Here is a 115,343-nt window from a genome sequence, read left to right as displayed (position 1 = left end):
TGCACGAGCGGGCGCCGGGGGCGACCAATCCTCTGCATATCACGGCCGAGGCGGCGCGTCGCGCGGGCGTAGCGGCGCTCGAAGCGGGCGAGGTCGGCGTCATCCTCGTCGCGGGCGGGCAGGGGAGTCGGCTCGGGTTCGAGAAGCCGAAGGGGATGTACCCGATCGGCCCGCTGTCGAAGGCGACGCTCGCGCAGATTCATCTGGAGAAGATTCGCGCGATCGCGAAGCGGCATGGCAAGTCGACGCCGCTCTACATGATGACGAGCCCCGTCACGCACGACGACACGCTGGAGTTCCTCGCAGACAACGCTCACTTCGGTCTCGCCAAGGACGACGTGTTCGTCTTCTGCCAGGGAACGATGCCGGCGGTCGATGCGCGGACGGGGCAGGTATTGCTAGAGGCGAAGGATTCGATCTTTCTCAGCCCCGACGGCCATGGCGGTACGGTAGCGGCGCTCGGCGCGAGCGGGGCGTTCGACCACATGCGGCGCCGCGGCATCAAGCATCTGTTTTACTTTCAAGTCGACAACCCGCTGGCGCCGATTTGCGATGCGGAGCTGATTGGCTTCCACATTTTGGCGAAGTCGGAGCTGACGTCGCTCGCCATTGCGAAGCAGTCGCCGCAAGAGCGGCTCGGCAACTTCGTGATGATCAACGATCGCGTGAGCATCATCGAGTACAGCGATTTTCCGGACGACGTCGCGGAGCAGCGCGACGCGAACGGGCAACTCGTCTATTGGGCGGGGAGCGTAGCGATTCATGTGTTCGACGTGGCGTTCTTGGAACGCTCGCTCAAGCTGAAGGACACGCTGCCGTTCCATGTGGCGCGGAAGAAGGCCGAGTACATCGGCGACGACGGCAAACTCGTGAAGCCGAGCGAGCCGAATGCGTTGAAGTTCGAGCGGTTCATTTTCGATTTGCTGCCGCACGCTGAACGGCCGATCGTCGTCGAGTATGCGGAAGAGGAGGCGTTCGCGCCGCTGAAGAATGCGTCGGGGGCGCCGAAGGATACGCCGGAGTACGTCCACAAGTTTTTGTTGGATCAGCATCGGCGGTGGCTCGAAGCGGCGGGCGCGCACGTGGCGCCGGGCGTGTATGTGGAGATCAGCCCGTTGTATGCGCTCGATGCCGAGGAAGTCGCGAAACGCGTGAAGGCGGGGACGCGGTTTGAGCGTTCGGAGTATTTGGGCGCCGAATAGGTCGGGAATCATGTGCCACTGCTGGCTCGTCCAGCAGTGGGCGCCGGGCACCCGCTTCGCACTGCTGGGCGAGCCAGCAGTGGCACCCCATCGGAGTGGGAATGAGCGTGGCGGCGAGGGAAATCTTTCCGCCGCTCAAATGACGGAACCGTAAGCAGCGTCACGGTTTCGTGTCGAAATAACCGTCGTTTGCGGAAATCCTTCGCCATTTCGCCGCAGGTTTGCGTCCAAACTTTCGCGGCTAGCCCCAAAATTTCTTGACCCGGCCCTCGCTAGCCGTGAAGAATGCAGGACCGTCGAAACTTGCCGGGCCCCCGGCGGTTTCATCTGAATCGGATAGTTTCGCCACGGCGGCGTTGTGTCCGAAACTTTCACAGGAGCCAGATTCGTATGAAGAGCACATGGTTGGTCGGCCTCGGTTTGACGTCGCTGTTCGCGTTCTGCGCGGTGGCGATCGCCGCGGACGAAGATTGTGAAAAGAAGAAGGACAAGGACGCCGTTGCCGTCGTCGCCGACGATGACTGCGAAAAGGACGGCGATTGCGAAAAGAAGGATCTACTCGCGGACGAAGATTGCGAAAAGAAGAAGGATAAGGACCTCGTCGCCGATAAGTGCAAGAAGGGCGATAAGGAAGATGGCGAGCTGCTCGCCGACGACGATTGCGAAAAGGACGGCAAGAAGAAGGAACTCCTCGCTGACGAAGATTGCGAGAAGAAGAAGGACAAGGACCTCGTCGCCGACAAGTGCAAGAAGGGCGACAAGGAAGAGGGCGAACTGCTCGTCGCTTAAGTGACGGCGTCGGCGAAACTCGCCGGCTCAATTCGAAACACGCTGACGGGGCGTCTCCAACTGGAGACGCCCCGTTTTTTTGTGGACTGCAGGAACCTCGGCGGCTGCGACCGGTTGTTCCGATTGCGCTGGGGCTGGGCGATGCTGCGAGGGGGTTGCGGCGCACAGGCTCGCGGAATTGCGGCGAGTACGGACTTGTCTGTCGATCTTTTCATTTGACTTCCGTCTTTCGATTCCAAAATCGTCGCGGCGAGTTGCCTCCTCGCCCATTTCGACACAGGTTTTGTTCAACGACTCACCGGTCGACCCGCCTCGGGCGACCAACACTCTTTTCTACTTTTCTTGTTTGAGGGCACCTCTGATGACGTCGAATCGTTGGACCGGTTTTGCGCTGCTGTCGGCCATGGCTTTGTGGATGCTGCCATGCGGCGTCGACCAAGCGGCCATGAACGCTTTCTCGACCGATGAAAAGCGTGAAGACGCTGATGGCCATTTCCTCGCCGATGAGGAGAAGGACGAAGATCACGGCAAGCTGTTCGTGAACGACGAGGAGAAAGACGACGACCATGGCAAGCTGCTGGTCAACGATGAAGAAAAGGATGACGACCATGGCAAGCTCTTCGCGAACGACGAAGAAAAAGACGATGATCACGGGAAGTTATTCGTCAACGACGAAGAGAAAGACGATGACCATGGCAAGCTGTTGGCCAACGATGAAGAAAAGGACGACGATCACGGCAAGCTGCTAGCCGACGAAGATCACAAGGATGGCGAGGGAGACAAGCACCTGCTCGTCAACGACGAGGAGGACAAGAAGGACGGTGAGCATGGCGAGTTGCTCGCCGATGAGGATCACGACGACGAAGAGAAGCACGTGTAGTGCGTGCTGATTTGGTTGGGGGGGCCGGCGTTCTCATGGAGGGCGCCAGCCTTCTTTTTTGCTGAGAGCTATCAGCTATGGGCTATTAGCTGTGGGCCAGACGCAGGCGTTTCTCTTCTGGCTAATAGCCAACAGCTTACAGCCTTAAGCTTCTTTCCCTCTCTCAATCGAGCTTTCGCCAATCTCCGTATTTTGCCATACTCCCGCCCCTTAAGACTTTGTGGGCGTTTGGGAGCAGTGGCGTGAAAATCTTCTTCTCCGTCGGCGAGCCGAGCGGCGACTTGCATGGCGCCAACCTCATTCGGGCGTTCCAGCGGCGGCACAGCGATTGGGAATACGTCGGCTACGGCGGCCCGCGGATGGCTGCCGCTGGTTGCACGCTTCACGCCGATCTCACGCAACTCGCGGTAATGTGGATCGCTCGCGTGCTGGTGAACCTCCACAAGTTCATCGGCTTGCTTATTCAAGCCGACCGCTACTTCCGCGACGAGCGTCCCGACGCCGTCGTGATGATCGACTACCCCGGCTTCAACTGGTGGATCGCGCGTCGCGCCAAGGCCCGTGGCATTCCGGTGATCTACTACGGCACACCGCAGGTGTGGGCGTGGGCGAGCCATCGCGTGAAGAAGATGCAACGCTTCGTCGACCACGTGCTGTGCAAGCTGCCGTTCGAAGAGCCGTGGTTTCGCGAGCGTGGTTGCAACGCGACCTACGTGGGGCATCCTTACTTCGACGAACTGCGGAATCGCACGCTCGATGAGCAGTTCGTTGCAGAGTTGGCGAAAGACGCGCGGCCGCTGGTGACGATTTTGCCCGGCTCGCGGACGCAAGAGGTGGAACTCAACACGCAGTCGTTCCTCAAAGCGGCGCGGTTGATTGCTGAGCAAGTTCCCGATGCACGGTTTGCCGTGGCGGCGTTCAAGGAATCGCAGGCCGAGACGATTCGCAAGTTCGTCTCTGAGGCGGGCGTGAAGGCGGAAGTTTACGTCGGCCGCACTCCGGAGTTGATTCACTCGGCGGCGTGTTGCCTGGCGTGCAGCGGTTCGGTGTCGCTTGAGCTACTCTACCACGCGAAGCCGAGCGTAATCCTCTACCAGATCTCCCGGTTCGGCTTCATTGTGCAGGAGCGGTATCGCCGCGTGCGGTATATCACGCTGGTGAATTTGCTCACGGCGAAGGAAATCGCTACGCCGCGGCCGGCGCACTTGTACGACGCCAACGATCCCGCGGATGCGCACGCACTGTTGCCGGAGTATCTCACGCGAACCGACAAGTCGGCGCAGCTTGCCGCGCATTGCATCGAATGGCTGACCGACGCCGACGCGCGGTGGCGTCGCGTCGCGGCGCTGCGGTTGTTGCGCGATCAACACGCGGGAGGCGGGGCCTCGGAGCGAGCCGCGGAGTACATCACGAACGTCTTAGCGTCGCACGAGGGCGGCAGCGTGACGGCCGGCAAGATTCCGCCGCCGCACATCCTGCAGCGCGGCGCGAAGCAGCGGCGCAACGCCTCGCCCCTGAACACGGCCATTTAGCCCCGACGCTCCCGGCGGGTGTCTGAATGCGTGCCACTGCTGGCTCGTCCAGCAGTGGGCGCCAAGTCCCCGCTTCGCACTGCTGGGCAAGCCAGCAGTGGCACACTGGGCGGGTTATAATGGTAAACCGCACGTTGCTGCGAACTTGCGCAGTAGTCTGTTGCGGCTCCACTCCTTCACGATCGCGCCATGCTGTTATCCGAACCGCCGCGAAGTCCGTACGACCTCCATTTCCGCCTCTTCGGCATTCCGATTCGCGTTCATCCCATGTTTTGGGTGATCACGATCGTGCTGGGAGTCGGTTCTGACGGCGTTCCGCCTGCGCAGTTGTTGGCGTGGACCGTCGTTGTCTTCGTCTCGGTCGTCGTCCATGAACTCGGTCATGCGTTCACACAACGGTACTACGGCGGTCGGCCGTGGATCACACTCTACGGCCTTGGCGGTCTGGCCGCTTGCGACGATTGCGATCGTCGGCCGTTGAGCCAAATCTTGATCTCGCTCGCGGGACCGGCCGCTGGATTCGCGTTGGCGGGCGTCTGCTTCGCGTCGGTGCGACTCTCGGGGAGGCAGATCGGCTGGGCCGCCCTCGATGAGATCGACATTACGGCAATGACGCTCCCGTTGCTCGGCAAGTTGCTCTACGTCGAGCCGTTGCCGTCTGAGTTCGGGAACTCATTCATTCTGCAGATGTTGTGGGTCAACATCGCCTGGGGCCTGATCAACTTGCTGCCGATTTATCCCCTCGATGGGGGGCGTGTGGCGCGTGAAATCTTCACATTGCGACATCCGCGCCGCGGAATCATCTGGTCGTTGCAGTTGTCGATGGCCGCAGCCATCTCGATGGGTCTGTTCGGCCTGTTCGAGTGGAGGTCGTTGTTCACGGCGATCATGTTTGGTTACCTGGCTTACTCGAATTACCAAACATTACAGGCGTACCGCGAAAATCGTTGGTAGATCGATCCGCAACGCGCAATGATTGATCAGCCAGGAATGTTTCAAACCGGAAGAATTAACCGCCAAGGACGCCGAGAGCGCCAAGGAAATGCGAAGAGCTTTGGAACCGCGGATGAACGCCGATAAACGCAGATGATGGAGCTTCTAGGCTTGTCATTAGCTCGTTTTATCTGCGTCCATCTGCGTTCATCGGCGGTTTCAGATCTCTTCCTTGGCGCTCTTGGCGGTTCCAATGAATTCGATGAGTGATACTTCGCCATCAGAGTCGCACGTTGCATCTCAGTTTGAGACTTGCGAACCGCAACAACATGTCGTGTTACTCGGCGCGAGTAACCTCTCGATCATGTTTCCAACGATCGTTGAATCGTTGCGCGCGATGTTCGCGCATCCAATCGAGCTTCATGTCGCAAAGGGTTTTGGGAGGTCGTACGGCCTGCATTCGAAATTTTTTGGAAAAAAATTTCCAGGAATTTTATCGAGCGGTTTATGGCCCGCGCTCAACCGCGCGCGACCGTTGCCGACGGTCGCGATCGTCGCCGACATCGGCAACGATTTGGCGTACGAAGCGCCGGTCGACAAGATCGTCGAGTGGGTCGAACGAGCGCTCGATCGCCTCGCGATTCATGACGCGCGCGTCGCGCTGAACAACCTGCCGATCGAGTCGTTGCGCGGCGTGGGGACGGCGCGGTACTACGCCTTCCGCGAGGTGTTGTTTCCGAACTGCAAACTGAGTCGCGGCGAGATCATCGACCGTGCGGAGCGACTCAGCGAACGGCTGTCTCAGCTCGCAGTCACGCGAGAAATCTCGGCGTTTTCTGCAGAACGGGGCTGGTATGGGCTCGACCCGATCCATCCGCGGCTGGCCTCGGCGGGCGAGATTTGGAGCCGCATGTTGGGCGCGCTCAGCAGCGTCGAAGGGATCGCTAAACTGGTGCGACCGAGCGCTGCGATGATGCTCACGTATCGCCGTTTACGAGCGCTCGAGTACGCGCATTTCGGCGTTGTGCGGCGCGCTGAACAACCGGCGCTGCGCTGCCTGGACGGGACGCGCATCTCAATCTATTAGCGCGCGATTTAAAGCGCGCGACGGAGCAATTCAAACGTCGCGCGCGAGCTCACACAGCGCATCAAATGTTGTTCACGCGCGGTCTCCATAACGCGCCGCGGATCGAAAATCCACAAAAAAGTGTTGCAGAAAAATAAATCCTGCGTACAAATACGACGAAGACATGGACGTGGCGTTGTCAACCATTGTTGAACGCAGTATTTAGTTGGGATGCAATCGGTTAACAGTTCGGGTAACCAAAGTTATTCGGATCGCAGAACGCGGCCATGCTCGATGAGAGCGCGATACGACTTGTCGCCCTGGAAGGGCGGCCGGTTTCTTTGGAAGGCGACGACGAACAAACTTCTCCTCACAGTTGACGAGAGACGCGTCGCCTAGACCTTTTTAAGGAGGAATGACTGTGGCCAAGAAGAAAGCTGCCAAGAAAAAGGCTGCGAAGAAGAAGGTTGCCAAGAAGAAGGCAGCCCCGAAGAAGAAGGTAGCCAAGAAGAAGACTGCCAAGAAGAAGGTAGCCAAGAAGAAGGCTGCGAAGAAGAAGACCGCCAAGAAGAAGACCGCGAAGAAGGCCTAGTTTCAACCTCGGTTGGAACCAACCTTTTCGCGCTTTGCGAATCGAGGGGTCGTTGCCCTTAGCGGGCAGCGGTCCCTTTTTTATTGCGCCTACGGAAACGGCTCCGTTTAGCCCCCGGCTCTTTAAGCTGGGGAGAATGGAACCACTGTGTGCCACTGCTGGCTCGCCCAGCAGTGCGAAGCGTTTACCCGGCGCCCACTGTTGGACGAGCCAGCAGTGGCACCCGAATTCGTCCGAAGTTCTACAGCACCGACAACGTCGGCAGCGGCGGGGCGCTGGCCCGGTCCATCGCCAGGTTCCGCACGATGTTGTAGGCGATCCGCTCGAAGTACGGCGCGCTCTCGATATCCGCCAAGTTGCCCGCCGTTTGTCCGGCGTCGCCCCGTTCGCGGATCGGAATCTGAATCGGCGCTTCGCCCAAGAACGGCACGCCCATCTCTTCGGCCTTCGCCCGCGCGCCGCCGTTGCCGAAGATGTCGTACCGCTTGCCGTTGTCGGGGCAGAGGAAGTAGCTCATGTTTTCGACGAGGCCGAGCACCGGGATGCTCACCTTGTTGAACATGGCGATCGCCTTCACCGCGTCGAGCAGCGCGACGTCTTGCGGCGTGCAGACGACGACGGCGCCGGTGAGCGGCAGGGCTTGCGACAGCGTCAGCGCGATGTCGCCCGTGCCTGGCGGCATGTCGATAATCAGATAATCGAGATCGCCCCAGGCCGTATCGCGGAGAAATTGCGTGATCGCACCGTGCAGCATCGGACCGCGCCAGACGACGGCTTCTTCCTTTGGCACGAGGAAGGCCATGCTCATCACCGGCATGCCGTTGCAGTCGACGGGCAGCAACTTGCCGTTCGAGACCATCGGCTGGCCAGTGAGCCCGAGCAGGTGCGGTACGCTCGGGCCGTAAACGTCGGCATCCATCAGGCCGACTTTCGCGCCGGCGCCTTTGAGGGCGATCGCGAGCGAGACGGCCATCGTGCTTTTGCCGACGCCCCCTTTGCCCGATCCGACCGCGATGACGCTCTTCGCGGTGAGGCCGATGGCGCCAATCGCTTCGGCGGGGCGCTGATGTTCGATGATGTCGACGACGACTTCCGGCGGGCCGGGGAGCTGTTGCCGCAAGCGATCGCGCAGTGCGTGTCGCGTCTCGCCCCACAGCATCGTCGAGTGCGTGGTGAGCGCGACCTGCACGGTGACTTTGCCGCCATCGACCGCGACGTTGTTCACTTGCCCCATCACGCCAAGCGGGCGGCCTGTCTCGGGATCGGGGAACTGCTCCACGATGGCGCGAGCTTGGGCGGGATCGATCGAATCGGCGGGCATGGCGGAATTCCTGGCAGAAAACGCGGCGACCTGCGTCGGTCGCGGGCGAATCTCTTACCATACCCGAGGCGCCGGCGTATTCCGAGCGGCCCAGCGCTTGAGATCTGCGCAAAAAAAAGCCCCTCCGCGAGTGGGGCAGCAACCCGCGGAAGGGTGTTCGCGCAGGGGTTAACCCACGCAAACGCTAAGTGTATCCTCAGCGGAGGCGGGATGCAAACAGTTGCCCGGCGAATTCTGGGCCGAAAACGCAACCCCTTGCCGGATAGTAAGTTTCGCCTTGGCTACATTTGCCGGGGATAGGGGGCGGAGTGCCAAGCAGCGTCGTCGAACTTCTGTGCGAATTGATTGCCCAGCCAAGCGTGAACCCGCGCCTGGCGCCCCCCGGTGCTCCCGAGGCGGGCGAGCATCGCATGACCGAGTGGCTCGGCCGCTTCGCCGCCGCGCAAGGTTGGCGGTGGGGGCTGCAGCCAGTCGAACCGGGCCGATCGAACTTCTTTGCGCTGATTCCGGGCGGTGGCAGCGATGTGCTGCTCTGGGAAGTCCACCAGGATACGGTGAGCGTCCAAGGCATGACGGTGCCCCCCTTTGAGGCCGCCGTACGCGACGGCCGCGTCTACGGTCGCGGGGCGTGCGATGTGAAGGGCTCGATGGCGGCGATGCTGGCCGCGCTTGTGCGCGTGGGTGCTCAGCCGGCTGAAGGTCGGCCAAGTATTTTGTTTGCCTGTGCAATCAACGAAGAGTGCGGCTTCAGCGGGGCGCGAGCCATTGCGGACTTCTGGCGCGGCGGCAGTGAGTATGGGGCGGCTGCCGAACCTGTTGCTGCGGGAGTCCCTCCCCTGGCCCCTCTCTTCAAGGGAGGGGGAGAGCTCTCGCTGCGCGAGATTGCTGCGTTGCGGCCGGCCGCCGCGCTCATTGCCGAGCCAACGGAACTCAATGTCGTCGTCGCCCACCGCGGCGTCGCGCGTTGGCAATGCACGGTGCATGGGCGGGCCGCGCATTCATCGCGGCCAGAAGAGGGCGCCAACGCCGTCTATGCGATGGCTCGCATCGTGCAACTGGTCGAGGAGTTTCACCGCGACACGTTAGCGTCGCGACCAGGCGATGCGATGTGCGGTCCCTCGACGGCCTGCGTCACCACGTTCCACGGCGGGGCAGGGCCGAACACGATTCCTGACTTAGCGGTGATCGACGTCGACCGTCGGCTCTGCCCCGACGAAACGCCGGAGGAAGCGTATCGCGAACTGACGGCGTGGCTCGACGCCCGCGCGGAGCTGGGCGAATGCCGCTTGGAGCATCATGCGCCGTGGATGCAGAGCCGCGGGTTGCACTTCGCGGCGAACCGCGCGTGGGCCGAGCAACTTGCCGGCGTCGTCCGGTCGACGGGCATCGAGAGCCGGCTAGTCGGCGTCCCTTACGGCACGAATGCGGCGTCGATCGCTGCGGCGGGCATTCCGAGCGTTGTGCTGGGGCCGGGGTCGATCGCGCAGGCGCACACGGCGGACGAGTGGATCGCGATCGAACAGTTGGAGCTGGCGGTCGAGATCTACTACCGCATCGCCTGCGGCATGTAGTACACGCACGCGGACGCGATCAACTCGCAGCGCACAAAATTAGCCCCCGGCAAGCTTGCCGGGGGCTAACGTTGATCTGATGCATCGCTATCCGATCGTGGTCGACTTAAAACACGTCGAGCACGAAGTGATGACCGCTGTGATACTTGGTGCGGTTCGGATAGTAGTTGTGCCACTTGCGGTTGTAGACCGGGATCCGCATTTCGGGCGGATAGCGGTAGTACAGGCTGTCGGCGCTGCGGTAGTACTCGCTACCCCAGAAGTTCTGGGGATAGTAGACGTAAGGGTAGTGATAGAAGCGATTCCAGTCCTGGGTCGTGTACGTGCCGCCCCAATTCTGACCGTAGGCCTGCTGGGCCTGAGCGTTGTCGGCAGCGCAGAACGTAGCGCACCCGACGCCGACGCACGCGGCGAAAAGAATCTTGCGAAGCATGAAAATCCCCCCTTCGCTTATGGCGGCGCGAGCCCGTGCAGGCGGACTCCAGCGCGTAAAAGCGTTATGGGGAGAATCGGCACGCCAAGCGGCGACGGTTGAGGGAATATCCGGCAGAACCGGTATAAACGGACCACAGCGCAGCCGGCGGAACATGCTAGCGGGCCAGGGGGAACGCACGTTCTAATGGGCTACTCTGCCGCATCCGGCCGTTCCGCGCGATCCTGCACCACCGAGACCTTCACAATGTCATTGCTTCGCTGCACCGTCGTTGCTTGCGCGATACTGTCACTCGCAGTTACAGGCGATGTCGCCCACGCTCAAACGGCGACAGCGGAGAAACCAAAACCCGCGGAAGCGAAGCCGGCGCCGCCGGTCGACATGGGGGCGATCTCCAAGCTTCACTGGAACAATCGCGTCACGGCGTTTCGGCAGCAGAACGAGCAGTTGCAGTTCGTGGTGCTGCTGGGCGACAGCATCACCGAAGGGTTTGAAGTCGCGAAGTACTTCCCGGGGCGTCGCGTGTTGAACCGCGGTATTAGCGCCGACATGATCGGCAACGACCTGCCGGCCGACGACAATCGCGGCGTGCTGAAGCGGCTCGACGAATCGGTCTTCAACTGCGCCGCGACCGACGTGTTCCTGATGATCGGCATCAACGACCTCGGCTCCGGCCACACCCCCGACGTGATGGAGCAGGGCTATCGCGACATCTTGCAGCAAATCAAAACGAAGACACCGCAGGTGCGCGTCCATGTGCAATCGCTGCTGCCGACGCGCGACCGTTATGGGAAGCACAACGCCAATGTGCTCGACTTCAATAACCGGCTCAAGAAGCTGGCGGAAGAGTTTGGCTACGACTACGTCGACGTCCACGCCCTCATGGTCGACGACAAGGGTGAACTGAAGGCCGACTACACCGGCGACGGCCTGCACCTCAACGAGGCAGCGTACAAAGCGTGGCAGGCTGAAGTCGCGCGGCTCATGAAGTGGTGAGGGGTGAGTGAATGGTGACTTGTGATCGGTTAGGAGGGCCTCGCCACTTCCTTTTTCTAGTCACCAGTCACCAGTCACCAGTCACCAGTCACCAGTCACCAGTCACCAGTCACCAGTCACCAGTCACCGATCACTAGTCACCGATCACTAGTCACTTTCTTCCTACCCTGGCAACTTGCCTTCAATCAGTTCGTCTTCCCAGGTATCCATCAGCGGCCAGTCGATCGCGCAGGTGCCGAAGTCGGCCATGTGCTGGTAACCTTCAAGCCGCGCGATCGTCTTGTCGATCAGCGCGTTGTCTTTCTTGAAGACCGGCCCGTGGCTCGGCAGGAGCCACTTCACGTCGCTTGCCTTGATGCGCTCAAGCGACTTGATGAAGTCGGCGATACTGCTGCCGTGGTGAGCGTCGATCGCCCCCACGCAGCCGTCGCGGAACAGGTTGTCGCCCGAGAAGAGCAAGTCGCCCATGCGGAAGCTGAGCTGCCCGTCGGTGTGGCCGGGGGTGTGCCAGACTTCGAGTTCCAGCTTGCCGACTTTGATGACGTCGCCGTCGTTGACGCGGTTCTCGACCACCACCGGCGGCATGTCGAGATCGATCCCTTGAGCGTCGATCAGGGCAAACGTCGCCAGACGGTCTCCCTTTTCCAGCATGTCGGCCGCCGTCGGGTGGGCGGTGACGGTCGTTTTGAGCATCTGCTTCACCTTCGCCAGACCCTGGATATGGTCGACGTCGGCGTGCGACGCGATGAGCGTCTTGCACTTGCTGAAGGGGAAATCGAGCTCGCGGATCAGTTCGACGCACTCGTCGACGGCGTCTTCGTAGCCGATATCGAGCAGCGTCCACTCCGACTCATCGTAAATCAGGTAGACGCTGCAGCCGATGCGGCGCCGCGCCTGGTGATTGAGCTCGATGACGTGAGGGAACAGGGGGGTACGTGGGAGCATCAGATCCGAGGCTTGCAGGGCAGGGGGACTTGGAGCGAATCAGCCAAATTCTACGGGGGCTGGTGGGCGGTGTGCAACCATCGCCGGAATGGGGGCGAAACGGGGGCTGTTGGGCATTCGTATGAGGAATTCGCCAAGCGGCGCAACGCGAACGCAACGCCCATTTAGCCGCGGGCGGTAGCCCGCGCGGCGGCGCGAACCTCTCCCGCCGCGAGCGGACGGGGCTAAATGGCCGGGTTGGAGTTGAGAATCTGTGCCAGCCCCTCGCGGTAGTTGGGGTATTGGAGGGCGAGGCCCTGCGTCGCCATCCACTTGCGTAGTTTGGCGTTGCTCACCCGGCGATCGGCGCCGGCCCGGGCGGCGGCGGGGGAATCGGCCGGCGGCGTCGTGAACTGCGGCGGCGGGGCGCCGATCAAGCGGGCCGCCTCGGCGTAGTACTCGCCGCGCACTGCGGGGACGCCGTCGCTGACGCAGAAGAGGTGCGGGCTGTCCGCTTCGTTGCGGTCCGCCAGCCAGCGGTCGATCGCGACGACGATTCGCGCGGCGTCGTCGACATGGATGAGGTTCAGCCAGCCCGCGCTCGGGGCTGCGATCGGTTCGCTCGCCCGCAGCCTGTCGAGATACGGCACGCGGCCGGGGCCGTAGATGCCGGCGAGGCGGAGAATCGCGCTCCGTCGGCCGAGCGGGTGGGCTCGCAAGATTTCTTCCGCGGCAAGCGACGCCTTACCGCCGTCGCGGTGCGGCGCGGTCGGCGTCGTTTCATCGACCCACCCGCCGCCCGCGGTGCCATAGACGCCGGTGGTGCTGATGTAGATCACGCGGGTGACGCTCGCCGGCAACGCGGCGAGGACGTTTTGCAGGCCGTCGGCATAGACGGAGTGGATGTCGGGTGCGGCCGTGCGATCGTAGCCGACGGCGTAGAGGAGCGACTCGGTTGGAGCGCCCATGTGCGAACTTACTTCGCGGAGCCACCCGAGCGTTTCCGGCTTGGTGACATCGGCTTGTGCGGTGAGCGTCCTGGCAACGAACATCGCTTCCGTCGGATCGTCGCGACGGGTGCTCGCCCAAGTATGGTCGCGTTGATCGCGCCAGAGATTGGCGACGCGACTGCCGAGGTAGCCAAGGCCGAAGATGATTCGCGTTGCCCGCAACCTTGTGCTCCGAAATCGTTAGCCGCGAAAAGTCGCAGAGGTCGCAAAATAAATACATGCTCATCGGAGTACCGAAGAGCATGCCACCCAATGCTCGTACTTTTTTCGCGTCTTCTGTGTCTCTTCGCGGCAAAAACGCATTTACTAATCAATCGAGTCGGGCAGTTCTTGGTTCTTGGCCCCGGCTTCGAGGTACGCCGTCAGCATGATCTGCGCTGCCAGCTGATCGAGCCGCTCCTTGCGTCGTTTCTTCGTCAGCCCGGCGCCCAGTAGCATCTCTTCCGCTTCGGCGCTCGTGTAGCGCTCGTCAAAGTACTCCACCGGCACGCCGGTCAGCTTCGTCAGCCAATCGCCAAAGTTGCGGGCTTCCAGCGATTTCTGACTCTCGCCGCCGCTGAGGTGCACCGGCAGCCCGACGACGAACCGCCCAATCCGCTCTTCCTTGGCGAGCGCCCGAAAGTAATCGGCATCGAGCCGCTCGCTCCGCCGGCTGTAGGTCTCGTACGGCCCCGCGATGCCAACGGACAGATCAGCCGTCGCGATGCCGATGCGCACGGTGCCGTAGTCGATGCCAGCGATGCGTAGCGAGGGGGGCATGGTGATGTCGTGATCGGTGATCAGTGATCAGTGATCGGTGAGAACTTCTGCAATTCCCGATCACGGATCCCCGAGTACCAGTCACCTTACAAATACTCCTTCCAGCCCTTCGCTTCCAACAACTTCACCACTTCGCGAACCGCCTCTTCATCATTCTTGTTCGCCACCAGCGTCGCGTCGGGCGTATGAACGACCAAGCAATCCTTCATGCCAATGGTGACAACCAAGTGCTTGTCATCAGTGCGGACGATCGTCCCCGTCGTGTTGATGCCGACATGCTTGCCGACGATCGTGTTATCAAAGCGGTCGCTGCCGGCGAGGCGGGAGATCGATTGCCAACTGCCCAGATCGTCCCAATCGTAGGGCGCTTCGATGACCGCGACGTTCTTGGCGTGCTCCATCACCGCGTAGTCGATCGAGATTCCTTTGATCGCCGTGAACTCGCGATCAAAAACCTCTTGCTGCTCTGGCGTCCCCCACGCGGCGCCGATCTTTTCGAGATGGGCGAGCATCTCTGGCTGCCGCTCCTTGAGAGCCGTGAGGATCGTCTTTGCCTTCCAAATGAAGATGCCGGAATTCCAGAGGTAGTCGCCTGAGTTGACGTACTCGGTCGCTGTGGCGTGGTCGGGCTTCTCGCGGAACCGCTTCACGACGAATGTTGGCGCCGCTTCGTCGTGGATGTCGATTCGCGACCCGCGTTGGATGTAGCCGAAAATTTCCGCCGGGTAGTTCGGCCGAATGCCGAAGGTAACGATCTGGTCGGGCGTCTTCTTGATGAGCGTCACCGCCTGGCGGATCGAATCCTGAAAGCGGCTGGCGTTGCGAATGACATGGTCGGCCGGCAGCACCGCCATGATCGCGTCGGGATCTTGCTTCGCCACGAGCAGCGCCGCCAGGCCGATGCAGGGCGCCGTGTCGCGCTTGCATGGTTCGCCGACGAGCGAAGTTTCCGGAAGTTCCGGCAACTGTTCGCGCAGCGCCGGGATGAGCCGCTGGTTGGTGACGATGAGCGTTTGCGCCGGCGTCACGAGGTCGCCGAGGCGATCGACCGTTTGGCGGATCATCGTCTGTTTGCCGACGAGCGCGAGGAGCTGCTTGGGCATGTCGGCCCGGCTAGCAGGCCAGAAACGCGTGCCGGCGCCGCCGGCCATGATTACTGCGTGGAGCATAGGGGGAGTCGTGATCGGGGATCAGTGACTGGTGATCGGGAGTAGCCGCCGGTCAACGACCGGCCGGAGCAGTATTGTAAAGGATTTACGATTTGGGATTTATGATTTCTGACGCGAGCATGCGGAGCGGTGGCTCGCCGGCACATCATAAGTGAGAAATCGCGGAGCTTGAATTGGGACGCTCCGGCGGGCCGTTGACCCGCGGCTACTGGTGGAGCGCCGCTTGCAGGGCTTTCGCGGCCGCTTGCGGGTTGGGGGCGGCGGTGACTGCCGATGCTACTGCGACGCGGCGGAAGCCGGCCGCTACCACGTCGCCGACGTTCTGCTGGGTGATTCCCCCAATCACGAACGCCGGTAGTCGGATCTCCGCGGCGACTTGGCGGACGAAGTCGAGTCCCGGAAACGCATCAAACAATTTGGTCTGCGAAGGGAACGTCGGCCCAACGCCGAGGTAGTTGGCGCCATCGAGCACCGCCGCGCGGGCTTGCTCGATCGAGTGGGTCGAAACGCCGATCAACTGCCGCGGGCCGACGATCGCACGGGCGTCTTTCACCCGCATGTCGTCTTGGCCAAGGTGGACGCCATCGGCTCCGACGATCGCCGCAACGTCGGGGCGGTCGTTGATGATGGCGAGCGTCTTTATCCCCCTCCCTCGAAGGGAGGGGCCAGGGGAGGGATTCAATTCACCGCTGTTGCTCGCCTCTCGCTGACCGGCCGCCGCCACCAGCCGCCGCCCCCGTGCGATCAACTCGCGGTCGTCGAGCCGCTTATCGCGCAGCTGAATCACACCCACCCGCGCGGCGATTAGCTGATCAACCAACGCCGCGAACGCCGGTTCCGAATCGCACCCGTCGACCAGCACATAAAGCCGCGCGTCGCCCAGCCGCTCGTTCGCGTCCACCGTCCGCCCCACGGCCGCTTCGAGCGTGTAGAGCCAGTACCGCAGCCGCTCGAACTCCGCCGCCACGGCCGGCAGCGACACCTTCGAAAACTCCTCCAGGCTCCGCAGCGACTGCTTCACCCGCTCCAAACTGGCAATGCACACCTCCCAAGCATCGCGGCGGGTCGCCTCGCTTGGCGTCGAAACGGTCGTGCCGACGTCGGACCGAGTGTCGCGGGCGGCATGCCGCTCCGGCAGCGGCAACTGCGAGCCAGCCGCCGCCAAGTCGTGCCGCAGCTGTTTGAACTGCTCGGTGAGATGCCGGTCGTCGAGGACGAACCGCACGTAATCCTCGACGACGCGCAGCCCCTCGGCGGCCCGGTTGAGGGAGGCGTCGAGGATGCGGATGGGGGCGGAGTCGGACATTACTTCATATATAGCTGAGGCGGTTGGGCGCCGGGCGGCGGCGAAAAACTGAAATTGCTGGCGCCGGGGGCGGGACGCCCCGGCTCGCTGAGGGCGGGGAATTCTCGCTGGAAACCGACCTCGCCGCTTGCCGGCATTATCGTTATCTTCCCCTTCTTCCCACGGCGAAAGGTGTCGTGCCGCCGCCGCGTGCGCACGATGGCGTTCCGCACGGCACAATCGCACCCCGTAAGTACCAGATCGACGCACGCTAAACCCGTACGCCCCATGTGGTTGCCTTGATTGGGCCGCCCCGCGGGCTAGACTTTCACACCGCAGTTGCCGACGAGTCGGGGGATCACGCACTTTTAAGTGACGGAGATACCCTCGGCTCGCGGTCCGCGGGTGAGCGACGGCAGGAGACGAACACCGATCGTGCCGCAGCCCAAACTCCACTGGTCGGCTTATCTCTGGCCGGGCCTTCCGCAACTCTGGATGCGGGGGTCTTGGGTCGGGTTGACGCTGGCGGTAGGATTTACCGCGCTGGTCAATGCGCTCGCGGCGACGACCTTCGTCTGGGACGAATGGTTGCCGGTGCGAATTCGTTGGATCGCGCTCGGGGCGGCGGGAGTGATTTGGCTCTTGGCGTGGCTCGAAGGGCGAGCCGACTGGCGTCGACTCGTGTCTGAACTGTCGGCTGGCGAAAACGCAGCCGTCAGCCCGGACGAGCGGTCGGATGTTTGGTTTCGCGAAGCTCAGGCGGCGTACCTCGCGCACGACTGGGTTTCGGCCGAGCAGACGCTGCTAAAATTACTGAAGCAAGACCCGCGCGACGCGGAGGCCCGCCTGATGCTGGCCACCCTGTTGCGACATGAACAACGAACGGATGCGGCCGTCGAGCAACTCAATCGGCTGGAGTTGCTGGAAACGGCCGAAGCGTGGCGACACGAGATTGCGCAAGAGCGTGAACGAATTCGTTCCGCTAGCGTAATACCAGAAGACAAGATTTACGAATTACCGACTCAGGAAGAGTCGACCAAGACAATCGCCGATGCGTCAGTCGGGAAGATCGCTGCCTAAGCCCCAATGATCAACCGCCGCCGACGCATCGGCTAGGGACCACACCAGGGGAGGTAAGGGCTATGTACGAACGGTTTACAGACCGCGCCCGCAAGGTGATGCAGCTCGCCAATCAAGAGGCGCAGCGCTTCAATCACGAATACATCGGCACCGAACACGTGCTGCTGGGCCTCATCAAAGAAGGTTCCGGCGTCGCTGCCAACGTGCTGAAGAACCTCGACGTCGATCTGCGCAAGATCCGCCTCGAGGTCGAGAAGCTCGTCCAGTCGGGACCAGACATGGTCACCATGGGCAAGCTCCCGCAGACGCCGCGCGCCAAGAAGGTCATCGAATACTCGATGGAAGAGGCCCGGCATCTGAATCACAACTACGTCGGCACTGAGCACATCCTGCTCGGCCTCCTGCGTGAGCAGGAAGGGGTCGCCGCGCAAGTCCTGATGAACCTCGGGCTCAAGCTCGAGGAAGTCCGCGAAGAAGTTCTCAACCTGCTGGGCCACGGCCTGGAAGGCGAAGAGAGCGGCGGTCGCGGCCGCGCCGGTAGCGGCGGAGGTCAAGGTGGCGGTGGCGGCGGCGGCGAAGGCGGGGAAGAACGCGAACGGGGCAAGACCTCGAAGAGCAAGACGCCCGCGCTCGACAGCTTCGGCCGCGATCTCACCGAACTCGCCCGGCAGCGCAAGCTCGACCCGGTCATTGGTCGTGAGAAGGAAATCGAACGGGCGATCCAGGTTCTCTGCCGTCGCACCAAGAACAATCCGGTGCTCCTCGGCGAAGCGGGCGTCGGCAAGACGGCCATCGTCGAAGGGTTCGCTCAACGCGTCGTCGACGGCAACGTGCCGGAGATTCTGCTCGATCGGCGGATCGTGGTCCTCGACTTGGCGATGATGGTCGCCGGCACGAAGTACCGCGGTCAGTTCGAAGAGCGGATCAAGGCGGTGATGAACGAAGTTCGTCGCGCGAAGAACACGATCCTGTTCATCGACGAGCTCCACACGCTCGTCGGGGCGGGCGGCGCCGAGGGCGCCATCGACGCCTCGAACGTGCTGAAGCCGGCCCTCGCCCGCGGCGAGATCCAGTGCATTGGCGCCACGACGCTCGACGAATATCGCAAGTACATCGAAAAGGACTCGGCGCTTGCTCGCCGGTTCCAAGAGGTGATGGTCGAGCCGACTACCGCCGAAGACACGGTGAAGATTCTCGAAGGTCTCCGCGACCGCTACGAGGAGCATCACCGCGTGCAGATCACCGACGACGCGATTGCCGCGGCCGTCGAGCTGTCGAACCGTTACATCACCGGTCGTTGCTTGCCGGATAAGGCGATCGACGTGATCGACGAATCGGGCGCCCGCGTCCGGCTCAAGAGCATGTCGAAGCCGCCGAATCTCAAGGAGATCGACGAGGAAGTCGAACAGCTCAACCGCGAGAAGGAAGAAGCGGTCGCCAATCAAGACTTTGAGAAGGCGGCGAGCCTCCGCGATCGGGCCGACAAGCTCAAGAAGAAGAAGAACGACATCACCCGTCAGTGGCGCGAGAAGTCGCGTGAGAACGGCGGCGTGGTGGACGAGGAAGTCATTGCCGAGGTCGTCTCGAAGATGACAGGCATCCCGCTCACGCGGATGACGACCGAAGACACGATGCGCCTCATGCAGATGGAAGACGAGCTTCACAAGAAGGTCATCGGCCAGCATGAAGCGATCAAGGCGATCGCCAAGGCAGTGCGTCGCAGCCGCAGCGGGTTGCAAGATCCGAAGCGGCCGACCGGCACGTTCGTCTTCGCCGGCCCGACCGGCGTCGGCAAGACGTTGCTCGCCAAGGCGCTGGCCGAGTTCATGTTCGGCGATGAGGAAGCCCTCATCCAAATCGACATGAGCGAGTACATGGAGAAGCACAACGTCAGCCGATTGATCGGGGCGCCCCCCGGATACGTCGGCTACGAGGAAGGCGGCCAGCTCACCGAGCAGATTCGCCGTCGTCCGTACGCGGTGGTGCTGCTCGACGAAATCGAGAAGGCGCACCCCGAAGTCTTCAACATGTTGCTCCAGCTCATGGAAGAAGGCCGACTGACCGACAGCTTTGGTCGCAGCGTCGACTTCCGCAATGTGGTCCTCATCATGACCACGAACGCGGGCGCCGAAGCGATCAAGAACGAATCGGCGTTCGGCTTCCAGAAGCCGGACGACGACGCCGGGTACGACAACATGAAGCGTCGCGTGACCGATGAAATCGAGAAGGTCTTCCGTCCCGAATTCATCAACCGCGTCAACGACATCATCGTGTTCCACCACCTGACGACCGTCGACCTGAAGCAAGTGGTCGATCTCGAATTGGCCAAGGTTCGCAAGCGTCTCAACGAGAAGGGCCTCGTGCTCGAACTCGCCGACGAGACGAAGGAATTCTTGATCAAGAAGGGTTCGAACACCGACTACGGCGCCCGTCCGCTGCGTCGCGCGATCGAATCGTTTATTGAAGATCCGTTGGCCGAGGAACTGCTCAAGGGCGAGTTCAACGGCAAGGACACGATTCGCGTCGGCGTGAAGACCGTGGCCGACAAGAAGCAACTCGTGTTCGAGGGGCTGAAGCTGCGGGGCGACGCTCCGGAGCCAGTCGGCGCGGGAGTCGGCGGCAAGGACGAACCCTCGTCCGACGATGCCGAGTAAGCGAAAGCAATCGAAATGGCGAGCCGCCGGGTTCACCCCGGCGGTCTTCCCAAAGTTCGATCGATACCAACAAAACAGCCCCGACCTAGCTAGGCCGGGGCTGTTTTCGTTTGCGGCGTAAATATGCGCGTCAGTCGTCGAAAATCAAACCAATACGTACTCACTCCTCTGGAGCAAAGCTCTCCGCCTCGACGACCTGCACCACGAACGCAAACCGCGTGGAGTTGAGCTTAGGAGTACTATCAGGGGACGTCGAAACTTCCTCCGTGGTAAATATGCCTTCCTCGCTGCCTCGGTGCACCTTGCGAGTCGGAGGCATTCCACCGCCACCTTCCATTCCGCGTCCCGCCGGCATTTCCATGCCATTACCCATTTCGGTTCCGGCAATCACCGAGTTCGCCGTGCCGAGCACCATGAAATGCCCAATCGGCGCCGCAAGCGAGCCGTTCATTTCGCAAACGGCGCCCCCGTTTTCAATCGTCAGATGCATGTCGACCAGCGAACGGTTGTCGGCGGTTGCCGACAGGTCGCCGTTCAGAATCATTCGCATTGGCTGCTCGAACAGCACGGCGGGGACTTGCGTGGAGAACGGCACCGCGCCGGCGTTCTCTTCGACTGAGATCGACGTTGCCGTCTGGGCGACGAGACGTGGGACTTGGATGCCAAGTTTGTTAAGCGATGTGAAAACCGTGTCCGGCAGATATTCGTCTGGTACGTCGAAGTCCGGCGCATCGTCGGCAATCCAGTACACCCGCAGCATCAGCGTTCGCCGCGGGGAGGCCTGTTCCTTCGGTGCGAAGGCGCTGACCGGCGGCGCCGAGAAGCCGTCCCGGCCCGCGACGGCGAGGTCTTCGAGTTTGATCACCAACTGCTCGACCTGCGGCAGCGCCTCGGCTTTGCCGAAGACGATCAGCCCGTTGGAAGCTTCGTCGATCGCAATCCGGATTGGCTGCGTGCCGATGAGTAGTTTGATTTTGTCGGCGGCGGCGTCCGCGGACGTGTTCTTCATCTGGAAGACGCGGACCTCGGCGTCTGGAAGCGGCGGCAGATCGGGCGTCGCGCTGCTCTGCTTGTATTCATGAATCACCTCGCCGATGAGTTGCTTCGTCTTGGCGAGTTCCGCCTTCGTGTCGTCGAGTTCCTTTCGCATCGACCCGATGACGACTTGCTCGTAGGGCTGCTCGACGGCGACCGTCGAGTCGACGAACGCGGAGCTGATTCCGGTTGAGCCTTCGTCCGTTGCCGTCGACCGTTTGGCCACCGCTCCGAACGGATCGGCTTGCTTCGGGGCGTCGACCTTGGTTTCGTCGGCTGCGACGGGGCGTGCGACGACTAGCACTCCTACGGTGAACAGGCCCCAGAGCCATTTCGTCGATGATGAAAAGTAAACCATAGCGTGTTATTTAACCTCCAATGAGTTCTTGGTACTTGGCTTCCAACTCTCGCTGCCGTTGCATGCGACGGTCGGCGTCAGTGGTCGAGTAAAACTGCACGATCGTGACTTCGGGCGATTCGCTGGCGATGGGAATCGCGATACCGTCGACGCCGGCCGTGAACCGGGCGACGGTTTGTGTTTTGACTTGTTCCCGCGGTTGCGCGGGCTCTTCTAGCCCCGGGCTTCGCCCGGGGGCGCCGTCGCGTTGGGCAACGTTGTGCGGCGTGGTAAGCGACCCCCGGGCGGAGCCCGGGGCTAGGGGGAGGATCCGCCACGCGATGGTGGCGACAATGGCGACGCTCGCGGCGACGGCGAAGCTAGCCGTCAACAACCGGCGTTGGCGCTGTTGTTGCGTCGCCGCGGCGATCGAGTCGCTCAGCGCCGTTTGCAGCGTTGCCGGCGCCACCGGGTTCTTCGCAACTGACGACCGCAATGCCGCATCAATCCACTGCTGCTGCGCCACCGCATCGCGGCAGGCCGCACAATTCGCCAGATGCGCTTCGAATCGCAGCGCCGCCTCGCCCGCGAGTTCGCGGTCAAGGTAGTCGTCCAGCGACGTGCATTCGTTCTCGAAAGATTCGTTCATCGCCATGTTCACTGAAAAAGCGCGGAGTGGTTAAGTTTCCGTTCGCACCCCGCGGAGTTCGTCGTCAATTGGTTTCAACCGCTCCCGCATCGTCCGCCGCGCGAGCGACAGGCTCGCCCGCAGCGCTTCGACCGAAATCTCCAGCACCTCGGCCGCTTCTTCGTTCGAGAGCTGTTCGATCGTCACCAAGTGAATCGCCTGTCGCTGCCGCGGCGGCAGCGCGTCGAGCGTCGCCAACACCGCGTCTACGGTTTCTTGTTGTTCGAGTCGCCCCGCGGCGCCAAGCGCCGAGCAGGCCGGTTCCGCGTCCAACTCCGCCGTCGGCCGGGCCGTGCGGAGGCCGTCGCGGTGGAGGTTGGTCGCGATCCGCAGCAACCAGACCCGCGCGGCCGCCGGCTCGCGGAGTTTCGCCCGCTGCCGCCACCCGCGGAGGAACGTTTCCTGCGTGAGGTCTTCCGCTAGCTGGGAGTTGCGAACCAACCGCAGGGCGTACCGGTAGACGACGTCGGCATGCACTGCCAGCAGTTCGTCCACAGCGGTCGCCCCCCTCGTTCCCTGCAGGTCGGCGCCGTCGGCAGTCCCGTCCGCCGCCGGCGGGTTCGAATCCCAGCCTGCTATAAGTGAAAGACGAAGCTGGCGGGGGATCGTCAAAGGGAAATTGGTGAAAAGAGAAATCTGTGCTGTGTTCGAAGCTTCGTTCGCATTTCTAGCCCCGGGCTCCGCCCGGGGGTCGGCTTGAAGTAGAGGCGACGTTCCATGGGGTGGTGCGCCACCCCCGGGCGGAGCCCGGGGCTAGGGAAAACATGCCGCCGCATCTTACGCCTTTTGCCACGCCAGCCAAAATATTTCGCCCCGCAGGGTTTGCTCAAGCGGAATGGTTTGCCAAGTCGATTCCTTCCCAAGGGATGGTCCCCGGAGCCGGCGCGCGCCCGCGCCGGGCGATCAAGGCAAGTCAGCTCCAGAGACGGCGAGCGAACGATGTCGACCGGCACACTACCGACGAACGATCAGCTAAGCCGCGGCCCGCTCTGGCGGGTCAGCGAGGGGATCGCCGATTTCGGCGCCGTCGTCATCCGCATGATCGAAGGGCTCGGCGATCTGACGCTCTTCGCCTGGAGCGCCTTCCTCTGGATGGTCAGCCGTATGCCGCGGCGTGACACGCTCATCAACAACATGTACGCCATCGGCGTGCAAAGCCTGCCGGTGGTCGCGATCATCGGCGCGTTCACTGGCATGGTGCTGGCGGTGCAATCGTACACGCAGTTTCGCAACTTTGGGCTCGAAACCCAACTCGGCGGCGTGATCAACAAGTCGATGTTCCGCGAACTCGGGCCGGTGCTCGCCGCGACGATGCTTGCCGGCCGCGTCGGCAGCGCGATGGCGGCGGAACTCGGCACGATGCGCGTCACTGAGCAAATCGACGCCCTCTCGGCGATGGGCGCTAACCCGATTCACTACCTCGTCGTGCCGCGGTTCATCGGCTGCCTGACGATGATCCCCATCCTCACGATCATGGCGATGTTCATGGGCGTGATCGGCGGCGCCTACTACTGCATTCAATTCCTTGGCATCGACTACCACTACTACCGCACGAACTCGCAGCGGTTCGTCGAAAACTGGGATCTGTTTTACGGCGTCGCCAAAAGCGTCGTCTTCGGCGCCGTGATCGGTATCATCAGTTGCTACCGCGGCTTCAACTGCCTGCCAGGCGCCGAAGGCGTCGGCCGCGCTGCGACGACCGCGTTCGTTTACTCGTTCGTTTCGATCATCATCCTTGACCTGTTGGTGAGCATCGTGCTCGATCAGATCTACCTTTCGATCTGGCCGGTGGCGCCATCGTTGTTTGGAGCTTAGGAGGAAAGAGGGTTCGGGGTTCAGGGTTCAGCAGAAGCGGCCAATTTGCATTTTTGCCGAACCCTGAACCCCGACGCCTGAACCCTACGCCATGGTTTCCGCTTCACCCTTAATCGACCTCCAAAACCTCACCGTCCGTTTCGGACGGCAGACGGTGCTGCGCGATGTTTCGATTAGCATTCCTGCTGGTCAAACGCTCGCGGTGATCGGCGAGAGCGGGTGCGGCAAGACGGTGCTCCTCAAGACGATCATCGGGCTCGTCGCGCCGACCGGCGGCGCCGTGGAGTTCGATGGCCGGCAGTTCAGAACGCTGCCGGAGCGTGAGCTCGCCGCTCAGCGGACGCGGTTCGGGTTCGTGTTTCAGAATGCGGCGCTCTTCGACAGCATGACCGTCGCCGAGAACATCTTGTTCCCGCTGAAGCAGCACCGCGAAGATAGTGCCGCCGACCAGGAGCGAGCGATGCATTCGCTGCTAACCGAGGTCGGTTTGCCGACGACAGTGCTCAAAAAGTACCCGGCGGAGCTCTCGGGCGGCATGCGGAAGCGCGTCGGCTTGGCCCGCGCCCTGATCATGCGGCCCGAGGCGGTGCTCTACGACGAGCCGACCACCGGCCTCGACCCGATTATGAGCGACGTCATCAACCAACTGATGATGCGCACGCGCGACAAGTTTGAAGTCACCAGCGTCATCGTCACGCACGACATGAATACAGCGCGCAAGGTGGCCGACCGGGTGGTGATGCTCTACCCGCTCAGCCGGTTGCAGCCCAACGAATCGCAAATACTTTTCGACGGCCCCCCCAGTGAACTTGATAAGTCGACCGATCGACGCATCACGCAGTTCATCCATGGCGAGGCGGGCGATCGCATGACGGAACTCGCAGAACAAGCAGGAGGATAGGCCAACGGCCGTCAGCTATCAGCTATTAGCCAGAGGAGCCTCTTCCAATTGCTCCGCTCTGGCCGACAGCCGGTAGCCAATAGCCGACAGCTCCCAACATGAACGAACGCACCAAACAATTTCGCGTTGGTCTTGTCGTCTTTTTCTTCATGCTGATTTGCAGCATTCTCGTCGTGCTGAACAGCGACTTCTCGGCGTTGCCATTCCACGATACGTACAAGGTGAACTTGCTCGTCGACGAAGCGCCAGGCGTGGCGCCGGGGACGCCAGTGCGCCGGCGCGGCTTGCCGATTGGTCGCGTCGCCAACGTCGAGGATACCGACACTGGCGCCCTCATCACGATGGAAATCCAAGACGGCAAGCACATCAAGTCGAACGAACTTGGCCGTATCCAAACCTCGCTCGTCGGCGACGCGGTGATTGAGTTCATGCAAGTTTCGTCGCCGATCGGCGCCGCGACCGTCGCGCCTGAGGCCACGGTGAAGGGGAAGTACGTCTCCAATCCGATGGACATGATGGCCGACATGCAGGGCGACTTGAAGCAAACGATCATGTCGCTCGGCGACGCCGGCAAAGAAGTCGCGGAACTGGCTGATCGTGTGAACCAGGTTCTCGGCGAGAACGACATGCAGCGGGTCAAACATCTTGTCGAGTCAGCCGACCAGGCGATGCTGCAGTTCTCGCAAGTTACCGCCAACCTGAACGACATCGTCGGCGACCCGATCCTCAAGCAACAACTCAAGGATGGCCTCGCGCAGTTGCCGAGCCTCGTGGGCGACGCGCGGGCGATCATGGGCGCTTTGCAAGGAGCGCTCCGCTCTGCGGATGAAAACCTCAAGAACCTGCAAGGCCTCACCGGCCCGCTCGGCGACCGCGGCACGGCGATCGTCGCCACGCTCGAGCAAAGCGTGCGCAATCTCGAAGAACTCCTCGGCCAAGTGGCGCAACTCACGCGCAACGTCAACAACAGCGAGGGGACCGTCGGTCTGCTGATCCACGATCGGCAGATTTATGACAACCTCAACCAAACGATCGCTCAAGCGAACGCGGCCGTCGGCGATGTTCGCAAGATCGTCGGCAACCCGGAACTCAGTCGCCGCATCGATCAGATTCTCTACAACGTGTGGGTGCTGACCGATAAGTTAGCCCGCGACCCGGCGCGCTTGGCGCGAGGCATCGTCAATCGCGAGACGCCCATCAAGTAGGGTTCAGGCGTTGGGGTTCAGGGTTCAGCAAAAACTCAATGCAGTGAGTTGCTGAGCGAACCATCGAGCCGGGCCGTCCCGGCCCCGGTTAGCGCACGGGTTCTTCCTGAACCCCGAACCCTAACCGCTGAACCCTCTACTGCACCATTGGCAGCGGTTCGAGCGCTCTGCCGCCAGGCGGTAGGACGCCGGCGCCGTTTGAGGGGGGCACAATCACGCCAGGCGGAACGGCTTCGGGGGCGAGCGTCGTCCCCGGCAAAAGGGCAGGGCCGGTTGGGCCGTTGAACGCCGGCGCCGCAATCGTGGGCCGGCCGATCACTGGAGCCGGCGCTGCGGCAGGTCCAAACGCCGGCGCCGTCGCGCCCGCGGGCACCACGGCGCCTTGTTGCGTCGCTGCGCGAAGTTGTTCGCCGCGTTGGATCAGTTCTTCTGTCGGCACGATCACCTGCGGCTGCATATTGAAGCTCACCGTCCGGAAATCGTGGATCTCGTTCGGCATCACGTTCTCGGCGAAGAAGTCGATCGGCGGCAACTGGTACCAGGGCGCCGGGATCGGTTGATTCACCGTCAGCGTCTCGTAGCCCGGCTTCACCAGCCGGATCTCACGCGTGCCGTAGTAGATGAAATTGGTCGCGCAGGGTGTCGTCCCGATCGGCTGATTGTCGACGTAAACCATAGCACCGGGCGGGTTGCTCCGGATCATCAACCGTCGCCGGACGCACCCGGGAAGCAGCGCAAGCGCTACAACCGCGAAGATCGCGAGGCGAAAGCCGGTGCGAGGGGTGGGCGACGACAGGTCCATGGACGAACGAGCGCGTATGATAAGACAGGCGGAATCGGGCGGGGAGTGTACCGGCGGGCCGCTGGGGCCGCCATGCCGTTTCGCCCTATTGCCGGCCGAAACGGCCCATCCCCAATCGCCCATTTAGCCGCGTGGATCGCTCCGCGCCGCTGTTGCTAGCAAACGCTGCTGACTAAGATTAAACGTTCGGCGATCCCTTACCCCAGCTAGGCGCACCTAGTGGCAAAACCGACCTCCAAACTGAATCGCTCCACCGGGGGGCTGCGATGCGCAGCGGTGAGCGACATCGGCATGCGTCGCGCCAGCAACCAAGATTCGATGGCGGTCGCGCTTGCCGGCGATGATCGCGATTGGCGGAGCCGCGGCCATTTGTTCGTCGTCGCCGATGGCATGGGCGCCCACGCGGCCGGTGAACTTGCCAGCCAGATCGCCACCGACAGCATTCCGCACGCGTATCAGAAGCGTCCCGATTTGCCGCCTTGCGAGTCGATTGTCGCCGCAGTCCACGATGCGAACAGCCGCATCAATGCGAAGGGTTCGAACAGCGTCGACTTCCACGGCATGGGGACCACTTGCAGTTGCCTGCTGCTGTTGCCCGACGGCGCCATGGCGGCCCACGTCGGCGACAGCCGCGTCTACCGCCTGCGGGGGCATGCGTTCGAACAGCTCACCTTCGACCACAGTTTAGTGTGGGAGATGGCGGCCCTCGGCCACGCCAACGAAGAAGACGTCCCCGCCTACGTGCGGAAGAACGTGATCACCCGTTCGCTCGGCCCGCACCCAACGGTGAAAGTCGATCTCGAAGGGCCGCTGCCGTTGCGGGCGGGCGACCGCTTCTTGCTGTGCAGCGATGGGCTTACCGGACCGCTTAGCCCGCAATTGGTCGGCATGGTGCTGGCGTCGCTGCCGCCGGAAGACGCGGCGCAGACGCTCGTCGATTTGGCCAACTTGCTCGGCGGGCCCGACAACATCACGGTGATCATCGCCGAAGTGGCCGACCCGGCGACGCTCGGCCAGAAGAAGGATGGCAACTCGTGGGCCGACTCAGTGACGCCGCTGGCCAACGGGCCGTCAAAGCGTGATTGGGGGTTCATCGGAGCGTTCGTGGCCGCATTGCTAGTGGGCGGCATCCTGCTCGCTCGCGGCGAGATGACCCTGGCGCTCGTCGCCGCAGGTTTCGCGGTGGCCACGCTGCTAGCCTGGATCGCTCCCCGCATGAAGAGCGAGAACCCCTGCCGCGGCGTGAGCGGCCATTTCGGTAAGGCGCCGTATCGCAGCTATGCAGTCGCCCCGAGTCCGCAGAGCATTGAAATGCTGAGCGACGTTGTGCGGCAGCTGGAGGATCTTGAAGCGCAACGAAGCTGGCCGTTCGAGTGGAAGGAAGTCCACGCCGACCGCGTTGCCGCACACAAGGCGATTGCCTCAGGCGATTACACGGCGGCAGTCGTGGCCTATTCGAGCGCCGTTCGTCGGTTGATGCAAGCAGTCCGCTCGCACCGGCCCGAACCGCCGAGCGACAGCGGCATCAATCTCAACGCCGGCTAGCATCTCATACGAGGGCCGCGTTTCGGGGCCCAGCATCGCCATTCCCCGCTAGCCCCGCCTTCTGCTACAGTGCCGCCGCTCCCCCGGATCGGCGTATGCGCATTCTCACCCGTTACATCCTGCTCGAAATGCTGACGGTGTTCCTCATCACCATGGGGAGCATGACCGTCTTCATTTTTCTGGGGTTGATCGGCAAAGAAGCGGTCGACAACGGCCTCGGAGCCGGCCCCATTTTGCGGCTGCTGCCCTATCTGCTGCCGCAGGCGATGCAGTTCTCGGTTCCTGGCGCACTGTTGCTAGCAACGACGGTCGTCTATGGCCGCGTGGCGTCGTCGAATGAAATCGTGGCGGTGAAATCGCTCGGCATCACCCCGATGGTGATGCTGTGGCCGACGCTGCTGTTCGCCTTCATCGTGAGCTTCGGCGCCGTCGCCCTCAATGATCTCGCCGTTTCGTGGGGAACGAACGGCGTGAAACGGGTGATCATCGAGTCCTTCGAAGAAATCGCCTACGGGCAACTGCGCACCCGCAAAATGTTCGGTAACGAAAAGTTCAAAGTAAACGTCAAGACGGTCGTCGGCAAACGGCTGATCGGACCCGTGATTACCTTCGAATCGGGCAGCGGCAACGTGTCGATCATTCGCGCCGACGCCGCGGAAATGAACGTCAACATTGCGACCGGCGCGCTCGACGTCAAACTCTACAACGCCGAGGGCGGCCTCAAAGGCTGGACAATCAATCTTCCAGGGGAAATCGAACGGTCGTTCCCGCTGGAGCAAGCGCTCGGCGGCAGCGGTTCGTCAAAGCCCGGACCGTCGGAGACGCCGCTGCGCGACATCAAAATCGCGAAGGTCGATCAAGGCAAGCAAATCGACTGGCTGAAGCATGAGATGGCCGCGGCCACAAGTATGGCGCTCATGCTGGGGCGCTTCGACGAACTTTCGCAAAGCCAGTGGAGTACGCGCGAGGGTAACCTGAAGTGGTCCCGTCGTGAGCTGAACAAGTTGAATGTCGAACCTTACCGCCGCTGGGCGAACGGGTTCAGCTGCCTCGGCTTCGTCCTCATCGGCGCCCCGATGGCCGTGCGACGTCGTCACGGTGAGTTCTGGGGAAGCTTCTTCGCCTGCTTCCTGCCAATTCTGCTCGTCTATTATCCAATGCTCGTCGGCTGCGTCACTCAGGCAAAGGATGGCGCCATGCCGCCGCAGGCCGTATGGCTTGGCAACTTTGTGCTGGCAGCTTGGGGCGTCTGGCTGATGCGGCGGGTGATCCGGTTCTAGAGGGTTCAGGGTTCAGTGGTGCGGGCGAAAGCGTGTACCCGCCGCTGGACTGGTCGCTTAAGCGGCCAGTCCGAAGCACGTTTGAACCGCCCCCGTATTTCCTAACCCCCGAACCCTTTCTAGCTAGCACCGCCGCTCATTTGCCGCAGCCGCCAACCCTCGTCTTGCTGCTTTAATCCCCACGGGCGTATACTCTCCTCCCGTCTCGGCGTCCCTCAGGACGAGCGCCGCCGAGCGAATGTTCTTCGCCGAGCCGCTCCGCGCGACAAGGAGGTCGCCCCACGTGCTCTCGCATTGGCCCATACGCACGAAACTGCAGCTCGGACTCGGCCTATTAGTGGTCGCAGTCGTCGCGCTATTCGGCAGCGCGTGCTACGGCCTCTATGCTTATCGCTCGTTGGTGAAGAACATCGCGGCCCGCTCGGCCGAGTTGCCGCAAGCCCGCCGCGTTTCCGATCACGTCAACGATCTGCGCGTGACGATCAGCCAGGCTCAACAGCGGTTGAACTTCAACCTGCCCGACGGCATCGGCAGCGATACCGACGCCCTGCTGGCGGGGATGTTCCGCACGCAGTTCAGCTCGCTCGTCGATTCGCTGCGCCGTTACAAAGAAGCCCTCGGCGCCGGCGCGGTCGATGAAACCTCCGAACTGAGCGACGATCATCACGAGTGGGCGACGCTCAAGGAGATGGACGGCATCGTCGCGGAGTTGAAGCGTCGCAGCGTCACCTCGTCGGATCATGCGTGGCTGTACGATTCGGATGAAATTAACAGCAGCCGCGGCCTGATCGAAGAACTCCGCAACCTTAGCGGCCAATTGCCGACGCATTTAGAGGATCAGTTCGAGAAAATCGCCGACGACGTGAAATCGCGCTATCGCACTGCGATCACCTCGGCTTGGATTGGCCTCGGCTCGATTGTGATTGTGCTGATCATTTCGCGTCGCGTCTTCAACAAATGGTTTGCCGATCCGCTGCAAGCGCTCGTCGACGGCTCGCGCATCGTCGCGGCCGGTAATTTCGAACACCGCATCGCGATCAACGCTCGCGACGAAATCGGCGAACTCGCCGAAGCGATGAACGCGATGACGCAGCGGTTCTGTGAGATTCGCACCGATCTCGACCGGCAGGTGACCGAACGGACCAACCAAGTCGTCCGCAGCGAGCAACTCGCCAGCGTCGGCTTCCTCGCCGCCGGCGTGTCGCACGAAATCAACAACCCGCTCGCGTCGATCGCCCTCTGCAGCGAATCGCTCGAAAGTCGTTTGCAAGATTTGCTCGAAGGCGCTGATCCCGAACGCGTGGAAGAGGTGCAGGTCGCGCGCAACTACCTGCAGATGATTCAGCGCGAAGCGTTCCGCTGCAAGCAAATCACTGAGAAGCTGCTCGACTTCGCCCGCCGCGGCGACACGCTGCGACATGCCACTGACCTCCGCGAACTCGCCGAAGGCGTGATCGAGATGGTGCAGCATCTCGGCCAGTACCACGAGAAGAAACTCGTGCTCTTGCCGGGCCCGCCCGCGATTGCCGCGGTCAACGCGCAAGAGATCAAGCAAGTCGTCCTCAACCTAATCACCAACGGGTTGGAATCGCTCGACGCCGGCGGTACGGTCGAGGTGTCGATCGAACGCGACGCGCTGGCGGCCCGCATCGTCATCAGCGACAACGGCTGCGGCATGAACGACGAAGTTCGCAAACATCTATTCGAGCCTTTCTTCACCCGCCGGCGCTCAGGGCAGGGGACGGGGCTCGGCTTATCCATCACTCACCGCATCGTCGAAGAACATCGGGGCAGCATCGAAGCTACGAGCGAAGGCCCGGGCCGCGGGTCGCGGTTCGTCGTCTCGCTCCCGCTGGCCCAGCCGAACAAGGAGACGCACCATCGCTACCAAGCAGCCTAACGGTCAAGGATTGACCCTGTTGTTCGCCGACGACGAGCCATCGCTGCAAGAGCTGATGAAGCTCGAATTACCGCGCTTGGGCCACCGCGCCACCGTCTGCCCCGACGGACTCACGGCCGTCGCTGCGCTGGAAAAGAACACCTACGACTGCATCATCGTCGATCTCGACATGCCGGGCCTCGACGGCATCGGCGTCATCGCGAAGTGCAAAGAAACGTCGCCCGGCACCGAGGCGGTCGTCCTCACCGGCAAAAGCTCGCTCGAAACGGCGATCGCAGCGCTGCGCCACGGCGCGTTTGATTACCTCACCAAGCCCTGCCGACTGATCGAAATCGAAGCGCTGCTGAAGCGCGTCACCGAAAAGAAGCTGCTCGAGCAGAAGTATCGCGCGCTCGAGCACCAAGTCCGCCGCCTCGAAGGAGCCCCTCGACTTATCGGCAACACGCCGGCGATGCAGAAGGTGCGGATGCTGATCGAACGCGTCGCGCCGACCGGCTCGACCGTCCTCATCCTCGGCGAGACTGGCACTGGTAAGGAATTGGTCGCCCGTTCGCTGCACGATCATAGCACTCGCGCGAACATGCCGTTCGTCGCGATCAACTGCGGCGCCTTGCCGGAAACGCTGATCGAGAGCGAGTTGTTCGGTCATCGCAAAGGCGCGTTCACTGGCGCCGATGACCACCGCGTCGGCCTGTTCGAGGTCGCCCACGGCGGCACGATTTTCCTTGACGAAATCGGCGAGTTGCCCAAAGCGATGCAGGCCAAGCTTCTGCGCGTGCTGGAAAGCGGCGAAATCCGCCGCGTCGGCGAGAACAAGCCCGTGATGGTCGACGTCCGCGTCGTCTGCGCCACCCACCGCAACTTGCCGGAGATGGTCGCCGCGGAGGAGTTCCGCGAAGACTTGATGTACCGGATCAACACGTTCGAAATCACGCTGCCGGCGCTGCGGGAGCGGATCGAAGATGTGCCGGAACTCGCTCGGCATCTGCTCGTGCGTCATCGTCGTGGTAAAGACGCCGACGCCGGCATCGCCGAGGATGCAATCATCGCCCTCTGTAGCCACGTTTGGCCTGGAAACGTCCGCGAATTGGCGAACGTCATCGAACACGCGACGATCCTTTGCGACAGCGGCCCGATTCACCGCGAACATTTGCCGTCGCGGTTCGACTCGCGGCAACTCGTCGGCGCCGCTCGCCAGAAGCCGGGCGTCATGACGCTCCGCGAACTCGAAATGGAAGCGATCCACGACGCGCTCGAACGCCACGCCGGCAACAAGCCGAAGGCGGCCGACCAACTCGGCATCAGCTTGAAGACGCTTTACAACAAGCTGAACACAACGGGCGCGCCCGAGAAAGCAGCGTAAAGCATCATCTGCATAGCGAGCCGGGGCGTCCCGCCCCCGGCGCATTCTCAAATAAAAAAAGCGGCCGCGTGATCATCACGCGGCCGCTTTCGCATTCGCACTGCATCAACCGCACGCTTGGCTCAAGCAGCCAACAAGCGCCGGCGGCGCACCATGCTCACCGCTACTACTCCAACGCCTGCCAGCGCCAACGACGCCGGTTCAGGCGCGCCGGCGATTTTGAATCCCATCGACGTGCCATCCCACGTGGTCGTGGCGAACGTGGTTCCACCTGGGGAGATCACACGGTAGCTCACTCCCGTGCCGGCGACAATGCAGTGGATGTTGCCGGCAGCGTCGAACGCCACGCCTCTGCCTGGCAGCGGTCCCAACGCCGTATTGACGACCATCACGCCGGAAAGATCGGGAATGCCGTCAACGACCGGGAGGATGGCGACATCGCCGCTTCGCAGCATGGCGGCGAGCCACTTCTGATCGGGCGAAATCGCGATCCCCATGACGTTGCGCATTACGTCGGCAATGTTGGTGTCGTTAAGCATCGCCCGACTCGCCGTAAGCGAATCGTAGATCGGTTCCCCCTGCGGATTGAGGACGACGATGCCTGCGGAGCTACCCGATAACAAGGAATTCGAGAGATAAAATTTTCCGTCGGTCCCTCGAGCAAGGTCGGGCGTGCCAATCGGCGGCAAAACATTCTCAGTATTCACGTTCGTTGGCATCTGCGCGGAGAATTGAGCGTCGAAGCCAAGGTCGTAACGCCACACGCTGTTGAGGTCGCTTGTGTCTGTTCCGCCAATCTGGCTGCTGCTGAAATCGCGATCGACTGTGTGGACCACCAGCGTTCCGTCGTAGGGAGATCCCGAGATGACGAAACCGGTGATCCGACCGTGATTGGCTTCCGGCGGGAGCGGCGGCGGACCGAAGCCAGGTGCCAACACCGGATAACTCATCCACAACTGACCCTCAAGCCGGACGAGGCCGTGGGAGAGGAGCGCCCCGTCAGCGACGTAGACCTCATCGTCGGTTCCGACGGCGAGCCGCCAAGCGATGGAGCCTCCTCCGGGAAAGGAGAATCCTGAGTCCGGAAAGAAATCCCCGTACCCGAAGGCGTCGGAGCCGTCTGCGGCCACTGCGTAAACGCCGCGACTTAGATAGCGCGCGGAGTCAGCCGTGGGCCCGAATAATGCGTTGCCGATGTAGGCAATGCCGAAGTTGGGCGAGTTCGGGTTGAGATTGACGCCGACGCCTCTCGCCGCATTGAAGCTGTTGAGCGGACTGGTATCGTCGCTCACCAAGCGCAGACCAGACGCCGGAACCGACTGCGAAAGCCCGTTGGCAGCGGACAGTGCCGTACCGCCGGTGGGAATCGTGTAACCTTCCGCCTCCATGTTCTTCACAAGGATGGAGAACTTGTCGAGCGGCGAAGACAACGGAAACGTTTTCGTCCCCTTCGTCGAACCGTCGAGCCATTGCAGCGGCCCGCCGTTGACGCGGTAGGCGACTTCGTCGGCAGGTTCGTTCAGGACGAACGAAACCTCCGCCGTCGTCGGAGCCACGACGCTGGCGAATCGCGCGAGGCTGGGGGCCGAATTGATGGTGACGCGCGAAGCGTAGGGAACGCCGTGCGTCTGCGAGCTATGCGAGAAAAGTAGAAGTGCGACCAAGCTGGCCGGCAAGACGCTTCGCATCATGAGCAGTCCCTTCAAGCGGCGAATCGTGTGGAGAGGCGACGGCGAATGCCGATGTCCACGCTATCTTGCAGGGAGTTGATGGCAGCGTCAACAAAAAAGAGAATTGCCGAGAAAATTAATTGTAGTGACGTTCTATCGGCCGACTGTTCCAGTGTTTCGGTCGTAAGCGAACCGTGAAAAGGCCCAGTCATACTCGGCTTTGAAGCTTTGCCAGGTGTCACAAGACCTTGAGGCAGGGGGCTGAGCGGCTAATCTGCTTGCAGAAGCCCTCCGCGCTGTTCTCCTTCCGGGCTTTCACCATGGCTGCATTCGTTCGCGATTGATCGAACGCTACCGCAACCGCATTACCTCTCCGGCGGAGAGCGGTCGTCTGGCTGCATGGCGTACTGCAACGACGACCAGATCATCATCCTCCAGAACGTGAAGGATCACATAGACGCCGAGCAAAGTTCGTCGCACATCGCGGCCAACAAGAGACGCCGGGTACGCCATCTCGCATTTCAGCGGTGCTGCAGAAATGGAAAGTATCTTGGCGTTGATTCTTTCCAGCCACCGCTCCGCGTTAGCGGATGAGTCCGCGCGAATGTAGTCGCGGATCGCAGCCAGATTGTTGACGGCCTCGGCGGTAAGGCGAACGCTACGCCCCATGGCGGGAACGAAGCTCCTTCATCGCCTCGTCCAGCGGCACAGTGCGCCCCGCGTCGAGATCGGCCAGCCCACGCTTGACGGCAGCCAGAGTCTCAGCCTCACCCGCTTCGCTGAGTCCCAGCATCTGCTCGTAAACGTCAGAACGCATGACGACATAGTCGCCATGCGTTCCGTTGATCGAGAGCGGCCCTCCATGCTGAGCAAGGAGGTTTTCGACGGCTGAAGTTAATGGAGAGGAGGGAGTTTCCATGGCATTAGTGTACCACGAGCCGTGATGTGGGTGTGGTTGGCGCTCAACCTACCTTGCGAATCACCCCCGTCACCACGCCCAATACCTGCACGTCGCGCACGTAAATCGGCTTCATCGAAGAATTCGCCGGCTGCAGCCGAATGCGGTTCGCCTCGGGGTACCAATACTTCAGCGTCGCTTCGCCTTCTTCAGTCAGCGCGACGACGATGTCGCCCTTGTGGGCCGTCTTCGTCTTACGGCAGATGACGATGTCGCCGTCGGCGATTTGCGCTTCGATCATCGACTCCCCCTTCACCCGCAGCGCGAAGCTGTTCTTCTTCGCGGGGAAGAATTCGTCGAGGTTCAGCCGCTCGGCTTGCTCGATCGCTTCGGTCAGATTGCCGGCCGCTACTTGGCCGACGAGCGGGAAGCCATCGTCACGGCCGGCGTCGGTCATTTGGATCGCCCGCGACATGTTCGGCTCGCGGGTGATGATCCCCTTCTTCTCCAGCGCCTTCAAATGGCACATGACGCCGTTCGGCGAACTGATCTCGAAATACTCGCCGATTTCCCGCACGGTCGGACCGTAGCCGCGGCCGCGAATTTTCTCCTTGATGAAGTCGTAGACTTCCCGCTGCCGAGTGGTGAGTTGGTCGAGTGACATGGCAGTTCCAGCCGATGGGAGGAAGGAAGGGAATCGCCGCGGGTTCCGTGCCAGCGGACTTATCTCCTGATGGTAGTATACGTTAGTGCATGAATCAAGCGCGCATGTACAGGTGTTCGACGAGATTTCTGGGGAACTTCAGGCCAATCGCCGCCGGCGTGCGTATTAGAGGCGTTCGTTGGGGAGCATTTTGCCGACCCGAAGCTGGCGAGCCCTCGGCTGTTGAGCGGTGTTAAGCATCAAAGGGGACGAGGCAAAATTTCGCCCGCACGGCTTACCCAGTCCCGACATTGCCCCCCGATGGGACCATTGCGACAATTACCACAACCCCGCCCCTGCACGCCCCTCGCCGTTGCACGCCGGACTTCTATGAAACGACTTTCATTCGTTCGCTCGCTGTTGTCGCTCGTCCTGAGCGCCGCCATCGTCCAACCGCTAGCAGCCCAATCCGCGTCGCCCGTCTCGCTGGAACCGACGGCTGACACTGCGAAAGTGCTGTCGGCCCGCGCTCCGACGAACGCCGCCGAACTGAAGCTCATTCAAGATCAGCTACTGAAGGTGATCGACCGCGTGATGCCCGCGACCGTCGCGGTCGAGATCCGCGGCGCCGCCGGCAGCGGAGTCATCGTCAATAAAGAAGGGCTCGTCCTCACCGCCGCTCACGTGGTCGGCCGCGCCGGCCGCCGCGGTTGGGTCCAACTTCCCGATGGTCGCCGCCTCCGCGGCACGTCGCTTGGCGCCAACCACGAAGTCGACGCCGGCATGATGCAAATTGACGAGCCGCCGGACGACCTGCCGTTCATTCCCGTTAGCACGGGGCCCGCGCTCGATCCCGGCCAATGGGTTGTCACGATCGGCCAGCCGGGCGGCATCGTCAAAGACCGCGCCCCGCCGGTGCGCTTTGGCCGGGTGTTGTTCCGCGACGAAGGGCTGCTCTGCACCGACTGCGAACTCGTCGGCGGCGATTCGGGTGGCCCGCTGTTCGACATGAAGGGCGAAGTCGTTGGCATCCACAGCAGCATCGGGCCGATGGTCACCCACAACTTCCACGTGCCGGTCACCTGCTTCAATAAGGATTGGGACCGCCTCGTCGAAGGCGACGTCTGGGGCGGCCACTACGACGACGATCCGAACGCCAAGCCGCTGCTCGGCGTCCGCGGTAGTGCGGAGTCGGGCAACTGCGTGATCACCGCCATTTTCCCCGGCCTGCCGGCGGAATCGGCGGGCATTAAGGTCGGCGACGTCATCACCGCGATCGACGGGCGGCCGATCAGCACGTTCGACGAGCTGCAGCGGATCGTCTTCCACAAGCAGCCTGGCGATCGTTTGAAGCTGGAGATCGACCGTGCAGGGAAGACGCTGGAGATTGCCGTCCGGCTTGGCGGCGATGAGTAGCACCTGGCGGCGGATTGTTGCCGGTTTGTAAGAAAAACTTTGCGGTCGCCTGCCAGTTATGATAGATCAGGGAATCACGGGGCGGCGGTAACGGAGCAGAGGAACAGATGAAGACGTTGCTGAATCGCGTGCGATGGAGCGGACGGATTGCCCTTCTGCTCGCCGCTGGCTGGTCGACGCTCGCACCAAGTGCGCCGGCGCACGCTGACGAGCCCGCGCCCAAACGCGAACGTCGCGACTCGGACGACGAGTCTTCTGAAGGCTCCTTCGGCATGGAGCGGTTGTTCGTGCCCCGTTGGCGCCTGACCGACGGCCCGCAAGTTCGCTCGGCGTTCCGCGACGTCGTGAAGGACGTCGTTGCCGCGACTGTTTCGATTCAATGCGACGGCAAGCAAAGCGCCCTCGGCGGCGTCATCAGCCCCGACGGCTGGATCGTCACGAAAGCCACGCCCCTCTGCGGCAAGCTGACGGTCGAACTCGCCGATGGCCGAAAGCTGCCGGCCACGACGGTCGCCGAGAGCGGCGAGCATGACTTGGCGCTGCTCAAGGTCGATGCCACGAACCTACCGGCTCTCGATTTGAACGCGGCCAACGGTTCGCCGAAGGTCGGCTCATGGCTCGCGAGCACCGGCCACTCGAAAGATCCCGTCGCCGTCGGCGTCGTGAGCGTGCCGCCGCGGGTGATCCCTTCGCAAGCCGGCGTGCTGGGCGTGCAGATCGACGAAGTCGAAGCCCGCATCGTGCAAGTCTTCCCCGACACCGCGGCCGAAGAGGCCGGCATCGAACCCGACGATTTGATCGTCCAAGTGAACGGAAAGAAGGTCGCCAGCCGCGAGAAGCTGAAAGAAGTGATCGCGTCGTTCAATCCGGGCGATGAAGTGGAACTGGTGATCGATCGCTCTGGCGAAGAGGTGAAGCTTCACGCGACGCTGACCGGCGACTTCCCCGGCCTGCCGATGGGCCGCAGCGAGTTCCAGAACAACCTCGGCGGCAAGCTGAGCGTCCGCCGCTTCGGCTTCCCGCTCGCGTTCCAGCACGACACGGTGTTGCGTCCCGCCGATTGCGGCGGCCCAGTGGTCGACCTCGACGGCCATGTGGTCGGCTTCAACATCGCTCGCGCGGGACGGACCGAATCGTACGCCCTGCCGGCCGACGCCGTCCAAGGCGTGCTCAAAGAGCTGATGAAAGAGCACCTGATGGTGAAGAAGCACTCGCCGGAGGCGGAAGCGGCCGAGAAGCTGGAGATCAAGTAGGTCGGGCTTCCGTTCCCTTGTGGGAGGCGTCTCCAACGCCGATTCCTCGTTCCCACGCTCTGCGTGGGAACGCTTCCCCCGCCGCTCCGCGGCAATTACTCTGCGCTCTCCAAGCCGCGCAGTAGGTAGAGGGCCTTCGCTTGCGACGGCATCGACGACGAATCGTACGGTTTCGTTGGCGCGCCTCGCTGCAAAATGGGCTTCATCAACGGCTCTGCTTCGTCCGCGTCACAAGCCAAGTAGAACTCCGCCGTATCCGTAGCGGGGTCAACGCGCCAGGCCCAACGCTGGTCGTCATGCGTGCCGAAATGGTCGCAAGCGTTCACGTTCCACCTCTCAAGCGGATAGGGATAGATCGACCTCGCGATTCGATAAATCTCCCATTCGTCGTCTTCGTCCAATGATGGTTCGACGGGTACGGAGCCCGTGTAGGCCACTGCAGCGCGCGAGGCGAGTTGCGAGGCCAATCGTTCCCCGCTCTCGCGATCTGTTTGCACTCTCATGTGGAGCGAGTTGGGAACCTCGGTCCAGAATCCGACGTCGGCGTCGACGATCGCTAGCGACTTCCCGTCGACTGCGAAGTAGTTGTGCAGCATGTCGTCGACTTCGGCCCGCGTCGCTCGGGGAGGCGTCTGCTGGCGAGCGGCGAGCATGACGAGCGCCGCTCCGAGGAACGCGACCACGCCGAGCTTGATGTAGAAGCGATTCATTTCCTACTTCAGCCACCGATCCGCGAAGTCCATGTAAATCTTCCAGTCGTCCGGCGTCATTGCATGCTTGCCGCTGCGGATCCAGTAGCCAAGCCGGCCGTCGCCTAGCAGCGGCGCATCGGCGGCAGGCATCGCGTCCGCTTTCAAGCCGTCGACGCCGAGCAGTTCGTACGTCGGCGATGCCGCTTGTAGCACTTCGAACTGGCCCGACGGGTTGGCCCACAAATCATCGGCAGCCGCGGTGAACAGCACCGGCCGCGGCGCGCACATGGCCACCAGGCAGTTCTGATCGACCGGCAACCGCGACGGATCGTCGCCGAACTTCGTGAAGTTGCCCGCGAACCAGTGCGGAAACTTCTCGGTGATAATCTTCACCGTCTCCGCCTTCGGATCGTCGTGCCGGCTCGGCCCGCTGCCGCCGCAGCCCGCCTGGTTGGCGACGGTCAGCGCGATCCGCTCGTCGAGGGCGCCGGCAAGCAGCGCCGTCTTGCCGAGCCGCGAGTGTCCGACGACCGCGATGCGATCGGGATCGATCGCCGGATCGGTGCGCAAGTAGTCGACGGCCTGCTGAATGCCCCATGCCCACCACATGACAGTCGCCGTCTCCGTGGGATCGGCTTCGCCGTCGGCCGCGAGCGTCGCCCGCATCCCCTCACGCACGCCGGGGCGATCAGGCTGAATGTCGCCGCAGTAGAAGGCCGCGACGGCATAGCCGCGCCGCACGATCTCCGCGAGCGGCCAATCGTCGGCTTGCCCACCGCGGCCCGCATCGGTGGCGCGATTGCCGACGACGCCCGGATGTCGATCGGGCATCCAACCGTCCGGCAGTCGCACCCGCGGGTCGTCGGTCAGCTGATGGTTGCCGGCGAAGTTCATCCCCACGAAGCAGGGCGCCCGCGGCACATCGTTCGGCGTCGCGATCAGCAGGTAAATCTTCGGCCAATCTGGCGAGCCGATCATTAACTCGACCTCGCGCAACGTGCCGATGCCGTCGAACGCGCGGCGGTCTTCAAACAACACGCGATGCGCGAGCGGCGTTTGCGAATCGTAAGCTGGCCCCTGCGGAACGCGACCGTAGACGTAGGTTTCGAACAACTCCAGCAGTTCCGGCCGCCGCGCTTGCCGCCACTCCGCGGCGGAGGCGACGCGCGTGCCGTCTTGCATCACGAGCGGATCGGGCAGGGTAGGGTGCGATGGAAGTTCCGCGGGCGGAAGCGGTTGGCCAGCTGCGGCATTCGTCATCAACGTGATCACTCCGAGGAGAATGAGAAGTGCTCGCATCTGAAGAGTCCTTGCAAATGATGAGAACCGAGCGTCCATGAAAAAAGCCCTGAAGGAGCGACGGATGTGTCGCCCCTTCAGGGCTTCGGTTTCAATTCGGATGCTTACCAGGGGCTAACGCCCCTGGCTATTACCTTTCGCCCCGTTGGGGCTGGCGGTCAGCTCTGGTTTTGCTGCTTAGCCGTTCAGCACGTCGGTCACGCCGGGGATAGCGATGGCATAAAAACCGTCCTTGCCCGGCATCACTGGCGGGTCGGCGTCGAAGGCGTACTTCTTCGGCGACAGGTCGACCGTCGAGTTAAGCGCTTCTTCCCACTTCAGCACCTTGCCGGAGTAGGTCGCCATGCGGCCCATGATGGCGGTCATCGTGGCGTTGGCGCCGTTGTCGCCTTCGTTGTAGATGTCGCCCTGGCGAAGCGCCGCAAACAGGTCGTGGTGCTCGTTGTGCCAGCCGTTCACCGCTTCCTTGTCGCTCTTCCACCGCTTCTCGCCGTTGGCGTTGATGGTGAAGCCGCTGATGTCGGCCGTCCCCTTGGTGCCGTGAGCATGCTCGCTCACCGACGACCAACAGCCGTCGATGTGGCGGCACTGGCTGTACATCTTCGTGCCGTCGGGGTAGGTGTACTCAACGGCGTGATGATCGAAGATCTCGCCGTAGTCCTTGCCGGTGCGAACTTGCCGGCCGCCCATGCCGCCTGCTTCGGCCGGGTGGGCGCCCTTCAGCCAGTTGCTGACGTCGAGGTTGTGAATGTGCTGCTCGACGATGTGATCGCCGCACAGCCAGTTGAAATAGTACCAGTTCCGCATCTGGTACTCCATCTCGGTCATCTCCGGCTTGCGCGGACGCATCCACAGGCCGCCGCTGTTCCAGTAGACGCGAGTGGCCAGGATGTCGCCGATCGCGCCGTCTTGCAACCGTTGGATCGTTTCGATGTACTTCGGTTCGTGATGGCGTTGCAGGCCGACGGCCACCATCAGGTTCTTCTCTTTGGCAATCTCGTTGGCGGCCAGCACGCGGCGTACGCCCGGGGCGTCGACGGCGACCGGCTTCTCCATGAAAATATGCTTGCCGGCGTTGACCGCGGCTTCAAAATGCTGCGGACGGAAGCCTGGCGGCGTGGCGAGAATCACCAGGTCGACGCCGCTGTCGATTACCTTCTGGAAGCCGTCGAACCCGACGAACTGCCGCTCCGCGGGGCAATCAACGACGCTATCGACAAAGAGCGAGTCCTTCTTCTCCTGGCCCTTCTTCACGTCTTCGTTGATGCCGTAGACCGTGTTCTGCAGGTTGTCGGCGAACGCATCGCAAGCCGCCCACAGCGTAACCTTGCCCTTAGTCTCAAGCGCCTGGGTCGCCGCACCGCGACCGCGACCGCCGCAACCGATCAAGCCGATCTTGATTTCATCGCTGCCGCTGATGTGAGCCGAGCGGGCGATCCGCTGATTAAGCCCCAGCACGGCGCCGCCGGCGGCGATCGCTGCAGCGCCCTTCATGAACTGCCGCCGAGAATTGTCGGCCGGAAGGTTTTGGTTGCTTTGGTCAGACATGCTCGCCTCCAAAAATGGATAAGTGATTTTGCATCTTTTCCCTCCCTCGAAGGGAGGGGCGAGGGGAGGGATTCCCGATGCATCCAAGCTCGATCGAGTGTGAACCGAAAAGCCCCTCGCCAAACCTCTCCGTCAGGGGAGAGGAATTGTAACCGAATTGCCGCTACCTAGTGTCTCCGCTGAGGAGCCAAAGGTGTCACTCCATTCCCTCAACGTTCCTACGCGGAGCGTGGAAACGAGTTCTACGAGGTTTACTTCCCGCTGCTAATCTTCGTCGAAGCCTCGATCGCCTGCGGCAGCGTCGCGTCGGCGTTGCCGAGCGCCCCGCGGCCTTCTTTCAGCCGGGCCTTCACGTCGCCCGCCAAGTCTTCGACGTCGATCTCCCAGACCCGCTTTTTGTCTTCGTCGGTCAGCGGCGCGTACGGACGAACCAGCCGCATGCCGACGCCCATCGCTGCTTCCTCAGTATACCACCACGGGCTCTTCGGCAGATTCGGGTCAGACATTTTCCAATCCTCTTCTTCCGACTTGTGCCGAGCCGCGCTCCGCAGCCGGTCGGCCGTGTCGAGCCACGAGCCGCCGCGAATCACCCGCGGGTAGAGTTCGGTCGGCCAGTTGACTGTGGCCCAGGCGTCGATCGCTTCGCCATCCTTCGCCTGTTCGCCCAGCTTCTCATAGCGGTCCTCGGCATAGCCGTCGAGCGTCCACTCGGCGACGTTGCCGTGGATGTCGAACAAGCCCCACGGATTGGCGGCCTTCGAGCCGACCGGATGCGTTTCGTAATCAGCGTTGTCGTCGAGCCAGCCGTAGTTCTCCACCTTGCCGGCGTCGTCGCCGAACGAGTAGGGCGTGTCGGTCCCGCCGCGAGCGGCGTATTCCCACTCCGCTTCGCTGGGGAGGCGATAGTCCTCACCGGTGAGCCGGCTCAGCCACTTCGTGAACTGCCGCGCCGAATAGTGCGTCATCGTCACCGCCGGCTGATTCGGCTGGTCGCCCGCCATGTAGGTGTGGTCGGGCATGTAGAGGGGCGTCGGGCAGGTCACCCCGTCGACGCCGTGATTATCGACGTCGCCCTTCCAGGCGTGCCCTTCGATCAGTTCCCAGCCCTCGGCGTTTTCATCTTTGCCGGGGTCGGTTGCCCGATTGGCCGCCAGCGTCTGCAATTGCTTGAAGGCGTTGTACATCTTCATGTACGACTGGTACTCGGCCCACGTCACTTCATGCTTGCCGATCCAGAACGGCGCGACCTTCACGCGGACCTGCGGCCCTTCGTCGTCGCTGCGGTCGGCTTCGCCGTCGGGGCTGCCGAGCAGAAACTCGCCCCCCGGAATCGGGATCATCTCGAACTTGACGTTGGTCCCCGGAATCGTCTGGGTGTAGGGAACCATGAACTTGCCGTCGACTTCGACCGCCGGTCCATCCGCCGGTTTGACGTCGACGATTCCCTCGACCTCCGCCGCGTGAGCGATGCTCGCCGCGACCAGCGAGAGAGAGACTCCGCACGCGAGGACGATCGCCCCGCTCCACCACGATCCGGACTTCAACATGATGCAATCGCCGCGCGGCGATCCTGGACCAAGAATCTCAAAAGCGACCTCCGTTGAGCGTCGCCGGTCCTTTGAGCATAAGCCCCCGCAACGGCCCCAGCAATGCAACGCGAGAGGGCGGTGCGCAACGGCGAGAGCGCGTCTCACTTACCCGCCGACCCGCGCGATGACGCATCTGCCGACTACCGCACGAGATGGTTCGTGAAGCCTTGCGATTTCAGATACTCCCACGCCGCGATGATCTCCGCCGGGAGGTTGTGCGCCGTCTGATACCCATGTTGCGGGTAACGCAAAATGCGGTCAACGTCGCCGACCATTTCGTCGATCACGCCCAGGATGCCGACGACGTTGCTCACCTCGTCGGGAAAGCGAATCGCCGGGGCGTCGACCATCCCTTGCATTTCGGGCCACTGCACCGGCAACGTGAGTTGCACCCGCAGTACCGAGTTCGGCTTCGTGAGAAAAACCGCGCGGCGAAGTTCCGGAACGAGCCGCCGGACGCACGAAATATTCTCGCCGAAGTTCGTCGCTTCAGTTTCAAGCCGAATCGCTGCGGGGTCGACGCCGTTCGCGATCACCCGCTCCCGAAATACCTCAGCCTCGGGAATGCTCCACAAATGCTTCGTCCAGTTGCCCGTGTTGCCGGTGATGATCAGCTGCGGCGCGATGCCTCGACGGAACAACTCGCAAGCGTAGTCGGCAACGCGCAGATCGTACGAGCAGCAGACGACGATCGCTTCGCATGGTGCGTGCTCGCGACCCGCGGCCATGTACTCCCACAACCGTGTCGCCATTTCGATCGTTTGCGAATGCATGCTGCTCAATGATTCTTCGAACGGGTGCCACTGCTGGCTTGTCCAGCAGTGCGAAGCGGGTACTCGGCGCCCACTGCTGGACGAGCCAGCAGTGGCACACAATCAACTCGTTTCGCTTTCCGGATTCCAACTGCCAAACCGAAGAGTCTAGCAAACCCCCGCCTGCCCGCTCAGGTAGCGACTGGCCGTCGAATTCGTCCGTTGTACCTCGTCGAGCAACGTCCGCAGCGCGGTACGCAGCGCCTCATGCGGCCGATCCGCCGCACAAATGAAATTCGCTAGCGGCTCCACAGCCCGGCTTAACCCAGCGTCAACGGAAACAACAGCGGCAGTCGGCGTGGCAATCATCGGAAGACTCCTGCGAATAAAGGTGAAATCAGCAGGGCGACTCTCGCCCCTTCACCCAGTAGTCGAGCGAGCCCCCTCTGAATCGACGCCCCGAGAAAAAATTTCTCCCCCACCCAGCAACCATCGGGCTGAGTCGCTTCAGCGACCAGCCGGCGGCGCCGACTCGCCCAGACTTCCCGCCAATTCACGTTCAAGGTCCACAAACCCAAACCCAATCGAAAAATTGGTCCCCAAACGCCCCAGCTAACGCTATCATCATCCAGAACTCGCGGCAGCAAGATTTCGAACCCTGCGTGGTCCGCTTTCGCCACTCTCGTCTCAACGCCAATCACTATCCGCGCACACGCACGCTCTCACTTGAGGAAACGCTCCATGGTCGTGTCACGATTGATCTGCTTGCTCGCTTGCAGTCTCTTGGCATCGAGTTTCATGCCGCTCGCCATGGCGGCGTCGCCGATTCCCCCCGGCCTGTCGACCGGCTTCGAGCCCGCCGGCAGTCCAACCGAGGCGACCAACCCCTTCGGCTACGTTACTGGCTCCGTGCTCTTTCAAGGTGATTGGGTCGGAGCAGGCCAGATGCCGCGTGTGCAAACGGCCGCTGAGATCTCGGCCGAACTCGCCGCCGCCGGCCTCAATCCCGCCGGCCCCGTTCGCAGCGGGAACCAAGCGCTCCTCGTCGCCAAGCCCGACACGAGCACCGACGTCACCGGATACTTCGCCGAGAACGTCTTCGCGTCGCTGATCGCCAATTCCAAGGTGACGATCGACTATTGGGCGCGACCGCTCACCTCCGGCGCGGGCGCCGATCCTTCGGGCGCGCCGATGGGGAATGGGAAGACGATCGGTGAGCGGCAAGGCAACGTATTCATCGGCATCTCCGACGAAAATCGGGTCCGCGCCGCCGCGATCCGCTTCGGCGTGACGACGGCCCCTGGCTCGCCCCCCTTTTACGGAGGCATTGTTGCTAGGCACATTGATTTCGGCAGCGCGAGCGCCGGCTCCGCGGTCTGGGTCGATTCCGGGTTCACTTGGCAGGCCGATCAATGGATCCACATCCGACTCGACCTCGACTACTCGACGAAAACCTACGACGCTTACTTCGACGGTCTGAAGGCGAACGTCGACCCGATTCGCTTCTACAGCGAAGCATCGTTGAGCCCCAACCGCTTGTTCGTCTCGCGCGGCACGAACCAGGCGGGAATGATCCTCGACGACATTCGCGTGGTTCCCGAGCCGGCGTCGTTCGGCATCGCGCTCGTGGCAGCTTTGTTCGCTATCTTTGCGGGTTGGCGGCGATGGCGCTCGCCGAGCATCGCGTAACTCGCCCCGCCGGCAACGCATGGATAACGAACAACCCTTGAGCGCTGCGCCTCCCGCCTGCCAAGATCCCGAGCGGCGCATCTGTTGGCTCGTCGTAACGCTGATGGCGAGTTGCGCCGTTCCGGTCCTCAGCGCGTTGATTCCATCGGAGATGGCGTGGATGCCGCTAATGTGGGCCGTGTACACCCCGCCTGCGGGGGTGATGCTGACGCTCGCGTTTTGGATCGGCCTCGGCAATGCTTCGCTCGTCGTGCGACTCCTCTTCGGCGTCGTCGGAGTTATCTACATCACCGCGGCGACGGTAACGGTGGATGCGCTGTTGCGGTTGTTATCTGGCAGCGACGAACGAGGAGAGGCGAGCGACGTCGTCTTACAAGCGTTTGGGGTAGCCGTCGCTTTGGCCCTCTTCAGCGCCACCTTCATGGTGCTTCGTCGGCGGTGGGTCTTGCTCCCGGCGTTCGAGCTTGATTCACCCGTTGCCCCGAAGTCGCAGTTCTCCATTCTTTATATTCTGCTCCTCACGGCAGGGACAGCCGTCGTCCTCACGCTGATTCGGTCATCGCGAGACTCGCTGGGCGCGAGCGGCGGCACGATCGCGGGAAACGCCCTCGGCTTCATGGCCTTCGCGACGAACGCCGTCTGCGCGTCATTCGCCGCCTTGCGCCCCGCACCGATCGGCCGAAGTTGTGTACTCGTGCTGCTCGTCGCGTACGTCCTGGGGATTGCGCTTTCTTTTGGAGCCAACTACGATCTCGCCAGTTGGATCATGATCGCCTTTGGCCCCGTCATCAGCGTCCTGCCGACCGCCATTCTGCTCGGCGCGCTGCTCGTCGTCCGCTCTACCGGCTATCGCCTGCTGCGCAAGTCAGCGGTCGGTACATCGGATGAGCAACCGTTCACGGAGGCCGGCGCGACTCCGTTGCACTCGACCGAAGCCGTGGAGTCAGCGCCACGATGAACGATCCTGATTGGCTCATGCTCGAACAGTCGGCGCCTGGCCGCTTTCATTTCAGCGTCAATCGCTTCGAGACGACTCGCTGGCACTGGGCGACCTTCGGCGTTGTCCTTGCCGCGACGACGGCGATGCTCGTTGGCGTGCTCGTCACTCAGCCCGAACGCGCGACGCCATTCGCCGTCTGCGGACTCACCCTCCTGTGGCTCGGAATCAACGTTGCCATCTTCTTGGCGCTGTTTCACCACGTCGAATGCACCGTCGATGCGAACGCGCGCTCGCTGAGCGCGGCCTACTGTCTGCTGGGGAGGAAGGTTTGGACCCGCGAGCGATTTATCCGCCCCGGCGACGCGCTGACGATTCGCATCGTCGGCCCGTTCGTCCGCGGGCAAACCGCCGGACAGGCGTTGATGATCAGTGACGATTTCCACCAATGGGAACTCGTCACCTTCGGCAGCGTGGGCTCGGGCCGTTCGCCTGCCGTCGAAACGCTAGCGGCGGAGATTGCGGCGCATCTCGATATTGAGTTCCACGGCTACCGCGGCCTGGTATTTTGATCGCTGCTCCGTGAGTTGCCGTCAAATACGCTGCCTGCTCGTGAAATGCCAAGGCGCACTCGCTGATATGTGCAGCGATTCCGGCATTAAGCGATCGCATCTCGCCCAATCAAGCCGGCATTCCTAGGGCAAACGCTCGCATCGTCTGAAATCGGTCCCCTTGGCCCGGAAAGTGCTTGGCCGGTTCGTCAGTGCGTGCTCACGGCATGTACGCTTACGAACACTCCGAGGAATCGAAAATGAGCTCCTCCCCCAGCTCAACGCTTAACCGTTCACGTCCCGGCTTCACGCTCGTCGAGTTGCTCGTGGTGATCGCAATCATCGGCGTGCTCGTCGCGCTGCTGCTTCCCGCCGTGCAAGCGGCGCGAGAAGCTGCGCGGCGTTCGACCTGCCTCAACAATCTCAAGCAAATTGCTTTGGGCACGCAAGTCTACCATGACTCGCACAACGAATTCCCCGTCGGCCACGTGTGGGCCAACGCGACTAGCGATGACAACGGCACGGGCTGGTCGTGGGGAGCGAAGATTTTGCCCCAAATGGAGCAAGGCGCCGCCTTTAGTCAACTCGACTTCAACGACCTTTGCTGCGTCGAGAACCCGACGACCCCCGCACAGACGCGCAACGCTGCGGTGATCAAAACGCCGCTGCCCTTTTTCTTGTGCCCGACCGACGGGGCGCCCCCAGTTTCGCGCACGCCGGGCGGCGGCGCCGGCGAGGTCGTGGAGATGGCCACCACCAGCTACTCCGGCAACGGCGGTTCGTTCGACAACAGTCATTACAACGAGCAGGGCGACGATCTGGCCAATGGCATCTTCATGCGGCATCGCCATCCCACCGTCGCTGGCACGACGCGCTCCTCGAAGCGACTCAAGGAAATCGTCGACGGGACGACATACACGATTCTCGTTACCGAATCGGCGTGGGACGTTTCGTTCAGCGACGAAGGAATTGGCGAGTTCGTCGGCCGCAAACGTTGGTACGGCTCGCGGGCCGGTTCGAATCGCATGATCAACGAGGGAGTCGCGTCGATGAACCCTCCGAATTCGGCGCCCAACGCCACCATTCGTCGCGCCGCCGCCAGCATGCACCCCGGCGGCGTGAACTTCGCGATGGTCGACGGTAGCGTCCGCTATATCAGCGAGTCGATTGAAAGCACGAATCGGACATGGGCTCAACGCAACACGCCGAACGCCAACGATCCCTACGACAGCGGCCGCAACGGCTTGGCCTACGGCGTGTACCAACGGCTCTGGTCGCGCGCGGACGAGTTGCTCGTCGGTGATTTTTAGAATGCTCGCAGAGCGTTGCCACGCCCCTAGCCCCGGGCTCCGCCCGGGGGTGAGTTCCCATTCCGGTAATCGTCGCCCCGCGTGCCGCCACCCCCGGGCGGAGCCCGGGGCTAGAAGCGAACTCCACAAATACTCACCATCTCTCACGCATGCACAAAATCTCCCGCGAGCTAACGATCGCTACTTTCCTGCTTGCCGTCGCCATGCTCGGCTGCGGCAAGCCCGCCATGCGCGACGGCTTCGCCGAAGCCTACGGCACGGTGACGCTCGACGGCCAACCGCTCGCCGGCGCCCACGTCACCTTCGAAAATGAGAAGGGGACCAGTTTCGCCCGCACCGACTCCTCCGGCAACTACGAAACAGAGTACAGCCGCACGCTCAAGGGTGCGGCGCTCGGCAAGCATCGGATCTCAATCAGCACGGCAGTCGGCTCCCCGGACCAAGATCCGTCGACGCTGACGCGCAATCCCAAGACTGGCGAGTACGAAGCCCCCGAACTCGTCCCCGCCAAGTACCGCAAAGACGCTCAGATTGAAATCGACGTCACCGCCGACGGCGCTCCCTACAACTTCGAGCTCACGTCGAACTAGCCGGCGCGGGGGCCGCCCATTTTTCTGCTCTCTTCTCGCGCTCTTTGCGCCTTCTCGCGGCCCAGCGAATTTCCAGAATTGCCGATCGCTTTCGGCCGCGCCGTTTGGTAGCGTGAACTTGCGTTCACATGGCGCCGGGGCGACCCATTCTCCATCGGGCGGCCGAGGGCATCGGTGCGCGGTGCTCGCTGCAGTCAGCAGTTGGCCAGCGATCACTTGATGTCGCCTTTTAGATGTCGTGTCGCCCTGTTGTCGCCCTCAGAAGTTCCATTCCAACAACGAGTTACGCTTAATGTCGCCAAAAATGAGAAACGCGACACGAACGCCGCTCGGCCGTTCTTCCGACCAAATCACTCCCTCGATATAAAGGCGATTCAACCTCAGAGCGGCCCGTCGACGCCGCTCGACCGCAATTCCACAAGAAGCCAGACCGTGACCGATCTCGTTCGCCAAGAAATCATGACCGCCGCCGACACCGTTGTGGTGAAGGTCGGCAGCCGCGTCCTCACTCGCGAGGATGGCTCGCTCGACGATTCCCGCGTCGCCGGCGTGGCCGATCAACTCGCGCGGCTGCGCCTCGATGGCCGGAAGGTCGTGCTGGTGAGCAGCGGGGCCGTCGCGGCGGGCATCGGCCGGCTTGGGTGGAAACGCCGGCCGACCGACTTGGCGGAACTCCAGGCCGCCGCCGCCGTCGGTCAGAGCCGCCTCATCGAGTCGTACAACAAGGCGCTCGCTCCGCACGGGCTCAACGCCGCGCAGATTCTGCTGACCGCCGAGGATCTGCAGCACCGCACCCGGTACCTCAACACGCGGAACACGCTTAACGCGCTGTTCCGCTGCGGGGCGATTCCGATCATCAATGAGAACGACACCGTTGCGGTCGACGAACTACAAATCAGCTTCGGCGATAACGACCGGCTCGCCGCGCTCGTGACGAACCTGCTGCGGGCGCCGCTGATGATTTTGCTGTCCGACGTGGAGGGCGTCTACGATCGCAACCCGTCGGAGCCGGGCGCCAAGCTGATGTCGGTGATCACGCATCTCGACGCGGCGGAGAGTTTTGCGAAAGACGCCGTCGGCCCCGCGCGCATTCAACTCAGCCGCGGCGGCATGGGAAGCAAGCTCCGCGCCGCCCGCATCGCCGCCGCCGCGGGCGAGAGCGTCGTCATCGCCGCCGGCCGTCGGCCGAACGTGCTGCTCGACATCCTCGCCGGCGCCGAAGTCGGCACGCTGATCCTCGCCGAAGGCCGCACGGTCGCCTCGCGCAAACGCTGGATCGGCTGGAGCGCCACCCCCCGCGGCAAACTGCTGCTCGATGCCGGCGCCGCAAAGGCGGTGCAGGCGAACGGCAAAAGCCTGCTCGCCGTCGGCGTCCGCGGCGTCGAAGGCAACTTCGCCAAGGGAGACGTGGTGGCGATCTGCGACCAAGCCGGCAGCGAATTCGCCCGCGGCCTGTCGAACTATTCGTCCACCCAGATGACAACCATCGCCGGCCAACCCACCGACCGCATCGCCGAACTCCTTGGCCACTGCCCGTACGACGAAGTCGTCCATCGCGACAACTTGGTGGTCCTAACGTAGCCGCGGGTCAACGACCCGCCGGAGCGAACCAAATAAGATCCTGAACCGTTACGAACCATCGCAAAAGAGAACGAAACCACAACGACACAACGAGCACGAAGAAAACGCAATCACAAGAATGACCTCGGCCATCATTCTCCGCCGCGCGTTCTTCTCTCTTGTCGTTGTTTATTTGGCGTGGCTCGCGATGCAGGCGGTGCATGAAGCGGGCCACGTGGTCGCCGCTTGGTTGACTCGTGGCACTGTGACTAGCGTCGAACTGCCGCTGCTGGGGATCTCGCGGACCGACGTGCGGCCGAATCCGCGGCCGTTGGCCGTTGCTTGGGCTGGGCCGATCGTAGGAGCGATCATTCCGCTGCTGTTGATGCTTCTCGTTCGCCAGAGAATTCGCATCAGCGGTGACGCGGCTGCCACAGCGCGAACGCGGCGTCGATTGTTGAGTGGTTTAACCGAATTCTTCGCCGGCTTTTGTCTGATCGCGAACGGCGCCTACATCAGCATCGGTTCGTTCGAGCGCATCGGCGATGCCGGCGATCTGCTGCGGCATGGTTCGCCGCAATGGCTGCTTGTGGTCTTTGGCGTCGTGGCAGTTCTGGCGGGCCTACTCGTTTGGCATTTTGCGTTAGAGAGTTACCGCCAGCAGCCGCGGGTCAACGACCCGCCGGAGCGGAACTCAAGTGGCTCACCCTAACGATCACCGCTCCGGCGGCTCGTTGAGCCGCGGCTACTGGCGGCGCGGCTACCGCGCCTCGTTTCCCGCCCCTGCGCAGCCCAGTTGCGATGCCGCGCAAAACTCTGCCTAACCGGCACAAAAAACAGCGGTGATCGCCGCAGTTCCCCCGATGGAACCTAGAACAGGCCGTCGCGGGCAGTTATTCTGCCTTGTTCCGACGAACTCGCGCGCGGCGAAGCGTCGTTCTCGAAGCCTGGCGGCGACAGGGAGTAGATTCAGATGATGCGGTGGGGCCAACTTTTTAAACGCAAAGATCTCCAGCACCTCGTTGACGAGCTGGCGAACGAAAACCGTCTCCGCCGAGTGCTCGGCCCGTTCTCGCTCACGGCGCTTGGCGTCGGTTGCATCATTGGCGCTGGCATCTTCGTGATGACCGGCCGCGCCGCTGCGGAAGACGCCGGCCCGGCGATCACCATTTCTTACACGGTGGCAGCGCTCGGCTGCGTGTTTGCCGCGCTCTGCTATGCGGAGTTCGCCGCCATGGCGCCGGTGGCGGGCAGCGCGTACACCTATGCCTATGCGACGCTGGGCGAGCTGCTGGCCTGGATCATTGGTTGGGATCTCATTTTGGAGTACGCGATGGCGTGCGCCTGCGTCGCCGCGGCGTGGGCGAACTATCTGAATGAGGTACTGCGCACCACGCTCGGCGAATCGTGGATGATCCCCGAGCGATTTTGTTCCGATCCCTTCACGACGCCGGGGGCTTGGTTCAACGTCCCGGCCGTCGCCATCATGCTCGTCGTGACGATCATCTTGATCGTCGGCATCCGCGAGAGCGCTGCCGCGAATGCGGCGCTCACGTTGTTGAAGCTGTTCGTCGTGCTGTTTGTCATCGGCCTTGGCCTGACGATGATCAACACGGAAAACTGGACCGAAATTCCTTACGGCAAGCGTCTCACCACCGCCGAGCTGAAGGTCAACACGGTGATCGCCGACAAGCTCAAGGCGGAGAAAGCGAAAGCTGCCGAGGGTACTGGCAAGCCGCCGGCGAAGCTGACCGATGCCGAACTGGAGCAGGTGAAAGTCGACGCTGACTACGTCCGTGCGAAGCTGGCCTACGACAAGACCCAGCAGATGAAGATCGACATGGTCAAAGCGGGCGATCTGACCGAAGAGCAAGCCGACGCCGAGATTGCCGCCGCGAAGACGACCCTCGACGCGGCCACTGCGAATGTCACCGACCCCTCTCAATTCGACGGCGTGATTGCCGACATCAATAAGGCCGCCCTCGAAGCGACGGCCGAGAAATGGGGCCTCCTTGGCGCCATCATCAGCCCGGAACGGCTGAAGCCGCTCGACGACGCCTTCCGCACGAACTACACCCCCTACGGCATCTCGGGCATCATGCTCGGCGCCGCCATCGTCTTCTTCGCGTTCATCGGGTTCGACTCGATTAGCACGCACTCGGAAGAGGCGATTAACCCGCAACGCGACATTCCGATCGCCATCTTCGCGTCGCTCGCCATCTGCACGATTCTCTATGTGCTGGTCGCGGCCGTGATCACGGGGATGGAACCTTACTACGGGATCGACGTGAAGGCGGCCATCGCCGCGGCGTTCCGCAAGCAGGCCGACGCGACTGGCAGCCGGGTGCTGGGCGCCTCAAGCGTTCTGATCGCCGCCGGCGCTTTGGCTGGCCTGACGAGCGTGATGCTCGTCACCTTCCTCAGCCAGGCCCGCATCTTCCTGGCGATGGCTCGTGACAAGCTACTCCCGCCGGCGATCTTCGGAGCCGTTCACCATCGGTTCAAGACGCCGCACATTTCGACTGCATTGACCGGGCTAGTAATCTGCCTCGCCGCGGCGTTCACGCCGATTTCCGATCTCGAGAAGATGGTCAACATCGGCACGCTGTTCGCCTTCGTCATCGTTTGCGTGACGGTGCTCGTGCTGCGATTCCAGAACCCAGACATGCCGCGGCCATTTCGCTGCCCGTTGATCTACATCATCGCGCCGGCCGGCATCTTGGTGAATATTTCGATGATGCTCTTCCTGCCGGTGTCGACTTGGCTGCGGCTCATCGTTTGGATGGGTCTGGGCATGGTCTTCTACTTCGCTTACGGCTATCGCCACAGCATCCTGGGTAAGGAACTGGTGCGCGAGTTGTCGAAGGAAGGCGTCAGCCCGACCGACGGCCCGCTGCGGTCGTAAGCGGTAGGTAGGGGTCGGGAGCCTTTTGCCACTGGCGGTTGTCAATGCAGTGGAAGCCCTCTAGTGGCAAAAGGCTCCCGACCCCGTCAACGCCCGCCTAGCACAACGGAAAACGAATAGACCCGAAACTGAAAAAGAGAATAGCCCCGACCTAGCTAGGTCGGGGCTATTTTCGTTAACCGCGAGAGTAAGCCGTCGCTCGGGCTTAGTGCGAGTGTTCGCTATGCGGGCGGACTTGCAATGTGCTGGCTCGCACCTGTCGTTTGACGGTCTCTAAACCGGTGCCGTCGATCACGCGAGCGGTCATGATCGGGTCGCTTTGCGTCGTATCGAACTCGATCGTCGCGAAGCCCATCGGGTCGTACTTGCCGTGGCTGCCGAGGCCCGAGGAAATCACTTCCGGCATTGGATAGGCGCCGTCGACTTCCGGCGGATGCATCTGTAGGTCGCAGCGGTGGATATCGCCCGAGACGAACATCACCCCGCCGACTTTGTTCTCGACGATGGCGTTCCAGAGTTCTTTGCGGGCATGCTTGAATAGCCGCCAGCCGTCGCTGCTGCTCGCCATCCAGGTGCTACCGCAGACGAGAACTTTGAACGGCGCTTTGCTTTCCTTCAGCTCGTCGACCAGCCATTTGATTTGCTCCTTACCGAGAAACGTCTTCTCCGGCGTGTCTTTGTCATCGTTGGGCGTGCGGAAGTAACGTCCGTCGAGCAGGAAGAAGTCGATGCCGCCGTAGGTGAACTTCGTGTAAATGCCAGGCTTGTCGGCGTCCTGCTCGCGCGGCGGGTTGGCGAAGACCTCGCGGAACGTGGCGAGCGCATCATCCTTCCCTTTTGAGGTCCGGTCACTGTTATTCGGACCGTAGTCGTGGTCGTCCCACACGGCGTACGTCGGAATCGTGCGGACCGCCGCGGCGAACGGGCGATTCTTCACGCGCTCGAGCGTGTAGGCGTCCCACAGGTGGTTATAGTCGCTTGAGTCGGCGTAAACGTTATCGCCGATGATCATCTGGAAGTCGGGCCGCTCGCCCATCAGAAGATGCCACGAGTCGTTGTGGTACTCGCCGCGAACTTCCTGCGTCTTGCCATCCTTGCGGCGATAAGCGCCGCCGAAGCAGGAGGAGACGGCGAGCTTGAACTTCGTCGGCTCGCCCACCGCAGGCGCCGTGGCGAATAGCCCCGACTCGGCGGCGTCATCGGCCTCTGCCAGTCGTACAACGAAGGCGTAGCGAGTTTCCGGCTTGAGATCCGTAACCTTGAATTCGACGGCGTGATGCCGCTTAGGATCGGGCGTCGCGTTGAGGCGGACCTTTTGCGGCGGGCCTTGCTCGACGTCGATTGAGGGCCGCTTCGATTCGAGTTCTTCGACTTCCAGAATCAACGGCGTCGTCCGCGGGCCGGCGTAAGCCCAGATCGACGCGGTGGTATCGGTAACATGTCCCACGAGCGGGCCGACGATCTTCCGCTCGCCTTCAATCTTGGGATACAGCTGATAGTTGGCTTCGCGAGCTTCGCACCACGCGGCCGCGCTGCCGAGCAAGCAGCCGCCAAGCGTTGCGATGCGGACTCCGCGCCGCAGGGTTGTGAGTTTGAACGCCATCACGCCTCCTTCAATGCAAACAACGATACATTGCCCACGCACGGGTCATGGTAAACACCGGTTGCGGCCCGCGACCACCACCGAAGGCGTCTCAATGCGGACATAATTATTCGGCGAGAGAATGCGCGAAGTCGCCGACATGAGAGCCACCGGCTCTGCCGGTGGACGTAGCGCGATGGCGTGCAGAGTACACTTCGTCCACCGGCGGAGCCGGTGGCTTCTAAAACGCCCGCGGGGCTTAGCGCACGCCAGCGGGCCGTTCCATCTCCGCCCGTCGGCAAGCCGGGAGCGATTCTAAAAACGTGCGGCCGTACGCTTTGGTGTGGACGCGCGGATCAAGAATCACCACACGTCCTTGATCGCGGCGTGTGCGAATCAAGCGACCAAAGCCTTGCTTCAGCTTGAGGACCGCCTCTGGCAGCTGGTAGTCGCTGAACGGATTGCCCCCGGCGGCGCGGATCGATTCAAGTCTCGCTTCAAGCAGTGGGTGGTCGGGCACGCTGAACGGCAGCTTCGCGATGATCACCAGTTCGAGCGCATCGCCTGGCACGTCGACCCCTTGCCAGAAGCTGTCGGCCCCGAGCAGCACGGAACGTGGATTTTCTTTGAACAGTTCCAACATCCGGCTACGCGGCGTGCCGTCGGCCTGGCTCAGCAGGTTGAGATTGTGCCGCGCTAGCCACGGGGCGATGCCGACGCCGACGCGGCGCATCATCTCGTAGCTGGTGAGCAGCACAAACGCCCGGCCGTCGCTTTCGCGAACCAGATGCTTGATCGCTTCGATGCAGGCCCGTTCGTAGCCGTCGCGTTCGGCCGTCGGGTCGGGCATGCCGCGGAGCGTGACCAGTTCCGCTTGCTCTTGGTAGTCGAACGGGCTGTCGAGCCGCAGCTCGTCGCACTGCGTTAGCCCGATGCGATCACGGAAGAAGGCGAACGACGGCTGCTTGCCGATCGAGAGGGTCGCGCTCGTCATGATGACGCTTTTCGTCTGCTGGAAGAGTTGTTCCCGCAGCGCGGGGCCAACGTCGACCGGCGATGCGGCAAGCGTCATCCGCGGCGTGCCACGGCGGTTCCAGCTCGATTCGATCCAGTAGACGGCGCCCGGCAGCTGTTGCGTGTGCCACGAGTTGAGCTCGCCGGCCAGCCCGACGAGTCGGTCATGGGCCGAATTGAGATCTTGTCGCTCGCTCTCTTGCTTAATCGCATCGGCGGCCTGCTTGACGCCGCGGGCGAGCTCCATGAGCGAAGGGCTCAGCTGGTTCTCGAATTCCAGCGGCGCCGAGACGCGGCCGTTCGCCGGGGCCGAGTTTGACTTCCACTCCCACGCATCGGCGAAGTACTCGCTCGCTGCGTAGCGGCACTGGTCGGCCCGCTGGCAGAGGTGCGTCAGCTTGTGGTGAACCAAGAGCCCTTTGTTCGTGCGATCGTTGTAGAGCCGCGAGAGGACGAACTCGACTTGCCCGCTGCTGAACGAGAGCCCCAAGTGGTCGGCGGCGACCCCCTCGATCGTGTGGGCTTCGTCGAGGATCGCGACGTCGTAGTCGGGCAGGATGCTCACGCCGTGTCGCCGCAGGGCGAGGTCGCTGAAGAACAGGGCGTGGTTCACGACCAAGATCTGCGCATTCTGCACGCGGCGGCGATCTTGGTAGTAAAAGCACTTTTTGTACGTCGGGCAGCGGCGGCCCATGCAGTTGCCGTGGTCGCTGGCGATCTCGTCCCACACCGCCGGCAGCGGCTTGTAGCTGAGGTCGGCGAGCGAGCCGTCGACGGTCGATTCGCTCCACGCGCGGATCGAATCGAGCTGCCGGCCCGCTTCGTCCTCGAACAAGCTCTTGCCGCGGGCGAGCGCTCCCTGCAGGCGGCGGAGGCTGATGTAGTTGCGGCGCCCCTTCACAAGTACGGCAGAGAACTCGCGCGGGATGACGCTGTTGAGCAGCGGCAGGTCCTTGCGAATCAGCTGCTCTTGCAGACTGATTGTGTGGGTCGAGATGACGACGCGCGGTGGTTTGCCGCCGTCAGGATTGGTGGCCGCGAGGATCGCCGGCGCCAGGTAGGCGAAGCTTTTGCCGACGCCGGTGCCGGCTTCGACGCAAAGATGCCGCTTCGCCGCGATGGCTTTCGCAACGGCGTCGGCCATGTCGAGTTGCTGCGGCCGCAGTTCGTAATGCGGCAAGCGGCGCGCGATCGAACCCTCGGGACCGAGAATATCAGCGACGCTGAGAGCGTGATCGGAATCCATTCACTGCTTTCGTTCCAAAACTCGGAACCAAGACTGCCACTTACAGCGGCTGCTTGGTAATCGTTCCCTCTTCCGGGCTGCTCGCCGTCGCGTAGAGCCGCTTCGGGATGCGGCCCGACAGGTACGCCAGCCGGCCGGCCGCGGTCGCAAATCGCATCGCGTCGGCCATCCGCAGCGGATCCTTTGCGTGGGCGATGCCAGTGTTCAGCAGCACGCCGTCGACGCCGAGCTCCATCGCAATCGCCACATCGCTCGCGGTGCCGACGCCAGCGTCGACGATCACCGGATACGTCGGATCGTTTTCTTTGAGGTATTCGAGGCAGATGCGGATGTTGTTCGGATTCAAGATCCCCTGGCCCGAACCTATCGGGCTGCCGGCGGGCATCACGCTCGTGGCGCCCGCCTCTTTCAGCCGGCGGGCGATGATCGGGTCGTCGTTCGAGTAGCAGAGGACCTGAAACCCGTCGGCGACGAGTTGCTCGGTGGCCGCGATCGACGCCACGGGGTCGGGGAGGAGCGTTTTCTTGTCGGCTAGCACTTCGAGCTTTACCCAATCGGCGCCCGGGTTCTCGAGCCCCAGCAGAATCTCGCGGCCGAGCCGCGCCACTCGCACCGCGTCTTCGGCAGTGAAGCAGCCGGCGGTGTTTGGTAGCAGCGTGTAGCGCGAGGTATCGATGAAGTCGAGAATGTTGTTCCCGGCCGCGTCGATCAGCCGCTCGCGACGGATGGCGACGGTGATGCAGTCGGTGCCCGAGCGTTCGAGCGACTCGCCCATCAGCTCGTAGCTGGCGTATTTGCCCGTGCCGACGATCAGCCGGCTTCCCAGCGTGTGGCTGCCGATGACGAGCGGTTCGTCGGTGAGGATGTCGGTCGACATAGCGAAAGCGTCCGTAGTCAGTGGTCCGTTGTCAGTTGTCAGTTGCCTGGCGAGCAAGAAGATTTCCGTCGATCCGGGAGCTGCCTAGCACAGCAACTGACGACTGACCACGGACAACTAACGGCGCCTAGCGGATCATCCTCCGCCGACGAGCGTGACGACTTCCAGGCGGTCGCCGGCGCTAAGCAGCGTCGCGGCGTGTTGGCCGCGGGGGACGAGCTCCAGGTTTCGCTCGACGGCGAGCGTGCGGGGATCGAGCTCCAGCAATTGCAACAGCGCGGCGATGGTGCTCCCCGCGACGATGTGGCGAGGCTTGCCGTTCACTTCGATTTCAATCTGGGCGGGATCGCTCATTCGTCTCGCACGAAAACGTCGCGGAACGAGCCGCGGGCGACGCGAACAAAGGTGCCCGACTGCAGAGCGCCCGAGGCGTTCAGCGTCGAGTTGAAGGGGAGGACGTACGCCGCCACTTGGCCGCTGGAGGCCTCGGCGACGTAAATGAGGGCTTTGCCGATTTGCGTCGGGCCCGAGCCGCGCGGCAGGTTGGCCATGCCGGTAACCATGAGGAACCGCGCCGGGTCGCCGACCACTTCGAAGTCCTGCATGACGTTGTAGCGGAAGTAACCGGTGAATTGCCCGTTACGGCGGTTCACGATCGCGGCCCGCAGGTCGCCGGTGAGGTAGTCGAGGAAATACAGGGCTTCAATTTCATCATCGACCAAGCCGGTCGCGATCGCGAAATTGTCACTGCCATGCGTCGCTACGGCATGAGCCTGCGGCGTTGCGGTGACGCCGTGCCAGCCGGCAGTGAGCGCGGCGCCGAGGGCAACGCCGACGACGAGCAGGGCGGTGTGATTGCAGACTCGCTGAAGCATGGGGTTCTCCCTCGCGCGAGGCGCCAAGAGCTACAAAAGGACGGCGACTGGCTCCTTGCCGGTCGTCCCTTCATCCTACCGCTGATTGCGGGGAGAATCCACAGGTCGGCGTCACTGGGCAGTTTGGCACAATTGGGCGAGCGGTAGCGGGGAAGTCCCGCCGGAACGTTCCCAGAGCGAGCCGGGCCGTCCCGGCCCCGGTTCAGCGAAGCCAAGCAAACCGCATCTTCCGCATTAAGTTATGTTAATGATTGGTGCGGTGGGGTCGCTGTCCCGCTCGTACTGCTTGATTCGGAGGAGATCGCCGTTCGATGAATTCCGCCACCACGCATCGTGCTCTTGTCCTGACGGTCGCTTTCCTTCTTGTTCTTGCCGTCGCTCTCTACTTTTATTCCGTCTGGCAGAGGCTGAATGAACCGCCGTACGTGCTGGTGATGACGCCTGCTGAGAACGGGGCCATGTTGCAGTTCGTGCAGCCAGAAGGTTATAGCGGTGGCGCCGAAGTCTCGCCGCTGTTCCATGTGGACGTTGAACTCGACGCGCCTGCCGTAGAGACTTGTCTTTTCGTCCACTTAAGCCACCGCATGAGTCTTGGAGATAGCAATGCACGAAGACGACAAGGGCGGCAAACCATCAATTGCCCGTGAGATTGATGCGTTCATGCTGAGCGTTGAGTCGCTGTCCGTTTCGCTGCCGTTCATGCTGATGGTGCTTAAGGGGCTCAGTGCCTTCGAGCATCAGCGTCTCGGGAAGTACCTCGGTGCGAATTGCACACTAAAAGGCGAGGAGGGCGCTACTCAAACGTATCAAGTACCGGCCCATCTTGTCGGCGAGGTCAGGAGAATTGAGCGAAAGTCGAATCGATATGACAAAAGCACTCAGACCGTTCCGCGTAGTCTTCTCGTTGCGTTAGTCAGCCAGTTTGATTACTTCCTTGGACGGCTTGTGCGATGCCTCTACGAGATACGTCCGTCTCTTCTGGAGGCTTCCGAGAGGTCGTTGACTCTAGCTCAGCTGCAGGAGTTATCGAGCATCGAAGAAGCGAAGGAATACTTGATTGAGAAAGACATTGAAACCTTGTTGCGGAAGAGCCACGTCGAGCAGTTTGAGTGGCTTGAGCAGAAGTTCGGCATCCCATTAAGGAAAGACTTGCCTTCATGGCCCAAGTTTGTGGAAGTGACCCAGCGAAGAAATCTCTTTGCGCATTGTAACGGCGTAGTGTCGAGCCAGTACTTAATTGTCTGCAAGAACGCATCGGTGACATTCGAAGGAACGCCGCCAAAGCTGAATGAATCGCTTGAGTGCACGCCGGCTTACTTTCGTGAGGCTTACGCATGTATTTTCGAGATTGCAGTCAAACTTGGCCAAGTCCTTTGGAGAAAGCTCGCGCCTGCTGACGTAGAACTCGCTGACGTGAGCATTATAGACGTGTCGTTCGAATTGTTAGTCGCTGAGCAGTATGGATTGCTGATCCGGATACTAGATTTTTTTACGCTGCAGAATAAGAAGTTTTCCAGTGAGTTGAATAGGAGGATAATGGTCATAAATCATGCTCAGGCTCACAAATGGTCTGGCGACAATGCGGGTGCGATAAAAATTCTGGACAAAGAAGACTGGAGTGCCGCAGCCGCTAAGTTTCAGTTATGCGAAGCCGTGCTCAGAGATAACTTCGATCGTGCAGTTGAGCTAATGCGCCAGATCGGAAAGGATGGCGAAGTTGCGAAGACTGATTACGAAGACTGGCCTTGTTTCAAGGAATTTCGAAACTCTCCGGAATTTACGAAGGCTTACTGTGAAATTTTCGGGACCGAATTCGAACTCAAGAAGACTGAAAAGCTCACAGCACTGCACTTGCAGTCGGAATTCATGGATGATCCCGAGCTATGGGACTTGGAGAGGCTAAACCTTCCAATCGGTGTTGTTGGTGAGAGGAGGATTATTGCAGGCGGTAAGGCCTCCGACGCAGGTGCAGCAACTAGCGGCGGATCGGGAGATATCGCATCGAAGTCAGAATCCGAGCCAAGCCAAATCGCTACATTTGCTGAGATGACAAGATCAGAGGCATCTCTGCCGCAGGTGCCTGCGAATGGGCCTGCTGGGGCCCCAGATGTAGGGTAGCGGCAAGTCCCAAGGGTAATCACTGGTGGTCGTCCGGCCGCGTCAATGGAGCATTGAGCCTCCCTTCATCGCTGACTTCTCTGCCTGTGGTCTCGTAGTGGGCCCTTTACGACGATCAGTCGGAGGTCTCTCGTGAGGAAGCCAATTACCTCTGGGGAGGGGTAGCCGGATTCGTGAAGGAGTTTAGCGGATTCGCCGAACCTTTGCCGACCGATGTGGTCGAATATGGAGGACCAATGGCGTCGAACGGCGCGGGGTTCACCATCTGGTATAGCGCGGAGCAGGGCGTCGGGTACGAGAGAGCGGGATATTGGTGATTGCGATGTCGACGCTGGAACGAACACAAATGATTCGAACAGAAACCTTGGGCGATGCAGCCGCGATCGAAGCGGTGACGGCGTCGGCCTTCTTGAACGCTCCGCATACCGATCACACCGAGCAGTTCATCGTCGCCGCGTTGCGGGCGGCGGGGGCGCTTTCGATTTCGCTGGTGGCGGAGGATGCCGGCTCGATCGTCGGTCACGTCGCCGTCTCGCCGGTGACGATTTCCGACGGATCGTCTGATTGGTACGGCCTCGGCCCCATCTCGGTGCTGCCTGCGCGGCAAGGCGAGGGGATCGGCACGGCGCTGATGCGCGCGGCGATCACCGCCCTACGAGAACTCAGCGCCGCGGGGTGCGTCGTGCTGGGTGAGCCGGCGTATTACGGGCGGTTCGGGTTCAAGGCGGCGCCAGAACTGGTGCTGCCCGGCGTTCCAGCGGAGTATTTTATGGCGGTGCAATTTCGCGACGGGGCACTCCCTGACGGAGATGTTTTCTACCACGCAGCCTTCGCGGCCTCTGAGTAACCGAGCCGATCATGACCCTCGATGTAACGAACCACCTAATACGAACGGGTTTGCTCTTATTCGGCTTCATTGCCGTCGCGTTAACGGGCTGTTTCATGTCGTCGACTCAAACCACCGTCCAGGACCCCGCGCAAGTGGAGCAACTTGCGCGCATCCGCATTCCGAAGTCAGCGACGGACGTTCACTGCGTCTACGACAGCGGCGGAATTGACCAAATGATCTACGGAAGGTTCGACGTCCCTGAAGCCGATCTTCCACAGATTTTGGAAGCGATGCCTGAAGGCTATCAAGTCAGCTCGAACGGCGAGCACTCCAGCGTTATGATTCACAAGATCGACGACTCGTGGTGGAAGCCAAGCGACCTTCAATCGCCGCAGGCAGCTGAGTGGACCCTGCCGGGGCCGTTTGCCGTTAATCTGCTGTTTGGGAAGACGGCGAAGTCGGATGTTCTGACAGTGTACTTCTTTAACTTTTCGATGTAGCGGTGCGAGATGCTTGCTGCTTTCGAGAATTACGACGGGATGTCGATTTTCTACAATCCTTCCCGCGCTTCTGTCCGAGATCCTCGCGTCGTTTCAGTGCAGGCGAATTGACCCAGGGCGTGGGAATTGGGAACTACAATCAGCTGAAGAACGGTTCAGTACGAATCCTAGAGTAAGCGGCCATGTCCTCCGACGACCTCGATCGACAACTTAGTTTTCTACGCGAGATCGATCAACTGAAAGGCGTCTTCCGCCAGTCGCCGCTGCTTGATCGCAGTCGCCGGGAGAACTCAGCGGAGCACTCGTGGCACGTGGCGATGTACGCGATGTTGCTCTACAAGTACGCCGCGGCCCTGGTCGACGCGTCGCGCGTCATCCAGATGTTGCTCATCCACGATATCGTCGAGGTCGATGCGGGCGACCATCCGCTGCATCTGAGCGGGCCTGACTCGCGGCAGGCTGAACTCGAATCGCAGGCGGCGGAGCGGCTGTTCGGATTGCTGCCTGCGGAGCAGAAGGGCGAGATGTTGGAGCTATGGCGGGAGTTCGAAGCCGGCGAGAGCGACGACGCCAAATTCGCCAAGGCGCTCGATCGCTTTCAGCCCCTGGTGGCCAACGTCGTGACCGGCGGCGGGACGTGGGCGCAAAACCGCGTCACGCTAGAGCAAGTGAGGGTGCGGTACGGAACAACGATTCAGCGCGGGGCGCCAGAGTTGTGGAAACTGTGCGAGCGGTGGATTGAAGAATACTTTTCCCGAGCGGGAGAAGCCGAACGCAGTGACTGAAACGTGCGGCAGCTGTGCGGGAGCCGCGTCCGAAAAGTGCGAACCTGCTTGGCAGCGATGGTGTCTCACGCAAGTCGTTCGAGCCGCGGGCTCGAAGTCCCTTCTCAGTTCCGGAGTGCCTCCGCATGGAAGAGCAGCTGACTGCAGATCGCTTTCCGCGCGCCTCGCGTTATCACCCCGAATGGATTCTTGCCGGCGTGAGCGGCGCCGCGAATTCACTGTGGTTGACGGAATGGCTGACCGAGGAGATGGAGCTGCAGCCTGGGATGCGGGTGCTCGATTTGGGGTGTGGGCGAGCGCTCTCCTCGATTTTTCTGCATCGCGAGTTTGGCGTGCAGGTGTGGGCGGCAGATCTTTGGTTTAACCCGGCGGAGAACTGCCAGCGCGTGCAAGACGCGGGCGCGGCGGAGGGCGTTTTTCCGTTGCGGGCAGAGGCTCGCTCGCTGCCGTTCGCCGAGGAGTTCTTTGACGCCATCGTTTCGATCGATTCGTTCATGTACTACGGAACGGACGACCTCTACCTGAACTATCTCGCGAGATTCGTCAAACCGGGCGGCCAAATTGGCATCGCCCTCGCGGGGCTGGAACGTGAAGTCGATGGTTCGCCGCCGGAGTATCTGGCCGAGTGGTGGGCGGCCGATCCGTTGTATTGCCTCCACTCAGCGGCCTGGTGGCGGCGGCATTGGGAGCGAAGCGGGCTTGTCGACGTTGAGTTGGCGGACTCGCTTGCTGATGGCTGGCAATACTGGCGGCGCTGGGTTCAGACGATCGCTCCCGCGAACGAAGTGGAGCTGCGAGCAATCGAAGCTGATGCTGGGCGGTACGTTGGTTACGTGCGCGCGATTGGTCGACGCCGCGAGGGGATTCCGCTGATGGATCCCTGCTTGTCGATTCCGGCGGAGTATATGGCAAAGCCATTGCTACGAGAGTAGGGGACGCCGGTGACGTAAAAAGCCGCGACCGCCGGTCGCGGCTTTATGCAAGGAATAGCGATTGTTGATGCGAGGAATCGCCCTATCCGTTGCGACTACTGCCAGTGAACTGCATCACGTAGTAAAGCACCGTCAGCACCGATTGCAGCGTCGCGGCGACGTAGGTCCAGGCAGCGGCGTTCAGCACGCCGTTGACATAGACCATCTCCTGGTTGCCGACGATGCCGTGTGAGACGAGTAACTGCTTCGCGCGATTGCTGGCATCGAATTCGACTGGCAAGTTAATCAACTGGAACGCGGCGACGCAGCCAAAGCCAAGGATGCCGAGCCAGATCAACGGCGTGCCCGCGGCAATGCCTTTCATCACCATACCGGCGCCGATGAATAGGAATAGCATGCCAATCCCGCTGCCAAAGTTTGCGGCTGGCACGGCGAGGTTGCGAATCATCAGCGGGGCGTACTGCTTCGCATCTTGCAGCGCGTGGCCCGCTTCGTGAGCGGCAATGCCGACGGCCGCGGCCGAGCGACTGCCGTACACGCCTTCACTAAGCCGCAGCACCTTCGCGCTCGGGTCGTAGTGGTCGGTCAATTCGCCGGCGATCGGCTCGATCGTCACGTTTTGCAGGCCGGCGGAATCGAGAATATGGCGTGCCGCCGCGGCGCCGCTTAGTCGGGCCGGAACCTGGGACGCTGCGGCGTAGGTGCCGCGGACCTTCCACTGGGCCCACAACGCTAAGAGCAGCGCGGGAGCCATCCAGAGGAGGTAATTCATGTAGCCGTGGGGGGAGAAAAACATCCTGGCATGCCTAGATCTTGCGTCTCGCGGCTGCCGGGCGTGCAATGCCGGGCATTCCGGGTAGACTGTGGGGTTTACTGCCGTCTTCTACGCAACGGCCACTTTGGCAGTTCGAGCGACTGGGACGACAGCAACGCACATCTGGCGCCCGATCCGCGGGAGCCGATTTTTCAGCCTGCGTGATTGCCATGATGCGTCCCTTCCTGTTATTCGCCGTCGCCGCGCTCGTCTTGGGGTGCGGTTCGCACGGAACCGATGAGCCGCTCGCTGAGCTGCAAACCGCCAGCAACGAGACGCCGCGCAGCGTCGAAGTGCCTAAAGAGGAGGGGCTGCGCGAGTTGATCGATCGCACGCTCGACTTCACGCAGCATGGCCGCGAGATGTCGCTCGAAGATCATGCCGCCTGGCAGTTGCTGCACGGCGTGCTGGCGTTCGGCGAGAACTTCGAGATCCTCTCCGCTGGCCAGAAAGTGAACGCCGTCGACTGGGTCTTCGACGGCAAGCCAATGAAGGGCTGGACCATCAACGCCACGCCGCAAGGGCTGCGGGCGGAGATCGAGGCCGGCAAGTATGGCCAAGGTCACGACGACCAATGGATGGCGATCCTCTCGCAGTGGAACGTCCCGGCGACGCGGCCGATTATCGTGGCCGGCAAGGAATACTCTGTCCAAGATTTGATCGATCGGACGAAGTACGACTGTTTTGAAGGTAAGGAAAGCAGCTGGACGATCATCGTCTTGTCGAAGCACCTCGACCCAATGGACCAAACGTGGATTGGCACCGACAAGCAGGAGTGGTCGCTCGAACGGCTCGTCGCAATGGAGGCGGGAGCCCAGTACGACGAGGAGACGGCGCAGAACGAAATCGCCAACAGTGCGTGCGGCGGCATGCACCGCTTGATTGGCCTATCGATCGCGCTTAATAACTACAAAGCGGCTCACCCTGGCGTCGAACTGAAGGGGGGCTGGCTCGCCGCTCAACAGCGGATCGATTGGGCAGTTGCCGCGGCCCGCGAGTTGCAGCTGCCGACGGGGGCGTTTTCGATCGCGTTTTTGTTCCGCTCGGCAAACTCGAACAACCTCGATGAGCACCTCGCCGCGACCGGGCACACGCTCGAGTTCCTGACGTTCGCCCTGTCGAAGAAGCAGCTCGAAGAGCCGTGGGTGCAGAAGGCGGTTGTCTACATGTGCAACCTGCTCGAACGGACGAAGCATCTCGACCTTGAGTGCGGCGGACTTTACCACGCCGTCCACGCCTTGGTTCTTTATCGCGAGAAGGTCTATGGGCCGCGCGAAGGCGAACCGCGGCCGCAAGGAGCGGGAGAGCTGGCGGGAGCGACGGCTTCGGCTGCTAACTAGCGCGAGTGGGCGACTTGGACGCTAGAGTAGTTCTTCCCACGTGCGTGAGCCGTGCAGAATTCTAACGATGCAGATGTCGCCGCCGGCAAACTGGTAGTAGATGACGTACGGCGGCACCGAGACTCGCCGCAAGAATTGTACGCTGTGCGCTATGTTCTCGCCGCTCTCCGAAAATCTCGCGAGCTGATCGAACGCAGCGGTAAAACGATCGACCATACGGTCCGCGGCGTCAGGGCTGTGCGCCCCGAGATGATCCCAGATGTCGCGGACGTCTTGTTCGGCGCGACTACTGAGAAAGTACGGGGCCATCATTTTGCCCGTTGAGTGGTAGCGTCGCGGGCGGCCAGCCGTTCGCGTCCCTCGCGTTTGATCCGCTCGGCATCCCAAGCGACCAGATTTCCCGCCGCTAGGTCCGTAAGGCCTTCATCCAACTGCCGGCGGACGAACTCATCGTACTGGCTGGAGGGCTCAGGCTGCTCCACCAGCAGATAGACCTTCTGAGTCGCAGGATCCTTGAGCTCGACCGGCAGCCCGCCGCTCACGGAAAGGGCTTGTTGCATCTCAGCGGTGAGGGCGAGGGGGCTGCTCATGGTGGAATTATACCACATTGTGCGGTCGTGCTGCCCGTTGCCCGCCCCGGCGTGGTGCCGCGGTTGCCCGGCCTCGGCGTCTGGTTGACCACCCCTGGTAGCCCACTTAAGCTAAGGGATTCAGGGAACTTCGGGCGTTTTTGCCCCTGCCTGCCGCATCATCGCCGGCGCCGTCATCCATGCTCGCCAAACGTGTCATTCCGTGCCTCGACGTCGACCGTGGTCGCGTGGTGAAGGGAACCAATTTCCTGAACCTCCGCGACGCCGGCGATCCTGTTTCCGTGGCCGCACGCTATGAGCAAGAGGGCGCCGACGAACTCGTGTTCCTCGACATCACGGCCAGCCACGAAGGGCGAGACATCATGCTCGACGTGGTTCGCCGAACTGCCGAGCAGATTTTCATGCCGCTCACCGTCGGCGGCGGCATTCGGACGGTCGAGGACATTCGCTCGTTGCTGTTGGCCGGTTGCGACAAGGTGTCGATCAACTCCGCCGCGGTCCGCGACCCCGAGTTCGTGCGGGCCGCAGCCCTGCGGTTCGGCAGTCAGTGCATTGTGGTGAACATCGACCCCAAGCGGGTCCAGCGCGACGGCCGCGAGATTTGGGAAGTCCATATCAACGGCGGCCGCATTAGCGCGGGGCTCGAGGCGGTCGCCTGGGCCAAGCAGGTTGAGGAGTTAGGCGCCGGCGAGATCGTGCTGACCAGCATGGACGCCGACGGGACCAAGGATGGGTACGACTTGGAAATCACCGCGGCCGTCAGTGCTGCGGTTTCGATTCCTGTCGTTGCCAGCGGCGGGGCAGGGCGGCCGGAGCATCTGGCCGACGCTGTGACGATCGGCAAGGCCGATGCGGCGCTGGCGGCGAGCATATTTCATTTCGGCGAGTACAACATCCAAGAGACGAAGCGGATCATGGCCCAGCGCGGCGTGCCGGTTCGGCTTGCGAGCTAGCGAACGCAGTAGCACAGAGAGTCATCCCACGCGGATGAGCGGTTGCCCCGCTCGGTCGCGCAGGATTGGCGGGAACAGAGGGACGCGTCATGGCCACTTCGATCAAGCAAACGGACTTCGACAGTTTCGTCGCCGTCCATCAAGAGCTGGAGATCAACAAGCTCTTCCGCGCCTGCGTGAAGCTCAAGGCGAGCGATCTCCATTTGAAAGTCGGCCGGCCGCCGATGGTTCGCGTCAACGGTACGATCCAGCCGATGAACCGTGGCCCGATCGACGACGAGGAAATGGTACGCCTCTGCTTTCCGATGATGAACGAGCGGAATCGGAAGATCTTCGACCACGACGGCGGGGCCGACTTCGCCCACATGCTCGACGTCGACGGCACGAACTGGCGATTCCGCGTCAATTTGCTCCAGCAACTCGGGCACATCGGGTTGGTCGCGCGGCGCGTGAATAGCCACGTCCCCGACTTCGAAGGGCTCTATCTCCCCAACTCGATCGTCGAGCTTTGCGGCTACGACCAAGGGATGGTGTTGCTGGCCGGCGTCACAGGCTCCGGCAAGAGTACGACGATCGCGTCCATGCTCAACTGGATCAATCGCCGCTATCGCAAGCACATTCTTACGCTGGAAGACCCGATTGAATTCGTGTTCACGGAAGAGAAGTGCATCATCAACCAGCGCGAGATCGGTCTCGACGTCATCGACTTCGAAATCGGCATGAAGCACGCGGTCCGCGAAGATCCCGACGTCATGCTCGTCGGCGAAATGCGTGACCAGGAAACGTTCATGACCGCCATTCACGCGGCGGAAACGGGTCACTTGGTGTTCGGAACGATCCACGCCTCGAGCGCTCCGTCGACGATCGGTCGTATTCTCGACTTGTTCCCGCAGGGCATGCACAACGCATTGCGCAGCGCCATCGCGATGAACATGAAGGGCATCATCGCCCAGAAGCTGCTGAAGAGCATTAAGCCGGGCGTCGGCCGCGTGCCGACGGTCGAGATCATGAAATTCACGCCGACGGTGCGGAAACTGATCCTCGAAGAAGAAGATCACAAGCTGGGCGATGCGATTCGCATTGGCTCGGAAGACGGCATGCAGGATTTTACGCAGAGCCTGAAGAAGCTGGTCGACGATGGGTTGATCGACCGTGAAGTGGCCATGGAAGTGGCGCCGAACCGCGAAGCGCTGAAGATGGCGCTTAAAGGCATCGAAGTTAAACAACCTGGAATTCTCTGATGCGGCAGTTGTTGCTATTTGGAATCTGTGCGGGACTGCTGCTGGCGCTCTGTTGCGCGTCGCCGGCGTTGGCCCAAGAAGCCGCGCCCGCCGAAGGGGGCGCTGCGGCTGCGCTCGCTACGCCTGCCGCTCCAGCGCCGTTGCCGGCGCTGCCGTTGTTCGACTTGATCATGATGCTGATCGGCCCCGCTGCGATCGCGATCATGGTGATGATCTTCGCGGCGCTCGGCGACTGGGTGAATCGCGACTCGCAGATTTTTAACATCGGCTACCACAAGTGGAATCCGATCGTCTTCTTTCCGTTCCTGATTGTCGGCCTGGCGTTGATGTTCGTACCGCTGCTCGGTATGGGTTGGGTGCGGCCGTTGGTGTTGGCGATCGTCATTCTCGCGACGTTCCTGCCCTACGCGCTCATTCACAATAAGAACGTCGAGCCGCATCAAACCGTTCTCACGGGCGGCTGGTGGCGCCATTTCTTCGCCGTCGTGCTTGGCAAAGTCGGCATCAAGATGAGCAGCGAGCAGCAAGCCGACTATCAAAAGGGCGCTGCGGTCGACTTGATTGCCATGGGGGCGGCTGGAAACAACGAAGACAACGCTAACCTGCTGATCGCGCGTCAGTCTCCGGGCTACCTCCTGGTGAAAGACCTGATCGTGGAGATGCTCAACCGTCGCACTGATCGCGTGATGCTTGAGTATGGCGCGCAAGGCGTCGCCGTGCGACATGAAATCGACGGCGCCTGGCATCCAGGCGAAGCCCGCGATCGCGAGTCGGGCGACGTGATGCTTGCGGTGATGAAGACGCTGGCGAATCTCGATCCAAAGGATCGCAAGAAGAAGCAGGTCGGCCGCTTCGGCGCCAAGTACGAAACCAAGAAGCACCTGCTGCCGATCACGACGCAAGGGCACGCCGGCGGCGAACGAGTCATCGTTAGTCGCGTCAACGAGAAGGTGAAGCCCCACACCTACGATAGCCTCGGTCTCCGCGAAGCCCTCAAGGAGAAGTGGGGCGAGATGATGTCGCGTGACAAGGGCATGGTCGTCTTCTCCGCGATGCCGGGCGGCGGCCTGACGACGATGACCAACGCGTCGCTCGAAGAAACAGACCGGCTCATGCGAGACTTCTTCGCAATTGAAGAGGTGAGCCATCGCGAAATTGAAATCAACAACATCGCTCCGCATACTTACGACGCCAGCAAGGGCGAAACGCCGGCGACGATCATTCCGGGGTTGATCCGGCTCTACCCGAACGTTTACGTCTGCCGTGACCTCGTCGACGCCGAAAGCGGCGCGATGTTAATCAACGAGGTGAAAGACGATCGACTCATCATCACCTCAATGCCGGCTCGCGAAGCGGCGGAGGCGTTGTTGCGTTTGCTGCAGATGAAGTTACCGCAGCCGGCGTTCGCTTCGGCAATCACCGGTGTGCTTTATCAGCGGCTGATTCGCAAACTCTGCCCCGATTGCAAAGTCGGCTACACCCCGCCGCCGGACGTCCTGAAGAAACTCGGCATTCCCCCCGGTAAGGTGCAACAACTCTATCGTCCGCCGAAGGGTGAAGAGATCGAGAAGCCTTGCCAATCGTGCCAAGGCATCGGTTACATCGGACGTACGGGGATTTTCGAACTTCTCGAGATCAACGATCAAATGCGCGAAATCCTCGCCAAGCAACCGAGCGTCGACTTGCTCAAGAAGGCGGCCCGCGCCGACGGTCAACGTTCGCTGCAAGAAGAGGGCATCTTGTTGGTTGCGAAGGGCGTCACTTCGTTGCCTGAATTGATGCGAGTGTTGAAGTAGAAATGCCAGTTGTCAGTGGTTCGTGGTCAGCTGCGAAAGACTTTTCCACAGAGAGCAACTGACGACTGACAACGGACCACTGACTGAGAATAACCAAGAACACTTCGCCGATAGGTCGGCGATAAAGCTTCGAGAGGCGATACCGCCATGCCATACTTAGCCGTCTTAATGTTTGCCATCTTCTTCGCCGGGTTCGCGATGACCGTGAACGAAGGGCTGTGGAGCAATGCGATCACGCTCTTTTGCGTGATGCTGGCAGGCGTGATCGCCGTGCCGGGCGGGCTGGCTCTGGCAGGCTACGTCATTGCCCAGGCACAGCCATCCGCCGAAAATGAGTGGGCGTTCAAGTTTGGCTCCATCTGGGGCATCTTCTTCTTCGCCGTGATGATTCTGCGCATCGCTACCGACCGCATCTCGCGCGTGCGGATGAAGTTCGTGAAGCCGCTCGACGTCGCCGGCGGCATTCTCGCCGGGTTGACGGTCTCACTGATGCTCACGAGCTTTAGTGCGATGATGCTCTACATTCCGTTCGCTTCCGGCGTTTGGAAAACTGCGGAAGCGGCGCCCTGGCAGAATCAAACGATTCAGTCCTTCGCCAATCCAATGTTTTCGACGATTCTTGCTTTTCACGGCAAAGAAGTCACGCGACAGATCAATGAACGTTAGTGGTTTTCACACATGATGACGCGACGTTGGCGTCTTCATAGAACTGACGTACCTCTCCTCACGCAGGATGCCCAACGTGAAACCCGCACTCAATCCGGTCGAAGAAGAGAAGTACAGCCAACTTGCGCCGTTGGCGGTAGTTGCCTTCCTCGTCGGCGTCGCGTCGCTGCTCGCATTCATCGGTCCGCTGTTTTATCTCGTACCGATCGCCGCCGTCGGCCTCGCGTTGATTGCCCTCGGCAAGATTCAACGGTCGGACGGAGTGCTTTCCGGCGCTCGCTTGGCGCAGTTGGCAATCGCCGTTGCGACGGTATGTCTCGTCGCGTCGCTCGTGCGCGGCGGCGTACGCGATCGGTTGCTCAAGCAGCAAGCGAGCGATACCGCGCTCCGGTGGCTGCATTCGATGGCCGAGGGAGACGTCGCTGCAGCACGAGCGCTCCTCTCTGGCGAGGGGGCCAGCAGTCTCGTGTCGCAGCCGCAACCGAACGCTCCTCGGCCGCCCGCCGAAGAACTGGAGCGGATGGCCCGCGAACGTTTGGAACTCGATCCATTGGTAAAGGACTACGCGAACGTCAAAGAGCCGCTGATCAAAATCGAATCGGTTTCTGAACCAATCAGCGACGGCGGGCGGACGGTCGTCGGCGTCAACTGGGTGATTGGCGATCCAGCGACGGGGAGCCATCGCCACGTCGAGGTGCGCCTCTCGCGCAACAAGGCCTTCGAAGCCGAGGGCGAGCCTTGGCGCGTCGATCATTGGACGGCAGACTCTGCTCACGGCGCTCATTAGCCTGAGATTCACCTCAATCTTCCGACGTGTGAGGCAGGGGAATGCTCCCGCCGAACCAATCGTCGAGTAGCTCCGTACATCGCGGTGCCGACGCCGCAGCGTCGGCTGCTTGTTAAACTTTGCCGATTGTCGGGGTCGTTCTAGTTATTCCGGCTCGCTGCCGTAGATGTCTGGCGGCGTTGCGCGGCGCGTTCTCAACGGCTGCCGTTGCTGGCAACGCCTTCAGCTGCCGCGACCATCCGTACAACCGATACGGCTTCTCACTTTCTGCCGTTTCTGCCGGCAAAACGCTCCTAAACGCCTCCAGCAGGCTCGCCGCCTCTTCTCGGCGCCGTCGATACAAGAGAGCAAGGCGGATGGAAATTCCCGCGAGGCGGATCCCGGTCACCCGGTCGGAGCTGCCGTCACCGCTAACAGAGTGCTGCGTCGCGACTTGGTCAGGAGCCGAGTTGTCTGCAAAGCGCCAGTAGAAGGAGCTATCAGGTGAAAGTTAGGACATGGAGAGTCGGACTGGCTGTCCTGGCACTCGGCGCGACGCCTGCGTTCGCCGAGACGAACAGCTGGTCGTATGACAACAACGTGAGCGGCGTCGCCTTCGCCAGCGATTGCTGCGAGCCGACCTGCGCCGATCCCTGTTGCAGCGACGACGTCGCGTGCGGCTCGGGCTGCGAAGCCGGCGGTCTGTTCAGCGGCTGTGCGCTAGCCGGCCCGATTGAAGGGCTTTCGCTGGCGGACCTGGTGGGCATCGATCCCGAATGCTCGTCGATCGAGATCGGCGGCTGGACGAACATCGCCTACTACAACAAGAACATCCCGCTGTCGCAGAACTTCGACGACTTGCTGTCGTTCGACGACATCCCCGACCATGCGAACCTTGCCCAGCAATGGTTCTACATCGGCAAGGTCGCCGACGGCTCGGCCGGTCGCGACTTCGGCGGTCGCATCGACGTCCTCTACGGTACGGACGCGCAGAAGTCGCAAGCGTTCGGTAACCCCGGCGCCGGCATCCGCAACAACGGCTTCTACGACGCCTCGCTCGACCACGGCTACTACGGCTGGGCTATCCCCCAAGCCTACATGGAAGTGGCCAACGGCGACCTGTCGACCAAGGTTGGTCACTTCTTCACCCCGCTCGGGTTCGAAGTGATTCCGGCCACCGGCAACTTCTTCCATACGCACTCGTACACGATGTTCAACAGCGAGCCGTTTACCCACACCGGCGCCCTGTCGACTTACTCAGGCTTCGAAGGCCTGACGCTGTACGGCGGTTGGACGGCGGGCTGGGACACCGGCTTCACCAACAACAACTCGGGCAGCAACTGGATCGGCGGTTTCGCCACCGAGCTCAACGAGAACGTGACCTTCACGTACCTCAACACGTACGGCAACTTCGGCTGGATCGACGGCGGTTCGAAGAACAGCTACTCGCACAGCATGGTGCTCGTTGCTGATCTGACCGACAACCTCCAGTACGTCGGCCAGAGCGACTTGCTCCGCACCGACAACCCCGGCGTGAGCCAAATCGACACGATCGGCCTCAACCAGTACATGTTCTACACGCTCACCGATACCTTGAAGGTCGGTGGACGTGCTGAATGGTGGAAGAAGGACGGCACGTCGTTCAACGAAATCACCGGCGGCGTGAACATCCAGGCTCTGTCGAACCTGGTCTTCCGTCCGGAAGTTCGTCACGACTGGTCGCCCGGCACCGACCTCGACCAAACCGCGGTCGCGATCGACGCCATCCTGACCTACTAGCCTCGCTAGTAGCCGCGGGGCAACGACCCGCCGGAGCGGCGCCGATCAAGCGTCGCCTCGCCAAGCTCAAGCGACAACCTGAAACCCCCTCGACCGGCGGCCGAGCTTCCTCGCGAAGTTCGGCCGTCGGTTTTTTGCGCTGTGTGGGAGCGGTAGCCGCAGCTCAACGAGCCGCCGGAGCAAGGCTCGATACGCGCTGCCCAGTAGTAGCCGCTCCGGCGGGTCGTTGACCCGCGGCTACTGGACGGTTAGCTCGCCCAAGAAACCTTGGCATAGACGTCGGCTAGCGCTAGCTCGCAGCCGACCGTGGGGAACGCGATCGACGCCTCAATTCCGGTCGCTTCGCTCAGCGACCAGACGCCGTCGTTGCCGCGGCTAAAGAGCTCGACGTGCGCGCGATCTTGAGCGACCAACGCATACTCGCGCAGCGATTCGATCTGCCGATAGTGCTCGAACTTCTTACCGCGGTCGTACTTCTCCGTCGTTTCCGACAGCACCTCAATGATCGCCTGTGGATTGAGAAGCGTATCGAAATGCTCGTCCTCGAAGCGAGGCTTCTCGCAGGTGACGACGACGTCGGGGTAAGTGTAGAGGCCCGAGGCTGAGACCTTCACCCGCATATCGTTCTGATATGCTTCGCAGGGCCGTTGCAAAAGCTGAGAGTGCAGTGAGGCGCCGATATTGCCGGTGATGAGATTGTGCTCGCGGCTCGCCCCGCCCATCGCGAACATCTCGCCGTGATAAAACTCATGCTTCGCCTCCACGTCGCGCTCGATCGCGAGATACTCTTCGGGAGTCAGCAGGCGTTGGAGTTGAGCTGACATCATGGTTCTCAATGGACTGGGCGAAGTCGTATGCTGCAGCTGACAGCTTAACTGCAAAAAGGTCAGCCCAAGTATAGCATGGTCGATTCGGCTCGCAGGACAGCGGTATTCAGCCTGCCGGCAACCGCAGTTGCACGCTGGCGCCAGGGCCGCCGTTAGCGGCGCCGATGCTCAACTCACCTCCCAATTCGCGAGCCAGCCGTCGGCACAAAGCTAGGCCCAAGCCGACGCCAGGCGCGCTCTCCGCGGCTTCTTGGGCGCTTTTGCTAAAGGGCGTCGATCGTAAGGCCTGCTTCGTCGATACGAAGCCAGGGCCGAAATCACGCACGCTGAACGACGCCCAACGACCATCGCGAACTGTCGAGAAGACAATCCGGCGATCGGTTGCGCGGCCCGCATACTTCGCCGCGTTGTCGACGAGGTTGAATAAGATCTGCTCGACGACGCCGACGTCGGTGAGCAGCGGAGCGTCGGCCGACGCTTCGTCGACGTCGCATTGCAACGTCATGCCGGCTTGCGCTGCACGCTCAGCGAGACGCGGCTCAAACCGATCGACGAGCACGGCTGGAGTCGTCCGCTCGCTCCGCTGCGGTTTCCGGCCACGTTCGAGCCGTGCGTAGGACAGGACGTTTTCGACCAGGTGCGTCAACCGCTCGGCTTCGGTGCGCAACGTCTGCAAATACTCGCGGCGTCGTTCGGGGGTCGGCACCATGTCGCGCGCGAGCATTTCGGCGTACATGCGAAACGTCGTGAGCGGCGTGCGAAGCTCATGCGTTACCGAGGAGACGAATGCGGCACGCCGCTCGCTCAGCGCGACGACGCCCCACAGCAGTAAGCCAACTGCCGCGAGAGCGCACGCGAGGGCGACCCAGCCGACGCCGAGCGCCCACTGCAGCGGTCCGTCGCCCGTGGCGCTGGCGAGCGCCGCCGTGGAATCGCCGACAACGAGTTTCACCGGCAACCCGGCGAGCATGCGGGTCGCGTCGATTGGGTCGTCGCCGCGCACCGGAACCAAGTCGGCGTGGGGAACGAGCGACGCGGTCTCGGCTAGCAGCTCTCGCTTCAGCCGTGGCCAATCGAGCCAGCTCCCCTGCACGAACGTTTGTCCGTCACGATCAACGCGACGCGCGAGCAGCAATTCATCGCCGACCCAGACCGGGCGGCTCACGTACTCGACGGTGCGTGCGTCATTTGCATCACGCTGGCTTGGCACGCTACGCATCAAGGAATTTCCGAACTGCTGCTTCGAGAGCTCTTGCACGGCGGCTTGCTGATACCGGCTTTCGCGGCCTCGGTAGTCGGCGGCGCCGCGCGACTGCTGGGCGACTTGCTGCTGGAGCGATATATCAGGCTCGTCGAACGGGTTGGCTTCGTCGTCCCCAATCCCGGCCAGCGGTTGCTCCGCTGTTTGCATTTGGCGGTCGCCCTCGCCGCCAGCCGGTGCATTCGCGCTGTAGTAGTTGCCGATCGGAGGGCCATTGGCGGCCACTTGATCGCCGCCCGTGGACTGCGGCGTGCCGCCGGTTACTAAATTTGGCGTCGGGATCGGATCATCAGGCAGTATCTCCAAGAGTTGCCCGACGTTGACGGCGTCGGCGAGCGTCTCAAGCTTTCGACGGTTTGCTTCCGTGGCGGCGTTCGGCAGACCGTTACTCGCGGCGAGTTCCGTCTGCTCCGGCGGAGGCGCCTGTGGCGAAGCCCAGCGGCCGTCGGCATACGCATTAAAGTTGAGCAACACGTTGTCCGGCGTTTTGGCCAAGATCGGCGAAGCGACGGATCCTAAGTTCCATTCGCTCTTGTTCGCCGCCGGCACATTGACGAACGACTCGTAGAACTCATGCGGACGCGTTACTTCCTCCGCAATCAACGGCGCTAGCTTCGTATCCATCTGCCAGAGGGCCTGACTGACGTTTTGCTCCAGTTGGGCCTCGGCCCGTGCGAGCGACCGCTCGCGATCTACCCGCAAGGCATGGAGCGTCAGCCACGCAAACGCCGCTGTCGCGACGACGCCGCAGAGTGCAAAGGCCAGCCAGACGTGCCAAGGACGCTTCATGAAAGACTCTGAGCCAGCATGTACCCGCGACCGCGCACCGTCATCAGCAGCGTCGGATTCTCGGAATCGTCACGCAGCTTTTCCCGCAAGCGGGCGACGTGCATGTCGACCGTGCGAGTCGAGACGCCGCGGGCGTCGATCTGCCAAACGTTTTCGAGCAACTCTTGCCGCGGCACCGTGCGGCCCGCATGTCGCGCCAGGTATCGCAGCAGTTGCTGTTCGCGTTCCGACAGTTCGACGCGCTCACCGTCGCTAAACTGTACCTCGCAGCGGGCAAAATCGACCCGCCCGCCGGCGAACGCAATCGCCTCCACGTCGCTCGGCCGGCTCGGCGAACGCCGTAGCACCGCGTAGACCCGCGCGAGCAGTTCGTTGACGCTGAACGGCTTCACCACATAGTCGTCAGCGCCGAGTCGCAAGCCGCTGACGCGATCGCTCTCTTCGCCGCGCGCGCTGAGGATAATCACTGGCAGCGTTGGCTTCACATTCCGCACTTCGCGCAAAATTTCGAGCCCCGTTTTTCCCGGCAGCACCATGTCGAGCAGCAGCAAGTCGAACTCCCGCCGCAGCGCCATTTGGCAGCCTTCCTCGCCGTGCCCCGCTTCGATTACGGTGTACCCCGCGTACGTCAGCGCATCGACGACGCCGCGACGAATCGCGTCGTCGTCTTCAACGGTGAGAATCATTTGCTGTGGCATAAAGTAGCCGCTGGTCAACGACCAACCGGAGCAGACTAAGATCGAGATTGCGTAACGTTTCCTATCAACGCTCCGGCGGCTCGTTGAGCCGCGGCTACCAGTTTACTTCGCCGCTGGCGGTTCGGTCAGCCCGCCTTGGTCGAGAGCGGCGTAGGCATCGCCGGCCGTCAGTCCAAGCCATGGATCGCTCGACGGCGTCAGGAACAACTCCGCGTAAACGCGTTCATTGAGCGGGCCGACTTCCTGCGTAGCCGTGCCATTGGCGAACCAATTATGGATCGTGCGGTGGAGCGTGTACTCGTTTCGGACGCCGTCGACCGCAAGCGAACGCTCGAAATCGCCAACGATTTTCAGCAGCGGGTTCTCGACTTTGCGTTTGCTGTAGGTAGCCCGCATCGCGGCGTCGGCAATCTCTCGCGGAACCTTGCCGCGCATCAGGGCGACGCTCTGTGCATCAAGTTTCGCCTCATCGGCATGCCGCGCGGCGATCACTTGCCAGAATCGTTCGTCTTGCTCCGCGAGTGCTTCGCCGGCGGGAGCGAACGGGGCTACGAGCTTCGTCTCCACCAGACTCTTCGACACCGCCACGCGCGCCGCTTGCAGCGCGGTCGGATGGCGTCGCTGCAGTTCTGCGGGCGATGCCTTCGATTGTAAGCTATATGTCGGCGGATTGAGCAACTCCGGCGCCACCTCTGCGAGATCAGCTCGAAGCTGCTCGGCAATGACGAGTTCGCGATGAGTGTGGTACTCCTGCAAGAATCGCTGGCGTCCCATTTCGCTGCTGATTTTAACGTAACGCGACGCCAGATCATGCGAACGCTCCAGCCACTGCAAAAACGCCTGCGGTCCGTACAAGCCCGGCAGCGCGTCGACCGGCGCGCCGGTCGCATCGAGCACGTAGTGCGCACTGTTGCCGGTAAGCGTCCGCTCCAGCGTGCGGCCATCGCCAAAGTCGACCGTCACGCGCGGCACGGGGCGGACGCTTTCCCAGTGGAGGACGAAGTGATCGCGAAGGTAGTCGCTAATCTCGGCGTTGGCGTAAAGCGCCGTCCGAAAGAAGCGGCTATTCGCACAGCTGTACTCGTCAGTTAGCTTGCCGAGCATCCGCAAGCTGAGGATCGGCCGACCGCTCTCGGCGGCGGCGAGCTTGGCTTGCTCGAGGTCGGTGTACCAGTAGAGCCGTGAAGCCGTCGCATCTCGTTGGCCAGCCACCTGATCGACCAACTGCTTAAGTCGCTCGGCTTCGTCGTTGTCAGACGTCGAGCTGTAACGCTCCAGCGCGGAGAGCAGGCCCGCTGGCCCCTTCGCACGAAGTGCCGCAGCTTCCTGATCAAGCTGCATGACGCCAGGGTCGCGACAGGTCGTTCCATAGCCGCCGCAGGCGTAGGCCGCCACGGCGCCGAGCGATACGAGCGACAACAGACCTAAGGTTCGAAGCATGACAAGATCTCCGGTTCGCGTGAAACAGGAAGTCATCGGGCGTGAGCCCACTGCTTCTTGATCGTACGCGGAGCGAAGACCTGTGCGTGTAACGCCTCTGTAACGTCTGCCGGCGTCGCGCGACCGGCAGGCTAGACGGACCGCCGCATCAGATGTCGCGCGAAAGCTCGGTCCAAATGGTCGCGGCGCCGCCGACGACCAGATTGAAGACCGGCAGCAGCGTCAGCGTTCGCGCCATGCGAATCTTGTCGCGGGCGAAGGCCCACCATGACGCGATCACCGTTCCGATGCAGACGAGCGGAAAGCTGCCGATGCAGAGCGCCATTAGCACCCACGGGACGTTGGTGAACGCCTCGGCCGAGTCGAACATCATGGGCACGAACATCGCCGGCAGCGCCGACGTGACGGCGAGCGCGCCCCACAGTAGCGATGCCGCCACGAGCAGCCACTTGGTGTTTCGCTTTGCATCCATCGTCAGCCCTCGCGATTGTTCGCCGCCCGCTCCTGCGAGACGCACTTCACAACTTTAGTCCGCGGCGAAGCAGTGCACCCGTCACGGAAGCTGCGGCGAATTCGCTGCGTTGCCGCCGCCGGTCGCTCTCTGCGGGGTCGGCCGATTCTGCGGGTTACGACCGGCAACATCCACGGTAAACTGGGGGTTTGCGTTACCGCTGAATCTCCGCAGGATGGCATCGATGAGCGAACAGTCCGCAGCCCCCGCCGGCCCGAAGTGGCGCCAACTCGAACGGATCGAGCGTCGCGTCGCCGGCGTGTTGGTCGAAAAGGCGAAGACCACGCCCGACAATTACCCGCTGTCGACGAACGCGCTCGTGAACGGTTGTAACCAAAAGAACAACCGCTTCCCGCAGATGACGCTTGATGAAGATCAAGTGACCGACGCGCTCGATTCGCTGCGTAAGTCCGGCGCCGTTGCGTTGATCCAGGGCGACGGCCGCGTCGAGAAGTATCGCCACCTGCTCTACGACTGGCTCGGCGTCGATAAGTTCGAAATGGCCGTGATGGCCGAACTGCTGCTGCGCGGCGCCCAAACGCTCGGCGAGTTGCGGGGTAGGGCGGCTCGCATGGAGCCGATCAAGGGAATCTCCGAACTCGGCCCGATCGTGGAGTCGCTCCGCACGAAGGGCTTGCTAATCTTCCTTACCTCGCCCGGTCGCGGCGGCGTGGTGACGCACAATCTTTACCAGCCGCAAGAGCTGGCGAAGGTCCGCGCCGAACATGGCGCCGGCGATACGAACTACGAAGGGCCAATTACCGCTGCGGAACCTGCGCCGAGCGCTTACTCCGCTCCCCCGCTAGCCTCCGGCTCCGCCGGGGGGCCGGCTTCAACGCCGCCGAGCGCCGCCCCATCGTCGCCAGTAAGTTCTCCCGCCCCAGCGGCAAGCGAATCCCGCCCCGCACCAGCGGTCGACAACGGCGTTCTAAAACAACTCGCCGATGAACTCGCCACGCTTAAACGAGACTTCGCCGAGTATCGTGACCAAGCCGACGCCCGCACCGACGAGCTCCGTCGCGAACTCGACGACCTGAAATCGCAACTGGGTGTTTAATCGTTCGACGGTTTAAGCCGCGTCAATCGTCGCCCCGTTGGCTTGAAACGCCGGTGCCGCGTCGGTCGCTCCCAACAAGCGGCTGCCGACGGCGACGGTTACCGCCACGGTCGTGAAGAACCAGAGCGACGGATTGAATCCGCCGAGCAGGTCGACTGAGGCGCCCATTACCAACGGGCCAAGGGCGCTGCAACTAATGCCGACCGTCATCGACGTGCCGCGGATGCGTCCCAGGTGAGCGGGGCCGAAGTATTGGGCCCACGACGCGCTCGATACGACCGTCATCAGTCCCTGCCCGACGCCGAAGACGGCGTACGCGACCAGCGCGATCGAGCCGCCGGCGGTGGCGAGGATCGTGCAGGTGAGCGCCGTGCAGCAGAGGGCGCCGCTGATAAGGTAGCGAATTGGGAAGGCGTCGATCAGCCGGCTGCTGCCGAGCTGCATGATCGCCATCGAGATCGCCATGAGCGGAGTCGCCCACGCGGTTTGCGTGAAGCTGAGGCGGTGGACCTTCAGCAGCGATTCGAGGTGAAACAGCAGGCCGGTGCCGATCAGCGACCAGACGCCGGTCGAGATTAGCAGTAGCCAGAACATCCGCGTGCGGAGGGCTTCGCCGAGGTTCATCGACGGCGGGTTGTCTTCGTCGACGAGGCGGAGATTGGACGCGGTCGCCGAAACTGAAAACCCCTCACCCGACCTCTCCCCTCGGGGGAGAGGGGTTGGAGCGCCATCCATTCGTTGGCCGACGTCGCTGGGGCGTTCGCGGTAGACGAACAGAATGAGCGGCAACAGAACGGCCATCAGCGCGACGCCCAGTAGGGCGTAGGCCGAGCGCCAACCGATGCCGTCGATCAGCATCATCATGCTCACCGGCACCAGCGCCATCGACGCCGCCATGCCGAACTGCATCATGCCGCAGGCAGAAGGGAGTTTCTTGTCGAACCACGCGGCCAGCGTATTCGTAGCGAGCAGACTTAACAGCCCGGCGCCGACCATCCGCAAGCCGAGGCAGGCAATGAACAGCGTCGTGCCGCTGCTGACCGTCGAGGCGTAGAAGCAGGCTGCGGCCATCGCCGTGATCGCCGCCAACAGCGAACGCTTGAGTCCGTAGCGGTCGGAGAGGGCGCCGAGAAACGACAACGGCACGGCCGCGCACAACGTGGCGAGCAGGTAGGCGGCTGAGAGATCGGTTTGCGATAGCGACAGCGACTCACGGATCGACGAGTTGAACCGCATGAAGCCATAGGTCTGGCCCGGCGCACTGCTGATCATCACCAGCGTCGCCAGCGGGACCATCACCCAGCCGTAGAAGAGCTTGTCGCGAGTCGCTGCCTCGTTAGCTCGCGCGCTGCCAGGGTGAGTTTCAGGGTGGCGGTCGAGACCGCGGGCGGGCGTCGCGAGGGGAGGGTACTCAAATTCCATCGCCCGAGTAGCGGGCGATGCAGCAACGCGCGACATCTGTTAGGCGGGGGGTTGGCGGGTAAGCGGCAGGATTGCTCGGCGAGGTCGAAATTCCCAGTGGCGGGGCGGGAGTGTAGGAAACTCGACGCCTCAGGGACACAGAGAAATCGCCCCAAGTTCGTGAAGAATCGGAAAGATTCGCGCAGCGGAGGTGCGAGTAGCCGCGGCTCAACGAGCCGCTGGAGCGGGGCTCGGAGGAATGTCGAATGAGGAATGTGGAATGGGGGGATCAATTCCGCCGCCACGCGTCGCGCCAGTAGCAGCCCCAATTCCCCATTCAGCATTCCCCATTCGAGCCCCGCTCCGGCCGGTCGTTGACCGGCGGCTACCAGCTAAAACGCCGCTGAAACGTCCCCCTCGATCTGCTATCCTGGGGATACCCGCGATTCCCTTTTGCCCCGTTCGAGCAGCGATGGCGTCGACCGATAGCAGCCATAACGCTTCCCCTGCCGGAATCGCGGTCTGGGCCCACTGGCTCCATCGCTACTTCCTGGCCGCGTTGCTAGCGACCTACGCTCTGTCGGGCTTATTGCCCGGGCCTGGGGCGGCGATCCGGGAATTCTCCGTCACCTTCCCGGGCGGGCACCAAGAGCGGGTCTCAATGCTGCTGCTCGCCGTGCTCCTCTTCTGCGCGGCGGCCGTGATCCAGTGGTCGCAGATTCGCGATCTGCTTGAACGCCCCTGGGTGGTCGTGGTCGGGCTGCTGACGGCGTGGCTGGGGCCGGCGCTGGTGGTGTTGGCGTTCAGCCCGCTGTTGCCGTGGCTCGACTTGCACGACGCCACGGCGGGCATGATGGTTGGCTTCGCCCTGGTCGCCGCGATGCCGGTGGCGAACTCGTCGGCCGGTTGGACGCAGAACGCCGGCGGCAACGTCGCCCTCAGCTTGAGCCTGATCGTACTGTCGATCCTGCTCAGCCCGATCGCGACGCCCAACGTGCTGAACCTGATGGGCTGGGCGCTCTCGCGGAGCGACGTGGAGCGGATCGAAACGCTCGTGACGCAGTTCTCCGGCTGGAAGTTCATCCTGTGGGTAATCTTGCCGTCGCTCGCCGGCGCCGCGGCGGCGTGGCTTGCCGGGCATCGCCGCATCGCCCGCGCGAAGCCGTGGTTCCGGCTGATCACGCTGGTGACGATCCTCGTGCTGAACTACGCCAACGCCTCGCTCGCCATCGCCCAGATTTGGACCGGCGAGCGATTCGTGGTGATCCTGATCGCTGCGATCATGGCCGCCGCGGTGAGCATCGTCGGCATCGCGCTCGCCTCGCTGCAGGCGCGCATCTTCGGGCTGACGCGCTCCACATGGATTACGCTCGCGTTTGGGTTGAGCATGAAGCACACGGGCCTCGCACTGGTGCTGGCCGGCTCGTTCCTGCAAGACCAGCCGCGCGTGATCCTCGTGGTGCTGCTCACCACGCTCGCGCAGCACATCGCCGCGGGCGCCATCGACCTCTACATCCAACACGCCCGCAAGTAGCCGCGGCTCAACGAGCCGCCGGAGCGATTATTGAGAGGATTTACCACGAAGACACGGCGAGCACGAAGGCGCACTAAGAGGGAATGAAACAAAGAACGTCGTGACTTTTAGAGTTAGCAGTTATGTGCCAACGCTCGACGACGTTCTGCAAGATTTAACTTCTCCCCTCGGCCTTCATCTTCTTCGTGATTCTTAGCGGCCTTCGTGTCTTCGTGGTTTGTCTTCCTACCACCGCTCCGGCCGGTCGTTGACCGGCGGCTCTCTAGTCGAGCGGTCGCACCTTGATGTTCCGCCACAGGCACTTCTTGCCTTCGGGGTAGCTGCCGCCGCCGTGGACTTGCACGGCGATCGAACCCTTTTCGGTGAGCGCCTTCAGCACGGCATCGCGATCGTACAGCGGGATGTCGGCCGCACTGGCGTCGAATACCGCGACCTGTTGGTCGTTGAGCGTCGTGGTGATCTTCGGGTACTTGCCCCCCTCGACGCGGATGAGGAAGTGATTCCAATCGTTGATCTTCCACGCCGCGAGCCATTCGCCCGGCGAGCATGAATCAATGAGGCCGACTTCCGAAGGCTGCTTCTCATCGATCGTCTTCAGCGCGACGAGCTTGCCGTCGGTCTCTTCACCCCGCAGGCTAAACGCGCGGGCGAGCCAGCCGCCGGTCGCTTCGCCATAGAAGTGCCCAATGTTGCCGCCGTTGTAATAGTCGACGGTCATTTGAATGCACTCGCCCTTGTCGTTCGCGCGGAGGAAGACGCCCGAGTCGACGCCCCACGACGGCTTCATTTCGAGCGAGAGCTCGAAGTTTTCGAACTTGCGATCGGTGAGCAGAATGCCGCCGTTGCCGGAACCGGGCGGATCTTGCTGGCCCGCCAATACGCCACCCGGTTCGACGGTCCACTTCGCGCCGGTGCCGTGGGCAATCTTGTCGGGGTTCGCATGCCAGCCCTTGAGCGTCTTGCCGTCGAAGAGCGTGATCCAATCGTTGCCGGCGGGCTCCGCGGCGTGGACGAGGTTTGCCACAGTGACGTACGAAAGAGCCAGGAGCAGATGGCGAGCAAACTTCACGATGAGGTCTCCTAAAGTATCCGGCATGGTTTGCATGCCGCGGGCCGCGTGAGGTGCAGACGAGTCTCGGCCCTACTCTAAACGCCCGCGGCCTCGCGTACCAGTCGCAGCGGGAGGCCGATGTCGGCGATGCTCAGCTCGCCGACGTACCCTGCGGCCTGCGGCGCGAGCAATCCAGGCTTGGCGGCGGCGAAGGTGACCGTGAGATCGGCCTGCACCGCGGCCGCCGCAGCGACGCCGCTGTCGCAATCGAGGCCGCTCGGAACGTCGATGGCCAGCCGCCGCGCCGGTTGAGCATTCATCCAACGAATTGCCGCCGCGAACGGCTCCCGCGGCTCACCCGTCGCCCCGGTGCCGAGGAGGGCGTCGACCAGCCAATTGGCGCCGCTGGCATGCGCATCGAGTAGGTCCGCAACGTCGCCGTGAGAGGCGTCGACAATCGGCACGCCGCATTGCTGCAAGATGGCATAGTTCGCCAGCGCATCGCCAGCGAGTTCACTCGCGGCGGCTAGCAACATCACGCGCACCGCGACGCCGCGAATCGCCAAATGCCGCGCTATGACAAACCCATCGCCGGCGTTGTTCCCCTTGCCGCAAAGAACCGCGACTGAATAGTCGGCTCGCGTCGCAGCGTTCCCGGCGAGCCGGGGGGCTCGTCCCCCCGGACCTGAATCCCCACCCAACGCCGCATCAAACGAGAGCAGCGCATCCACCGCCCCGCGCCCAGCATTCTCCATGAGCACCAGCCCGCTGATGCCGTACCGCTCAATCGCGATCGCATCCACGCGACGAACTTGCTTACGAGTCAGCACCAACGGCGTCATGCCGCCAGTCTATCGCGCGAGCCAGCCGCGGCTCAACGAGCCGCCGGAGCGATTACCGAGAAGATTTACCACGAAGACACGACGAGCACGAAGACGCACGAAGGGAGAAGGTGACAAGAAACGACGTGATTTTGAGAGTGAGCAGTTTCATGCCAACGCTCGACGACGTTCTGTACGACTTGCCTTCTCTTCATAGCCTTCATCTTCTTGGTGATTCTTAGCGACCTTCGTGCCTTTGTGGTTTGTCTTTTGATCACCGCTCCGGCCGGTCGTTGACCGGCGGCTACTACGGAATCGCGAATGCTGCACCGGTGACGGCGCCTGCTTGGAACGCCGCGGCCCGCCACGTGAACCCAAGCGGCTCGATCATGTACGGTGCACAGCTGCCTGGGCGATAGTAGCCCAACGCATAGATGCATTCGTTCGGCGCTTCGAGGCCCATCTTGTAGGGCAGGATCGGCACCGTTCCGAAGAAGTGGGCGCCCGACATAATCGGCTCCAGTACAGGACCCCAGCTGTGGCCGTAGCGTTCCAATTGCACTTGCTCGAAGTAGAGCGGCTTGTGGCACAGGCCCGAGGCCTTCCACATGTAGGTAACCGGCGACCAGTTGCGCGGCTGGAACGTGGGGCGGCGCCCTTCGCACTCGAAGGGGAAGTCGAGCCCCGCCTCGCCTTGCAGACTAATGTCGAGGCTGATCGATTTGAGGCTGTCGGCCCGCACATTGTCGTACAGCTTCTCGCACTCGGCGAGCGCCTTCTTCCGCTCTTCTTCAATCTGCTGGCGGCGTGCTTCGAGTTCCTCGGGCGTCGGCGGCGGTAGCGGTTCGAGATCGCCGCGATAGCGGAGCGAATCGTATTCCTCAGCGCTAGGAAGTTCGTATTCGTCAGCTTCCTCTGCAGGCATCAATTCATTGCTGCTCGTCTCGGGTTCCGTCGGCGTGACGAGTTCTTCCGCCATCTCCTCTTGCTCTTCGATGACTTGAGGAGCGACTTCGATCTCGTTGCGCGGCGCGGGTTGTTCTTGGATTCGCAGCGGCTCCGTCTCGCGGCTCGGTTCCGCTTCGCGTCGCTGCATCTCGCGGTCGATCGCCTGCCGTGCGTTCTCTAGTTCCTCGACGGTCTCTTCTTCCTCTTCGACCGGTTGATCGACGGGCGGCTGCTCGACCGCGGGCTCCTCGAACGCTTCTTCCAGGCTGGGCTGCGGATAGGAGTTCGGATTGATGGTCGGCTGCGACGCTTCTTCCGTCGTCGGATCGTCGAACGGATCGTACGCCGGCGTTGTCACCGGGGCCGGGGCAGGGGAGGGCTCGGGATCGGTCGACGGCATTTCGGCGTCGAACGGATCAAACGGATCGCCCGCTTGCGCGACGCGTTCGTCGTTGCGACGAACCAGCACGCTGCGCGGTCCGTTTTCGACCGGCGCCTCGGCGACGGCGTGGCTCACGCCGCCCGCTTGATTGGCTCCATCCCAGGAAGCCGCGACGTTCGCCGGTTGCACGGCGGGCGCCGCGGCGGCCGTCGCCTTGGCCGATCGCCATTGAAGTTCGCCAGCCGAGGCGACGCCTCCGGCCAATGCGACCCAGAATCCTAGGGCCGCCGCGGCAGCGCTAGTTAGATTCCGCGGATTTGTATTCCGCCGTGTAGTTCGGCGCTTCCTGCGTAATGGCAATGTCATGGGGATGGCTTTCCCGCACGCTGGCCGGCGAGACCTGGACGAACCGGGCTTCCGTGCGCAGCTCTTCGATGGTTCTCGTACCAGCGTAACCCATGCCGGCCCGGAGGCCGCCGATCAGCTGATACAGAAATGGACTCAGCGGTCCCTTGTAGGGGACGCGCCCTTCGACTCCTTCGGGGACCAGCTTGCCGTTCCCCGCTTCCTCACCACTTTGGCGATACCGTTCGCTGGAGCCCTTCACCATGGCGCCAAGCGAGCCCATCCCCCGGTATGCCTTGTACGTTCTTCCTTGGTAGAGCACCCGTTCGCCCGGACTCTCATCGAGGCCCGCCAACAACCCGCCCAGCATGACGACGCTGGCGCCGGCGGCGATCGCCTTCGTGATGTCTCCCGAGTAACGAATTCCACCGTCGGCGATGATCGGCGTGGCCGAATCTTTCGCCGCTTGTGCTGCGTTGTAGATCGCGGTGATCTGCGGCACGCCGATCCCCGAGATCACGCGCGTCGTGCAGATCGAACCAGGACCAATGCCGACTTTCACGGCGTCGGCGCCCGCTTTGATCAGGTCGCGGGCTCCCTCGAACGTCGCCACGTTGCCGGCGATGACGTCGATGTCCCAGCGTTGTTTGAGTTGTTTGACCGTTTCAATGACGTTCGACGAGTGACCGTGAGCGCTATCGACCGTCAAGAAATCGACTCCCTTTTCGATGAGGCTAGCCGCCCGATCGAAATCGAAGACGCCAATCGCGGCGCCGACGCGGAGGCGACCGTGGGCGTCTTTCGACGCCTGCGGGAACCGACGCATCATGTCGATGTCTTTGATGGTGATAAGGCCCGTCAGTTTGTAGTTTTCGTCAACCAGGAGAAGTTTCTCGACCTTTTTTGCCATCAAAATCTTCTCAGCTTCCGCAAGCGTTACAGTCCCCGTGGCCGTAACCAGTTGCTCGCGGCGGGTCATCACGTCGGAGACCGGCTGATTGCTGTCTTCCAGGAAGCGGAGATCGCGGCGGGTGATGATGCCCGCTAGCTTCCCGGCGGCGTCGACAATGGGGACGCCCGAGACGTTCGAGTGGAGCATGAGCGTCCGCGCCGAGGCGACGCTAGCAGTGGTGGGCATCGTCACCGGGTCGACGATGATGCCGTTGGCGCTCCGCTTGACCTTGTCGACCTCTTTGGTCTGGTCTTCGATCGACATGTTCTTGTGGATGACGCTCAGGCCCCCCTCTTGGGCGAGGCCGATCGCCATCCGATGCTCGGTGACCGTGTCCATCGGCGAGCTGAGAATCGGCGCCCGCATCTCGATGCGGCGGGTCAGCCGAGTGGCCACGCTCACCTCCGCCGGGACAACCTCGCTGTAGCGAGGTTCAATGAGTACGTCGTCAAACGTGAGTCCCGTGCCAATGAGCTTGTCCTGCATGTCGCCCCCAGTGGTCTCCGCGGCAGTCGAAAGAATCCCGGATTATGGCGGTTTTCGGGCCTGAGGACAAGCAGTAGCCGCGGGTCAACGACCCGCCGGAGCGGTGATAGAGAAATGTCGAATGTGGAATGCTGAATGGGGAACGAGCGACCTCTCCCCATTCCCCATTCAGCATTCCTCATTCGAGCCCCGCTCCGGCCGGTCGTTGACCGGCGGCTACTCGTAGCCCAATCGTCACAACCGGCGCCAGCGAATCCCCAGCGGCGTTCGGGACGATGTTCGCCTCCGATTCATCCCTCGCGCCGCCGGCCGTCGCCCAGACAGTAGTGCTATCTTTAACTAGTTGTCGCAGCGGGCGTTGCGCCTCATACTGAACTCGTCTGGCGGGCAGCTGGGCGGCTCAGGATTGAATCGCACCGCCTGCAATTGCCCGTCAGATTCCGCACCGTGCGACTGTCGCCCCGTGCGGCGCGTTGCATCTGCAAGCTGACGGCGCTTCATCCCGTTGAAGCGGCAACCGCTTGTTTCGCGATTCAATTTGAAAGGACACCTCCGATGAAACGCATGCTCTTTTCGCTGTTGGCTGTGGCCGTTCTCGGCGTTGCCAGCCAATCGGCCCAGGCCCAATGGGTCGTCCAGCCGACGACCGTGTGGAGCCCCGTCGTGATGCCGGCCCCGGTGATGCAGCCGATGGTCGTCCAATCGGCGCCCGTCTTCGCTCCGATGCCCGTGACGACGTTCTACCGCGCCCCGGTCGTGACGATGGCCCCCGTGCCGCAGGTCGTGACCCGCTACCGCCCGATCCTTGGCGGCTCGGTGTCGCGCGTCCGCTACGGCTGGGCGCCAGTCGCGTTCTAAGAAATGTTCAATTCAGTGTCATTCTGAGCCCCTGCTCCGCTCAGGGTAACTCAGCGAAGAATCTAGCCGTTTGAATAGATCCCTCGCTTCACTCGGGATGACGACAAATTAAGCCTCGACGTTGTATGGCAGACCCAGAGGGGGGCGCCGGCAGCGTCGAGGCTTTTTTTATGTTGCAACGCGTGACCTTTCCCGCTAATTGACGGGGTGACCCGGCATGCGAGAATCCTGGAGAGAGGCTGGAGGCGGGAGGACGGAGGTCAGGGAGAGTCATTTCCCAACTTTCGCCTAGCTTCTTCTCCTCTCTGACCTCCGACCTCTGAACCCCGACCTCTCCCTCCTGATGGCTGAACTCAAAACATTCGTGTTCACCGACATCAGCGGGTCCGTCCGGCTGAAGGATGAAATGTCGGGCCGGAGCGTCACCGAACGCGACATGGCGTTCATCAACTCGATCCTCACGCCCCACCGGCAGCGGATCGAGGCCGATCTTGAACAGTACGGCGGCCGCGTCGTTTCGACCGCCGGCGACGGCCACTTCCTTGTCTTCGAGCACACCGTCGGCGCCGCGCAGTGGGCGGTCGCCGTGCAGAAGAGCCACCAAGACGACCCGATCGACACGCCCAAGGGCGAGCATGTTGAAGTCCGCATGAGCATGCATGTTGGCGTGCCGCAAATCGACCCTGGCGATCGCGACAATTTCGTCGGCAAAACGGTCGACTACGCCGCACGGCTCAACGACTACGCCACTGGCGGCCAAATCTTGGTCAGCCGCAGCGTCATGGCGATCCTCGACGACGTCGGCCTCGAGGATGTGCGGCTCCATTTGCATGGCCGCAAGGGTCTGAAGGGGATCGGCAGCGTCGAGATCCACGAACTCCTCTACGACGACCACGGCCCCCGCCCGATGCGGAATCAGCCGAAGACGAACGCCGAACGGCAGTGGACGGTCGTGCCGACGCAGGGGTTCGAGCGTTCCACCTCCGGCGGCAGCGTTAGCGTCGCCGGCCAAACGGCACTCAAGCGAGTCGGCAACTACGAACTCGAGCAGGTGATCGGTTCGGGCGGCATGGGCGACGTTTACAAAGCCCACCACACCCAGTTCGGCCGCGTCCGCGCGGTGAAGGTGATCAAGTCGCAGTACGTCGGCGCCGGGCACGAAGACGTCGTCCGCCGGTTCTACAACGAAATCAAAGCGGTCGGCCGGCTCGAACACAAGAACATCGTCGTCGCGATCGACTCCTCGGCGCCTGCCGATAAAGTCCATTACCTCGTGATGGAATTCATCGAGGGCGTCAGCCTCGATGAAATGGTCACCCGCCACGGCCCGCTGCCGGTTCCCGAGGCGAGCGAGATCATCCGCCAGGCGGCCCGTGGCCTGCAGTACATCCACAAACACGAGATGGTTCACCGCGACATCAAGCCGTCGAACCTGATGGTGACGCTCGTCGACGCCGATCAAATTTCCGGCGACTCGACCGTCGCCGACGCCGACGATGGCGAACGGGCGGTGGTGAAGATTCTCGACCTCGGCCTCGCGCTCTTGGCGGACGACAACCACGACCGCCTCACGCGGCTCGACCACAAAGCGATGGGGACCGGCATGTACATGCCCCCCGAGCAGTGGCGGACGACCACCGTCGACATTCGCGCGGACGTTTACAGCCTCGGCTGCACGCTCTATCACCTGCTCGCCGGCAATCCGCCGTTCTTCGATTCCGACCTTCGCCCGGAAAAAGCCCACGAGAAATCAGCCGTCCCGCCGATTCGCAATGCAATGCAGCCACTGCCGCGCAAGCTGTGGGACGTGCTGCAAAAGATGCTCGCCAAGCGGCCCGAAGACCGTTACGCGACGCCGGCCGAAGTCGCCGCGGCGCTGGCGCCGTTCGCCGAGGGCCACCAACTGGCGGCGCTCGTCCGCGGGCTCGAAGGGGATCAAACCGTTTCCAACGCCCTGACGCCGACGAAGCCGAACGGCCATTCGAAGGCCGACACCTGGCGTTCGCGACCGTGGTTCAACTCGGATCGGTTCCGGCCGGATCGCCGCATCATTTTTACGAAGCTGTTGCCGCTGCTACTCCTGGCCGGCGTGGCCCTGGGCGCCGTCTGGCTCATACAAAAGACGCAGCGCGAGCAGCAGGAGGCTGCAATAGCCCAGCGATTGGCTACGCAGCAAAAAAACGAGGAAGACAACCGCGACAAACTCTCCAGCTACGCGAAGACGGCCGCCAGAACGGTCGCCGGGGAACTCGACAAACGCTTCGCCCTCCTTAACAGCGAAGCGAAGGATCCTGAACTGATTCGCATGGTGCGCGCGATCGACGCTCTGCCGAACGACCAGGAGATCGCTGCCGACCCAGCCAAAGTGGAGCAGCGAGACGCGCTGCGCGAGGAACTGAGTTTGTGGATTCAAAAGCTCCCGCACAAGTATGGCAAGAATCTGAAGTATGACAGCTGGTTTGTGCAGGATATTCACGGAACGCAGGTCGCGCGCACGCCGGCAGATGACTCAAGCTTGTACAAGCCGTACTGGTACCGGGACTACTTCCATGGCTTACTGAAAGATCGCGACAAGACGAGCGAAGCCGTTCGCGAGGCAACGAAGCCAATTGAGAATGAACATCTTTCGACGGTCTACTACAGCACGGCGAGCCAATTCAAAGATTTGAAAGTGGCGTTCTCCGTGCCGATTCGCGACGACGGCGCTGGCGCCGGCGAATCGAGTCCTCCTGCGAGCGGGCCGGGAAAGGTCATCGGCGTGCTCGCGCTCTCGATCAACTTAAACGACTTTGATGTACTCGACCCGGAACAAGCGCGCGGCAGCGAAGTTATCCTCATCGACTTGCGGAAGGATTGGATCAACGGCGAGAACCATGGTCTGATTCTCCATCACCCGCGTCTCGACAAAGGCGAACTCGCGCGCGTCGAAGGCGATCTGATGAAACGGATCGACGCCGCCGACCCGACGAAGGCGCCGGAGTTCGACGGCTCCAAGCACTTCCTCGTCGGATACGCCGATCCGCTCAACAAGGACAAAAACCCCGATCAAAAGTATTGGGGCGCCTTCGAGCCGATTCGCTACGAAATGCGGACCAGCGAAAGCGACGAGGCCGACACCGAGCGGTTTGGCTGGGTTGTCCTCGTCCAGAAACCGATGCCAGACGACGTGTCGCCTGTGAGGGTACTGACTCCCGCGGCGCCCGCCGTCCCCGCTCCTGCAACCGCCCAGTAAGGCCGGCGTTCGCATGGGCCCCGCCGCACGCCGGCGGCGGACGGCTACATGCCGATCGCGTGATGGCGTATACTGGAAGCAGCGGGCGGCGTTCGTCGCCCCGTCACTTCGATTGAGCCGCAATCCGGATCCCGCGCGATGGACAAGAACCGAGTACTCGACGCCCTCCACACGCTGCAGTCCGAACTCTCCGGCGCCAACACCCTCGACGACGCCTCGCGGCAATCGCTGCTGGCGATCACCGCCGACATCCACCGCAAGCTCGAAGCCGATGACGACGTGCCGCCGGAAGAGGGCGAATCGCTCGGCGGCAAGCTGCAGGACTCGATCCTCGAGTTCGAAGCCGAGCACCCGCAGGTAACCGCCGCGGTGAACCAGGTCGCCGCCGCGCTGGCGAACCTCGGCATCTAACGCGGGCCGCCCCCAAGTCCGCAACGCCCCCAAGTACTTCGGACTGGTCGCTTAAGCGACCAGTCCAGCCTCAACGCTGGCCTGCGCCCACCAAGGGGACGCTGCAGGGACGCGAACCCCGCCCCCCGCAGACCCCTCCCAACCGGTAGTGTCAAACTCCCCTCGCGCCGATATCATAGCGCGTTTACGCCGGCTGTTGGTTATTGCCGGGGGCGAGGACGCCCCGGCTCGCGGCGAAAGTTGCCTGCAGGCGATTTCGACGTTGCCGACCGCCCACTGCTCACTGCCTACTGCTCGCTTCCTCTCATGAAAACCGACGAACTTCGCGACAAGTATCTCACCTTTTTCGAGTCCAAGGGACACCGCCGCGTCGCCAGCGACGTGCTCGTCCCCACTTGGGATCCGAGCGTGCTGTTCACCCCGGCAGGCATGAATCAGTTCAAGGACCACTTCCTCGGCAAGGTGAAGCTCGACTTCACCCGCGCCACCAGCTGCCAGAAGTGCCTCCGCACCGGCGACATCGAGAACGTCGGCCGCACCGCCTACCATCACACCTTCTTCGAGATGCTGGGCAATTTCAGCTTTGGTGATTACTTCAAGCGCGAAGCGATCAACTGGGCCTGGGAATTCCTCACCGACAAGAAGTGGCTCGCCCTCGACCCGTCGCGACTCACCGTCACCGTTTATAAGGACGACGACGAAGCCGCCGGCATCTGGCAGAAGGACATCGGCCTGAAGGTCGACCGCATCGAGCGCTGTGACGAAGACGAAAACTTCTGGCCGGCGAGCGCCCCGAGCCAAGGTCCCGACGGCGTCTGCGGTCCCTGCAGCGAAATCTACTTCCATCCCGACCAAGGCAAGAGCGTCGAGATCTGGAACCTCGTCTTCACGCAGTTTAACCGCGTGGGCGATCCGCCGAACAACCTTCGCCCGCTGCCGTCGAAGAACATCGACACCGGCATGGGCCTCGAGCGCACGGCCGCGACGCTGCAAGGCGTGCCGACCAACTATCACATCGACACGCTCTTCCCGATCGTGCAAGCCGCCGCGGAAATCTGCGGCGTGAAGTACGAACTCGATAGCGATGCCGGCCGCCGCTGCCGTCGCATCACCGACCACGTGCGGGCGTGCACGTTCGCGATCCACGAGAACGTTTACCCCGGCCCGCAAAAGGAAAAGTACGTCGTGAAGCGGCTCCTCCGCCGCGCGGTGCTCGACGGCCACCAGATGGGTCTCCACGAACCGTTCCTCCACAAGCTCGTCCCCGCCGTCGTCGCGGCAATGAAGGGCCCGTACCCTGACTTGGTCGAAACGGCCCAGCGCGTCGCCAGCGTCATCGAGAAGGAAGAAGCGAACTTCTTCGGCACGATCGACGCCGGCCTCAACCGCATCGAGCGGGCGTTCGACGACATGCGCAAAGAGAACCGCACGCGAGTCGAAGGCGCCGTCGCCGCCGAGCTCTACCAAACCTACGGCGTGCCGCCGGAACTGTTCGAGTCGCTCGCCGCCGAGCATAACCTCGCCTTCGACTGGGAAGGTTACGCCCATTCGATGGAGCAGCATGGCGAAGCCTCGGGCAAGGTGCAGCACACGGTCATGGGCGCCAAGGGCCCGATCGACTCGCTGAAGCATGCCCTCCACTCGACGGAGTTCCTCGGCTACGACACGACCGTTGCCGACGCCGTTGTGAAAGGGATCATCACCGGCAAGGCGCCGAACGACCACCTCGTCGACAAGATGGATGAGGTCGGTCACGCCGCGCCCGTCCGCGTCATCCTCGATCGTACGCCGTTCTACGGCGAGAGCGGCGGCCAAGTCGGCGACATTGGCAAGCTCGTCGGCGACGGCTTCGAGTTCGAAGTCGTCGATACCCAAAAAGATGGCGCGCTGATTGTCCACATCGGCCACCTCCGCAAGGGCACGATCCGCGAAGGCGCCAAGGTCCGCGCAACGGTCGACGACGCCCGTCGCGATGCGATTCGCCGTGCTCACTCGGCGACCCACATCCTGCACTACGCCCTGCAGAAGAACCTCGGCTCGCACGCCCAGCAGCAAGGTTCGAAGGTGACCGACGACGAACTGCGGTTCGACTTCACGAACCTCAGCCCCGTCGAAAGCTCGCAGTTGGCCGCGATCGCGAAAGACGTCGTCGAACGCGTTGCCGCCGGAGCTCCGGTGAAGTGGGAAACCCTTCCGCTCGCCGACGCCCGCAAGCAAGGCGCCATGATGCTGTTCGGCGAGAAGTACCCCGACCCGGTCCGCATGGTCTCGATGGGCGACTTCAGCCGCGAACTGTGCGGCGGCGTCCACCTAAACAGCACAGGCGATGTCGGCGCGTTTGAAATCCTCAGCGAAGAAGGGGTCTCCGCCGGCACGCGGCGGATCATCGCCCTCACCGGCAAGAAGGCGACCGACTACCGCGCACGGCTCGAAGCGGAGGTGAAGAAGGCCTCCGAGAAGCTCGGCGTCGCCGGCTACGATCTGCCGCACGCCGTCGAAGCCCTCATCGAAAAGCGTCGCGAACTGAAGCGAGCTCTCGAAGCGGGCGTGAAGCCGAACCTCGCCGCCGCGCAAGCCACGGTGAAGAAGGTCGCCGGCGACACGGCCGAATCGATGAAGTCGATCCTCGGCGAGGCCGCTCGCCGCATGTCGGTCGGCCTGCTCGGCGTTGCGGAGCGCATTGAATTGATGGCCACCGAAGTCGAATCGCTCGGCCAACGGCTCGCCCAGCGCGAAGCCGCCGGCCCGCTGTCGGCCGACTCCCTCCTCGAAAAAGCGACCACCGAGGGCGGCGTCACCGTCGTCGTCGCCGACGTCCCGGGCGTCGAGCCAAACCTGATGCGGCAGCTGATCGACCAGATCCGTCAGAAGCAACCGCTCTCCGCGGTGCTGCTCGCCACGACGCAAGGCGAGGACAAGGTGACGCTAGTCGCCGGCATCTCGAAGCAGTTGCAAGAACGCGGCCTGAGCGCCGGCAAGTGGATCGGCCCCGTCGCGGCCGCGGTGGGCGGCGGCGGCGGCGGACGCCCCGACCTCGCCCAAGCCGGCGGCAAGGATCCGGCGAAGCTTCCCGCAGCCCTCGACGTCGCCAACAAAACGATCGCCGAGATGCTGAAAGCGTAAAGTGCTAGCAGTAGCCGCGGGTCAACGACCCGCCGGTGCGGTGATGAAAACGCGTCACGCGCGCATTGATCACAGATGGATGCGCGAGTCGCGTGCAGCAGCGCCATCGAACGCCAACGGCGTTCAATCATCCAGCCCGGGGTTGATCGCAACCGCGATCTACCCCGGGTATGTGTTGAGCCGTAACTCCTCAACCCTGCAAGGGTTGAATCGGCTGCTGCAACCCTTGCAGGGTTGTGATTCACATGCTGTCCGCACACCTAGGGTAGATCGCTGCGCGATCAACCCTAGGCTGATCGCTTGAACGCCTTCAGCGTTCGAACGCAGCGGAAGCAGAATCTGGCGATTGGAGTCTTCACCCTAGTTCGCACTCCCCATTCGCCTCCGCTCCGGCGGGTCGTTGAGCCTCGGCTACTTCTCCATCTTCCGCGAATCATTCATCTCGCCATTTTTCCGGACTTTCCAATCGAGATTGTCCCTTCCGTCAAAGTCTTTTAAGATGAAGGCCAACTGCTCCGAGAGAGGCAACTCTCGGAGACTTCTCAAGCTGAACGTCTGGATGCGTTCGGCTCACTATTTGGCGAGGCGGCAACGTTTCCTGGGAGGGAATCTCCTCGCAGGCGGAGTTTGGTCATGGCAGACGTTTGTGAAGAGTGGGGCGTCGACGTTTCGCGCGGCCCCGATTGGTTGTTCCTGCGCCTACGCCCCGGCAAGCAAGAGCCGGCTGGCATGGCCGACAAAATTTGGTCGCTCGCCGATCGCCACTTCGTCTACCGGCTCGTGCTGGAGATGAACGACGTGTCGATGATCCCGAGCCACCTCATGGGGCAACTCGTGATGCTCCAAAAGCGCGTCCTGCAACGCGAAGGCGCTCTGCGGCTCTGCGGCCTGTCGAAGGAATGTGCTGAAGCGCTTCGCTTCTGCCGCCTCGATCAGGCGCTGCCGAACTTCGCTTCGCTCGAAGACGCCGTGAAAGGCCAACGCCGCCACGCGCCGCACTTTCGCGAACGCGCAGGCAGCGGCCTGAGCGCGTAAGTAGCCGCGGGTCAACGACCCGCCGGAGCGACGATCGCAAGAGCGCGCATTCCAATTGACGCGTGATTGCTCCGCAGCATTTCAGGCCTGAAAGGCCGCGCTACGGTAGCCCAGGGCGAAGCCCTGGGAAAACGGCGTGTGCACAGAATCGAAGCCCTGTAGGGGCGCGCTTTCGCGCCCTTGCAGGGCTATGTTTTTTGGTGGGCGATATACCCAGGGCTTTGCCCTGGGCTGTCATAGCGCGGCCTTGCAGGCCTCAGGGAATACGGCCAACGGAAGCCGCTACCCCCCGCACGCCTTCCGCAAATCACGCAGCATCCCCAGCGTAGGCTTCGGGTTCCCCTTGCCGTCGAACAGCCCGCCGTGCGGGAACTCGTGCGGCTCGTGATCGGTCAGCTGGTTCCATAGCACCACCTGCACCGAGGTCCGCCCCAGCAGCAGCGGCGCCACGCTTGAGGCCAGCGCCAGTTGCGAATCCTGCTGCGGCGCATCAGGCGAGTGGACGAGTTCCGCCGCAATCGTCTTCGCCGCCAGTGGGTCGGGTAGATCGCCGCTCGGCGCGGTGAGCAGCACCATCAGCGGCAGGCCGAGCTGGCTCCACTGGTCGATCAGCTTGCCATATTCAAACGTCGGCCGATGGCTGCTGCCGCGCGGCCAGTAGCCCGAGTTGATTTCGAGCCCAAAGCCCGAGATCCCCAGATCGGCCCGCACCAACGCATCCGCATAGTGCAGCGGCGCCAGGTCGTGTTCCTGGTCGACCAAGTACTCGCCCCACGGCTGGTCGAACGACACCACCACCGGCGTCCGCGGATCGATCTTCCGCACCACCTGCACCGCTTGGGCGACGAGGTTCAGCCGGCTCTCTTCATCGAGCGACAGCAGCTGCCCGTTGTTCACCCGCGACGCGACATGCCACAGGTGAACCCGGCCGGCGTAACGCGAGACGACCGCCTTCACGTGGTCGAGCAGCAACCGCACGAGGTTGTCGTCGTCGCCTTCCCACAGATACATCCAGTCAGGCACGCCGCGATCATCGAGGCGGAGCAGGGGGCCCATCGCCACCTTCAGGCCGGCTGTTTGGCACCAGCCGAGCTGCTCGTCTGTCGGCTTCCAGTCTCGTTTGCCTTCGCGCGATTCGATCGCCCGCCACCCGACCGGCAGCTGCACGATGTTGCAAGCGTCGACCAGCTGCCGCTTTACCTGCACCGTCGGCGCCGCGGGGCCGAGGCTCACGCCCAATAGGGACGCGATCGGCGTCTGCCGTTGCCGTGAGTTGATCGTTTGCTCGGAGTAGGCCCGCACCAACTGTTCAGAGACGGTAAGCGCCAGCGCGATCGCCTTGTTCGCTGCTTCCGCCGACGCGGCCACATCCTTCTGCGTCGTCGCCGCGCGGGAGAAGAGCCGCGTCGCTTCCTGCAGGCGCTCGGTCAGTTCGGGGGGCGTCTTCATCCCCAGCCATTCCCAAATGAACAGCCGCGAACGAATCCGCTGGATCAGCCCGCGGGCGAGTTCGACGTCGAGCAGGTAGGGCCGCTCACGCTCGATGAGCGTGCTGGTCCCTAGCAGGTATTGGCCATGGCCATCGACGACCCACGGGACGTAAACGTAGCCCGAATCATCGACGCCGCGTTGAATGACGAGCGTTTCCCCATCCCAGCGCGAACTGGTTTGCCAGGGGATGTCCTCGTTGCCCGCGACATATATCCGGGGAAGGCCGCCCGGGGGAATTCGGTCGCGGCGATGCAGATGAAACCGCATCTGTCCCATAGTCGAGGCCTGTCGTGGAAAGGGCGAAAGCGTGGTGTCAAAGTGCGGTGGCTTGGCGGCCGGTGTTGTGCCCTTGCCAGAAGACGAAGTCCCTTCGTCCGCTTCAGTTTACAACTGCAGTGCGGGGGTCACAACTCCACGCGGCCGGCCGCAAATCCGCCGCAAAAACCCGCCCCCCTGCGGTACGAACCCTGTCACCCTGAGGTACTCCGAAGGGTCCGCTCCGCCCACCGGGCCGGCGATTCCTGCCAGAATTTGGAGTATCGGCCGATCGACCGTTAGATTGGGGGAATGAGATCCCTCCGACTCGCGATCGCCGTAATCTTTGTGCGTGCGGTCAGCTACTTGGGCATAGTGGCTGGCTGGGCGATGGATCAGTCGATCCTGCCGCCCGGTGGCGGCGGGTGGCGCTGCTATGCGTCCTGCTTCATCGCCTTTGGGCGCCCTTCATCGCGGCTTACGGGCTCTGGCTGCTGCCAAGGCTTTGCCGATGGATCACCGCCCTCGTGGTTCAATGAAGTCGGTCGCTCCTGCCCGCGCTCCCGCTAGTTCGATATACTCCCGATCGAACGAACCGTCTGAGTACAGGAAGCTCGCCCCCATGTCCGCCCCCGTCATCGAAACCAACCTCCCCGGCCTCCCCGTCACCCGCGGCAAGGTCCGCGACGTCTACGACCTCGGCGACCGCCTCCTCCTGGTGAGCACCGACCGCATCAGCGCGTTCGATTGGATCCTCCCGACGCCGATCCCCGACAAGGGCCGCGTCCTTACGCAGGTGAGCAACTTCTGGTTCCGCTCGCTGCCGATCGACCACCACCTGATCGAAACCGACGTGCGGCAGATGGATCTCCCCGCCGGCGCCGACCTCGACGCCCTGGCCGGTCGTACGATCCTCGTCCGCAAGACCGAGGTCGTGCCGATTGAGTGCGTCGTCCGCGCGTATCTCAGCGGTTCGGCCTGGGCCGAGTACCGCCAGCATGGCGGCGTCGCCGGCATCTCGATGCCGAGCGGCCTCCGCGAATCGGAACGTCTGCCGGCCCCGCTGTTCACCCCCGCCACCAAAGCGGCCCAAGGCGATCACGACGAAAATATCACCTTCGCCGAAATGCAGGCGATCATCGGCGTCGAACTGGCCGAACAACTTCGCCAACTCAGCCTCGACGTCTACGCCCACGGCGCGCGCCGCGCCGCCGAGATCGGCATCATCCTCGCCGATACGAAGTTCGAGTTCGGCATCGTCGACGGCCAACCGATCCTCATCGACGAAGTAATGACCCCCGACAGCAGCCGCTTCTGGCCCGCCGATGTCTATGAAGTCGGCCGCGGCCAACCGTCGTTCGACAAACAATTCGTCCGCGACTGGCTTTCCGCGAGCGGCTGGGACAAAAACAGCCAACCGCCCAAACTGCCGAACGAGATCGTCGAGAAGACGCGGGCGAAGTACATCGAAGCTTGCGAACGCATCACCGGCGAAAAGTTCCCCTGGAGTTGAGCGGCTAGATCGCGTTCAATTGATGTTTGAACACTGTGTCGGACGGCGGAGCTTGCGATGAGATTTGCAGCTTACGAGCAGCGACGCGGCACTGTGGACTTCTTATTCGAGGGACGTAATGACGCTGCAGGGATCCTCGGTAGTTGCACGCTGAGCGAAGCCACACCAGTGGTGACTGCTTGCTCACTCGAAGAACTCAAACGAGAAGCGAGAGCCTATCTCGGCAAGGAGCCGGACGCCATGCTGTATTTGACCGATGATGACTGCCGCGTTTATGAAATAGTGATCAACGAGAAACATCACGCTGCTGTAGGCAAGGCCGAACGTCGCCTCGCAATTTCAGTAGTTCTGCTGATTTTTAGCATCACGTGCTTGTTGGCAGCCGCTCTCGGGTCGCACGGCGCATGGGCGCTGCTTCTCTTTGCCGGGGTAGTGGCGATATATGGCCTAATTGTCGGAACGGGCATTCAGAATGAGATTGAAGGCGCAGTCCTCTGCGAAATCCTCTTGATCCTGACTCTGCTTCTGACTCAGAAAATTCTCCTAACCTCTTAATCCACTAATAGATTCGCCGGCGTCTACGAAACGACGGGCGTTCGTCTGTAAAACGGCGAGAAACTGGTTCGCCTGAACATACCCCTCGTATTCGGCCTGCTCCTCAGTCGTGAGCTCGCCCTCGTTGGCCTTCCGGGCAAGCTGCTCGATCTTCAGCTGCAGGGCTTCGTCCGCATGGAAATCGGCGATCTTCGCCGCCTGGTCGTGGCTCAGCAGGCCGATCACCGGCTCAACGGCACGGTCGAAGGCGTCGGTAGCGACCAGGGAAGGGCTCATGCTTCTATTCTAGCATCGCCCAGCAGCCCGGTGGATAGCATTGCCGCCGCCTATCTCCCCCCATTTCGCCAATGTACAATGGACCCCCCGCCCGACCTTGCGGCTCCAGCGGCAGATTCGTAGTCTCCCCTCGGCGCAATCCGACGGTTACCCCCGGCTGCTAGCCGGGGGCTAAGGGAGCCTTACGCGCTGCTCGCCCCGCGCGCATCCACTTTCCACTTTCGTCTTTCCCCTTTCGAAAACTCAATGCTCCGCTACTGGACCGCTGGCGAATCTCACGGCAAAGCGCTCATCGCGCTCCTCGACGGCTTTCCCGCCGGCGTCGCGATCGACGAAGAACCGATCAACGTCGAACTCCGCCGCCGCCAGGGCGGCTACGGTCGCGGCGGCCGCCAGCGCATTGAAACCGACACCGTCGACGTCCGCACCGGCGTTTGGCACGGCGTCACGCTCGGCAGCCCGATCGCGCTCGAAGTCGTCAACCGCGACTACAAACTCGAACGCCTCGAAGATCTCCCCCGCCCGCGCCCCGGGCACGGCGATCTCACCGGCGCCGTCAAGTACCTCGGCTCCATCCGCGGCATCCTCGAACGCGCGAGCGCTCGCGAGACCGCCGTCCGCGTCGCCGCCGGCGCGCTCTGCAAGCAGCTGCTCGCACCGTTCGGCATCACCGTTTTCGGCTTCGTTGCGGAAGTCGGCGATCAGAAAATTGAACCAGTCGCCGGCACGCTCGATGAACTGAAAGCGATCCGCGACGAGAGCGAACTCTACGGTCTCAACCTCGAACGCGACGACGCGATCAAGGAACTAATCGACCGCGTCGGCAAAGAGGGCGACACTCTCGGCGGCATCGTCGAGGTGCAGGTTCACGGCCTGCCGTTCGGTCTTGGCACGCACGCTCAGTGGGATCGCAAGCTTGACGGTCGCCTCGCCCAAGCGGTGATGGCCGTCCAAGCGATCAAGGGAGTCGAAATCGGCCTCGGCTTCGAAGCCGCCCGCCGTCGTGGCTCGCAAGTGCACGACCCGATCCACTACGACGAATCGAAGAAGCAGACGCACACGCTCGGCTACGAACGCCCGACGAACAACGCCGGCGGCCTCGAAGCCGGCATGACGAACGGCCAAACGCTCGTCATCCGCGCCGCGAAGAAACCAATCAGCACCCTCCGCAAGCCGTTGGCGTCGATCAACCTCGACACCAAGGAAGCCGAGGGCGCCAGCTACGAACGGAGCGACGTCTGCGCGATCTCCGCCGCGAGCGTGATCGTCGAAAACGTCGTCGCGATCGAAATCGCCGCCGCCCTTGTCGATAAATTCGGCGGCGACAGTTTGCAAGAGATGCAGGCGAGGTACAAGCTTTTCCAAGAAATGGCGGCTGAACGGTAGGGAGAACAAGTGGGTAGTCGGCAGTGGGCGCTGGGCAGTGAGAAAAACACTGTCCACTGCCCAGCGCCCACTGCCGACTAGAGAACACGGATGTTCGCTTTCCACGAAACCACGCGCAAACGGATTTGCCGCACGGGCTTCTTCGCCCTGTGCTTGGCGCCGACGTGCGCGACTGCTGCGTGGATCGTCGACCATCACCTCCCGTGGCGCCAATCCGCCGCCGCTCGTCGGCTGAGCGATCGCTACTACCTGCAAGTCCAACTCGCCGACTACCGTGAACCGCGTCCCAATTTCCTCCGCACCGCCTCGGCGACGCTCACCGCTCCCGACGCCACGGCGCCGCTGCTCAAACTCACGGGCATTGAAACGCATCGCGGCGAAACGCTCGCGCTCTCTATCGACGAGCTCGTGCTCAGCGTGGCCGACCTCCCCGCGCTCGCCGAGCAACTCGAATGGTCGTTCCAGCGGACCGACGCTCGCCGCATCTATTTGCTCGTGAAGCAGGTGACGCTCACCGCCCCGGTGATCACGCAGCTGCACCAACTGCAGGCGACCATTGAGCGCGACGCTGCGGGCAAGCTGGGGTTCCGCCTCATCGCCCACACGACCGCGACGCCGGCCGCCGACGCCAAGCCGCTTCGCCTATCGCTTGAACCTCGCGCCGCCAGCGAGGGCGCCCCCGAACACGCCGTCGTAGAACTCGACACGCAGCAGAACGGGCTCCCCGCGTCGGTCCTGGCGCCCCTCGTCCCCGGCGCTGCAGCCCTCAACAACACCGCGACGTTCACCGGCAGAGTCACTTGGACAAGCTCGCACTCGCTCAGCGGCCCGACGACGCTCGCGTGGGAAGGCGACCTCCGCGGTAAATTCACCGGCGTCGATCTTTCGAGGTTGATTCCGCAACCTTCGTCGCACAAGCTACAAGGAACCGCGACGCTCGATCTGACCGTGTGCCGCTGGCGCGACGCAAGATTCACGCACCTCGCCGGTACGCTCGTCGCCAACTCCGGCGCTCAGCTCAACGGCGCCTTTCTCTTCGCGGCTCGCACTTTCCTGGGCTGCGGCATCGGCGTTGAGTTCAAGGAACTGCAGTCCGCTTACGACCGCTTCGTCAATCGCCAAGCGACCGAAGCAGACGCCGCGCTTCGCACGGAGTTCCATCATCTCGACCGCTTCGCGTGCGAGTTCGATCTCAGCGACCAAGGCATCGTCATCGCGCCGAGCGTCTCGCAAGAGGACGCGCCTGCCGAAGCTGGGGCCGTCCTCGCTGTGGCAGACGGCCACTCACTACTGCTCGCCGCACCAGACCATCAAGCGAGCGCCAAATCAGGAGTCTTCACTCCCGTCAGGCTCCCCGCCGCGTCCTGGCTCCAGTTCATGGCGAACTCCACCCCCCACTGGCTCCCCTTCACCCCCGAAGCCATCGAAACCGCGCGCCGCCTGCCCAGACCCGAGTAGCCGCGGGTCAACGACCTGCCGGAGCGAACCGCAACCAAGCGCGCCCCGCTCACCCAACCAATTCCTCTCGCCCCTCTGCCGCCAGCTCTGCCCAGTCGTCCGCAATGCGCTCCGGCAACTCACTCGCTTCGCAAACATCGCCGTCCCGCAGCCGCCATCCGTCGCTCGACGTCCCGGCCCACGCCACGAATGCAGCATCTCGTGCGACGGCAGTCGTTCGTCGACGCGATCGCATTGCGGCTTCTTCACCAGCGTCGATGCGCCGCTCCGCAGTAGCCGCGGTAGCGAGTGCTTGTGGCCGCGACTCAGCATCATCGTCCGCAGCTTGCGCCAGCGCGACAAACCCACGCGAACCAACAGGCGCCCTCGCCGAGAGCGTGGCTGCGCCGCTGATCACCGGCAAGTCGCTCGCAGCGAGCTGCGTCGCGATCGGGATTGAATCGCCGCTACCGGAAACCGCCAACGGCGCTTCCGTAGGTTGGCTTCCTTCCGAACTCACCGCCACGGCGACGTTCACAGCACTCCCTTCCCCAAACTGCTCTTTCCAAACGGCCAGATCTCCAGCGTCGCCAGTTCCGCTCGCATCCCAGTCGACGCCCGACCCAGCAGGAATCGCAGCTTCGCCAAACCCGCGCTGCCATGCCAGGAAGTCGGCCCCGTCGACGACGTCGTCGCCGTCGTAGTCGCCCGGCAACGGCGGATTCGCGGCGCCCGTCCAGAGTTCGGAACCGTAAGGATCGGTCGTGGCGATGACGAACAATCGTCCGTTAGCGGTCGCCATCGGCGAACGATCTTGGATACCGGCGCTGCTGGGAATTCCCGGTTGGAGATCGGCGACCAGCTTCGTCCCAACCACGGTCCCATTGCTGGTCCACAGTTCATAGCCGTGGGTTCCGTCGTTGGCATAGAAGTAGAGCCTGCCCGCGACGTTGGTCAATCGCTGCGGGAACGAGGCGCCAGTTCCCGGACGGATGTCTGACAACTGGAACGTGCCTTCTTCAGTGCCGTTGCTCACCCACAGTTCGACTCCGGCCGTACTTTGCGCAGCGAAGTAGAACCGACCGTCCACCTCGACCGGATCGAATTGTATGTTGGTGGGGCTGCCGGGGTATCCGGCGAGATCTTTCACCCGCACTGTTCCCGCCGCGGTCCCATCGCTCTTCCAGAGATCGTTTGAGCCCAGAATGCTATTGGCGAAAAAGAAGAGCTCGTCTCCTACCTTCGTCAAGTGAAAGGGAGTGGAGCCGCTCGCGCCCGAGAAAATATCTTTGACCAGCGTCGTCCCAGCGGCGGTTCCATCGCTCTTCCACAATTCCGTCCCGTTGACGAAGTCGTTCGCGACAAAGAAGAGCGTTCCATTGGCATTGGCGAAGCGTCCCGCCGAATCGATCGCCGACGCGGAGCCGGAGGCAATATCCTTGACCAGCACCGTCCCCGCCGCCGTTCCGTCGCTTTTCCACAGCTCGATTCCCGCGTTGGGAGACCTCGCGGAGAAGAACAGCGTTCCTCCCACGTTGGTCATGTGTCCTGGAGACGACGTCGACGTCCCAGGCCAAATGTCCTTGACCAGCACCGTGCCAGCCTGCGTGCCGTCGCTTGCCCAGAGCTCCGCTCCTGTAGTACCGTCGCCCGCGACGAAGTAGAGGACGCCGCCGACGTCGATCATCGAACTGACGGTCGGCGCCGACAAACTCGCCAGACTGCTGTGTAGTCGTTTCGTTCCGACGGTTGTACCGTTGCTTACCCACAGCTCTTTAACGCTCGGGCCGATCGCTGCAAAATAGAGCAACCCTCCGGAATTGGTGAACAGCGTGAGCGATAGCGCCGCCGAGTTTTCCGACACAGACCAGACCCGGCTGGTCCCCGCCGCGGTTCCGTCGCTTTTCCACAGCGAGAGGCCGTTCACTCCGTCGTTGGCGGAAAAGTAGATCAGTCCGTCGACTTCGGTGACGTTCGACGGCGCGGAAGAATTCGTCCAATCGCGCAGATCTTTGACTAGGGTCGCTCCGGCGGTGGCGGGAGCGCTGCTCCACAGCTCGGCGCCGCGCACGCCGTCATTCGCGCGGAACAGCAACTTGCCGTTCAATTCGGTCAAAAACTGAGGATCGGAGCTGAAGCTCGCCGCACCGGGGCGAATATCCGCCGTCAGCACGGTTCCCGCCGCCGTGCCGTTGCTCTTCCACAACTCATAGCCTGTCGCGCCGTCGTTGGCGACGAAGTACAGCGTGCCGGCGACGTTCGTCAACGAACGGAGCGAAGCGAGCGAGGCCCCGTTGATGTCCTTCAGCGCATAGGTGCCTGCGGCCGTGCCGTTGCTACGCCACAATTCGCCCGCGCTCCCGGGAAAGAGCGGGGTGAAGTAAACAACGCCGCCCGCCTCGGTGAGCTGAGTTGGATTCGAGGCGACCGCGCCGGGAGCCAGATTCGCGACCATGACGGTCCCCGCCGTCGTGCCGTCGCTCTTCCACAACTCGGCGCCATCCGCGGGAGTCGCTGCACTAAAGAACAACGTCCCGTTGACGTTAATGATTCCTTGCGGGTTGAAGGCGGCTCCTTCACCATCCACCGCTTTCACCAACTGCGTGCCCGCGTTTGTGCCGTCGCTTCGCCACAGCTGTCGCTCCGATCCAGCTTCTTCTGCGGCGAAGTAGAGCGTCCCCCCCAAGTTCGTCAATTCGCTCGGATAAGATCCAGTGACGCCGAACTGCAGGTCCGTCACCAGCATCGTGCCGCCGACGGTGCCGTCTGACTTCCACAACTCAGAGCCCGACTGCGACGTGGAGGCGACAAAGTAGAGCGTACCGTCGATGTCGAGCGCTCGTTTGAACTCCGGAGAAATCTCCGGGAACGCTCCCAACGATTGCGTTCCCGCTTCCGTGCCATCGCTGCGCCACAGTTCCGCCAGACCATTCCGCGACACGGCGAACCACAGCGCGTTGTCGCCCGCGACGAAGTTGCTCAATACCGAACTGCCTGAGCCCAGCGTGATGTCCTTCACCATCACCGTGCCGGCGGCGGTGCCGTCGCTTTTCCAGAGTTCTCGACCAGTCTCTCCAACGTTGGCAGTGAAATAGAGCACCCCTCCCACGTTGGTCAGCAACTGCGGGGACGAACCGCTCGCGCCGGCGACGATGTCCTTGACCAGCGTCGTCCCTGCAGCCGTGCCGTCGCTCCGCCACAACTCCGTGCCCAAGACTCCGTCATTCGCCTGAAAGAAAAGAATCCCTCCCACGTTCACCAAATTGGCGGGATTCGATTCAACCTGAATCGGGTTGGCGTTGACGTCTTTTAGCAAGTGGAGATCGACGGCCAGTAGGCGCCTAGTTTCCAGTTGCTCTAGACCAAGTCGCCGCGCGGTGAGGGAAGAAGAGAATTGTTGAGAACGCATCGCAATCCAACGCATGCGAGGATGTTAGTCAAAAGGAGCGTGACCGAGCAGTCGCTCGACTTGCTCAGCCTAACAAGAATCGACGACCGCCTCAAACAATCAATATCCAAAATTGAGATATTGGCTGTGCGACGATTCTCGGTCAGCTCGCCCGCAGGTCAATCTGACCAGAAAAATCGGCTCCTCGCGGTTGCATTCAACGCGAGACCGCGCTCTCCACTGCTCCGGAGCGTGGAAGACGCCGCGTGACGGTCGCCAGCGAAACTTTCACTGCGCTCTCCGCCAATTCGGCGCCGGCGAACCAATCCGGCAAGTCCGCCAAGCCTCGTGGCGCGTGCCCGCCGCTAGCGTCGCGTCGTCGACGTTGACCGTGTGCGGCGTTCTCCCAATTGGTGAACGCCGCGTCGAGCACGACAGTGTTTAATCTCTGCTGTGCTCGTTCGGCGTAAATGTGGCGAACGAGGACGTCATGCTCGTCGGTCTTGAAGAATGACCGCACGTCTTGCGTCTGATCATCTGCCGCCTGAGCCAGCGCAACGAGCCCTCGCCCGCTCAGCGAATCCGTCGCGGCGAGAGTCGAATCCGTTCGTTCGGCCTGCAATCCAATCGCCGCGACCGCCGTGGCCTGAATCGCATCGCTGACCGCCGCGTCGCCAGGCGCGACAACTGCTGACGCCGCACTAGCAGCCTGAGCCGCGCCCGCCCCAAAGCGTTCCTTCCAAACCGCCAAATCTCCAGCGCCCACAGTCCCGTTCCCATCCCCATCCGCCCCCGACCCCGCCGGCGTCGCGCTCCCGCCGAACCCGCGCTGCCATGCGAGGAAGTCGCCGCTATCGACGCGGCCGTTGCCGTCGTAGTCGCCCTCGAGCGGCGTCGCTGGCAGATCGGAAATCCACAGCTCGAGGCCGTACAGATCGGTCGCCACGACCGCGACCAAGCGATCGTTGACCACGCTCAGCACGCGCGAGCCATAGAGACTACTTCGGCTGTCGTTTGAAAAGTCTTTCGCCAATTCGACGCCGGCCCGGCTGCCGTCAGTACGCCATAACTCGTTACCGTGGTACTCATCATTTCGGGTGAAGTAGAGATGATCGTCCCAGATAGTGAAATTGGATGCGGAGCCCGCGAACAGCAGCTCGATCGTTCCTGCCGGGGTCCCGTCGCTGCTCCACAGCGTCGTCCCCGTTTCGAATGAAGTTGCGATTATGAAAAATGTGCCGCCCAGGCTCCCCAACGTTTCCACTCGATCGTACCAACTCAGGTTTAGATGCGTTAACTTGTTCGTTCCCGCTTCTGTTCCATCGCTCTTCCATAAGGCTGCGTTGTTTGAGTCGAGGTGAGTGCTGAAATATAACTCTCCGTTCACGTTGGTAAGTTCGGTCGGCCAGGCGCGATCTGTTTCAGGAGAGACGTTTTTTACGCGGACAGTTCCGTTCGCTGTTCCATCGCTCTTCCAAAGATCGCCGTTCACGCCGTCTTGCGCTGCGCTGAAATACAGAACGCCGCCGACGTTAACGAGCCAAGAAGGCCGTGAGTTTCCGGCGCCGAGAAGAATATCCTTCACAGGGAGGGTCCCTGCTTCCGACCCGTCGCTGCGCCACAATTCTACGCCAGTAACGCCATCGTTAGCGGAGAAATAGAGGACGCCTCCCACGTTCACGACTGCAGACGGCTCGGAACCCCTTGCCCCTGTTGAGATGTCTTTGATGCGCACCGTGCCTGTTTCAGTCCCGTCGCTTTTCCACAGCTCGATCCCCGTCGCGCCGTCATTTGCAGCAAAGTAGAGCGTCCCGTTAACGTTGGTAAATTCCCGCGGGTTCGAACTCCCGGCGCCGGTGAACACGTCGCGAACGATGACGGTCCCCGCCGCGGTGCCGTCGCTTTTCCAAAGCTCGACGCCCGAGACGCCGTCGTCCGCGGTGAAGAACAGCACTCCGCCGACGTCGACAAGGTTGCTAATCGACGAACTCTCCAGGCCGGGGCGAATGTCTTTGACGAGCCGCGCGGTCCCCGCCGTTCCGTTGCTCACCCACAACTCTTCTCCGGCGCTGCCGCCGTTGGCTCGGAAGAAGATGTCGCCGCCAACTCCCGTGGGATAGTAGGAATTCGAACCAGCCGTCGCCGGAAGAATGTCCCTCACCAACGCAGTCCCTTCTTCAGTCCCGTCAGACCGCCACAGCTCTTGCCCGTGGACGTCGTCAGATGCCACGAACAGAGCGCCGTCGCCTAGCGCGGTGAACGAGCCGGCAAACCAGCCGGCGCTGCCTGCGTTAATGTCTTTGAGGCGCCTAGTGCCTGCTTCGGTTCCGTCGCTGATCCAAGGCTCGCTGGCGCTGCTGCCGTAGACGGAGAAATAGAGCTTCCCGCCAACGTTCGCCAAGGATGAGTAGCGAGGATTGCCGCCGAATTCTTCAAGCGTCTTCACCAGCGCCGTACCGTCGACTGTGCCATCCGTTCTCCAGAGTTCCAGCGCGAACTGCTGCGCCGCCAGGAAGTAAACTTGGCCGTTGACGTTAGTGAACCCGTGCGGACGCGACTCGTTGGGGGGATCGCTGGGCCCCCATGGCGGTTGATAGGATGAGTTACCAGGCCACACGTCTTTTAGGAGAATCGTGCCCTCGGGGGTTCCATCGCTTCGCCACAACTCGTTTCCGTGCTCGGGGTCAGTCGCCGCGAAAATCAGCGTCTCGCTGATGGTTGCACCAGAGAGAAACGCCGTGTACGCGTAGCTGGACTGATAGCGGCTAAGAAAGAGGGTCCCGGCGACGGTTCCATCCGTCTTCCACAAGCCGAAGCCGGAAGTTCCGTCATTCGCCGCGAAGTAAGTCGTCTTTCCGCTACTGCTCAGCACCCTCAGCCGTTCGCCGTACGAACTACCAGGGAGGTCCGCAAGTTGAAAGGTCCCGGAAGCGGCGCCATCGCTTCTCCACAATTCGGCGTTAACGGTGAATAGCACCGCATCCCCGACGGAGCCTAAGATGTTCGGTGGCGTCGAACCGGAGAAAGGGTCGGGATTGGGAATTGCGATCACAGCCGTTCCAACGTCTGTTCCATCGCTCTTCCAAAGACTCATTCTCGAATTTTCGAGAGTCGCTGCGGTGAAGAATAGCGTTCCTCCGACGTTCGTCAGGTTGCTAACATCCGACGGCCTGAATCCGGGAACCAAGTCTTTCACGCGATAGGTGCCAGTCTCGGTTCCGTCGCTCCGCCAAAGTTCAACGTCGACGCTCGGGTAGGCGCCGACGTCGCCCACCCGATCAGTAGCGGCGAAATAAAGTACTCCTTGAAACTCGGTTAGGTGCGCTGGATTCGATCCCTTGGCGCCCGGGAAGATGTCTTTCACCCGCACGGTCCCCTCCGGCGTGCCGTCGCTTTTCCACAGCTCCTTCCCCGACGCGCCGTCGTTCGCGGAAAAGTACGCAGTGCCGCCGATCGTCACGATTGGCCCAATGTTAGACGGGACGGGCGCCGGCGTCTGATTGACGTCGGCCAACAGATGAAAATCAACGGCCAGCAACCGGCGGCCTTCGAGCGATTCAAATTGCAGCTTGCGTGACTCCGTTCGGCCGTGAGTGCGAGACGAAACGAGATTGCGAGCAGGCATCGCGGTCCATCACCAGAGGCTAGTTAAGGGGGCCTGGCTCGTGCCAGGGCCGGCTCAGTCTACGTTGAAGACCTAGATTTCACAATTTGGGCTTCTTCTTGACGCGTATTTCCCCGGATTTTTATGTTGAAACTGGGCCACCCAATCCGTTAGGGTGAGGCGTGGATTCTCGTTCCCAAGCTTCGCGTGGGAACGAGAATTCCGACGTTCTGCGTCGCGAACAGAAGCACCGTATCGGTGGCCGCGAAGGGCCTTGCCGCGCAAAGCAGACTTCGAATCCGTTAGATACAGAAAGCGAGGAGCCAGTCGCTCAAATGCCGCGACAACGTCGCGAGCGACAAGCAAAGCGTCACGACAAACCTAACGCACGCAACCACTTAAGCTTTATGTCGCCAAAAATGCGATGACGCGACAATAAGCCGCGACAACCCAAAAGCGGACCATCGCCCAGCGCCGCGCAAGCAACTCACTTCGAAAGAATCTCAATCACCGCATCGTTCCCGCTAGCGAACAAATCATCCGCCCGCCGTCCCAACCCGCCGCGCCGCAGCGCCGCCGTTTGTTGAGCGAGAAACGCCGCCGGCGTCGACGGTCCGTCGGATAGCAATGATTCAAGCTCCCGCTCCGCGAGATCAAGATCGCCTTCCTCAAAAGCCGCCAGCGCGATCGCATAGCGGTCGAGGTCGCCTTGCAATCGCTCCGCATCGGCCGCGGGGAACAGCGTGAACAACTCTTGCGGGTCCTCGATCCCCGGCAGCCGAGCCGTGCACACCTTCAGCGCCGTGAGCCGGCTCGAGGCGCGACGACGCACCGCGTCGGTCACCAACAGCGGTACGTCGAGATGTTTAGCCGCCGTCTGCACGCGGCTCGCAAGATTCATCGCGCGCCCGCGCGGGCCGTACTTCATCCGTTGCCGTGTGCCGGCGTTGCCAACCTGAACGAGACCCGTATGAATGCCGATGCCAAGCTCCAGCGGGAACGGCAACAACTGTCGCCAAGCGTCGCTCACCTGGGCGATCGACTCGAGCATCTCGAGCGCCGCCAGGCATGCGCGATCGGCGTGATCGGGTTGGTCGAACGGCGCGTTCCACATTGCCGATACGCCGTCGCCGTAGTAGTCGATCACCATGCCGCTCTGCGCGGTGATCGCGTCGGTGAGCGCTTCCATCACCGCGGAGAGCAGATCGCAGCTCTCGGTCGGGGTGAGCATTTCCGCGAGCTTCGTGAACCCGCGCAAGTCGGCGAGCAGCATCGTCGCTTCGCGCGTTTGGCTGGCGAGCGCATTCGGCTGCCGCAGCAAGTGCTGAGCGACCTCCGGCGAGAAGGCTTGTTCCAAGAGGACCTGCCGCCGTGCCGCGTCGACTTCTTGCTGCCGCCGCGCGAGTCCCGCCGCCACGCCGTCCGCCAAGACTTCAATTACGCGCGCTTCCAGCGTTCGCACGCCGACGCGACGGTTGTCGCCGCGGCCATGCCGCACGCCGTACACCGCGGCGATCACTTCGCCATACTCGCCCCGAACCGGTGCGAGCACGAGCGAATCTTGCGGTTGTGGATCGGGCAGCCCCGGCACCAGCGACGTTGTCCGCACGCTCGACGCCGGCCGCCGCCACACATCTGGGCGGGCGACCATCAGGTTGAGAGCCGCGTCGTCGAACGAGAACCCGTACCGCGGATCGGCGAGCGAACTGCCCGCAATTTGCCAGGTCGAACCTTCGCGCAGCAAAATCATCGCGGCGTCGAGGCCCGTGCTGCGGACGGCGATCTCGGCAGCCCGCGTGAAGAACTCGTCGCTGCTCGCGGCCGTGCGGTGGAGGTCGCTCACCGCGGCGAGCCACTTCGATACGGTCGCCGAGTCGGGGCCTTGCTTGCCGGCATGGGCGGGGCGCTCAGCATCGGTGGCATGAAGCGCTTCGAGCGCGAGCGTCTCCGGCCGCACGGTACGAAGCTTGATTTCAAACCAAGTTTCGCCGAGTTGAAACGTTGCCGGCAGCGACAACTCCATCGGCACATGGCAAGCGAGGGCGCCGCCGTCGGCGAGGAAGACGTTGTCGTCGATGCCGCGGCAGTCGATCACCGTCGCTTCGCCGCTCGGGCGGAGGCGGATCGTGATCCGATCGCCGACCGGCGTTTGTTCATCGCCCGAGCCAGCCGCAATGTTGCTCGGCGCCCAGCGTTCGTCGAGGCCTTGCTGCGCGAGCGTGATTTCGGAGCCGACGACGCGAAACTGCTCGTGCTGTCGTCGGTTGAAGACGGCGACTTGCCACATGGCGGGAGTACTCAAGGGGAGGGCACTGGCGGGAGGGCGGCGATCTGCGCAAGAGTAGGTCGCTCTCCGGCATACGTCGTAACCGCTTGCCGAAAAACTTTCCCAACCCGCACAACCGGAACCTCGCGGCCGCCAGCATGAGTTTCACGGCAATTGTCCCGATGCGCAGTACATGCTCGAACCTGCTTCGCTGGGCCTAATCTCCGGAGCCGCCCTCCTGGGGACCGCGGGAGTTCGCGCCGTTCGCGGCGTCCGCGGCCTGCTGCGCCGCGAGCAAGAGCGGGTTGAAAAGACCGAACGCGAACGAGCCGCTTTCGCCAACCAACTCGACGCCGCCCTCCATTGGGCGCGGGCGAGCCAGCCGCGGTTGAAGGCGTGGATTGGCGTGCGAGACTTCCGCGTCTCGGCCGTCGTCGACGAAGCGGAAGGTTGCCGTTCGTTTTACTTAGTGCCGGAGGATGGCCGTCCGCTGGCGCGCTTCGAGCCGGGGCAGTACCTCACGTTCCATCTGCCGACGGCCGATGCGATGCGGCCGCTCGTGCGCTGCTACTCCCTCTCCGACCGACCGCGCGACGACTATTACCGCATCACGGTGAAGTGCGTGCCGCGACCGGTTGATGAAGGGCAGGGGGGCGGGCGCGAAACGCTCAGCGGCAGCAACTACTTTCATCGCGACGTGAACGTCGGCTCGACGCTCGCGATCGAAGCGCCGCAAGGCTCGTTTTTTCTCGATCCGACCGACGACCTGCCGGTGGTGCTCATCGGCGGCGGCATCGGCGTGACGCCGATCCTCAGCATGGCGGCGGCGCTCGTGCATCGTCGTGATCGCCGGCAGATTTACGCCTTCACCGGCTTCCGCAACAGCGGCGAACATCCCTTCAAAGCGAGCTTCGAAGAACTCGCCACCGCGACGAGCA

97 protein-coding genes (2 of these 97 only partly in view) are annotated in these 115,343 nt (G+C 62.4%); 53 read left to right on the top strand and 44 right to left on the bottom strand.

Annotated features, from left to right (window positions below):
• The 7 genes from ACQY7R_RS15005 to ACQY7R_RS14975 all read left to right on the top strand — a co-directional run.
• Nucleotides 1-1,202, top strand: partial view of a UTP--glucose-1-phosphate uridylyltransferase gene (locus tag ACQY7R_RS15005; protein ID WP_428306399.1) — the 3' portion only. 229 nt of this gene lie to the left of the window's left edge; 1,202 of the gene's 1,431 nt are visible here — the last part of the coding sequence; its start codon lies off the left edge, out of view; the stop codon is at nt 1,200-1,202.
• Between the two features lie 390 nt (nt 1,203-1,592).
• Nucleotides 1,593-1,991, top strand: a complete 399-nt coding sequence (locus ACQY7R_RS15000) for a hypothetical protein (RefSeq protein ID WP_428306398.1) — start codon at nt 1,593-1,595, stop codon at nt 1,989-1,991.
• Between the two features lie 361 nt (nt 1,992-2,352).
• Nucleotides 2,353-2,871: a hypothetical protein gene (locus tag ACQY7R_RS14995; protein WP_428306397.1), complete on the top strand. Its 519-nt coding sequence runs from the start codon at nt 2,353-2,355 to the stop codon at nt 2,869-2,871.
• 242 nt (nt 2,872-3,113) lie between these two features.
• Nucleotides 3,114-4,403, top strand: coding sequence for a lipid-A-disaccharide synthase (lpxB, locus tag ACQY7R_RS14990; RefSeq protein WP_428306396.1), 1,290 nt, complete (start codon nt 3,114-3,116; stop codon nt 4,401-4,403).
• 189 nt (nt 4,404-4,592) lie between these two features.
• The gene (locus tag ACQY7R_RS14985) at nt 4,593-5,357 is read left to right on the top strand and encodes a site-2 protease family protein (protein WP_428306395.1); all 765 of its coding nucleotides are present in this window, start codon (nt 4,593-4,595) and stop codon (nt 5,355-5,357) included.
• A gap of 514 nt (nt 5,358-5,871) precedes the next feature.
• Complete coding sequence (locus ACQY7R_RS14980) at nt 5,872-6,423, top strand: hypothetical protein (RefSeq protein ID WP_428306394.1); 552 nt, start codon at nt 5,872-5,874, stop codon at nt 6,421-6,423.
• Nucleotides 6,424-6,823: 400 nt separating this feature from the next.
• Nucleotides 6,824-6,994 carry a hypothetical protein gene (locus ACQY7R_RS14975; protein WP_172991749.1) on the top strand — a complete coding sequence of 57 codons (171 nt, stop codon included), beginning with the start codon at nt 6,824-6,826 and terminating at the stop codon, nt 6,992-6,994.
• 241 nt (nt 6,995-7,235) lie between these two features.
• Here ACQY7R_RS14975 and ACQY7R_RS14970 read toward each other — a convergent pair whose 3' ends face one another.
• Nucleotides 7,236-8,315, bottom strand: a complete 1,080-nt coding sequence (locus ACQY7R_RS14970; protein ID WP_428306393.1) for a P-loop NTPase — start codon at nt 8,313-8,315, stop codon at nt 7,236-7,238.
• A gap of 308 nt (nt 8,316-8,623) precedes the next feature.
• Here ACQY7R_RS14970 and ACQY7R_RS14965 point away from each other — a divergent pair, with 308 nt between their 5' ends.
• On the top strand, nt 8,624-9,886 hold the full coding sequence (locus ACQY7R_RS14965; protein ID WP_428306392.1) for a M20 family metallopeptidase: 1,263 nt from the start codon (nt 8,624-8,626) through the stop codon (nt 9,884-9,886).
• Between the two features lie 106 nt (nt 9,887-9,992).
• On the opposite strand, the gene ACQY7R_RS14960 is transcribed toward ACQY7R_RS14965, so the two are convergent.
• The gene (locus tag ACQY7R_RS14960) at nt 9,993-10,319 is read right to left on the bottom strand and encodes a calmodulin-binding protein (protein WP_152100810.1); all 327 of its coding nucleotides are present in this window, start codon (nt 10,317-10,319) and stop codon (nt 9,993-9,995) included.
• Nucleotides 10,320-10,565: 246 nt separating this feature from the next.
• Here ACQY7R_RS14960 and ACQY7R_RS14955 point away from each other — a divergent pair, with 246 nt between their 5' ends.
• A complete protein-coding gene (locus tag ACQY7R_RS14955; protein ID WP_428306391.1) occupies nt 10,566-11,315 on the top strand; it encodes a GDSL-type esterase/lipase family protein in 750 nt (249 codons plus the stop codon).
• Between the two features lie 162 nt (nt 11,316-11,477).
• Here the strand turns inward: ACQY7R_RS14955 and ACQY7R_RS14950 are convergent, their stop codons facing one another.
• The 5 genes from ACQY7R_RS14950 to ACQY7R_RS14930 form a co-directional block, all read right to left on the bottom strand.
• On the bottom strand, nt 11,478-12,260 hold the full coding sequence (locus tag ACQY7R_RS14950) for an MBL fold metallo-hydrolase (protein ID WP_152100806.1): 783 nt from the start codon (nt 12,258-12,260) through the stop codon (nt 11,478-11,480).
• 224 nt (nt 12,261-12,484) lie between these two features.
• Nucleotides 12,485-13,411: an NAD-dependent epimerase/dehydratase family protein gene (locus ACQY7R_RS14945; protein WP_428306390.1), complete on the bottom strand. Its 927-nt coding sequence runs from the start codon at nt 13,409-13,411 to the stop codon at nt 12,485-12,487.
• A 144-nt stretch (nt 13,412-13,555) separates the two neighbouring features.
• Nucleotides 13,556-14,008: a Holliday junction resolvase RuvX gene (gene ruvX / locus ACQY7R_RS14940; protein WP_428306389.1), complete on the bottom strand. Its 453-nt coding sequence runs from the start codon at nt 14,006-14,008 to the stop codon at nt 13,556-13,558.
• An 86-nt stretch (nt 14,009-14,094) separates the two neighbouring features.
• A complete protein-coding gene (locus tag ACQY7R_RS14935; protein WP_428306388.1) occupies nt 14,095-15,177 on the bottom strand; it encodes a mannose-1-phosphate guanylyltransferase in 1,083 nt (360 codons plus the stop codon).
• 205 nt (nt 15,178-15,382) lie between these two features.
• Nucleotides 15,383-16,483 carry a thiamine phosphate synthase gene (locus ACQY7R_RS14930; RefSeq protein WP_428306387.1) on the bottom strand — a complete coding sequence of 367 codons (1,101 nt, stop codon included), beginning with the start codon at nt 16,481-16,483 and terminating at the stop codon, nt 15,383-15,385.
• Between the two features lie 414 nt (nt 16,484-16,897).
• Here ACQY7R_RS14930 and ACQY7R_RS14925 point away from each other — a divergent pair, with 414 nt between their 5' ends.
• On the top strand, nt 16,898-17,542 hold the full coding sequence (locus ACQY7R_RS14925; RefSeq protein ID WP_152100801.1) for a tetratricopeptide repeat protein: 645 nt from the start codon (nt 16,898-16,900) through the stop codon (nt 17,540-17,542).
• A gap of 62 nt (nt 17,543-17,604) precedes the next feature.
• A complete protein-coding gene (locus ACQY7R_RS14920; protein WP_152100800.1) occupies nt 17,605-20,196 on the top strand; it encodes an ATP-dependent Clp protease ATP-binding subunit in 2,592 nt (863 codons plus the stop codon).
• Between the two features lie 160 nt (nt 20,197-20,356).
• Here the strand turns inward: ACQY7R_RS14920 and ACQY7R_RS14915 are convergent, their stop codons facing one another.
• The 3 genes from ACQY7R_RS14915 to ACQY7R_RS14905 are packed head-to-tail and all read right to left on the bottom strand — an operon-like array spanning nt 20,357 to nt 22,868.
• Nucleotides 20,357-21,589, bottom strand: a complete 1,233-nt coding sequence (locus ACQY7R_RS14915) for a secretin N-terminal domain-containing protein (protein WP_428306386.1) — start codon at nt 21,587-21,589, stop codon at nt 20,357-20,359.
• 10 nt (nt 21,590-21,599) lie between these two features.
• Complete coding sequence (locus ACQY7R_RS14910) at nt 21,600-22,217, bottom strand: anti-sigma factor family protein (RefSeq protein ID WP_428306385.1); 618 nt, start codon at nt 22,215-22,217, stop codon at nt 21,600-21,602.
• 30 nt (nt 22,218-22,247) lie between these two features.
• Nucleotides 22,248-22,868: an RNA polymerase sigma factor gene (locus ACQY7R_RS14905; RefSeq protein ID WP_428306384.1), complete on the bottom strand. Its 621-nt coding sequence runs from the start codon at nt 22,866-22,868 to the stop codon at nt 22,248-22,250.
• A gap of 426 nt (nt 22,869-23,294) precedes the next feature.
• Here ACQY7R_RS14905 and ACQY7R_RS14900 point away from each other — a divergent pair, with 426 nt between their 5' ends.
• The 3 genes from ACQY7R_RS14900 (at nt 23,295) to ACQY7R_RS14890 (ending at nt 26,177) form a co-directional block, all read left to right on the top strand.
• Nucleotides 23,295-24,071, top strand: a complete 777-nt coding sequence (locus ACQY7R_RS14900) for an MlaE family ABC transporter permease (RefSeq protein ID WP_428308899.1) — start codon at nt 23,295-23,297, stop codon at nt 24,069-24,071.
• A gap of 91 nt (nt 24,072-24,162) precedes the next feature.
• Nucleotides 24,163-24,972, top strand: a complete 810-nt coding sequence (locus tag ACQY7R_RS14895) for an ABC transporter ATP-binding protein (protein ID WP_428306383.1) — start codon at nt 24,163-24,165, stop codon at nt 24,970-24,972.
• Between the two features lie 98 nt (nt 24,973-25,070).
• Entirely contained in the window at nt 25,071-26,177 is a 1,107-nt protein-coding gene (locus ACQY7R_RS14890) for an MlaD family protein (protein WP_428306382.1), read from the top strand.
• 136 nt (nt 26,178-26,313) lie between these two features.
• On the opposite strand, the gene ACQY7R_RS14885 is transcribed toward ACQY7R_RS14890, so the two are convergent.
• Entirely contained in the window at nt 26,314-26,880 is a 567-nt protein-coding gene (locus ACQY7R_RS14885; RefSeq protein WP_428306381.1) for a PEGA domain-containing protein, read from the bottom strand.
• A 318-nt stretch (nt 26,881-27,198) separates the two neighbouring features.
• On the opposite strand from ACQY7R_RS14885, the gene ACQY7R_RS14880 reads away from it, so the two are divergent.
• From ACQY7R_RS14880 to ACQY7R_RS14865, 4 genes are all read left to right on the top strand, one after another.
• Nucleotides 27,199-28,524 carry a PP2C family protein-serine/threonine phosphatase gene (locus ACQY7R_RS14880; RefSeq protein WP_428306380.1) on the top strand — a complete coding sequence of 442 codons (1,326 nt, stop codon included), beginning with the start codon at nt 27,199-27,201 and terminating at the stop codon, nt 28,522-28,524.
• 95 nt (nt 28,525-28,619) lie between these two features.
• Nucleotides 28,620-29,804 carry an LptF/LptG family permease gene (locus ACQY7R_RS14875; RefSeq protein WP_428306379.1) on the top strand — a complete coding sequence of 395 codons (1,185 nt, stop codon included), beginning with the start codon at nt 28,620-28,622 and terminating at the stop codon, nt 29,802-29,804.
• A 283-nt stretch (nt 29,805-30,087) separates the two neighbouring features.
• Entirely contained in the window at nt 30,088-31,704 is a 1,617-nt protein-coding gene (locus ACQY7R_RS14870) for an ATP-binding protein (RefSeq protein WP_428306378.1), read from the top strand.
• 10 nt (nt 31,705-31,714) lie between these two features.
• Nucleotides 31,715-33,067, top strand: coding sequence for a sigma-54-dependent transcriptional regulator (locus tag ACQY7R_RS14865; RefSeq protein WP_428306377.1), 1,353 nt, complete (start codon nt 31,715-31,717; stop codon nt 33,065-33,067).
• Between the two features lie 122 nt (nt 33,068-33,189).
• On the opposite strand, the gene ACQY7R_RS14860 is transcribed toward ACQY7R_RS14865, so the two are convergent.
• From ACQY7R_RS14860 to lexA, 4 genes are all read right to left on the bottom strand, one after another.
• Nucleotides 33,190-34,755: a PEP-CTERM sorting domain-containing protein gene (locus tag ACQY7R_RS14860; RefSeq protein WP_428306376.1), complete on the bottom strand. Its 1,566-nt coding sequence runs from the start codon at nt 34,753-34,755 to the stop codon at nt 33,190-33,192.
• A gap of 333 nt (nt 34,756-35,088) precedes the next feature.
• A complete protein-coding gene (locus tag ACQY7R_RS14855) occupies nt 35,089-35,406 on the bottom strand; it encodes a type II toxin-antitoxin system RelE/ParE family toxin (protein ID WP_428306375.1) in 318 nt (105 codons plus the stop codon).
• Nucleotides 35,396-35,656 (bottom strand): hypothetical protein, encoded by a 261-nt coding sequence (locus tag ACQY7R_RS14850; RefSeq protein WP_428306374.1) that lies wholly within the window; start codon nt 35,654-35,656, stop codon nt 35,396-35,398. The genes ACQY7R_RS14855 and ACQY7R_RS14850 overlap by 11 nt, the downstream gene beginning before the upstream one ends.
• A 43-nt stretch (nt 35,657-35,699) precedes the next feature.
• The gene (gene lexA / locus ACQY7R_RS14845; protein ID WP_152100785.1) at nt 35,700-36,299 is read right to left on the bottom strand and encodes a transcriptional repressor LexA; all 600 of its coding nucleotides are present in this window, start codon (nt 36,297-36,299) and stop codon (nt 35,700-35,702) included.
• 369 nt (nt 36,300-36,668) lie between these two features.
• Here lexA and ACQY7R_RS14840 point away from each other — a divergent pair, with 369 nt between their 5' ends.
• Both ACQY7R_RS14840 and ACQY7R_RS14835 read left to right on the top strand, forming a co-directional pair.
• The gene (locus tag ACQY7R_RS14840) at nt 36,669-37,694 is read left to right on the top strand and encodes a S1C family serine protease (RefSeq protein ID WP_428306373.1); all 1,026 of its coding nucleotides are present in this window, start codon (nt 36,669-36,671) and stop codon (nt 37,692-37,694) included.
• Nucleotides 37,695-37,801: 107 nt separating this feature from the next.
• Nucleotides 37,802-38,947 carry a S1C family serine protease gene (locus tag ACQY7R_RS14835; RefSeq protein WP_428306372.1) on the top strand — a complete coding sequence of 382 codons (1,146 nt, stop codon included), beginning with the start codon at nt 37,802-37,804 and terminating at the stop codon, nt 38,945-38,947.
• A gap of 95 nt (nt 38,948-39,042) precedes the next feature.
• On the opposite strand, the gene ACQY7R_RS14830 is transcribed toward ACQY7R_RS14835, so the two are convergent.
• From ACQY7R_RS14830 to ACQY7R_RS14805, 6 genes are all read right to left on the bottom strand, one after another.
• Nucleotides 39,043-39,657 carry a hypothetical protein gene (locus tag ACQY7R_RS14830; protein WP_428306371.1) on the bottom strand — a complete coding sequence of 205 codons (615 nt, stop codon included), beginning with the start codon at nt 39,655-39,657 and terminating at the stop codon, nt 39,043-39,045.
• A gap of 3 nt (nt 39,658-39,660) precedes the next feature.
• Nucleotides 39,661-40,938, bottom strand: a complete 1,278-nt coding sequence (locus ACQY7R_RS14825) for an acetylxylan esterase (RefSeq protein ID WP_428306370.1) — start codon at nt 40,936-40,938, stop codon at nt 39,661-39,663.
• A gap of 177 nt (nt 40,939-41,115) precedes the next feature.
• Nucleotides 41,116-42,486 carry a Gfo/Idh/MocA family protein gene (locus tag ACQY7R_RS14820; RefSeq protein ID WP_428306369.1) on the bottom strand — a complete coding sequence of 457 codons (1,371 nt, stop codon included), beginning with the start codon at nt 42,484-42,486 and terminating at the stop codon, nt 41,116-41,118.
• A gap of 251 nt (nt 42,487-42,737) precedes the next feature.
• Nucleotides 42,738-44,033, bottom strand: a complete 1,296-nt coding sequence (locus tag ACQY7R_RS14815; protein ID WP_428306368.1) for a formylglycine-generating enzyme family protein — start codon at nt 44,031-44,033, stop codon at nt 42,738-42,740.
• A 182-nt stretch (nt 44,034-44,215) separates the two neighbouring features.
• The gene (locus ACQY7R_RS14810) at nt 44,216-44,848 is read right to left on the bottom strand and encodes a YdcF family protein (protein WP_428306367.1); all 633 of its coding nucleotides are present in this window, start codon (nt 44,846-44,848) and stop codon (nt 44,216-44,218) included.
• Between the two features lie 147 nt (nt 44,849-44,995).
• Nucleotides 44,996-45,196 carry a hypothetical protein gene (locus ACQY7R_RS14805; RefSeq protein ID WP_152100777.1) on the bottom strand — a complete coding sequence of 67 codons (201 nt, stop codon included), beginning with the start codon at nt 45,194-45,196 and terminating at the stop codon, nt 44,996-44,998.
• A 429-nt stretch (nt 45,197-45,625) separates the two neighbouring features.
• Here ACQY7R_RS14805 and ACQY7R_RS14800 point away from each other — a divergent pair, with 429 nt between their 5' ends.
• The 8 genes from ACQY7R_RS14800 (at nt 45,626) to ACQY7R_RS14765 (ending at nt 54,369) form a co-directional block, all read left to right on the top strand.
• Nucleotides 45,626-46,516: a hypothetical protein gene (locus ACQY7R_RS14800; protein WP_428306366.1), complete on the top strand. Its 891-nt coding sequence runs from the start codon at nt 45,626-45,628 to the stop codon at nt 46,514-46,516.
• A gap of 19 nt (nt 46,517-46,535) precedes the next feature.
• Complete coding sequence (locus tag ACQY7R_RS14795) at nt 46,536-47,474, top strand: hypothetical protein (protein WP_428306365.1); 939 nt, start codon at nt 46,536-46,538, stop codon at nt 47,472-47,474.
• Entirely contained in the window at nt 47,471-48,025 is a 555-nt protein-coding gene (locus ACQY7R_RS14790; RefSeq protein WP_428306364.1) for a hypothetical protein, read from the top strand. The genes ACQY7R_RS14795 and ACQY7R_RS14790 overlap by 4 nt, the downstream gene beginning before the upstream one ends.
• Nucleotides 48,026-48,264: 239 nt before the next feature.
• On the top strand, nt 48,265-49,314 hold the full coding sequence (locus tag ACQY7R_RS14785; protein ID WP_428306363.1) for a DUF1559 domain-containing protein: 1,050 nt from the start codon (nt 48,265-48,267) through the stop codon (nt 49,312-49,314).
• Nucleotides 49,315-49,463: 149 nt separating this feature from the next.
• Nucleotides 49,464-49,904, top strand: a complete 441-nt coding sequence (locus ACQY7R_RS14780; RefSeq protein WP_428306362.1) for a carboxypeptidase-like regulatory domain-containing protein — start codon at nt 49,464-49,466, stop codon at nt 49,902-49,904.
• A gap of 432 nt (nt 49,905-50,336) precedes the next feature.
• Nucleotides 50,337-51,485 carry a glutamate 5-kinase gene (proB, locus tag ACQY7R_RS14775; RefSeq protein ID WP_428306361.1) on the top strand — a complete coding sequence of 383 codons (1,149 nt, stop codon included), beginning with the start codon at nt 50,337-50,339 and terminating at the stop codon, nt 51,483-51,485.
• Nucleotides 51,486-51,603: 118 nt separating this feature from the next.
• A complete protein-coding gene (locus ACQY7R_RS14770; RefSeq protein WP_428306360.1) occupies nt 51,604-52,176 on the top strand; it encodes a M50 family metallopeptidase in 573 nt (190 codons plus the stop codon).
• Between the two features lie 261 nt (nt 52,177-52,437).
• A complete protein-coding gene (locus ACQY7R_RS14765) occupies nt 52,438-54,369 on the top strand; it encodes an amino acid permease (RefSeq protein WP_428306359.1) in 1,932 nt (643 codons plus the stop codon).
• 205 nt (nt 54,370-54,574) lie between these two features.
• On the opposite strand, the gene ACQY7R_RS14760 is transcribed toward ACQY7R_RS14765, so the two are convergent.
• From ACQY7R_RS14760 to ACQY7R_RS14740, 5 genes are all read right to left on the bottom strand, one after another.
• Nucleotides 54,575-55,972, bottom strand: a complete 1,398-nt coding sequence (locus tag ACQY7R_RS14760; RefSeq protein WP_428306358.1) for an alkaline phosphatase D family protein — start codon at nt 55,970-55,972, stop codon at nt 54,575-54,577.
• A gap of 238 nt (nt 55,973-56,210) precedes the next feature.
• Nucleotides 56,211-58,211 (bottom strand): ATP-dependent DNA helicase, encoded by a 2,001-nt coding sequence (locus tag ACQY7R_RS14755; protein WP_428306357.1) that lies wholly within the window; start codon nt 58,209-58,211, stop codon nt 56,211-56,213.
• A 40-nt stretch (nt 58,212-58,251) separates the two neighbouring features.
• Nucleotides 58,252-59,088: a thiazole synthase gene (locus tag ACQY7R_RS14750; RefSeq protein ID WP_428306356.1), complete on the bottom strand. Its 837-nt coding sequence runs from the start codon at nt 59,086-59,088 to the stop codon at nt 58,252-58,254.
• A 135-nt stretch (nt 59,089-59,223) separates the two neighbouring features.
• Nucleotides 59,224-59,442 (bottom strand): sulfur carrier protein ThiS, encoded by a 219-nt coding sequence (gene thiS / locus ACQY7R_RS14745; protein WP_428306355.1) that lies wholly within the window; start codon nt 59,440-59,442, stop codon nt 59,224-59,226.
• Nucleotides 59,439-59,963 carry a hypothetical protein gene (locus ACQY7R_RS14740; protein ID WP_428306354.1) on the bottom strand — a complete coding sequence of 175 codons (525 nt, stop codon included), beginning with the start codon at nt 59,961-59,963 and terminating at the stop codon, nt 59,439-59,441. Before ACQY7R_RS14740 ends, thiS begins: the two co-directional genes overlap by 4 nt.
• A 311-nt stretch (nt 59,964-60,274) precedes the next feature.
• Here ACQY7R_RS14740 and ACQY7R_RS14735 point away from each other — a divergent pair, with 311 nt between their 5' ends.
• The 6 genes from ACQY7R_RS14735 to ACQY7R_RS14710 all read left to right on the top strand — a co-directional run bounded on the left by ACQY7R_RS14735 (nt 60,275) and on the right by ACQY7R_RS14710 (nt 65,127).
• Complete coding sequence (locus ACQY7R_RS14735) at nt 60,275-60,610, top strand: hypothetical protein (protein WP_428306353.1); 336 nt, start codon at nt 60,275-60,277, stop codon at nt 60,608-60,610.
• Nucleotides 60,567-62,081: a hypothetical protein gene (locus tag ACQY7R_RS14730; RefSeq protein ID WP_428306352.1), complete on the top strand. Its 1,515-nt coding sequence runs from the start codon at nt 60,567-60,569 to the stop codon at nt 62,079-62,081. The genes ACQY7R_RS14735 and ACQY7R_RS14730 overlap by 44 nt, the downstream gene beginning before the upstream one ends.
• Before the next feature lie 346 nt (nt 62,082-62,427).
• Complete coding sequence (locus tag ACQY7R_RS14725; protein ID WP_428306351.1) at nt 62,428-62,928, top strand: GNAT family N-acetyltransferase; 501 nt, start codon at nt 62,428-62,430, stop codon at nt 62,926-62,928.
• Between the two features lie 95 nt (nt 62,929-63,023).
• Nucleotides 63,024-63,410: a hypothetical protein gene (locus ACQY7R_RS14720; protein ID WP_428306350.1), complete on the top strand. Its 387-nt coding sequence runs from the start codon at nt 63,024-63,026 to the stop codon at nt 63,408-63,410.
• Between the two features lie 182 nt (nt 63,411-63,592).
• Nucleotides 63,593-64,195: an HD domain-containing protein gene (locus ACQY7R_RS14715; protein ID WP_428306349.1), complete on the top strand. Its 603-nt coding sequence runs from the start codon at nt 63,593-63,595 to the stop codon at nt 64,193-64,195.
• Nucleotides 64,196-64,320: 125 nt separating this feature from the next.
• Nucleotides 64,321-65,127 (top strand): SAM-dependent methyltransferase, encoded by an 807-nt coding sequence (locus ACQY7R_RS14710; protein ID WP_428306348.1) that lies wholly within the window; start codon nt 64,321-64,323, stop codon nt 65,125-65,127.
• Nucleotides 65,128-65,209: 82 nt separating this feature from the next.
• On the opposite strand, the gene ACQY7R_RS14705 is transcribed toward ACQY7R_RS14710, so the two are convergent.
• Nucleotides 65,210-65,923, bottom strand: a complete 714-nt coding sequence (locus ACQY7R_RS14705) for a zinc metallopeptidase (protein WP_428306347.1) — start codon at nt 65,921-65,923, stop codon at nt 65,210-65,212.
• Between the two features lie 188 nt (nt 65,924-66,111).
• On the opposite strand from ACQY7R_RS14705, the gene ACQY7R_RS14700 reads away from it, so the two are divergent.
• Nucleotides 66,112-67,281, top strand: a complete 1,170-nt coding sequence (locus tag ACQY7R_RS14700) for an ADP-ribosylation factor-directed GTPase activating protein isoform b (RefSeq protein ID WP_428306346.1) — start codon at nt 66,112-66,114, stop codon at nt 67,279-67,281.
• Nucleotides 67,282-67,302: 21 nt separating this feature from the next.
• On the opposite strand, the gene ACQY7R_RS14695 is transcribed toward ACQY7R_RS14700, so the two are convergent.
• Nucleotides 67,303-67,590, bottom strand: a complete 288-nt coding sequence (locus tag ACQY7R_RS14695) for a type II toxin-antitoxin system RelE/ParE family toxin (protein ID WP_428306345.1) — start codon at nt 67,588-67,590, stop codon at nt 67,303-67,305.
• The gene (locus ACQY7R_RS14690; RefSeq protein ID WP_428306344.1) at nt 67,590-67,871 is read right to left on the bottom strand and encodes a hypothetical protein; all 282 of its coding nucleotides are present in this window, start codon (nt 67,869-67,871) and stop codon (nt 67,590-67,592) included. Before ACQY7R_RS14690 ends, ACQY7R_RS14695 begins: the two co-directional genes overlap by 1 nt.
• Before the next feature lie 179 nt (nt 67,872-68,050).
• On the opposite strand from ACQY7R_RS14690, the gene hisF reads away from it, so the two are divergent.
• The 6 genes from hisF to ACQY7R_RS14660 all read left to right on the top strand — a co-directional run bounded on the left by hisF (nt 68,051) and on the right by ACQY7R_RS14660 (nt 75,072).
• Nucleotides 68,051-68,824, top strand: a complete 774-nt coding sequence (hisF, locus tag ACQY7R_RS14685; protein ID WP_428306343.1) for an imidazole glycerol phosphate synthase subunit HisF — start codon at nt 68,051-68,053, stop codon at nt 68,822-68,824.
• A gap of 89 nt (nt 68,825-68,913) precedes the next feature.
• Entirely contained in the window at nt 68,914-70,065 is a 1,152-nt protein-coding gene (locus tag ACQY7R_RS14680; protein WP_428306342.1) for a type IV pilus twitching motility protein PilT, read from the top strand.
• A complete protein-coding gene (locus tag ACQY7R_RS14675; protein WP_428306341.1) occupies nt 70,065-71,861 on the top strand; it encodes an ATPase, T2SS/T4P/T4SS family in 1,797 nt (598 codons plus the stop codon). Before ACQY7R_RS14680 ends, ACQY7R_RS14675 begins: the two co-directional genes overlap by 1 nt.
• A 147-nt stretch (nt 71,862-72,008) precedes the next feature.
• Nucleotides 72,009-72,527 (top strand): hypothetical protein, encoded by a 519-nt coding sequence (locus ACQY7R_RS14670; RefSeq protein WP_428306340.1) that lies wholly within the window; start codon nt 72,009-72,011, stop codon nt 72,525-72,527.
• 76 nt (nt 72,528-72,603) lie between these two features.
• Nucleotides 72,604-73,314, top strand: coding sequence for a hypothetical protein (locus ACQY7R_RS14665; protein WP_428306339.1), 711 nt, complete (start codon nt 72,604-72,606; stop codon nt 73,312-73,314).
• 483 nt (nt 73,315-73,797) lie between these two features.
• A complete protein-coding gene (locus tag ACQY7R_RS14660) occupies nt 73,798-75,072 on the top strand; it encodes an outer membrane beta-barrel protein (protein WP_428306338.1) in 1,275 nt (424 codons plus the stop codon).
• 248 nt (nt 75,073-75,320) lie between these two features.
• On the opposite strand, the gene ACQY7R_RS14655 is transcribed toward ACQY7R_RS14660, so the two are convergent.
• The 5 genes from ACQY7R_RS14655 to ACQY7R_RS14635 form a co-directional block, all read right to left on the bottom strand.
• Complete coding sequence (locus ACQY7R_RS14655) at nt 75,321-75,896, bottom strand: Uma2 family endonuclease (RefSeq protein ID WP_428306337.1); 576 nt, start codon at nt 75,894-75,896, stop codon at nt 75,321-75,323.
• 109 nt (nt 75,897-76,005) lie between these two features.
• Nucleotides 76,006-77,949 (bottom strand): sensor histidine kinase, encoded by a 1,944-nt coding sequence (locus ACQY7R_RS14650; RefSeq protein WP_428306336.1) that lies wholly within the window; start codon nt 77,947-77,949, stop codon nt 76,006-76,008.
• Nucleotides 77,946-78,635, bottom strand: coding sequence for a response regulator transcription factor (locus tag ACQY7R_RS14645; RefSeq protein ID WP_428306335.1), 690 nt, complete (start codon nt 78,633-78,635; stop codon nt 77,946-77,948). Before ACQY7R_RS14645 ends, ACQY7R_RS14650 begins: the two co-directional genes overlap by 4 nt.
• Nucleotides 78,636-78,749: 114 nt before the next feature.
• Entirely contained in the window at nt 78,750-80,087 is a 1,338-nt protein-coding gene (locus tag ACQY7R_RS14640) for a hypothetical protein (protein WP_428306334.1), read from the bottom strand.
• A 148-nt stretch (nt 80,088-80,235) separates the two neighbouring features.
• Nucleotides 80,236-80,559, bottom strand: a complete 324-nt coding sequence (locus ACQY7R_RS14635) for a hypothetical protein (RefSeq protein WP_428306333.1) — start codon at nt 80,557-80,559, stop codon at nt 80,236-80,238.
• Nucleotides 80,560-80,782: 223 nt separating this feature from the next.
• Between ACQY7R_RS14635 and ACQY7R_RS14630 the strand changes: the two genes are divergently transcribed.
• Complete coding sequence (locus ACQY7R_RS14630) at nt 80,783-81,655, top strand: DUF480 domain-containing protein (RefSeq protein ID WP_428306332.1); 873 nt, start codon at nt 80,783-80,785, stop codon at nt 81,653-81,655.
• Between the two features lie 12 nt (nt 81,656-81,667).
• On the opposite strand, the gene ACQY7R_RS14625 is transcribed toward ACQY7R_RS14630, so the two are convergent.
• The gene (locus ACQY7R_RS14625; RefSeq protein ID WP_428306331.1) at nt 81,668-83,113 is read right to left on the bottom strand and encodes an MFS transporter; all 1,446 of its coding nucleotides are present in this window, start codon (nt 83,111-83,113) and stop codon (nt 81,668-81,670) included.
• A gap of 415 nt (nt 83,114-83,528) precedes the next feature.
• On the opposite strand from ACQY7R_RS14625, the gene ACQY7R_RS14620 reads away from it, so the two are divergent.
• A complete protein-coding gene (locus tag ACQY7R_RS14620; RefSeq protein ID WP_428306330.1) occupies nt 83,529-84,590 on the top strand; it encodes a bile acid:sodium symporter family protein in 1,062 nt (353 codons plus the stop codon).
• A 262-nt stretch (nt 84,591-84,852) separates the two neighbouring features.
• On the opposite strand, the gene ACQY7R_RS14615 is transcribed toward ACQY7R_RS14620, so the two are convergent.
• From ACQY7R_RS14615 to guaB, 4 genes are all read right to left on the bottom strand, one after another.
• Nucleotides 84,853-85,659, bottom strand: coding sequence for a 3-keto-disaccharide hydrolase (locus ACQY7R_RS14615; RefSeq protein WP_428306329.1), 807 nt, complete (start codon nt 85,657-85,659; stop codon nt 84,853-84,855).
• Nucleotides 85,660-85,736: 77 nt separating this feature from the next.
• Nucleotides 85,737-86,483: an NAD(P)H-hydrate epimerase gene (locus ACQY7R_RS14610; RefSeq protein WP_428306328.1), complete on the bottom strand. Its 747-nt coding sequence runs from the start codon at nt 86,481-86,483 to the stop codon at nt 85,737-85,739.
• A 286-nt stretch (nt 86,484-86,769) separates the two neighbouring features.
• Nucleotides 86,770-88,056 carry a hypothetical protein gene (locus tag ACQY7R_RS14605; RefSeq protein ID WP_428306327.1) on the bottom strand — a complete coding sequence of 429 codons (1,287 nt, stop codon included), beginning with the start codon at nt 88,054-88,056 and terminating at the stop codon, nt 86,770-86,772.
• 34 nt (nt 88,057-88,090) lie between these two features.
• Nucleotides 88,091-89,575 carry an IMP dehydrogenase gene (gene guaB, locus ACQY7R_RS14600; RefSeq protein ID WP_428306326.1) on the bottom strand — a complete coding sequence of 495 codons (1,485 nt, stop codon included), beginning with the start codon at nt 89,573-89,575 and terminating at the stop codon, nt 88,091-88,093.
• A 555-nt stretch (nt 89,576-90,130) separates the two neighbouring features.
• Here guaB and ACQY7R_RS14595 point away from each other — a divergent pair.
• The 5 genes from ACQY7R_RS14595 (at nt 90,131) to ACQY7R_RS14575 (ending at nt 98,234) form a co-directional block, all read left to right on the top strand.
• The gene (locus tag ACQY7R_RS14595; RefSeq protein ID WP_152100739.1) at nt 90,131-90,433 is read left to right on the top strand and encodes a hypothetical protein; all 303 of its coding nucleotides are present in this window, start codon (nt 90,131-90,133) and stop codon (nt 90,431-90,433) included.
• Nucleotides 90,434-90,776: 343 nt separating this feature from the next.
• Nucleotides 90,777-93,665 (top strand): protein kinase domain-containing protein, encoded by a 2,889-nt coding sequence (locus tag ACQY7R_RS14590; RefSeq protein ID WP_428306325.1) that lies wholly within the window; start codon nt 90,777-90,779, stop codon nt 93,663-93,665.
• A 138-nt stretch (nt 93,666-93,803) separates the two neighbouring features.
• Nucleotides 93,804-94,076: a DUF4404 family protein gene (locus ACQY7R_RS14585; RefSeq protein WP_428306324.1), complete on the top strand. Its 273-nt coding sequence runs from the start codon at nt 93,804-93,806 to the stop codon at nt 94,074-94,076.
• Nucleotides 94,077-94,382: 306 nt separating this feature from the next.
• A complete protein-coding gene (alaS, locus tag ACQY7R_RS14580; RefSeq protein WP_428306323.1) occupies nt 94,383-97,199 on the top strand; it encodes an alanine--tRNA ligase in 2,817 nt (938 codons plus the stop codon).
• 633 nt (nt 97,200-97,832) lie between these two features.
• The gene (locus ACQY7R_RS14575) at nt 97,833-98,234 is read left to right on the top strand and encodes an STAS domain-containing protein (protein ID WP_428306322.1); all 402 of its coding nucleotides are present in this window, start codon (nt 97,833-97,835) and stop codon (nt 98,232-98,234) included.
• 282 nt (nt 98,235-98,516) lie between these two features.
• Here ACQY7R_RS14575 and ACQY7R_RS14570 read toward each other — a convergent pair whose 3' ends face one another.
• Complete coding sequence (locus ACQY7R_RS14570) at nt 98,517-99,992, bottom strand: endo-1,4-beta-xylanase (RefSeq protein ID WP_428306321.1); 1,476 nt, start codon at nt 99,990-99,992, stop codon at nt 98,517-98,519.
• Between the two features lie 610 nt (nt 99,993-100,602).
• On the opposite strand from ACQY7R_RS14570, the gene ACQY7R_RS14565 reads away from it, so the two are divergent.
• Nucleotides 100,603-101,493 carry a phosphoribosylaminoimidazolesuccinocarboxamide synthase gene (locus tag ACQY7R_RS14565; protein ID WP_428306320.1) on the top strand — a complete coding sequence of 297 codons (891 nt, stop codon included), beginning with the start codon at nt 100,603-100,605 and terminating at the stop codon, nt 101,491-101,493.
• Nucleotides 101,494-101,550: 57 nt separating this feature from the next.
• Complete coding sequence (locus ACQY7R_RS14560) at nt 101,551-102,048, top strand: hypothetical protein (RefSeq protein ID WP_428306319.1); 498 nt, start codon at nt 101,551-101,553, stop codon at nt 102,046-102,048.
• Here the strand turns inward: ACQY7R_RS14560 and ACQY7R_RS14555 are convergent.
• A complete protein-coding gene (locus ACQY7R_RS14555; protein ID WP_428306318.1) occupies nt 102,037-102,324 on the bottom strand; it encodes a hypothetical protein in 288 nt (95 codons plus the stop codon). The two genes, ACQY7R_RS14560 and ACQY7R_RS14555, sit on opposite strands and share 12 nt — an antisense overlap.
• A 246-nt stretch (nt 102,325-102,570) precedes the next feature.
• On the opposite strand from ACQY7R_RS14555, the gene aroC reads away from it, so the two are divergent.
• Complete coding sequence (gene aroC, locus ACQY7R_RS14550; RefSeq protein WP_428306317.1) at nt 102,571-103,710, top strand: chorismate synthase; 1,140 nt, start codon at nt 102,571-102,573, stop codon at nt 103,708-103,710.
• Between the two features lie 90 nt (nt 103,711-103,800).
• Nucleotides 103,801-105,168: a hypothetical protein gene (locus tag ACQY7R_RS14545; protein ID WP_428306316.1), complete on the top strand. Its 1,368-nt coding sequence runs from the start codon at nt 103,801-103,803 to the stop codon at nt 105,166-105,168.
• A 49-nt stretch (nt 105,169-105,217) separates the two neighbouring features.
• Here the strand turns inward: ACQY7R_RS14545 and ACQY7R_RS14540 are convergent, their stop codons facing one another.
• The 3 genes from ACQY7R_RS14540 to ACQY7R_RS14530 form a co-directional block, all read right to left on the bottom strand.
• Nucleotides 105,218-108,556 carry an ELWxxDGT repeat protein gene (locus ACQY7R_RS14540; RefSeq protein ID WP_428306315.1) on the bottom strand — a complete coding sequence of 1,113 codons (3,339 nt, stop codon included), beginning with the start codon at nt 108,554-108,556 and terminating at the stop codon, nt 105,218-105,220.
• A 196-nt stretch (nt 108,557-108,752) separates the two neighbouring features.
• Nucleotides 108,753-112,160: an ELWxxDGT repeat protein gene (locus ACQY7R_RS14535; protein ID WP_428306314.1), complete on the bottom strand. Its 3,408-nt coding sequence runs from the start codon at nt 112,158-112,160 to the stop codon at nt 108,753-108,755.
• 466 nt (nt 112,161-112,626) lie between these two features.
• On the bottom strand, nt 112,627-114,426 hold the full coding sequence (locus ACQY7R_RS14530) for an adenylate/guanylate cyclase domain-containing protein (RefSeq protein ID WP_428306313.1): 1,800 nt from the start codon (nt 114,424-114,426) through the stop codon (nt 112,627-112,629).
• A 172-nt stretch (nt 114,427-114,598) separates the two neighbouring features.
• Between ACQY7R_RS14530 and ACQY7R_RS14525 the strand changes: the two genes are divergently transcribed.
• Nucleotides 114,599-115,343, top strand: partial view of a 2Fe-2S iron-sulfur cluster-binding protein gene (locus tag ACQY7R_RS14525; protein WP_428306312.1) — the 5' portion only. 521 nt of this gene lie beyond the right edge of the window; only the first 745 of its 1,266 coding nucleotides appear in the window; the start codon lies at nt 114,599-114,601; the stop codon falls past the right edge of the window.

The organism is Lacipirellula sp. (genome assembly GCF_965279485.1).
Lineage (GTDB): Bacteria > Planctomycetota > Planctomycetia > Pirellulales > Lacipirellulaceae > Lacipirellula.
This window is presented reverse-complemented; position numbering and strand designations above follow the sequence as displayed.

Bases quoted from the DNA above. Each gene is read 5' to 3' on its own strand.
- ACQY7R_RS15000 (WP_428306398.1), top strand. From the start codon at position 1,593: ATGAAGAGCACATGGTTGGTCGGCCTCGGTTTGACGTCGCTGTTCGCG.
- ACQY7R_RS14995 (WP_428306397.1), top strand. From the start codon at position 2,353: ATGACGTCGAATCGTTGGACCGGTTTTGCGCTGCTGTCGGCCATGGCT.
- ACQY7R_RS14985 (WP_428306395.1), top strand. From the start codon at position 4,593: ATGCTGTTATCCGAACCGCCGCGAAGTCCGTACGACCTCCATTTCCGC.
- ACQY7R_RS14970 (WP_428306393.1), bottom strand. From the start codon at position 8,315: ATGCCCGCCGATTCGATCGATCCCGCCCAAGCTCGCGCCATCGTGGAG.
- ACQY7R_RS14960 (WP_152100810.1), bottom strand. From the start codon at position 10,319: ATGCTTCGCAAGATTCTTTTCGCCGCGTGCGTCGGCGTCGGGTGCGCT.
- ACQY7R_RS14955 (WP_428306391.1), top strand. From the start codon at position 10,566: ATGTCATTGCTTCGCTGCACCGTCGTTGCTTGCGCGATACTGTCACTC.
- ACQY7R_RS14950 (WP_152100806.1), bottom strand. From the start codon at position 12,260: ATGCTCCCACGTACCCCCCTGTTCCCTCACGTCATCGAGCTCAATCAC.
- ruvX (WP_428306389.1), bottom strand. From the start codon at position 14,008: ATGCCCCCCTCGCTACGCATCGCTGGCATCGACTACGGCACCGTGCGC.
- ACQY7R_RS14935 (WP_428306388.1), bottom strand. From the start codon at position 15,177: ATGCTCCACGCAGTAATCATGGCCGGCGGCGCCGGCACGCGTTTCTGG.
- ACQY7R_RS14930 (WP_428306387.1), bottom strand. From the start codon at position 16,483: ATGTCCGACTCCGCCCCCATCCGCATCCTCGACGCCTCCCTCAACCGG.
- ACQY7R_RS14920 (WP_152100800.1), top strand. From the start codon at position 17,605: ATGTACGAACGGTTTACAGACCGCGCCCGCAAGGTGATGCAGCTCGCC.
- ACQY7R_RS14915 (WP_428306386.1), bottom strand. From the start codon at position 21,589: ATGGTTTACTTTTCATCATCGACGAAATGGCTCTGGGGCCTGTTCACC.
- ACQY7R_RS14910 (WP_428306385.1), bottom strand. From the start codon at position 22,217: ATGAACGAATCTTTCGAGAACGAATGCACGTCGCTGGACGACTACCTT.
- ACQY7R_RS14900 (WP_428308899.1), top strand. From the start codon at position 23,295: ATGATCGAAGGGCTCGGCGATCTGACGCTCTTCGCCTGGAGCGCCTTC.
- ACQY7R_RS14895 (WP_428306383.1), top strand. From the start codon at position 24,163: ATGGTTTCCGCTTCACCCTTAATCGACCTCCAAAACCTCACCGTCCGT.
- ACQY7R_RS14890 (WP_428306382.1), top strand. From the start codon at position 25,071: ATGAACGAACGCACCAAACAATTTCGCGTTGGTCTTGTCGTCTTTTTC.
- ACQY7R_RS14885 (WP_428306381.1), bottom strand. From the start codon at position 26,880: ATGATCCGGAGCAACCCGCCCGGTGCTATGGTTTACGTCGACAATCAG.
- ACQY7R_RS14875 (WP_428306379.1), top strand. From the start codon at position 28,620: ATGCGCATTCTCACCCGTTACATCCTGCTCGAAATGCTGACGGTGTTC.
- ACQY7R_RS14860 (WP_428306376.1), bottom strand. From the start codon at position 34,755: ATGCGAAGCGTCTTGCCGGCCAGCTTGGTCGCACTTCTACTTTTCTCG.
- ACQY7R_RS14855 (WP_428306375.1), bottom strand. From the start codon at position 35,406: ATGGGGCGTAGCGTTCGCCTTACCGCCGAGGCCGTCAACAATCTGGCT.
- ACQY7R_RS14850 (WP_428306374.1), bottom strand. From the start codon at position 35,656: ATGGAAACTCCCTCCTCTCCATTAACTTCAGCCGTCGAAAACCTCCTT.
- lexA (WP_152100785.1), bottom strand. From the start codon at position 36,299: ATGTCACTCGACCAACTCACCACTCGGCAGCGGGAAGTCTACGACTTC.
- ACQY7R_RS14840 (WP_428306373.1), top strand. From the start codon at position 36,669: ATGAAACGACTTTCATTCGTTCGCTCGCTGTTGTCGCTCGTCCTGAGC.
- ACQY7R_RS14835 (WP_428306372.1), top strand. From the start codon at position 37,802: ATGAAGACGTTGCTGAATCGCGTGCGATGGAGCGGACGGATTGCCCTT.
- ACQY7R_RS14830 (WP_428306371.1), bottom strand. From the start codon at position 39,657: ATGAATCGCTTCTACATCAAGCTCGGCGTGGTCGCGTTCCTCGGAGCG.
- ACQY7R_RS14825 (WP_428306370.1), bottom strand. From the start codon at position 40,938: ATGCGAGCACTTCTCATTCTCCTCGGAGTGATCACGTTGATGACGAAT.
- ACQY7R_RS14820 (WP_428306369.1), bottom strand. From the start codon at position 42,486: ATGTCTGACCAAAGCAACCAAAACCTTCCGGCCGACAATTCTCGGCGG.
- ACQY7R_RS14815 (WP_428306368.1), bottom strand. From the start codon at position 44,033: ATGTTGAAGTCCGGATCGTGGTGGAGCGGGGCGATCGTCCTCGCGTGC.
- ACQY7R_RS14810 (WP_428306367.1), bottom strand. From the start codon at position 44,848: ATGCATTCGCAAACGATCGAAATGGCGACACGGTTGTGGGAGTACATG.
- ACQY7R_RS14805 (WP_152100777.1), bottom strand. From the start codon at position 45,196: ATGATTGCCACGCCGACTGCCGCTGTTGTTTCCGTTGACGCTGGGTTA.
- ACQY7R_RS14800 (WP_428306366.1), top strand. From the start codon at position 45,626: ATGCCGCTCGCCATGGCGGCGTCGCCGATTCCCCCCGGCCTGTCGACC.
- ACQY7R_RS14795 (WP_428306365.1), top strand. From the start codon at position 46,536: ATGGATAACGAACAACCCTTGAGCGCTGCGCCTCCCGCCTGCCAAGAT.
- ACQY7R_RS14790 (WP_428306364.1), top strand. From the start codon at position 47,471: ATGAACGATCCTGATTGGCTCATGCTCGAACAGTCGGCGCCTGGCCGC.
- ACQY7R_RS14785 (WP_428306363.1), top strand. From the start codon at position 48,265: ATGAGCTCCTCCCCCAGCTCAACGCTTAACCGTTCACGTCCCGGCTTC.
- ACQY7R_RS14780 (WP_428306362.1), top strand. From the start codon at position 49,464: ATGCACAAAATCTCCCGCGAGCTAACGATCGCTACTTTCCTGCTTGCC.
- ACQY7R_RS14770 (WP_428306360.1), top strand. From the start codon at position 51,604: ATGACCTCGGCCATCATTCTCCGCCGCGCGTTCTTCTCTCTTGTCGTT.
- ACQY7R_RS14765 (WP_428306359.1), top strand. From the start codon at position 52,438: ATGATGCGGTGGGGCCAACTTTTTAAACGCAAAGATCTCCAGCACCTC.
- ACQY7R_RS14760 (WP_428306358.1), bottom strand. From the start codon at position 55,972: ATGGCGTTCAAACTCACAACCCTGCGGCGCGGAGTCCGCATCGCAACG.
- ACQY7R_RS14755 (WP_428306357.1), bottom strand. From the start codon at position 58,211: ATGGATTCCGATCACGCTCTCAGCGTCGCTGATATTCTCGGTCCCGAG.
- ACQY7R_RS14750 (WP_428306356.1), bottom strand. From the start codon at position 59,088: ATGTCGACCGACATCCTCACCGACGAACCGCTCGTCATCGGCAGCCAC.
- thiS (WP_428306355.1), bottom strand. From the start codon at position 59,442: ATGAGCGATCCCGCCCAGATTGAAATCGAAGTGAACGGCAAGCCTCGC.
- ACQY7R_RS14740 (WP_428306354.1), bottom strand. From the start codon at position 59,963: ATGCTTCAGCGAGTCTGCAATCACACCGCCCTGCTCGTCGTCGGCGTT.
- ACQY7R_RS14735 (WP_428306353.1), top strand. From the start codon at position 60,275: ATGAATTCCGCCACCACGCATCGTGCTCTTGTCCTGACGGTCGCTTTC.
- ACQY7R_RS14730 (WP_428306352.1), top strand. From the start codon at position 60,567: ATGCACGAAGACGACAAGGGCGGCAAACCATCAATTGCCCGTGAGATT.
- ACQY7R_RS14725 (WP_428306351.1), top strand. From the start codon at position 62,428: ATGATTCGAACAGAAACCTTGGGCGATGCAGCCGCGATCGAAGCGGTG.
- ACQY7R_RS14720 (WP_428306350.1), top strand. From the start codon at position 63,024: ATGTCGTCGACTCAAACCACCGTCCAGGACCCCGCGCAAGTGGAGCAA.
- ACQY7R_RS14715 (WP_428306349.1), top strand. From the start codon at position 63,593: ATGTCCTCCGACGACCTCGATCGACAACTTAGTTTTCTACGCGAGATC.
- ACQY7R_RS14710 (WP_428306348.1), top strand. From the start codon at position 64,321: ATGGAAGAGCAGCTGACTGCAGATCGCTTTCCGCGCGCCTCGCGTTAT.
- ACQY7R_RS14705 (WP_428306347.1), bottom strand. From the start codon at position 65,923: ATGTTTTTCTCCCCCCACGGCTACATGAATTACCTCCTCTGGATGGCT.
- ACQY7R_RS14700 (WP_428306346.1), top strand. From the start codon at position 66,112: ATGATGCGTCCCTTCCTGTTATTCGCCGTCGCCGCGCTCGTCTTGGGG.
- ACQY7R_RS14695 (WP_428306345.1), bottom strand. From the start codon at position 67,590: ATGGCCCCGTACTTTCTCAGTAGTCGCGCCGAACAAGACGTCCGCGAC.
- ACQY7R_RS14690 (WP_428306344.1), bottom strand. From the start codon at position 67,871: ATGAGCAGCCCCCTCGCCCTCACCGCTGAGATGCAACAAGCCCTTTCC.
- hisF (WP_428306343.1), top strand. From the start codon at position 68,051: ATGCTCGCCAAACGTGTCATTCCGTGCCTCGACGTCGACCGTGGTCGC.
- ACQY7R_RS14680 (WP_428306342.1), top strand. From the start codon at position 68,914: ATGGCCACTTCGATCAAGCAAACGGACTTCGACAGTTTCGTCGCCGTC.
- ACQY7R_RS14675 (WP_428306341.1), top strand. From the start codon at position 70,065: ATGCGGCAGTTGTTGCTATTTGGAATCTGTGCGGGACTGCTGCTGGCG.
- ACQY7R_RS14670 (WP_428306340.1), top strand. From the start codon at position 72,009: ATGCCATACTTAGCCGTCTTAATGTTTGCCATCTTCTTCGCCGGGTTC.
- ACQY7R_RS14655 (WP_428306337.1), bottom strand. From the start codon at position 75,896: ATGTCAGCTCAACTCCAACGCCTGCTGACTCCCGAAGAGTATCTCGCG.
- ACQY7R_RS14650 (WP_428306336.1), bottom strand. From the start codon at position 77,949: ATGAAGCGTCCTTGGCACGTCTGGCTGGCCTTTGCACTCTGCGGCGTC.
- ACQY7R_RS14645 (WP_428306335.1), bottom strand. From the start codon at position 78,635: ATGATTCTCACCGTTGAAGACGACGACGCGATTCGTCGCGGCGTCGTC.
- ACQY7R_RS14640 (WP_428306334.1), bottom strand. From the start codon at position 80,087: ATGCTTCGAACCTTAGGTCTGTTGTCGCTCGTATCGCTCGGCGCCGTG.
- ACQY7R_RS14635 (WP_428306333.1), bottom strand. From the start codon at position 80,559: ATGGATGCAAAGCGAAACACCAAGTGGCTGCTCGTGGCGGCATCGCTA.
- ACQY7R_RS14630 (WP_428306332.1), top strand. From the start codon at position 80,783: ATGAGCGAACAGTCCGCAGCCCCCGCCGGCCCGAAGTGGCGCCAACTC.
- ACQY7R_RS14625 (WP_428306331.1), bottom strand. From the start codon at position 83,113: ATGTCGCGCGTTGCTGCATCGCCCGCTACTCGGGCGATGGAATTTGAG.
- ACQY7R_RS14620 (WP_428306330.1), top strand. From the start codon at position 83,529: ATGGCGTCGACCGATAGCAGCCATAACGCTTCCCCTGCCGGAATCGCG.
- ACQY7R_RS14610 (WP_428306328.1), bottom strand. From the start codon at position 86,483: ATGACGCCGTTGGTGCTGACTCGTAAGCAAGTTCGTCGCGTGGATGCG.
- guaB (WP_428306326.1), bottom strand. From the start codon at position 89,575: ATGCAGGACAAGCTCATTGGCACGGGACTCACGTTTGACGACGTACTC.
- ACQY7R_RS14595 (WP_152100739.1), top strand. From the start codon at position 90,131: ATGAAACGCATGCTCTTTTCGCTGTTGGCTGTGGCCGTTCTCGGCGTT.
- ACQY7R_RS14590 (WP_428306325.1), top strand. From the start codon at position 90,777: ATGGCTGAACTCAAAACATTCGTGTTCACCGACATCAGCGGGTCCGTC.
- ACQY7R_RS14585 (WP_428306324.1), top strand. From the start codon at position 93,804: ATGGACAAGAACCGAGTACTCGACGCCCTCCACACGCTGCAGTCCGAA.
- alaS (WP_428306323.1), top strand. From the start codon at position 94,383: ATGAAAACCGACGAACTTCGCGACAAGTATCTCACCTTTTTCGAGTCC.
- ACQY7R_RS14575 (WP_428306322.1), top strand. From the start codon at position 97,833: ATGGCAGACGTTTGTGAAGAGTGGGGCGTCGACGTTTCGCGCGGCCCC.
- ACQY7R_RS14570 (WP_428306321.1), bottom strand. From the start codon at position 99,992: ATGCGGTTTCATCTGCATCGCCGCGACCGAATTCCCCCGGGCGGCCTT.
- ACQY7R_RS14565 (WP_428306320.1), top strand. From the start codon at position 100,603: ATGTCCGCCCCCGTCATCGAAACCAACCTCCCCGGCCTCCCCGTCACC.
- ACQY7R_RS14560 (WP_428306319.1), top strand. From the start codon at position 101,551: ATGAGATTTGCAGCTTACGAGCAGCGACGCGGCACTGTGGACTTCTTA.
- ACQY7R_RS14555 (WP_428306318.1), bottom strand. From the start codon at position 102,324: ATGAGCCCTTCCCTGGTCGCTACCGACGCCTTCGACCGTGCCGTTGAG.
- aroC (WP_428306317.1), top strand. From the start codon at position 102,571: ATGCTCCGCTACTGGACCGCTGGCGAATCTCACGGCAAAGCGCTCATC.
- ACQY7R_RS14545 (WP_428306316.1), top strand. From the start codon at position 103,801: ATGTTCGCTTTCCACGAAACCACGCGCAAACGGATTTGCCGCACGGGC.
- ACQY7R_RS14540 (WP_428306315.1), bottom strand. From the start codon at position 108,556: ATGCGTTCTCAACAATTCTCTTCTTCCCTCACCGCGCGGCGACTTGGT.
- ACQY7R_RS14535 (WP_428306314.1), bottom strand. From the start codon at position 112,160: ATGCCTGCTCGCAATCTCGTTTCGTCTCGCACTCACGGCCGAACGGAG.
- ACQY7R_RS14530 (WP_428306313.1), bottom strand. From the start codon at position 114,426: ATGTGGCAAGTCGCCGTCTTCAACCGACGACAGCACGAGCAGTTTCGC.